At 62.3% G+C, this 111222-nt stretch carries 113 protein-coding genes, 1 tRNA gene and 1 riboswitch (2 of these 115 running past the window's edge); of the genes, 64 read left to right on the top strand and 50 right to left on the bottom strand.

From position 1 onward, the window contains the following. The 4 genes from J2X15_RS15030 to J2X15_RS15045 form a co-directional block, all read right to left on the bottom strand. A protein-coding gene (locus J2X15_RS15030; RefSeq protein ID WP_310344190.1) for a CmpA/NrtA family ABC transporter substrate-binding protein crosses the window boundary here: on the bottom strand, positions 1-680 show its 5' portion. Its footprint begins 565 nt before the window's first position; the window shows 680 of its 1245 coding nt (coding positions 1-680); its start codon is at positions 678-680; its stop codon lies beyond the left edge, outside the window. 375 nt (positions 681-1055) lie between these two features. Next, positions 1056-1505 carry a hypothetical protein gene (locus tag J2X15_RS15035; protein ID WP_310344192.1) on the bottom strand — a complete coding sequence of 150 codons (450 nt, stop codon included), beginning with the start codon at positions 1503-1505 and terminating at the stop codon, positions 1056-1058. A gap of 66 nt (positions 1506-1571) precedes the next feature. Next, positions 1572-2219, bottom strand: coding sequence for an ANTAR domain-containing response regulator (locus J2X15_RS15040; protein WP_310344194.1), 648 nt, complete (start codon positions 2217-2219; stop codon positions 1572-1574). A 7-nt stretch (positions 2220-2226) separates the two neighbouring features. Then, positions 2227-2988 (bottom strand): GNAT family N-acetyltransferase, encoded by a 762-nt coding sequence (locus tag J2X15_RS15045; protein ID WP_310344196.1) that lies wholly within the window; start codon positions 2986-2988, stop codon positions 2227-2229. Between the two features lie 70 nt (positions 2989-3058). On the opposite strand from J2X15_RS15045, the gene tsaD reads away from it, so the two are divergent. Next, entirely contained in the window at positions 3059-4114 is a 1056-nt protein-coding gene (gene tsaD, locus J2X15_RS15050) for a tRNA (adenosine(37)-N6)-threonylcarbamoyltransferase complex transferase subunit TsaD (protein ID WP_310344198.1), read from the top strand. 17 nt (positions 4115-4131) lie between these two features. Here tsaD and J2X15_RS15055 read toward each other — a convergent pair whose 3' ends face one another. Beyond that, positions 4132-4521 carry an Hsp20/alpha crystallin family protein gene (locus tag J2X15_RS15055; RefSeq protein ID WP_310344200.1) on the bottom strand — a complete coding sequence of 130 codons (390 nt, stop codon included), beginning with the start codon at positions 4519-4521 and terminating at the stop codon, positions 4132-4134. Between the two features lie 93 nt (positions 4522-4614). Between J2X15_RS15055 and J2X15_RS15060 the strand changes: the two genes are divergently transcribed. From J2X15_RS15060 to J2X15_RS15175, 24 genes are all read left to right on the top strand, one after another. Further along, the gene (locus J2X15_RS15060) at positions 4615-5928 is read left to right on the top strand and encodes a branched-chain amino acid ABC transporter substrate-binding protein (protein WP_310344201.1); all 1314 of its coding nucleotides are present in this window, start codon (positions 4615-4617) and stop codon (positions 5926-5928) included. Between the two features lie 133 nt (positions 5929-6061). Next, a complete protein-coding gene (rpsO, locus tag J2X15_RS15065) occupies positions 6062-6328 on the top strand; it encodes a 30S ribosomal protein S15 (protein WP_094478006.1) in 267 nt (88 codons plus the stop codon). A gap of 220 nt (positions 6329-6548) precedes the next feature. Further along, complete coding sequence (gene pnp, locus J2X15_RS15070) at positions 6549-8666, top strand: polyribonucleotide nucleotidyltransferase (protein WP_310344205.1); 2118 nt, start codon at positions 6549-6551, stop codon at positions 8664-8666. A 66-nt stretch (positions 8667-8732) separates the two neighbouring features. Further along, positions 8733-9728 (top strand): NAD(P)H-quinone oxidoreductase, encoded by a 996-nt coding sequence (locus J2X15_RS15075; protein WP_310344206.1) that lies wholly within the window; start codon positions 8733-8735, stop codon positions 9726-9728. Continuing rightward, positions 9725-10468, top strand: coding sequence for a triose-phosphate isomerase (gene tpiA / locus J2X15_RS15080; RefSeq protein WP_310344207.1), 744 nt, complete (start codon positions 9725-9727; stop codon positions 10466-10468). Before J2X15_RS15075 ends, tpiA begins: the two co-directional genes overlap by 4 nt. Positions 10469-10503: 35 nt before the next feature. After that, a complete protein-coding gene (gene secG / locus J2X15_RS15085) occupies positions 10504-10866 on the top strand; it encodes a preprotein translocase subunit SecG (protein ID WP_310344209.1) in 363 nt (120 codons plus the stop codon). A gap of 117 nt (positions 10867-10983) precedes the next feature. Further along, positions 10984-11068: transfer RNA gene (locus J2X15_RS15090), tRNA-Leu, on the top strand. 63 nt (positions 11069-11131) lie between these two features. Next, on the top strand, positions 11132-11491 hold the full coding sequence (locus J2X15_RS15095) for an NADH-quinone oxidoreductase subunit A (RefSeq protein ID WP_310344383.1): 360 nt from the start codon (positions 11132-11134) through the stop codon (positions 11489-11491). 3 nt (positions 11492-11494) lie between these two features. Next, positions 11495-11974 carry a NuoB/complex I 20 kDa subunit family protein gene (locus J2X15_RS15100; RefSeq protein WP_094478019.1) on the top strand — a complete coding sequence of 160 codons (480 nt, stop codon included), beginning with the start codon at positions 11495-11497 and terminating at the stop codon, positions 11972-11974. 8 nt (positions 11975-11982) lie between these two features. Next, complete coding sequence (locus J2X15_RS15105) at positions 11983-12591, top strand: NADH-quinone oxidoreductase subunit C (RefSeq protein WP_310344211.1); 609 nt, start codon at positions 11983-11985, stop codon at positions 12589-12591. A gap of 12 nt (positions 12592-12603) precedes the next feature. Continuing rightward, on the top strand, positions 12604-13857 hold the full coding sequence (locus J2X15_RS15110) for an NADH-quinone oxidoreductase subunit D (protein WP_310344212.1): 1254 nt from the start codon (positions 12604-12606) through the stop codon (positions 13855-13857). Then, a complete protein-coding gene (gene nuoE, locus J2X15_RS15115) occupies positions 13854-14342 on the top strand; it encodes an NADH-quinone oxidoreductase subunit NuoE (protein ID WP_310344214.1) in 489 nt (162 codons plus the stop codon). Before J2X15_RS15110 ends, nuoE begins: the two co-directional genes overlap by 4 nt. Next, positions 14342-15694 (top strand): NADH-quinone oxidoreductase subunit NuoF, encoded by a 1353-nt coding sequence (gene nuoF / locus J2X15_RS15120; RefSeq protein WP_310344216.1) that lies wholly within the window; start codon positions 14342-14344, stop codon positions 15692-15694. Before nuoE ends, nuoF begins: the two co-directional genes overlap by 1 nt. 12 nt (positions 15695-15706) lie before the next feature. Next, a complete protein-coding gene (gene nuoG / locus J2X15_RS15125) occupies positions 15707-17845 on the top strand; it encodes an NADH-quinone oxidoreductase subunit NuoG (RefSeq protein ID WP_310344218.1) in 2139 nt (712 codons plus the stop codon). After that, the gene (gene nuoH, locus J2X15_RS15130; RefSeq protein ID WP_310344219.1) at positions 17842-18918 is read left to right on the top strand and encodes an NADH-quinone oxidoreductase subunit NuoH; all 1077 of its coding nucleotides are present in this window, start codon (positions 17842-17844) and stop codon (positions 18916-18918) included. The genes nuoG and nuoH overlap by 4 nt, the downstream gene beginning before the upstream one ends. An 11-nt stretch (positions 18919-18929) precedes the next feature. Continuing rightward, positions 18930-19451: an NADH-quinone oxidoreductase subunit NuoI gene (gene nuoI / locus J2X15_RS15135; RefSeq protein ID WP_310344222.1), complete on the top strand. Its 522-nt coding sequence runs from the start codon at positions 18930-18932 to the stop codon at positions 19449-19451. Between the two features lie 25 nt (positions 19452-19476). Further along, positions 19477-20127 carry an NADH-quinone oxidoreductase subunit J gene (locus tag J2X15_RS15140; RefSeq protein ID WP_310344224.1) on the top strand — a complete coding sequence of 217 codons (651 nt, stop codon included), beginning with the start codon at positions 19477-19479 and terminating at the stop codon, positions 20125-20127. Then, positions 20124-20432: an NADH-quinone oxidoreductase subunit NuoK gene (nuoK, locus tag J2X15_RS15145; protein WP_138514852.1), complete on the top strand. Its 309-nt coding sequence runs from the start codon at positions 20124-20126 to the stop codon at positions 20430-20432. Before J2X15_RS15140 ends, nuoK begins: the two co-directional genes overlap by 4 nt. 5 nt (positions 20433-20437) lie before the next feature. After that, positions 20438-22495 carry an NADH-quinone oxidoreductase subunit L gene (nuoL, locus tag J2X15_RS15150; protein ID WP_310344227.1) on the top strand — a complete coding sequence of 686 codons (2058 nt, stop codon included), beginning with the start codon at positions 20438-20440 and terminating at the stop codon, positions 22493-22495. Between the two features lie 13 nt (positions 22496-22508). Next, a complete protein-coding gene (locus J2X15_RS15155) occupies positions 22509-23984 on the top strand; it encodes an NADH-quinone oxidoreductase subunit M (RefSeq protein ID WP_310344228.1) in 1476 nt (491 codons plus the stop codon). A 24-nt stretch (positions 23985-24008) separates the two neighbouring features. Next, complete coding sequence (nuoN, locus tag J2X15_RS15160; RefSeq protein WP_310344229.1) at positions 24009-25520, top strand: NADH-quinone oxidoreductase subunit NuoN; 1512 nt, start codon at positions 24009-24011, stop codon at positions 25518-25520. 15 nt (positions 25521-25535) lie between these two features. Next, positions 25536-25838, top strand: a complete 303-nt coding sequence (locus J2X15_RS15165; RefSeq protein ID WP_310344230.1) for a DUF2818 family protein — start codon at positions 25536-25538, stop codon at positions 25836-25838. Positions 25839-25853: 15 nt separating this feature from the next. Continuing rightward, a complete protein-coding gene (locus J2X15_RS15170) occupies positions 25854-26453 on the top strand; it encodes an NUDIX domain-containing protein (protein WP_310344232.1) in 600 nt (199 codons plus the stop codon). Positions 26454-26470: 17 nt separating this feature from the next. Further along, positions 26471-26953 carry a DUF1178 family protein gene (locus tag J2X15_RS15175; RefSeq protein ID WP_310344233.1) on the top strand — a complete coding sequence of 161 codons (483 nt, stop codon included), beginning with the start codon at positions 26471-26473 and terminating at the stop codon, positions 26951-26953. Positions 26954-27165: 212 nt separating this feature from the next. Here J2X15_RS15175 and J2X15_RS15180 read toward each other — a convergent pair whose 3' ends face one another. From J2X15_RS15180 to J2X15_RS15220, 9 genes are all read right to left on the bottom strand, one after another. Further along, the gene (locus J2X15_RS15180) at positions 27166-27534 is read right to left on the bottom strand and encodes a hypothetical protein (protein WP_310344234.1); all 369 of its coding nucleotides are present in this window, start codon (positions 27532-27534) and stop codon (positions 27166-27168) included. 349 nt (positions 27535-27883) lie between these two features. Then, positions 27884-29209: a Glu/Leu/Phe/Val family dehydrogenase gene (locus J2X15_RS15185; protein ID WP_310344235.1), complete on the bottom strand. Its 1326-nt coding sequence runs from the start codon at positions 29207-29209 to the stop codon at positions 27884-27886. A gap of 104 nt (positions 29210-29313) precedes the next feature. Further along, positions 29314-29733, bottom strand: coding sequence for a hypothetical protein (locus J2X15_RS15190; RefSeq protein ID WP_310344237.1), 420 nt, complete (start codon positions 29731-29733; stop codon positions 29314-29316). Positions 29734-29768: 35 nt separating this feature from the next. Then, complete coding sequence (locus J2X15_RS15195) at positions 29769-29963, bottom strand: hypothetical protein (RefSeq protein WP_310344239.1); 195 nt, start codon at positions 29961-29963, stop codon at positions 29769-29771. Positions 29964-30058: 95 nt separating this feature from the next. Then, positions 30059-31837, bottom strand: coding sequence for an ABC transporter transmembrane domain-containing protein (locus J2X15_RS15200; protein ID WP_310344241.1), 1779 nt, complete (start codon positions 31835-31837; stop codon positions 30059-30061). Between the two features lie 148 nt (positions 31838-31985). Further along, a complete protein-coding gene (locus J2X15_RS15205; RefSeq protein ID WP_409034290.1) occupies positions 31986-33074 on the bottom strand; it encodes a lipocalin-like domain-containing protein in 1089 nt (362 codons plus the stop codon). Between the two features lie 18 nt (positions 33075-33092). After that, positions 33093-34037, bottom strand: a complete 945-nt coding sequence (locus J2X15_RS15210; RefSeq protein ID WP_310344243.1) for a M48 family metalloprotease — start codon at positions 34035-34037, stop codon at positions 33093-33095. Then, a complete protein-coding gene (locus tag J2X15_RS15215) occupies positions 34034-34630 on the bottom strand; it encodes an SH3 domain-containing protein (RefSeq protein ID WP_310344244.1) in 597 nt (198 codons plus the stop codon). Before J2X15_RS15215 ends, J2X15_RS15210 begins: the two co-directional genes overlap by 4 nt. Before the next feature lie 40 nt (positions 34631-34670). Next, positions 34671-35672 carry a LysR substrate-binding domain-containing protein gene (locus tag J2X15_RS15220; RefSeq protein WP_310344246.1) on the bottom strand — a complete coding sequence of 334 codons (1002 nt, stop codon included), beginning with the start codon at positions 35670-35672 and terminating at the stop codon, positions 34671-34673. 115 nt (positions 35673-35787) lie between these two features. Between J2X15_RS15220 and J2X15_RS15225 the strand changes: the two genes are divergently transcribed. Next, on the top strand, positions 35788-36312 hold the full coding sequence (locus J2X15_RS15225) for a DUF2917 domain-containing protein (RefSeq protein WP_310344247.1): 525 nt from the start codon (positions 35788-35790) through the stop codon (positions 36310-36312). A 139-nt stretch (positions 36313-36451) separates the two neighbouring features. Further along, a complete protein-coding gene (locus J2X15_RS15230; RefSeq protein ID WP_310344249.1) occupies positions 36452-37645 on the top strand; it encodes a GGDEF domain-containing protein in 1194 nt (397 codons plus the stop codon). Here the strand turns inward: J2X15_RS15230 and J2X15_RS15235 are convergent. Then, on the bottom strand, positions 37629-40214 hold the full coding sequence (locus J2X15_RS15235) for an FtsX-like permease family protein (RefSeq protein WP_409034291.1): 2586 nt from the start codon (positions 40212-40214) through the stop codon (positions 37629-37631). The genes J2X15_RS15230 and J2X15_RS15235 overlap by 17 nt on opposite strands. A 107-nt stretch (positions 40215-40321) precedes the next feature. Here J2X15_RS15235 and J2X15_RS15240 point away from each other — a divergent pair, with 107 nt between their 5' ends. From J2X15_RS15240 to J2X15_RS15285, 10 genes are all read left to right on the top strand, one after another. Next, positions 40322-42145 carry a DUF1800 domain-containing protein gene (locus tag J2X15_RS15240; RefSeq protein WP_310344252.1) on the top strand — a complete coding sequence of 608 codons (1824 nt, stop codon included), beginning with the start codon at positions 40322-40324 and terminating at the stop codon, positions 42143-42145. Between the two features lie 8 nt (positions 42146-42153). Continuing rightward, complete coding sequence (locus tag J2X15_RS15245) at positions 42154-43632, top strand: DUF1501 domain-containing protein (RefSeq protein WP_310344253.1); 1479 nt, start codon at positions 42154-42156, stop codon at positions 43630-43632. 4 nt (positions 43633-43636) lie between these two features. Continuing rightward, positions 43637-44755, top strand: a complete 1119-nt coding sequence (locus J2X15_RS15250) for a saccharopine dehydrogenase family protein (protein ID WP_310344254.1) — start codon at positions 43637-43639, stop codon at positions 44753-44755. Positions 44756-44758: 3 nt separating this feature from the next. Beyond that, positions 44759-45265 carry an SRPBCC family protein gene (locus J2X15_RS15255; protein WP_310344256.1) on the top strand — a complete coding sequence of 169 codons (507 nt, stop codon included), beginning with the start codon at positions 44759-44761 and terminating at the stop codon, positions 45263-45265. Beyond that, positions 45252-45617 carry a DoxX-like family protein gene (locus J2X15_RS15260; protein WP_310344257.1) on the top strand — a complete coding sequence of 122 codons (366 nt, stop codon included), beginning with the start codon at positions 45252-45254 and terminating at the stop codon, positions 45615-45617. Before J2X15_RS15255 ends, J2X15_RS15260 begins: the two co-directional genes overlap by 14 nt. Further along, positions 45614-46090 (top strand): DUF2269 family protein, encoded by a 477-nt coding sequence (locus J2X15_RS15265; protein WP_310344258.1) that lies wholly within the window; start codon positions 45614-45616, stop codon positions 46088-46090. The genes J2X15_RS15260 and J2X15_RS15265 overlap by 4 nt, the downstream gene beginning before the upstream one ends. Before the next feature lie 41 nt (positions 46091-46131). Continuing rightward, positions 46132-46225: riboswitch (TPP riboswitch) on the top strand. 60 nt (positions 46226-46285) lie between these two features. After that, a complete protein-coding gene (locus J2X15_RS15270; RefSeq protein ID WP_310344259.1) occupies positions 46286-47317 on the top strand; it encodes a thiamine ABC transporter substrate-binding protein in 1032 nt (343 codons plus the stop codon). 16 nt (positions 47318-47333) lie between these two features. Further along, the gene (locus tag J2X15_RS15275) at positions 47334-48914 is read left to right on the top strand and encodes an ABC transporter permease (protein WP_310344260.1); all 1581 of its coding nucleotides are present in this window, start codon (positions 47334-47336) and stop codon (positions 48912-48914) included. Next, positions 48907-49575, top strand: a complete 669-nt coding sequence (locus J2X15_RS15280) for an ABC transporter ATP-binding protein (protein ID WP_310344262.1) — start codon at positions 48907-48909, stop codon at positions 49573-49575. The genes J2X15_RS15275 and J2X15_RS15280 overlap by 8 nt, the downstream gene beginning before the upstream one ends. A gap of 100 nt (positions 49576-49675) precedes the next feature. Beyond that, entirely contained in the window at positions 49676-50437 is a 762-nt protein-coding gene (locus J2X15_RS15285; protein WP_310344263.1) for a PEP-CTERM sorting domain-containing protein, read from the top strand. Between the two features lie 62 nt (positions 50438-50499). Here the strand turns inward: J2X15_RS15285 and J2X15_RS15290 are convergent, their stop codons facing one another. Genes J2X15_RS15290 through J2X15_RS15310 form a run of 5 tightly spaced genes read right to left on the bottom strand, consistent with a single transcriptional unit; the run spans position 50500 to position 55354 of the window. Beyond that, the gene (locus tag J2X15_RS15290; protein ID WP_310344265.1) at positions 50500-51321 is read right to left on the bottom strand and encodes a substrate-binding periplasmic protein; all 822 of its coding nucleotides are present in this window, start codon (positions 51319-51321) and stop codon (positions 50500-50502) included. A 46-nt stretch (positions 51322-51367) separates the two neighbouring features. Then, positions 51368-52042: an ABC transporter ATP-binding protein gene (locus J2X15_RS15295; protein ID WP_310344266.1), complete on the bottom strand. Its 675-nt coding sequence runs from the start codon at positions 52040-52042 to the stop codon at positions 51368-51370. Continuing rightward, positions 52039-53013 (bottom strand): tRNA (adenosine(37)-N6)-dimethylallyltransferase MiaA, encoded by a 975-nt coding sequence (gene miaA, locus J2X15_RS15300; protein WP_310344268.1) that lies wholly within the window; start codon positions 53011-53013, stop codon positions 52039-52041. The genes J2X15_RS15295 and miaA overlap by 4 nt, the downstream gene beginning before the upstream one ends. Then, entirely contained in the window at positions 53010-54425 is a 1416-nt protein-coding gene (locus J2X15_RS15305; protein ID WP_310344270.1) for an MATE family efflux transporter, read from the bottom strand. The genes miaA and J2X15_RS15305 overlap by 4 nt, the downstream gene beginning before the upstream one ends. A 35-nt stretch (positions 54426-54460) precedes the next feature. Further along, positions 54461-55354: a DMT family transporter gene (locus J2X15_RS15310; protein ID WP_310344272.1), complete on the bottom strand. Its 894-nt coding sequence runs from the start codon at positions 55352-55354 to the stop codon at positions 54461-54463. 61 nt (positions 55355-55415) lie between these two features. Here J2X15_RS15310 and J2X15_RS15315 point away from each other — a divergent pair, with 61 nt between their 5' ends. From J2X15_RS15315 to J2X15_RS15330, 4 genes are all read left to right on the top strand, one after another. Further along, positions 55416-55577 carry a hypothetical protein gene (locus J2X15_RS15315; protein ID WP_310344274.1) on the top strand — a complete coding sequence of 54 codons (162 nt, stop codon included), beginning with the start codon at positions 55416-55418 and terminating at the stop codon, positions 55575-55577. 66 nt (positions 55578-55643) lie between these two features. Continuing rightward, positions 55644-56078, top strand: coding sequence for a hypothetical protein (locus J2X15_RS15320; protein ID WP_310344276.1), 435 nt, complete (start codon positions 55644-55646; stop codon positions 56076-56078). Between the two features lie 414 nt (positions 56079-56492). Further along, complete coding sequence (locus J2X15_RS15325; protein ID WP_310344279.1) at positions 56493-57239, top strand: hypothetical protein; 747 nt, start codon at positions 56493-56495, stop codon at positions 57237-57239. A gap of 224 nt (positions 57240-57463) precedes the next feature. Next, positions 57464-58162: a hypothetical protein gene (locus J2X15_RS15330; protein WP_310344281.1), complete on the top strand. Its 699-nt coding sequence runs from the start codon at positions 57464-57466 to the stop codon at positions 58160-58162. Between the two features lie 250 nt (positions 58163-58412). Here J2X15_RS15330 and J2X15_RS15335 read toward each other — a convergent pair whose 3' ends face one another. Next, entirely contained in the window at positions 58413-59045 is a 633-nt protein-coding gene (locus tag J2X15_RS15335) for a LysE family translocator (protein ID WP_310344283.1), read from the bottom strand. A 229-nt stretch (positions 59046-59274) separates the two neighbouring features. Between J2X15_RS15335 and J2X15_RS15340 the strand changes: the two genes are divergently transcribed. From J2X15_RS15340 to J2X15_RS15350, 3 genes are read left to right on the top strand one after another with little or no spacing between them, the layout of a single operon-like run. Further along, positions 59275-59865 carry a GbsR/MarR family transcriptional regulator gene (locus J2X15_RS15340; RefSeq protein WP_310344285.1) on the top strand — a complete coding sequence of 197 codons (591 nt, stop codon included), beginning with the start codon at positions 59275-59277 and terminating at the stop codon, positions 59863-59865. Beyond that, positions 59852-61186, top strand: coding sequence for a cytochrome ubiquinol oxidase subunit I (locus J2X15_RS15345; RefSeq protein WP_310344287.1), 1335 nt, complete (start codon positions 59852-59854; stop codon positions 61184-61186). Before J2X15_RS15340 ends, J2X15_RS15345 begins: the two co-directional genes overlap by 14 nt. After that, positions 61179-62228: a cytochrome d ubiquinol oxidase subunit II gene (locus tag J2X15_RS15350; RefSeq protein ID WP_310344289.1), complete on the top strand. Its 1050-nt coding sequence runs from the start codon at positions 61179-61181 to the stop codon at positions 62226-62228. The genes J2X15_RS15345 and J2X15_RS15350 overlap by 8 nt, the downstream gene beginning before the upstream one ends. Positions 62229-62237: 9 nt before the next feature. Here J2X15_RS15350 and J2X15_RS15355 read toward each other — a convergent pair whose 3' ends face one another. The 7 genes from J2X15_RS15355 to mutL all read right to left on the bottom strand — a co-directional run bounded on the left by J2X15_RS15355 (position 62238) and on the right by mutL (position 69051). After that, positions 62238-62564, bottom strand: a complete 327-nt coding sequence (locus J2X15_RS15355; RefSeq protein ID WP_310344291.1) for a hypothetical protein — start codon at positions 62562-62564, stop codon at positions 62238-62240. A 14-nt stretch (positions 62565-62578) separates the two neighbouring features. Next, the gene (locus J2X15_RS15360; protein ID WP_310344387.1) at positions 62579-63892 is read right to left on the bottom strand and encodes an ammonium transporter; all 1314 of its coding nucleotides are present in this window, start codon (positions 63890-63892) and stop codon (positions 62579-62581) included. A gap of 115 nt (positions 63893-64007) precedes the next feature. Then, positions 64008-64748, bottom strand: coding sequence for a DNA alkylation repair protein (locus J2X15_RS15365; protein WP_310344293.1), 741 nt, complete (start codon positions 64746-64748; stop codon positions 64008-64010). Between the two features lie 5 nt (positions 64749-64753). Beyond that, positions 64754-65905: a YbdK family carboxylate-amine ligase gene (locus tag J2X15_RS15370; RefSeq protein ID WP_310344295.1), complete on the bottom strand. Its 1152-nt coding sequence runs from the start codon at positions 65903-65905 to the stop codon at positions 64754-64756. A gap of 24 nt (positions 65906-65929) precedes the next feature. After that, complete coding sequence (locus tag J2X15_RS15375) at positions 65930-66733, bottom strand: gamma-glutamyl-gamma-aminobutyrate hydrolase family protein (RefSeq protein WP_310344297.1); 804 nt, start codon at positions 66731-66733, stop codon at positions 65930-65932. 59 nt (positions 66734-66792) lie between these two features. After that, the gene (locus J2X15_RS15380; RefSeq protein WP_310344299.1) at positions 66793-67014 is read right to left on the bottom strand and encodes a hypothetical protein; all 222 of its coding nucleotides are present in this window, start codon (positions 67012-67014) and stop codon (positions 66793-66795) included. A gap of 45 nt (positions 67015-67059) precedes the next feature. Next, positions 67060-69051, bottom strand: a complete 1992-nt coding sequence (mutL, locus tag J2X15_RS15385) for a DNA mismatch repair endonuclease MutL (RefSeq protein WP_310344300.1) — start codon at positions 69049-69051, stop codon at positions 67060-67062. Positions 69052-69123: 72 nt separating this feature from the next. On the opposite strand from mutL, the gene J2X15_RS15390 reads away from it, so the two are divergent. From J2X15_RS15390 to J2X15_RS15405, 4 genes are all read left to right on the top strand, one after another. Further along, a complete protein-coding gene (locus J2X15_RS15390) occupies positions 69124-69924 on the top strand; it encodes a sterol desaturase family protein (protein WP_310344301.1) in 801 nt (266 codons plus the stop codon). Between the two features lie 90 nt (positions 69925-70014). Continuing rightward, a complete protein-coding gene (locus tag J2X15_RS15395) occupies positions 70015-70485 on the top strand; it encodes a hypothetical protein (RefSeq protein WP_310344303.1) in 471 nt (156 codons plus the stop codon). 70 nt (positions 70486-70555) lie between these two features. Beyond that, positions 70556-71200, top strand: coding sequence for a VTT domain-containing protein (locus J2X15_RS15400; RefSeq protein WP_310344305.1), 645 nt, complete (start codon positions 70556-70558; stop codon positions 71198-71200). A gap of 70 nt (positions 71201-71270) precedes the next feature. Further along, a complete protein-coding gene (locus J2X15_RS15405) occupies positions 71271-74210 on the top strand; it encodes a putative bifunctional diguanylate cyclase/phosphodiesterase (protein WP_310344307.1) in 2940 nt (979 codons plus the stop codon). A 15-nt stretch (positions 74211-74225) separates the two neighbouring features. Here J2X15_RS15405 and J2X15_RS15410 read toward each other — a convergent pair whose 3' ends face one another. The 3 genes from J2X15_RS15410 to tsaE all read right to left on the bottom strand — a co-directional run bounded on the left by J2X15_RS15410 (position 74226) and on the right by tsaE (position 77065). Next, entirely contained in the window at positions 74226-75005 is a 780-nt protein-coding gene (locus tag J2X15_RS15410) for an N-acyl amino acid synthase FeeM domain-containing protein (protein WP_310344308.1), read from the bottom strand. A gap of 132 nt (positions 75006-75137) precedes the next feature. Beyond that, positions 75138-76550: an N-acetylmuramoyl-L-alanine amidase gene (locus J2X15_RS15415; protein ID WP_310344310.1), complete on the bottom strand. Its 1413-nt coding sequence runs from the start codon at positions 76548-76550 to the stop codon at positions 75138-75140. Then, positions 76547-77065: a tRNA (adenosine(37)-N6)-threonylcarbamoyltransferase complex ATPase subunit type 1 TsaE gene (gene tsaE, locus J2X15_RS15420; protein WP_409034292.1), complete on the bottom strand. Its 519-nt coding sequence runs from the start codon at positions 77063-77065 to the stop codon at positions 76547-76549. Before tsaE ends, J2X15_RS15415 begins: the two co-directional genes overlap by 4 nt. A 51-nt stretch (positions 77066-77116) precedes the next feature. Between tsaE and queG the strand changes: the two genes are divergently transcribed. Both queG and J2X15_RS15430 read left to right on the top strand, forming a co-directional pair. Then, complete coding sequence (queG, locus tag J2X15_RS15425) at positions 77117-78172, top strand: tRNA epoxyqueuosine(34) reductase QueG (RefSeq protein ID WP_310344391.1); 1056 nt, start codon at positions 77117-77119, stop codon at positions 78170-78172. Positions 78173-78185: 13 nt separating this feature from the next. After that, the gene (locus J2X15_RS15430; protein ID WP_310344312.1) at positions 78186-78986 is read left to right on the top strand and encodes a cysteine hydrolase family protein; all 801 of its coding nucleotides are present in this window, start codon (positions 78186-78188) and stop codon (positions 78984-78986) included. On the opposite strand, the gene J2X15_RS15435 is transcribed toward J2X15_RS15430, so the two are convergent. Both J2X15_RS15435 and J2X15_RS15440 read right to left on the bottom strand, forming a co-directional pair. Beyond that, on the bottom strand, positions 78979-79995 hold the full coding sequence (locus J2X15_RS15435; protein ID WP_310344314.1) for an MBL fold metallo-hydrolase: 1017 nt from the start codon (positions 79993-79995) through the stop codon (positions 78979-78981). The two genes, J2X15_RS15430 and J2X15_RS15435, sit on opposite strands and share 8 nt — an antisense overlap. A gap of 15 nt (positions 79996-80010) precedes the next feature. Beyond that, positions 80011-80139, bottom strand: a complete 129-nt coding sequence (locus J2X15_RS15440; RefSeq protein WP_310344316.1) for a hypothetical protein — start codon at positions 80137-80139, stop codon at positions 80011-80013. Between the two features lie 240 nt (positions 80140-80379). Between J2X15_RS15440 and J2X15_RS15445 the strand changes: the two genes are divergently transcribed. After that, the gene (locus tag J2X15_RS15445; protein WP_310344318.1) at positions 80380-81390 is read left to right on the top strand and encodes a M14 family zinc carboxypeptidase; all 1011 of its coding nucleotides are present in this window, start codon (positions 80380-80382) and stop codon (positions 81388-81390) included. A gap of 7 nt (positions 81391-81397) precedes the next feature. On the opposite strand, the gene J2X15_RS15450 is transcribed toward J2X15_RS15445, so the two are convergent. Further along, positions 81398-82309, bottom strand: coding sequence for an AEC family transporter (locus tag J2X15_RS15450; RefSeq protein ID WP_310344320.1), 912 nt, complete (start codon positions 82307-82309; stop codon positions 81398-81400). Between the two features lie 115 nt (positions 82310-82424). Between J2X15_RS15450 and J2X15_RS15455 the strand changes: the two genes are divergently transcribed. Continuing rightward, a complete protein-coding gene (locus tag J2X15_RS15455; protein ID WP_310344322.1) occupies positions 82425-83384 on the top strand; it encodes a tripartite tricarboxylate transporter substrate binding protein BugE in 960 nt (319 codons plus the stop codon). Continuing rightward, positions 83381-84289 carry a site-specific tyrosine recombinase XerD gene (gene xerD, locus J2X15_RS15460; protein ID WP_310344324.1) on the top strand — a complete coding sequence of 303 codons (909 nt, stop codon included), beginning with the start codon at positions 83381-83383 and terminating at the stop codon, positions 84287-84289. The genes J2X15_RS15455 and xerD overlap by 4 nt, the downstream gene beginning before the upstream one ends. 11 nt (positions 84290-84300) lie before the next feature. Here xerD and J2X15_RS15465 read toward each other — a convergent pair whose 3' ends face one another. Both J2X15_RS15465 and J2X15_RS15470 read right to left on the bottom strand, forming a co-directional pair. Further along, entirely contained in the window at positions 84301-85542 is a 1242-nt protein-coding gene (locus tag J2X15_RS15465; protein ID WP_310344326.1) for an EAL and HDOD domain-containing protein, read from the bottom strand. 44 nt (positions 85543-85586) lie between these two features. Then, positions 85587-86384: a ferritin-like domain-containing protein gene (locus tag J2X15_RS15470; protein ID WP_310344327.1), complete on the bottom strand. Its 798-nt coding sequence runs from the start codon at positions 86382-86384 to the stop codon at positions 85587-85589. Positions 86385-86424: 40 nt separating this feature from the next. On the opposite strand from J2X15_RS15470, the gene J2X15_RS15475 reads away from it, so the two are divergent. Then, positions 86425-86949, top strand: coding sequence for a gamma carbonic anhydrase family protein (locus J2X15_RS15475; protein ID WP_310344329.1), 525 nt, complete (start codon positions 86425-86427; stop codon positions 86947-86949). Positions 86950-86989: 40 nt separating this feature from the next. Continuing rightward, positions 86990-87979, top strand: a complete 990-nt coding sequence (hslO, locus tag J2X15_RS15480; RefSeq protein ID WP_310344331.1) for an Hsp33 family molecular chaperone HslO — start codon at positions 86990-86992, stop codon at positions 87977-87979. Here the strand turns inward: hslO and J2X15_RS15485 are convergent. Genes J2X15_RS15485 through J2X15_RS15505 form a run of 5 tightly spaced genes read right to left on the bottom strand, consistent with a single transcriptional unit; the run spans position 87965 to position 92785 of the window. Continuing rightward, positions 87965-88600, bottom strand: coding sequence for an AAA family ATPase (locus J2X15_RS15485; RefSeq protein WP_310344332.1), 636 nt, complete (start codon positions 88598-88600; stop codon positions 87965-87967). The two genes, hslO and J2X15_RS15485, sit on opposite strands and share 15 nt — an antisense overlap. Before the next feature lie 17 nt (positions 88601-88617). Further along, the gene (locus J2X15_RS15490) at positions 88618-88893 is read right to left on the bottom strand and encodes a septum formation initiator family protein (RefSeq protein ID WP_310344333.1); all 276 of its coding nucleotides are present in this window, start codon (positions 88891-88893) and stop codon (positions 88618-88620) included. A 26-nt stretch (positions 88894-88919) separates the two neighbouring features. Beyond that, a complete protein-coding gene (gene eno, locus J2X15_RS15495; protein ID WP_310344335.1) occupies positions 88920-90203 on the bottom strand; it encodes a phosphopyruvate hydratase in 1284 nt (427 codons plus the stop codon). A 60-nt stretch (positions 90204-90263) separates the two neighbouring features. Next, a complete protein-coding gene (kdsA, locus tag J2X15_RS15500; protein ID WP_310344337.1) occupies positions 90264-91118 on the bottom strand; it encodes a 3-deoxy-8-phosphooctulonate synthase in 855 nt (284 codons plus the stop codon). Beyond that, positions 91118-92785, bottom strand: coding sequence for a CTP synthase (locus tag J2X15_RS15505; RefSeq protein WP_310344338.1), 1668 nt, complete (start codon positions 92783-92785; stop codon positions 91118-91120). The genes kdsA and J2X15_RS15505 overlap by 1 nt, the downstream gene beginning before the upstream one ends. Positions 92786-92874: 89 nt before the next feature. Here J2X15_RS15505 and coaBC point away from each other — a divergent pair, with 89 nt between their 5' ends. Continuing rightward, positions 92875-94092: a bifunctional phosphopantothenoylcysteine decarboxylase/phosphopantothenate--cysteine ligase CoaBC gene (coaBC, locus tag J2X15_RS15510; protein ID WP_310344340.1), complete on the top strand. Its 1218-nt coding sequence runs from the start codon at positions 92875-92877 to the stop codon at positions 94090-94092. Positions 94093-94101: 9 nt separating this feature from the next. Beyond that, positions 94102-94548 (top strand): dUTP diphosphatase, encoded by a 447-nt coding sequence (dut, locus tag J2X15_RS15515; RefSeq protein WP_310344342.1) that lies wholly within the window; start codon positions 94102-94104, stop codon positions 94546-94548. A gap of 19 nt (positions 94549-94567) precedes the next feature. Here dut and J2X15_RS15520 read toward each other — a convergent pair whose 3' ends face one another. Further along, entirely contained in the window at positions 94568-95101 is a 534-nt protein-coding gene (locus J2X15_RS15520; protein ID WP_310344344.1) for an FKBP-type peptidyl-prolyl cis-trans isomerase, read from the bottom strand. A 13-nt stretch (positions 95102-95114) separates the two neighbouring features. On the opposite strand from J2X15_RS15520, the gene J2X15_RS15525 reads away from it, so the two are divergent. Continuing rightward, a complete protein-coding gene (locus tag J2X15_RS15525) occupies positions 95115-96245 on the top strand; it encodes a JmjC domain-containing protein (RefSeq protein ID WP_310344346.1) in 1131 nt (376 codons plus the stop codon). Continuing rightward, the gene (locus tag J2X15_RS15530) at positions 96238-96735 is read left to right on the top strand and encodes a hypothetical protein (protein WP_310344348.1); all 498 of its coding nucleotides are present in this window, start codon (positions 96238-96240) and stop codon (positions 96733-96735) included. Before J2X15_RS15525 ends, J2X15_RS15530 begins: the two co-directional genes overlap by 8 nt. A 142-nt stretch (positions 96736-96877) precedes the next feature. Here the strand turns inward: J2X15_RS15530 and J2X15_RS15535 are convergent, their stop codons facing one another. From J2X15_RS15535 to J2X15_RS15565, 7 genes are read right to left on the bottom strand one after another with little or no spacing between them, the layout of a single operon-like run. After that, complete coding sequence (locus J2X15_RS15535; RefSeq protein ID WP_310344349.1) at positions 96878-97123, bottom strand: hypothetical protein; 246 nt, start codon at positions 97121-97123, stop codon at positions 96878-96880. Between the two features lie 31 nt (positions 97124-97154). Further along, entirely contained in the window at positions 97155-98252 is a 1098-nt protein-coding gene (bamC, locus tag J2X15_RS15540; RefSeq protein ID WP_310344350.1) for an outer membrane protein assembly factor BamC, read from the bottom strand. 26 nt (positions 98253-98278) lie between these two features. Further along, positions 98279-99175, bottom strand: coding sequence for a 4-hydroxy-tetrahydrodipicolinate synthase (dapA, locus tag J2X15_RS15545; RefSeq protein WP_310344352.1), 897 nt, complete (start codon positions 99173-99175; stop codon positions 98279-98281). Positions 99176-99209: 34 nt separating this feature from the next. Continuing rightward, positions 99210-99800, bottom strand: coding sequence for a class I SAM-dependent methyltransferase (locus J2X15_RS15550; protein WP_310344354.1), 591 nt, complete (start codon positions 99798-99800; stop codon positions 99210-99212). Next, the gene (locus J2X15_RS15555) at positions 99797-100609 is read right to left on the bottom strand and encodes an SDR family oxidoreductase (protein ID WP_310344392.1); all 813 of its coding nucleotides are present in this window, start codon (positions 100607-100609) and stop codon (positions 99797-99799) included. The genes J2X15_RS15550 and J2X15_RS15555 overlap by 4 nt, the downstream gene beginning before the upstream one ends. Positions 100610-100631: 22 nt before the next feature. After that, the gene (locus J2X15_RS15560; protein ID WP_310344356.1) at positions 100632-100757 is read right to left on the bottom strand and encodes a hypothetical protein; all 126 of its coding nucleotides are present in this window, start codon (positions 100755-100757) and stop codon (positions 100632-100634) included. An 11-nt stretch (positions 100758-100768) separates the two neighbouring features. Next, positions 100769-101986 carry an MFS transporter gene (locus J2X15_RS15565; RefSeq protein ID WP_310344358.1) on the bottom strand — a complete coding sequence of 406 codons (1218 nt, stop codon included), beginning with the start codon at positions 101984-101986 and terminating at the stop codon, positions 100769-100771. Between the two features lie 125 nt (positions 101987-102111). On the opposite strand from J2X15_RS15565, the gene J2X15_RS15570 reads away from it, so the two are divergent. From J2X15_RS15570 to parC, 3 genes are read left to right on the top strand one after another with little or no spacing between them, the layout of a single operon-like run. Next, entirely contained in the window at positions 102112-104082 is a 1971-nt protein-coding gene (locus tag J2X15_RS15570; protein ID WP_310344360.1) for a DNA topoisomerase IV subunit B, read from the top strand. Positions 104083-104126: 44 nt separating this feature from the next. Further along, entirely contained in the window at positions 104127-104957 is an 831-nt protein-coding gene (locus tag J2X15_RS15575; protein ID WP_310344362.1) for a lytic transglycosylase domain-containing protein, read from the top strand. A 6-nt stretch (positions 104958-104963) separates the two neighbouring features. Beyond that, positions 104964-107351 carry a DNA topoisomerase IV subunit A gene (parC, locus tag J2X15_RS15580; RefSeq protein WP_310344364.1) on the top strand — a complete coding sequence of 796 codons (2388 nt, stop codon included), beginning with the start codon at positions 104964-104966 and terminating at the stop codon, positions 107349-107351. Between the two features lie 378 nt (positions 107352-107729). On the opposite strand, the gene J2X15_RS15585 is transcribed toward parC, so the two are convergent. Then, positions 107730-108809 carry an AraC family transcriptional regulator gene (locus J2X15_RS15585; protein WP_310344367.1) on the bottom strand — a complete coding sequence of 360 codons (1080 nt, stop codon included), beginning with the start codon at positions 108807-108809 and terminating at the stop codon, positions 107730-107732. 117 nt (positions 108810-108926) lie between these two features. Between J2X15_RS15585 and J2X15_RS15590 the strand changes: the two genes are divergently transcribed. Both J2X15_RS15590 and J2X15_RS15595 read left to right on the top strand, forming a co-directional pair. Continuing rightward, a complete protein-coding gene (locus tag J2X15_RS15590) occupies positions 108927-109430 on the top strand; it encodes a (2Fe-2S)-binding protein (protein ID WP_310344369.1) in 504 nt (167 codons plus the stop codon). Positions 109431-109432: 2 nt separating this feature from the next. Further along, positions 109433-111222, top strand: the 5' portion of a protein-coding gene (locus J2X15_RS15595) for a xanthine dehydrogenase family protein molybdopterin-binding subunit (protein WP_310344371.1). 451 nt of this gene lie beyond the right edge of the window; the window shows 1790 of its 2241 coding nt (coding positions 1-1790); its start codon is at positions 109433-109435; its stop codon lies beyond the right edge, outside the window.

Genomic DNA, 111222 nt, shown 5'->3' on the forward strand with positions numbered 1-111222 from the left:
ATGCCGTCAATGATGGCGCGGTGGCCCCAAGGCTCGCCCACACAGTAGCCGTCCATATTGCCCACGCGCATGTTCGCGACCATCTGGGGCGGTGGCACGGTGATGACCTTGGCATCGGCCATGGGGTTGATGCCGTTGGCGGCCAGCCAGTAGTACAGCCACATGGCGTGCGTGCCGGTGGGGAAGGTTTGCGCAAAGGTGTAGTCGCGTTTGTCGGTCTGCATCAGCTTGGCCAGGCTGGGGCCGTCCACGGCGCCTTTGTCTGCCAGCTTTTTGGACAGGGTGATGGCCTGGCCGTTGTTGTTCAGCGTGGCCAGCACGGCCATGTCTTTCTTGGGGCCGCCTACGCCCAGGTGCACGCCATATACCAGGCCGTACAGCACGTGGGCAAAGTCGAGTTCACCGTTCACCAGTTTGTCGCGCACACCGGCCCAGCTGGCTTCCTTGCTGGGGATGATGGTGACGCCATACTTCTTGTCGATGCCCAGTACCGAGGCCATCACCACACTGGCGCAGTCGGTCAGCGGAATGAAGCCGATCTTGACTTCGGTTTTTTCCGGGGCGTCAGAGCCACCGGCGTACACCACAGCGCGCAGCGCAGGGTTGATGCCCACCACGCCCACGGCCGCGGTTTGCAGAACAGCACGGCGGCTGAGTTTGGCTTTCAGAAGATCAGTCATGGCACACGCTCCAGAAGTGAAAAACACAAAACGAAAAACAAAAAAGGCGTCCGCACTGGGTTGACTGCGCGGTGCGCGAGTCAACCCGTGGGGACGCCTTTGTCCTGTTTGCCTTGCGCCCTACCCGCCGTTAGGTGGGGTGCAGTGCATGACCGTTGCCGGTCTCGCAGGGATTAATGCAATGTCTATGCCAGGTTTTTTGGAGAATGGTGTGCTATGGATTCAGGAGCGGCCAGCGCAATGAATATGCGGGCTACAAGCCTATTTCATTTTAAAAATAGGTAACGCACTGGTTTTGTGCGCTGCACCAACGCCGGGAAAATTCGCCAGCGGCGAGCACTGGCGGGGTGTGGATGCCGTGGTTTGGGGCGCCGATTAGTCGCGGATCTTGGCGCGGCGCTCAACGCCGTGGCGCTGCATCAGGATGTGGATCAGCAGCGCAGCGGCGGCCGAAGTGGCCAGAACTGGCGAGGAGGTGACCACGCGGGCCAGGCCGTCCAGCACATGTAGGCTGACCTGTTGCGCATAGTGGGTCAGGGCCACCACGTCCTGGGGCTCCACATTTTTCACGTCGTCGGGCAACACCTGCACATCGGGCCAGCCACCGCGAAAGCGGATCTTGGCAAAGATGCCGTCGGCCACCGCCACCAAGGACAGTACACCCAGCGGCTTCATCAGCGTCAGGATGAGATTGCTGCGCACGGCGGCCGGCGCAGTCTCGTAAATCTTGCCCACCAGCTGCGACACCATGCGCTCTTTTTCTGCAGCGGGCGCAGCGTCATACACCTCGGCGGCCAGTTGTTCGATAGGGATTTCGGGTTGCATGGGGTACAGCTTAGTTCTGATTTGTGCCAATTGTGTGAACCACTCGTAACCAGTTGTTTGCCTGTGTCAGGACAGCAGGTCGGCCACGTCCAGCATGCGCTGGGCCACTTCCACAATCTTCAGGTTTTTGTCCATCGCCGTCTTGCGCAGCTTGGCGTAAGCGGCTTCTTCGCTAAGCTGTTGGCGCTGCATCAGCATGGCCTTGGCGCGGTCAATCACCTTGCGGTCCTGCAGCACGGCGGACAGCTCGTTGAGTTCGGTGCGCGTGGCGGCCAGCTCCTGGCGCAGGGCCTGTTCATGCTGGAAACGGGCCATGGCCACGTCCAGAATCGGGCGGATGCGCTCGGTCTGCAAGCCCGCAACGATGTAGGCCGACACCCCGGCGGCCACGGCCGCGCGCGCATTACCACTGTCGTTGTCGTTGGTGAACATGACGATGGGGCGGCGCTCATCGCGCGTGGCCATCACCACGTGCTCCAGCGCATCACGCGCGTCGCTCTCGGCGTCCACGATGATCATGTCGGGCTGCAGCTGCGCCAGACGCTCTGTCAGGTACACATCGGCTGGCAACGACGCCACCAGGTTGAAGCCACTTTCCAGAAGACCAATGCGCAGGCTGCGCGAGCGCTCGGCCTGGCTGAACACGTGCGCATCCTGCGGGTCATCGACCAGCAGGTCAGAGTTGATCACGACGATGCGAAGCGGCTCGGTCATATGCCCATCATGGCACGCAAAATTCACGCCAGTAGTGATAGCGCCAGGCGGTAACAAAGCCCGCGCGCTGGTACAGGGCCAGGGCGGCGGTGTTTTCTGCCTCCACCTGCAAAAACGTTTCCGTCAGGCCGCGCCGCAGGGCCTCTTGCGCCAGGCAGGCCATCAACTGCGCGGCCAGGCCCTGGCCGCGTGCGTTTACCGCGGTGCGCAGCCCATGCAGGCTGGCCCAGCCCTGGCTGTACACCGCGGTGCCTGCGCATAGCGGCTGGCCGTCTTGCACCAAGCTGGCGTACACCCCATGTTGGCCGCGGCTCAGCGCCTGCAGGCGGTGCTGGCCATCTACCGGGTCAAAGCCCGGCGCGGTGTACACCGCGGCCCAGTGTTGCGTCGGTGTGGGGGAGCAGGTGGCCGCGGTGCTGGTACTCTGGCCCGCCACCGTGGCCGTGGGCGCCACCTGCACCAGCGTGGCCTGCGTGGGCGCAAAGCCAAGGCGGCGCAGTTCGGCCTGCACATCGGCCAGGCCCGCCACATCGGCCAGGCGAAAGATCGGTTTCAGGCCACGCTGTGCGTAGCGCGTGCAGATGTCGGGCAGGGCGGCGGGGCTCAGGCTGTGGTGGCGCAGCGGCACGGCGCTTTTGGCGCGGCCCACGGTAGAGGCGTCATACGACAGCAACCAGCCGTCCAGGGTTTCATGGGCGGGTGGGGCCACGGCGTCACGGGTGGAGGTTTCCAGCCGGGCAATGGCGTCATCGGTCAAAGGCAGGTCCATGGCGCCATTGTGCCGGGGGCGCCCGCGCAGGCCCCATCCTCTAAACTCGGCGGCTCTGAAGGAAACAAGCATGCTGGTGTTGGGAATCGAGTCGTCGTGTGACGAAACAGGCGTGGCCATGGTGGAGTCGCAGGGCAGCGCCGTGCCCACGCTGCTGGCCCATGCGCTGCACAGCCAGATCGAGATGCACCAGGCCTATGGCGGTGTGGTGCCCGAGCTGGCCAGCCGCGACCATATTCGCCGCGTGCTGCCGCTCACCCAGCAGGTGCTGAATGAGAGTGGTCACAGCCTGCCGGACGTGGACGTGGTGGCGTACACACGCGGCCCCGGCCTAGCGGGTGCCTTGCTGGTAGGGGCGGGCGTGGCCTGCGCGTTGGGCGCGGCGCTGGACAAGCCGGTGCTGGGTGTACACCACCTGGAAGGCCACTTGCTCTCGCCATTCCTGAGCGCTGATCCTCCCGAATTTCCGTTTGTGGCCTTGCTGGTGTCGGGTGGTCACACGCAGCTCATGCGCGTGGACGGCGTGGGCCGTTACGAGCTGCTGGGCGAAACCATTGACGACGCTGCCGGCGAAGCCTTCGATAAGTCCGCCAAGCTCATGGGCCTGGCCTATCCGGGCGGGCCCCTGTTGTCCAAGCTGGCGGAGGAGGGCAGCCCGACGGCATATCAGCTGCCGCGACCGCTGCTGCACAGTGGCAACCTGGACTTTTCATTCGCGGGCCTGAAGACGGCGGTGCTGGTGCAAAGCCAGCGCATGGTGGCCGCAGGTGCGGTCACCGTGTTCGACGCTTTGCCGCGCCAGCAGCAGGCCGATCTGGCGGCGTCTACGCAGGCGGCGATTGTGGAAGTGTTGTTGAAGAAATCGATGGCGGCTATCAAGCAAACCGGCTTGAAGCGCCTGGTGGTGGCCGGTGGCGTGGGCGCCAACCGCAAGCTGCGCGAGCTGCTGAACGCCGAGTGCGCCAAACGCGGTGTGCGCGTGCACTACCCCGAGCTGCATCTGTGCACCGACAACGGCGCCATGATTGCCATGGCTGCGGCAATGCGCTTGCAAAGCGGCTTGCAGACCGCCAGCAAGGCTTACGCTTTCGACGTCAAGCCCCGCTGGCCGTTGCACACGCTTTAGGTCCTACTGCTGACCCATTACTGGATCGTCAGCTCGGTAGCGTTGTTCACCGGCACCTTTTTCGCCAGCTTCAAAGTCAGCACGCCGTTTTCCAGCTTGGCTTCGCTCAGCGCGCTGTCCACGTCCTGGGGCAGTTCATAGGCGGCGCGGTAGCGGCGGGGTGCGTCTTCCTTGCTTTGGATGCGAACGACCGCACCTTCGATGGAAATACTCAACTGCTCTTTGGCAATGCCGGGCATGTCCAGCGTCAGGGTGAACGAGGTTTCGTCCTGCTTGTAGGCGCCCGCGCTTTGGCGTGCCGAAAACAGTGCGTCATCAATGAAACGATCGACGGAGCGGCCTGTGTGTGCGTAAGCGGGACGGCGCACAGAGGACTGGAAAACAGAGGGTGCAGAGGCAAAAAACATGGTGTGACTCCTAGTACACTGCGCGGCTCTCACAGCGATCGCCGCATGTCTCCAAGCTGAGCGCTTTCCCTCTCATTTCAAGAGAAATTTCCCATGTTTATTCTTTCACGCCAGGTCTTGAAATTGGGCGCAACAGCGCTATTTGCCTCCGTTTTGTCGGTTGCCAGCGCAGTGGCCCAAACGCCTTCCGCCATCAAGATTGCCGTCATCGAAGGCTTTAGCGGTGCCAACGCCAACGGTGGTGAAGCTGCGTTTCGCAATTTCGTCTGGGCGGTAGAGCGTGTGAACGCACGCGGCGGCGTCAAGCTGCCCGCTAGCGCTGGCGGCAACCAGCCGCTGCAGCTGGAGCGCTTTGACAGCAAAGGCCAGACCGAAGAAGCCCTGTCGGCGCTGCGCTCGGCCATCGATGGCGGTGCGCGCGTCATCCTGCAGGGCAATTCCTCGGGCGTGGCGGCCTCGCTGATCGATGCCATCAACAAGCACAACGAACGCGACCCGGCACGCCGCGTGCTTTTCCTCAATTACGCGGCGGTGTTGCCCGAGCTGACCAATGAGAAATGCAGCTTCTGGCATTTCCGTTTCGACGCGCATTCCGACATGCGCATGGCCGCACTCATGGACGTGTTGAAGGACGACAAGGCCCTCAAAAGTGTCTACATCATTGGCCAGGACTACAGCTTCGGCCAGGCCGTCGCGCGCGAGGCCCGGCGTCAGCTGGGCGTACTGCGCCCCGACGTGCAGGTGGTGGGCGACGAGCTGCACCCCTTGGGCCGCGTGAAAGACTTTTTGCCCTACGCCACCAAGATCAAGGCCAGCGGCGCGGGAGCTGTGATCACGGGTAACTTTGGCAATGACCTGAGCCTGCTGATCAAAGCTGCGAAGGATGTGGGTTTTGACGGTAAGTTCTACACCTTCTACGGCAACGCACTGGGCGCCCCAGCCGCGATTGGCGACGCCGGCATTGGCAAGGTGGTGGCGGTGGCTGACTGGCTGCCGAATGTGCAGACCGCCGCCAGCGAGGCGTTTTACAAGTCCTTCCGCGTGCGCTACCCCAAGCCCGAAGACGACTATGTCCACATGCGCATGCAGTTGCTGGTCGAGGCGCTGGCCCAAAGCCTGGAGGCCTCCGGCAAGCAGGGCGGGGCGGGTGCCAATGGTGCTATCGATATGGTAGCTGTCGCCGCGCAACTGGAGCGGGCTAGCGTCACTTTTAGTGGCCAAACTGGCACCATGCGCGCGGCCGACCACCAATTCCAGCAAACCCTGGTGGTGGGCATGATGGAGCGCCAGGGCACGCCGGGCGTCAAATTTGACGTGGAAGGCTCGGGTTACGGATTCCGTGTGGTGAAAACTGTGCCAGCGGCGGCGGCCGAGCAGGCCACTAGTTGCAAGATGATGCGCCCTTGACGTGATGACCGGGTTATAATCGAGCGGCTTTGCATTCGGCAGGGCGCACGCCAAGCGCAGTTCCAGCACTTGGCGCAAGTTGTACAAACCGGGGCAGCACCCAGCGTGCAGTCCCAAAACACCAGGAAAACACATGATTGCATCTAGCATCAAAGCCGCTGTTGTCAAAGACAACGCCCGTCAAGCTGGCGATACCGGCAGCCCCGAAGTCCAAGTGGCTTTGCTGACCGCCCGTATCAACGAACTGACCCCCCACTTCAAGACCCACGCCAAAGACCACCACGGTCGCCGCGGTCTGCTGCGCATGGTGAGCCGTCGCCGCAAGCTGCTGGACTACCTGAAGAGCAAAGACGCTGACCGCTACGTCGCTCTGATCGCCAAGCTGGGTCTGCGCAAGTAATCGGTCCCACGAATGTGAAGCGCCTGAGTTAGGTCACTAGCTCAGGCGTTTTTTACTTCGGAGACGGCAAAAACAGAGCGAAGCTGTGTCATTCCAAAGCAATTCCGGCGTTGGCTGGAGTTTTTCTGGAATGGCATCGTGGACTGTGATGTTGGCTCCGGGCTCGGGTGAGGTGGCCCAAACCTCCCAAACATGACCCCTAACTCACAGGAGATAAGACATGAGTATTTTCAACAAAGTTACCAAGACCTTCCAATGGGGCCAACACACGGTCACCATGGAAACCGGCGAAATCGCTCGCCAGTCCACCGGCGCTGTGCTGCTGGACATGGACGGTACCGTGGTGCTGGCCACTGTGGTTGCCAAGACCGAAGGCAAGCCTGGCCAGGACTTCTTCCCCCTGACCGTGGACTACCTGGAAAAGTCCTATGCCGCCGGCAAGATCCCCGGTTCCTTCTTCAAGCGCGAAGGCCGCCCCAGCGAGTTTGAAACGCTGACCAGCCGCCTGATCGACCGTCCGATCCGCCCCCTGTTCCCCGAAGGTTTCTTCAACGAAGTGCACGTGGTGATCCACACCGTGTCGTTGAACCCTGAAGTCGATGCCGACATCGCCGCCATGATCGCTGTCAGCGCCGCCTTGTCCGTGTCTGGCGTGCCGTTCAACGGCCCCATCGGTGCAGCCCGCGTGGGTTACATCAACGGCGAATACGTGTTGAACCCCGGCCAAACCGCACGCAAAGACTCCATCATGGATCTGGTCGTTGCCGGTACCGAAGCCGCTGTGCTGATGGTGGAGTCCGAAGCGCAACAACTGTCCGAAGAAATCATGCTCGGCGCCGTGGTGTTCGGCCACGAACAAGGTGCGATCGCCATCAACGCGATCCACGAACTGGTGCGTGACGCTGGCAAGCCCGTGTGGGACTGGAAGGCCCCCGCCAAGGACGAAGCCCTGATCGCCAAGATCGACGGCCTGGCCAAGGACAAGCTGGTTGCTGCCTACCAAATCCGCAACAAGCAAGCCCGTACCCAAGCCTGTCGCTCCGCCTACTCCGAAGTCATGGCCGCCCTGAAGGCCGACGGCGCTGCATTCGACAGCGTGGCCGTGGAAGGTCTGCTGTTCGACATCGAAGCCAAGATCGTGCGTAGCCAGATTCTGGCCGGCGAACCCCGTATCGACGGCCGCGACACCCGCACCGTGCGCGCGATTGAAATCCGCAACGGCGTGCTGCCCCGCACCCACGGTTCCGCCTTGTTCACACGTGGGGAAACCCAGGCCCTGGTGATTGCCACCCTGGGTACCGAGCGCGATGCCCAGCGTATCGATGCCCTGAGCGGCGACTACGAAGACCGCTTCATGCTGCACTACAACATGCCTCCGTTCGCCACTGGCGAAACCGGTCGCGTGGGCACGCCCAAGCGCCGCGAAATCGGCCACGGCCGTCTGGCCAAGCGCGCACTGGTTGCCGTGTTGCCTACCAAAGAAGAATTCCCCTACACCATGCGTGTGGTGTCGGAAATCACCGAATCCAACGGCTCTTCGTCGATGGCTTCCGTCTGCGGCGGCTGCCTGTCGCTGATGGACGCTGGCGTGCCTTTGAAGGCGCACGTGGCCGGTATCGCCATGGGCCTGATCAAGGACGACAACCGCTTTGCCGTGCTGACCGACATCCTGGGTGACGAAGACCACCTGGGCGATATGGACTTCAAGGTCGCCGGTACCACCAACGGTATTACCGCGCTGCAGATGGACATCAAGATCCAGGGCATCACCAAGGAAATCATGCAAGTCGCGTTGGCTCAGGCCAAGGAGGCCCGCATGCACATCCTGGGTGAAATGCAAAGCGCCATGGCCGAAGCCAAGACCGAAGTGTCCAACTTCGCGCCTCGCCTGTTCACCATGAAGATCAACCCCGAGAAGATCCGTGACGTGATCGGCAAGGGCGGCTCCGTGATCCGCGCGCTGACCGAAGAAACCGGCACGCAAATCAACATCGACGAAGACGGCACCATCACCATCGCGTCGGCTGATCCCGCCAAGGCCGAAGAAGCCAAGCGCCGCATCGAGCAGATCACCGCTGAAGTGGAAATTGGCAAGGTCTACGAAGGCCCGATCACCAAGATTCTGGACTTCGGTGCCTTGGTGAACCTGCTCCCAGGCAAGGACGGCCTGCTGCACATCAGCCAGATCGCCCACGAGCGCGTCGAGAAGGTTACGGATTACCTGTCCGAAGGCCAGATCGTCAAGGTCAAGGTTATGGAAACGGATGAGAAGGGCCGCATCAAGCTGTCCATGAAGGCACTGCTGGACCGTCCGGCCCAAAACGGCGAGCAAGGTTAATTCGTCTTGCTATTGAATTGGTAGCTGCTCGCGCAATAAACACGGGGGCTACCGGTTGATTTGGCTATGAAAGCTGTCGAAATCTCGTCCTTCGGTCCACCCGACGTTCTGCGTTTGGTGGACCGTCCTGCGCCTGTTGTGGGCGTGGGGGAGGTGTGCATTCGTGTAACCGCCAGTGGCATCAACCGGCCTGACGTATTGCAGCGTGCCGGGCATTACCCTGCACCCGCAGGCGCTTCCGACCTTCCGGGGCTGGAAGTGGCGGGCACCATCGTGTCGGGCGATGCCGCAGCCATGCAGGCGGCGGGCTTCAAGTTGGGCGACCGTGTCTGTGCGCTGGTGGCCGGCGGTGGCTATGCCGAGCTTTGCGTAGCGCCTGTAGGTCAGTGCCTGCCGGTGCCCGCGGGGTGGAGTGACGTGGAGGCTGCGAGCCTGCCCGAGACGCTATTCACCGTGTGGAGCAATGTGTTCGACCGGGGGCGTCTGCAAGCCGGTGAAACGTTGCTGGTGCAAGGTGGCACCAGTGGCATTGGCGTCACCGCCATTCAGCTGGCCAAGGCCCTGGGCGCCACGGTTATTGCGACGGCGGGCAGCGATGAGAAATGTGCGGCTTGCCTGGCGCTGGGCGCCGACCATGCCATCAACTACAAAACCCATGACTTCCAGGCGGAGGCCTTGCGCCTCACGCAGGGGCGTGGCGTGGATGTGGTGCTGGACATGGTGGCTGGTGCCTATGTAGCCAAGGAAGTGCAGTGTCTGGCAGACGATGGCCGACTGGTCATCATTGCGGTGCAGGGCGGTGTGCAAAGCGAGATCAACGCCGGGCTGGTGCTGCGCAAGCGGCTGACCATCACGGGTTCCACCTTGCGTGCGCGGCCCGTGACGTTCAAGGCAGCGATCGCGACCTCGTGTTTGCGCGTGGTCTGGCCCTTGTTGGTTGCCGGGCGCATCAGGGCGGTGATTCACAGCGTGTTTGCTCCAGCCGATGCGGCGAAAGCCCATGCGCTGATGGAGAGCAATCAGCACGTTGGCAAAATTGTTTTGAATTGGGATGCAGCATGAAAAAGAAATTGATTGCGGGCAACTGGAAGATGAATGGCTCGACGGCCACCAACGCCGCACTGGTGCAGCAGTTGCTGGCCGGTGTGGGCCAGGCGGCATGTGATATCGCCGTGTGCGTGCCTGCGCCGTATCTGGCGGGGGTGGAGGCTTTGGTCAAGGGTTCGGCGATTGCCGTGGGTGCACAAGACGTGTCGGCCTACGATGCCGGTGCTTATACGGGCGAGGTGTCGGCCAGCATGCTGCGCGACCTGGGCGTCCGCTACGCCATCGTGGGCCACTCCGAGCGCCGCCAGTACCATGGTGAGACCGATGCTGTCGTGGCCAACAAAGCCCAAAAGGCCTTGGCCGCTGGCATCACGCCCATCGTGTGTGTGGGCGAGACGCTGCAGGAGCGCGAAGCTGGGTTGACTGAAGAGGTGGTCAAACGCCAGTTGGCTGCCGTCATCCACACCAACGGCCATTGCATCAGCGAAATCGTGGTGGCGTATGAACCTGTGTGGGCCATTGGCACAGGCAAAACAGCCAGTCCCGAGCAGGCGCAGCAGGTACACGCGGTACTGCGGGCCCAGTTGCACGCGGCCACGGAACATTCTGACCGCGTGCAGATTCTGTACGGCGGCAGCATGAATGCAGCCAACGCCGCCCAGTTGTTGGGCCAGGCAGACATTGACGGTGGGCTGGTAGGTGGTGCCTCGTTGAAGGCGCCTGACTTCCTGTCCATCATTGCCGCAGCGGTTTGACGCTGCGCAGATTTTCTTAAATTGAGGAGTTAGTTATGAACATCGTAGTCACGATTATTTTGACGGTTCAAATGTTGTCGGCCCTGGGCATGATCGGCCTGATTTTGGTGCAGCACGGCAAGGGCGCTGACATGGGTGCGGCATTTGGCAGTGGCGGTTCGGGCAGCCTGTTTGGCGCCAGCGGCAGTGCCAACTTCCTGTCGCGCACCACCGCAGTGCTTGCCACCGTGTTTTTCGTTTGCACCTTGGCGCTGGCCTATTTCGGCAATCTGCGTCCTGCCAGCTCGGGTTCCGTGCTCGAAGGTGCAGCCGTTGTTGCGCCTGCAGCAGCGCCCGCTGCCGCTGAATCTGCACCTGCTGCACCCGCCTCTGGCGCAGCGCAGATTCCTGCCAAGTAAATGGCTTTTTAAATGCCTTGTCCCTGCCAGTGGCAGGGTAAATTCAGGGTAAACTCTAGGGCTGGTGAATAAGCAAATGCCGCAAGGTTCCTCACGCAAATTCACCAACTGAGAGCCGCCTTCGTGGTGAAATTGGTAGACACGCTATCTTGAGGTGGTAGTGGCGAAAGCTGTGCGAGTTCGAGTCTCGCCGAAGGCACCAGCAAAAATCAGCGCGTTCAGAGGTATTTTTGGGCGCGCCAATCACGGTGATCAGAATCTCAAGATGAACCTCGATCAATATCTCCCCGTTCTCCTGTTCATCTTGGTCGGTATTGGCGTCGGTGTAGTCCCCCAGGTGCTGGGCTACATTCTTGGCCCCAACCGCCCCGACCCCGCGAAGAACTCCCCCTACGAATGTGGCTTCGAGGCATTTGAAGATGCCCGCATGAAGTTCGACGTGCGCTACTACCTGGTAGCCATCCTGTTCATTTTGTTTGACTTGGAAACCGCTTTCCTATTCCCGTGGGCTGTGTCTCTCAAAGAGATCGGCTTCTTCGGGTTTTTGATTGGCGCGGAGTTTGTGGCCGTTTTGACCATTGGCTTCGTGTACATGTGGAAAAAAGGCGCCTTGGACTGGGAGTAAGCAATGATTGAAGGTGTTTTGAAAGAGGGTTTTGTCACCACGAGCTACGACTCGGTGATGAACTGGGCCAAAACCGGCTCCATCTGGCCCATGACCTTCGGCCTGGCTTGCTGCGCCGTCGAAATGATGCACGCAGCTGCTGCGCGGTATGACCTGAGCCGCTTTGGCTCCGAAGTATTCCGTGCCAGCCCGCGCCAGTCCGACCTGATGATCGTGGCCGGCACCTTGTGCAACAAGATGGCCCCTGCCTTGCGCAAGGTGTACGACCAGATGTCCGAGCCGCGCTGGGTGATCAGCATGGGTTCGTGTGCCAATGGTGGTGGGTACTACCACTACAGTTATTCCGTCGTCCGTGGCTGCGACCGCATTGTGCCGGTCGATGTGTATGTGCCTGGCTGTCCCCCCACTGCCGAAGCACTGGTGTACGGCATTTTGCAATTGCAGCAAAAGATTCGCCGCACTGAAACCATTGCGCGCGCCTGAGGAGCTCCATGACTGTTTATTCCGTTCGTCCTGAAACGATTCAGGCCGCTGTTCAGGCAGCGTTGGGTGACAAGGCAAAACACATTTCCATCGCGCTGGACGAAGTTCAGGTGGTGGTGTCTGCAGCCGATTACCACGCTGCAGCGCTGGCATTGCGTGACGCCCCGGGCTGCAAGTTCGAGCAATTGATGGACCTGTGTGGCGTGGATTACTCCGAGTACAAGGACGGTGCCTACGATGGCCTCCGTTACGCCGTCGTGAGCCATCTGCTGTCCGTGAGCCTGAACCAACGTCTTCGTTTGAAGGTATTTGCGTCCGATGACGACATGCCAGCAGTGGCGTCGGTCACCGACATCTGGAACTCTGCCAATTGGTTTGAGCGTGAAGCTTTCGATTTGTTTGGCATCGTCTTTGAAGGCCACAACGACCTGCGCCGCATCCTGACCGACTACGGTTTCATCGGCCACCCCTTCCGCAAAGACTTCCCCACTACCGGGCATGTGGAAATGCGTTTCGACGCCGAGCAGGCCCGCGTGGTGTACCAGCCGGTCACGATTGAGACGCGGGAAATCACGCCCCGCATCATCCGGGAAGACAATTACGGAGGCCTGCAATAAGCAGTTGAATGCATGGCTGAAATCAAGAACTACACCCTGAACTTTGGACCGCAGCACCCTGCGGCGCACGGCGTTTTGCGCCTGGTGCTGGAGCTGGACGGCGAGGTGATCCAGCGCGCCGACCCGCACATCGGCCTGTTGCACCGCGCTACGGAAAAGTTGGCCGAGACCAAAACCTATATCCAGGCACTACCCTACATGGATCGCCTGGACTATGTGTCCATGATGTGCAACGAGCACGCCTACTGCTTGGCCATTGAAAAGCTGTTGGGTATTGAGGTGCCGGTGCGTGCGCAGTACATCCGCGTGATGTTTGCCGAGATCACCCGCCTGCTGAACCACCTGATGTGGTTGGGCTCGCACGGCAACGATTGCGGCAGTTCCACCATCCTGATCTACACCTTCCGCGAACGTGAAGACCTGTTCGACATGTACGAGGCTGCCAGTGGCGCCCGCATGCACGCCGCCTATTTCCGTCCCGGCGGTGTATACCGCGACCTGCCTGACACCATGCCCCAGTTCAAGGCCAGTCGGGTGCGCAACGCCAAGGGCGTGGATGAATTGAACCGCAATCGCAAAGGTTCGCTGCTTGATTTCATTGAAGACTTCACACAGCGCTTCCCCGCGTGCCTGGAGGAATACCACACGCTGCTGACCGAAAACCGTATCTGGAAGCAGCGCACCGTGAACATCGGTGTGGTGACACCCGAACGCGCGCTAAACCTGGGCTTTACAGGCCCCATGTTGCGCGGCTCCGGTATTGCCTGGGATCTGCGCAAAAAGCAGCCCTACGAGGTGTACGACCAGCTCGACTTTGACATCCCTGTGGGCAAGACGGGCGACGTGTACGACCGCTACCTGGTCCGCATGGAAGAGATGAAGCAGTCCAACCACATCATCAAGCAGTGTGTGGACTGGCTCAAGGCCAACCCCGGCCCCGTGATCACGGACAACCACAAGGTGGCGCCACCTTCGCGCGAATCCATGAAGAGCAGCATGGAGGAGTTGATCCACCATTTCAAGCTGTTCACCGAAGGTTTTCGCGTGCCCGAAGGCGAGGCCTACGCCGCCGTGGAACATCCCAAGGGTGAGTTCGGCATCTATATCGTGAGCGACGGTGCCAACAAGCCTTATCGCCTGAAGATCCGTCCACCGGGCTTTGCCCATCTGGCGGGTCTGAACGAAATGGCCAGCGGTCACATGATTGCGGATGCGGTGTCCATCATCGGCACCATGGACATTGTTTTTGGAGAGATTGACCGATGATCTCTGACGCTACCAAGGCGCGCTTCGACCGTGAAGTGGCCAAATATCCCACCGATCAAAAGCAGTCTGCCGTGATGGCCTGCCTGTCCATCGTTCAGCAGGAGCTGGGCTTTGTGAGTGCGGAAAGTGAAAAAGTGATTGCGGCCCATTTGGGCATGGCACCTATGGCGGTGCACGAAGTCACGACCTTCTACAACATGTACAACCAGCGTCCGGTGGGCAAGTTCAAGCTGAATGTGTGCACCAACCTGCCATGCCAGTTGCGTGATGGCCAAAAGGCCTTGCACCACCTGGAGCAGAAGCTGGGTATCCACATGGGCGAGACCACGGCCGACGGCATGTTCACTCTGCAGCAGAGTGAATGCCTGGGCGCTTGCGCTGATTCCCCTGTGATGCTGGTGAACGACCGCACCATGTGCAGCTTCATGAGCAACGACAAGCTGGACCAGTTGGTGGATGGCCTGCGCGCCACGGAGGGCAAGTGATGACCGTTGAGAACCTTCTCTCCCAGTTTCGCGCCACCGGCGTGCAGACCTGCTTCCACGATCGCCACATTAACCCCCAAATTTATGCAGGCCTGAACGGCAGCAACTGGCGCCTGAAGGACTACGAGGCCCGTGGCGGCTACCAGGCGTTACGCAAGATTTTGGGCAAGGACGGCGGCGAAGGCCTGACGCAAGACCAGGTGATTGCCACTGTCAAAGAGTCGGCCCTGCGCGGACGTGGCGGTGCTGGTTTTCCCACAGGTTTGAAGTGGAGCTTCATGCCCCGCCAGTTCCCGGGACAGAAGTACCTGGTTTGCAACTCGGATGAAGGCGAACCTGGGACTTGCAAGGACCGTGACATCCTCCAGTTCAACCCGCATATCGTGATCGAAGGCATGGCGATTGCCGCCTATGCCATGGGCATCACGGTTGGCTACAACTACATCCACGGTGAGATCTTCTCGGCCTATGAGCGTTTTGAAGAAGCCTTGGAAGAAGCCCGCGCCGCAGGCCTGCTGGGCAACAACATCCAGGGCAGCAATTTCAGCTTCCAGCTGCATGCGGCCCATGGTTTTGGCGCTTACATCTGCGGCGAAGAAACCGCCTTGCTAGAGTCGCTTGAAGGCAAAAAAGGTCAGCCACGCTTCAAGCCACCGTTCCCGGCCAGCTTTGGTCTGTACGGCAAACCCACCACGATCAACAACACTGAAACGTTTGCAGCGGTGCCCTGGATCATCCGCAACGGTGGACAGGCCTATCTGGAATGCGGCAAGCCCAATAACGGCGGCACCAAGATCTACTCCATCAGTGGAGATGTGGAGCGTCCCGGCAACTACGAAATCCCCATGGGCACGCCCTTTGCCAAGCTGCTGGAGCTGGCTGGTGGTGTGCGCGGCGGCAAGGCCTTGAAGGCCGTGATCCCCGGTGGATCGTCCTCGCCTGTGTTGCCCGCTTCCATCATGATGGAATGCACCATGGACTACGACTCGATTGCCAAGGCAGGCTCCATGCTGGGTTCGGGCGCGGTCATCGTGATGGACGAAACCCGTTGCATGGTCACTGCCTTGCAGCGCCTGAGCTACTTTTACATGCACGAGTCTTGCGGCCAGTGCACGCCTTGCCGTGAAGGCACGGGTTGGCTCTCGCGCATGGTGGATCGCATTGTGGATGGTCAAGGTCGTCCCAGCGATATGGCCCTGCTGGACAACGTGGCCGAGAACATCATGGGGCGCACGATTTGCGCCTTGGGCGATGCGGCTGCCATGCCCGTGCGCGCCATGATCAAACACTTCCGGCACGAATTTGAGTACCTCGTAGAGCACAAGACCAGCATGGTTGCGGCCCACGTTTAAGCAAAGCCCAAGATGATTGAAATCGAACTCGACGGCAAGAAGGTGGACATTGTTGAAGGCAGCATGATCATGCATGCCGCCGACAAAGCGGGCACCTACATTCCTCACTTCTGCTACCACAAGAAATTGAGCATTGCGGCGAACTGTCGCATGTGCTTGGTAGACGTGGAGAAGATGCCCAAACCCATGCCTGCCTGCGCCACGCCGGTGACCCAGGGCATGATTGTGCGCACCAAGAGCGACAAGGCCATCAAGGCCCAAAAGTCGGTCATGGAATTCTTGCTGATCAACCACCCCCTGGATTGCCCGATTTGCGACCAGGGTGGCGAATGCCAGTTGCAGGATTTGGCCGTGGGCTATGGCGGTTCTTCCTCGCGCTACGAAGAAGAAAAACGTGTGGTATTCCACAAGGACGTGGGGCCGCTGATCTCTATGGAAGAGATGAGCCGTTGCATCCATTGCACACGCTGCGTGCGTTTCGGTCAGGAAGTGGCGGGTGTGATGGAGCTGGGCATGTCGCACCGCGGTGAACATGCCGAAATCGAAACCTTCATCGGTGACTCGGTGGACTCCGAGTTGTCGGGCAACATGATTGACATTTGCCCCGTGGGTGCCTTGACCAGCAAACCCTTCCGCTACAGCGCCCGCACCTGGGAGTTGTCGCGCCGCAAGTCGGTGAGCCCGCACGACTCCACCGGCGCCAACCTGATTGTTCAGGTCAAGAACCACAAGGTTCTGCGCGTGGTGCCGCTGGAAAACGAAGCGGTGAACGAATGCTGGATTGCCGACCGCGACCGTTTTTCTTACGAAGCGCTCAATAGCGACGAACGGTTGACCACACCCATGCTCAAGCAGGGCGGTGAGTGGAAGAGTGTGGACTGGCAAACCGCCCTGGAATACGTGGCCAATGGGTTGAAGCAAATCAAGGCTAACCACGGCGCTACCTCGATTGGCGCCTTGGTCAGCCCCCATAGCACCCTGGAAGAACTGCATTTGGCCGGTGCCTTGGTGCGCGGCCTGGGCAGCGACAGCATCGACTACCGCTTGCGCAATGCCGAGTTTGTGGCCACCGAAGGTGTGCGCTACCTGGGTACCAGTATCGCTTCTTTGTCGCAGCTGCAGCGTGTTCTGGTTGTAGGTTCCAACCTCCGCAAAGACCATCCCCTGTTCGCCCAGCGCATTCGCCAAGCCACCAAAGTCGGTGGTGTGGTCAGTGCCATCACTTCCAGCACCCCTGACTGGGCGTTGCCCGTGACGCACAGCGTTCAAGTGCCTGCGTCTGCCTGGGTGCAATCCCTGGCCGACATTGCCACCGCCGTGGCTGCAGAGAAGGGCGTTTCGGCGCCAGCTTCCGGAACCGCCAGTGTGCAGGCCAAGGCAATTGCCTTGTCGCTGATCTCGGGCGAACGCAAGGCTATCTTGTTGGGCAATGCCGCAGCACACCACGCCAAGGCCAGCAGTCTGCTGAGTTTGGCCAACTGGATTGGCGAGCAAGTGGGCGCCACCGTGGGCTACCTGACGGAAGCCGCCAATACAGTGGGCGCCCAAATCGCTGGCGCAGTGCCGCAGGGCAATGGTGCGCACGCTGGCCAAATGCTGGCTGGTGGTCTGAAAGCCGTGTTGTTGCTCAACACCGAACCGGTCTACGATAGCGCCGCGGGTGCCGCAGCCGCGCAAGCTCTTAACAAGGCCGAAATGGTGGTCACGTTGAGCCCTTTCAAGGCCAATATGGCGTTCAGCGACGTGCTGTTGCCGATTGCACCGTTCACCGAGACCTCCGGTACGTTTGTGAATGCGGAAGGGCGTGTGCAGAGTTTCCACGCCGTGGTCAAACCGTTGGGTGAGACACGCCCCGCCTGGAAGGTGCTGCGTGTGCTCGCCAACCTGATGGGCTTGTCCGGGTTTGATTTTGAATCGTCACAAGACGTGCTGAATAGCCTGCATCCAGAGGCTGTAGCAGTGCCCGAGTTCGTGCCTGCCGCGCGCTTGAGCAATGCTTACCATGGTCCTGTCGATGTGTCTTCGCAAGGAGCAGCCCCTGTAGTGGCGTCGATTTACCAGCTGGATGGCACCGTGCGTCGGGCAACATCGCTGCAACTCACGGCTGATGCCCGGTCTGCGGCCCCATCTGTGGAAGAGGTGCTGTCATGATCGATACGATTTACAACGTTGGCCTGGGCCTGGTGGCTGCGGCTTGGTGGACCGGTGTGGTCTGGCCCGTGGTGTGGACACTGATTAAGATTGTGGTGGTCGTCCTGCCACTGATGGGTGCCGTTGCCTATCTGACACTGTGGGAGCGTAAGTTCCTGGGTTGGATGCAGGTGCGTGTGGGCCCGAACCGCGTAGGCCCATGGGGTTTGCTGCAGCCGATCGCCGATGCCTTGAAGCTGCTGACCAAGGAAATCCTGATTCCTACGGCGGCCAATAAGGGATTGTTCTTCGTCGGCCCCATTTTGACCATCATGCCAGCGATGGCAGCTTGGGCGGTGGTGCCCTTTGGTCCCGATGTGGCCTTGGCCAACGTGAATGCTGGCTTGTTGTTTGTGATGGCCATCGCCTCCATGGAGGTCTATGGCGTGGTGATTGCGGGTTGGGCGTCCAATTCCAAATACGCCTTTCTCGGAGCCCTGCGTGCTTCTGCCCAGATGGTGAGTTACGAAATCTCCATGGGCTTTTGTCTGGTGGTGGTTTTGATGGTCACTGGCAGCATGAACATGACGGACATCGTGGTGGGCCAAGGACAAGGGAATTTTGCGGGCATGGGTCTGGGTTTCCTGTCCTGGAACTGGTTGCCACTGTTGCCCATTTTTGTGGTTTACGTGATCTCGGGTCTGGCCGAAACCAACCGCCATCCCTTTGACGTGGTGGAAGGTGAAGCGGAAATCGTGGCCGGCCACATGGTGGAGTACTCCGGCATGTCCTATGCGATGTTCTACCTGGCCGAGTACGCCAATATGTGGTTGATCTCCATCCTGGCCTCCATCATGTTCCTGGGTGGCTGGTTGTCTCCCGTGGGCTTCCTGGACTGGATCCCCGGCTGGATTTGGCTGGGTGCCAAAACCTGCGCGGTGGTGAGCCTGTTCATTTGGGTGCGCGCCACCTTCCCACGCTTTCGCTATGACCAGATCATGCGCTTGGGCTGGAAGGTCTTCATCCCCGTGACGCTGGTCTGGCTCCTTGTGGTGGGCGCCTGGATGCAAACCCCTCTGAATATCTGGAAGTGAGGGATGTGACTATGACTACCAATTCTGTGGCCCGTATGCCATCCGCTTTTTCTCTCAAGGATTTTCTCTACAGCTTTTTGCTGGTTGAGTTGTTCAAGGGTCTGGCATTGACCGGGCGCTATGCGTTTCGACGCAAGATCACCGTGCAGTTCCCTGAGGAAAAGACGCCGCTGTCCCCCCGCTTCCGTGGCTTGCACGCTTTGCGCCGCTATGAAAATGGCGAAGAGCGCTGCATTGCCTGCAAGCTGTGTGAAGCCGTGTGCCCCGCCATGGCGATCACCATCGAGTCGGATGTGCGCAGCGATGGCTCGCGCCGCACGACCCGCTACGACATCGACCTCACCAAGTGCATTTTTTGCGGCTTCTGCGAAGAGAGCTGCCCGGTAGATTCAATTGTGGAAACCCACATTCTGGAATACCACGGTGAGAAGCGTGGCGATCTGTACTTCACCAAAGAGATGCTGTTGGCGGTGGGCGATCGTTATGAAAACGAAATCGCTGCTGCCAAGCAGGCAGATGCCAAGTACCGCTGATCCGTCGCAAGAAAGTGTTTGAATCATGAGTGTTACGACCGGTCTTTTTTACGTGTTCTCGGCCGTGCTGCTGTTCGCAGCCTTCCGGGTCATCACGGCACGCAACCCTGTCCACGCTGCCCTGTTCCTGGTGCTGACCTTCTTTCAGGCGGCCATGGTTTGGATGCTGTTGAAGGCAGAGTTTTTGTCCATCACCTTGGTGCTGGTGTACGTGGGCGCGGTGATGGTGCTGTTCCTGTTTGTGGTGATGATGATGGATATCAATGTGGAAAACCTCCGCATCGGTTTCTGGAAACATTTCCCGCTCGCTGCTTTGGTTGGCGTGATCATTGCCCTGGAAATGGCCGCCGTGCTGATGGGTGGTTTCCGCGTGGTGGATGACCCCCAGGCCGCGAATGCGGCTGCGGTGGTCGGCGTCTCCAACACCAAAGAGTTGGGCAAGTTGTTGTACACGCAGTACTTGTTGCCACTGGAAGTGGCAGCCGCCATCTTGCTGGTGGCTGTGATTGCCGCGATTGCCTTGACGCTGCGCACCCGCAAGGACAGCAAGTATGTAAGCCCTGGTGACCAGGTGCGCGTGATGTCGCGTGACCGGATGACCGTGGTGAAGATGGCCGCAACACAAGCTGCCCAAGCCCCTGAAGCGGGTGAGTCGCAAGCGGAGACCAAAGTATGACCTTGACCTTAGGACATTTCCTGTCGTTGGGCGCGATGCTGTTCGCGCTGTCGGTGGTAGGTATTTTCTTGAATCGTCGCAACCTTATCGTGTTGCTGATGGCGATTGAGTTGATGCTGCTGGCCGTGAATACGAATTTCGTAGCCTTCTCGCACTACCTGCACGACATGCACGGACAAATCTTCGTGTTCTTCATTCTGACCGTGGCGGCTGCCGAGTCGGCCATTGGCTTGGCCATTCTGGTTCTGTTGTTCCGCAACAAGTCCAGTATCAGCGTCGATGAACTCAATACGCTGAAGGGCTAACCGAAATGAGTCAAACCCTTTCTGCTTCTACGTTGTTGGCAGTTCCCCTGGCACCCCTGGTGGGCTCCTTGCTCGCAGGCGTGTTTGGTACCCGCTTTGGCGGTAACTGGATTGGCCGCAAGCTGAGCCACACACTGACCATCTTGGGTGTGCTGGTGGCCTTTGTGTTGTCGGCTGCCACCTTGAAGTCCGTAGTACTGGACGGCGCCCGTTTCAGCGAAACCCTCTACACCTGGATGGTGGTGGGTGGCTTGAAAATGGAGGTTGGCTTTCTGGTGGATGGTCTGACCGCCATGATGATGTGCGTGGTGACCTTTGTGTCGCTGATGGTGCACCTCTACACCGTGGGCTACATGGAAGAGGACGAAGGCTACAACCGCTTCTTCGCCTACATCTCCCTGTTCACCTTTGCCATGCTGATGCTGGTGATGAGCAACAACCTGCTGCAGTTGTTCTTTGGCTGGGAGGCTGTGGGCTTGGTGTCTTATTTGTTGATTGGTTTCTGGTTCAACAAGCCGACCGCCATCTTCGCCAACATGAAGGCCTTCCTGGTCAACCGCGTGGGTGACTTCGGGTTCATCCTCGGCATTGGCCTCATTGTGGCCTTTGGCGGGACGCTGAACTATGCGGAAGTCTTTGCCAAGGCAGATGCGCTGGCGCAACTGTCCTTCCCTGGAACCGACTGGATGCTGATCACCGTGATCTGTATTTGCCTGTTCATCGGTGCCATGGGCAAGTCGGCCCAGTTCCCATTGCATGTGTGGTTGCCAGACTCCATGGAGGGCCCCACACCCATCTCCGCGTTGATCCACGCCGCGACCATGGTGACCGCCGGTATCTTCATGGTGGCACGCATGTCGCCCTTGTTTGAGTTGAGCGACACGGCGCTGAACTTCATCTTGGTGATTGGTGCCATTACCGCCTTGTTTATGGGCTTTTTGGGCATCATCCAGAACGACATCAAGCGCGTGGTCGCGTACTCCACGCTGTCGCAGCTGGGTTACATGACCGTGGCGCTCGGTGCTTCTGCCTATTCCGTCGCCGTGTTCCATCTGATGACGCACGCGTTCTTCAAGGCTTTGCTGTTCCTTGCCGCAGGCTCCGTGATCATGGGGGTGCACCACAACCAGGACATTCGCTGGATGGGTGGCTTGCGCAAGTACATGCCTATCACTTGGATCACATCCTTGCTGGGTTCGCTGGCCCTGATCGGCACTCCGCTGTTCGCTGGTTTTTATTCCAAGGACAGCATCATTGAAGCCGTGCATGAAAGCCATCTGCCCGGCGCTGGTTTTGCCTCGTTTGCGGTGTTAGCGGGGGTGTTTGTCACGGCGTTCTATTCCTTCCGCATGTACTTCCTGGTGTTCCATGGCAAAGAACGCTTTGACCAGAATCCCGATGCCCATCACCATGGTGCAGAGGAAGAGCCCGATCCGCACCATCACCACGACGACCACCATGTGCCGCACGAATCCCCTTGGGTGGTGACGGTGCCGTTGGTGTTGCTGGCGATTCCCTCAGTGCTGATTGGTTACCTGACGATCCAGCCCATGCTGTTTGGTGACTTCTTCAAGGGCGTGATTGCGGTCAATCTCGAGAAGCATCCGGCCATGGAAGAGCTGGCCCATGCCTTCCAGGATCCGTTGCAAATGGCCATGCACGCATTCACGACCTTGCCTTTCTGGCTGGCACTGGCAGGCGTGGTGACGGCGTACCTGATGTACATGGTGTTCCCTGCGGTTCCCGCCGCCATTAAGCGCAACGTGATGCCGATTTTCAACCTGTTGGAAAACAAGTACTACCTCGACTGGATCAACGAGAACATCCTGGCCCGTGGCGCTCGCGGATTGGGCATGGGGCTGTGGAAGGTGGGCGACCAAGCCATCATCGATGGGGCCGTGGTCAACGGATCGTGGAAGCTGGTGGGTTGGGTGTCGGGTCTGGTGCGTCAGGCGCAGTCTGGCTACCTGTACCACTACGCGCTGGTCATGATTTTGGGCGTGTTCTTGATCATGTCCTACTTTGTGACATGGCCCATGGTTGTTCAATGGCTTGGCCGCTAAGGAGAAAAATAATATGGGTTTGTTGAGCCTTGCAATTTGGACTCCCATTGCCTTCGGCCTAGTGCTGTTGGCGTTCGGGCGCGATGAGCATGCCGGTGTGGTGCGCTGGATCGCGTTGATCGGGTCCGTGGTCAGTTTGCTGGTGACGTTGCCGTTGTATGGCCAGTTTGACAATGCCACGGCTGCCATGCAGTTCGTGGAAAACGCCCGCTGGATTGAACGCTTCAATGTCAATTACCACCTGGGTGTGGACGGCATTTCCTTCTGGTTTGTGCTGCTCACCGCCTTCATCAATGTGGTGGTGGTGATTGCGGGCTGGGAAGTCATTACCCAGCGCGTGAACCAGTACATGGGCGCGTTCCTGATCCTCAGCGGATTGATGATTGGTGTGTTCACTGCACTGGACGGCTTGCTGTTCTACGTGTTCTTCGAAGCCACACTGATTCCGATGTACTTGATCATCGGTATCTGGGGCGGCCCGAACAAGATCTACGCGGCCTTCAAGTTCTTCCTCTACACCTTGATGGGCTCCTTGCTCATGCTGGTGGCGCTGATCTACCTGTATACCAAGTCTGGTGGCAGCTTTGATCTGGCCACCTGGCATGCGTTGCCATTGGCTCGTACGCCCCAGACTTTGTTGTTCTTTGCGTTCTTTGCGGCATTTGCGGTGAAGGTACCCATGTGGCCTGTACACACCTGGTTGCCCGATGTGCACGTGGAAGCGCCCACGGGTGGTTCCGCCGTGCTGGCCGCCATCATGTTGAAGCTGGGTGCCTATGGGTTCTTGCGCTTCTCCATGCCGATCGCACCTGATGCGGCCCACGAATGGGGCGCGACCATGATTGCGCTGTCGCTGATTGCTGTGGTGTATGTTGGCCTGGTCGCCATGGTGCAGCAGGACATGAAGAAGCTAGTGGCCTACTCGTCGGTGGCCCACATGGGCTTCGTGACCCTGGGCTTCTTTATCTTCAACGACCTCGGTGTTTCCGGTGGCTTAGTGCAAATGATTGCCCACGGCTTTGTGTCCGGCGCGATGTTCTTGTCTATTGGCGTGCTGTATGACCGCGTGCACTCCCGTGAAATTTCCAGCTATGGTGGCGTGGTCAACACCATGCCCAAGTTCGCTGCGTTTGCGCTGTTGTTCTCCATGGCCAATTGCGGCTTGCCAGGAACAGCCGGTTTCGTGGGCGAGTGGATGGTGATTCTGGGTGCCGTGAAGTTCAACTTCTGGATCGGTTTTGCGGCCGCCAGCGCCTTGATCTTCGGTGCGGCCTATACGCTGTGGATGTTCAAGCGCGTGTACTTGGGCCCCGTGGCCAACGACGATGTGAAAGCCCTGGTGGACATCAATGCGCGTGAATTCCTGATGCTGGCGTTGCTGGCCGCTGCTGTGCTGTACATGGGTCTCTACCCCAAGCCCTTCACCGATGTCATGGACGCTTCGGTGGCCCAGCTGCTCAAGCATGTGGCAGTGTCCAAGTTGAACTGATCAGACTGAATTGAGAGACGAATGATGATTGACAAACTCAGTTGGATCACGGTGTACCCCGAGATCGTGCTCATGGTGATGGCCTGTGTCATCGCCATCGCCGATTTGGGTGTCAAGACACCGTTGCGCAGTGTCACCTATGTGCTCACTTTGCTGACGCTGGCGGTGGTGGCCTTGTTGCAAGCAAGCCTTGGTACAGGTGCGATGCAAGCTTGGTTGGGCGTAAGCCAAACCGTCTACGGCTTTGGCAACATGGTGGTCAGTGACTCCATGGGCAATTGGCTCAAGTGCTTTGCCACGCTGGCGGTGATGGTGACCTTGGTTTACGGTCGCCCCTACGCGAGCCAGCGCGACATGCTGCGCGGTGGCGAGATGTTCACGCTCAGTCTGTTTGCCTTGCTGGGCATGTTCGTCATGATCTCCGGCAATAACTTCCTGGTGACCTACCTGGGGCTGGAGCTGTTGACCCTGTCCAGCTACGCGCTGGTGGCGCTGCGCCGCGACAACGCGACTGCGACTGAAGCCGCCATGAAGTACTTTGTACTGGGTGCCATGGCGTCGGGCTTTCTGCTCTATGGCATGTCCATGTTCTACGGGGCTACCGGCTCTTTGGACGTGAATGAGGTGTTCCGGGCCATTTCGTCCGGCAAGTACCAACATGGTGTGTTGGTGTTTGGTCTGGTCTTTATCGTGGCGGGCTTGGCATTCAAACTGGGTGCCGTGCCGTTCCACATGTGGATTCCCGACGTGTACCAAGGCGCGCCCACGGCGGTGACGCTGATGATTGGTGCGGCGCCCAAGTTGGCTGCATTTGCCATCGTTATGCGCTTGCTGGTCGAAGGCATGCTGCCTCTGGCCGGTGACTGGCAACAGATGCTGATGGTGCTGGCAGTAGGCTCCCTGCTGATCGGCAACTTTGCCGCCATTGCACAAACCAACGTGAAGCGCATGCTGGCCTTTTCCACCATTGCCCAGATCGGCTTTGTGCTGCTGGGACTGATGTCGGGTGTGGTCAACGGAAATATTGCTTCTGCAGCCAATGCCTACAGCTCTGCCATGTTCTACGTGATCAGCTACGTGCTGACAACGTTGGCTAGCTTTGGCGTGATTTTGCTGCTCTCGCGCGAAGGCTTTGAGAGTGAAGAGATCGCTGACTTTGCCGGTCTGAACCAACGCAGCCCGTTGTACGCTGCCATCATGGCCATTGCCTTGTTCTCCTTGGCAGGTATTCCTCCTATGGTGGGCTTCTATGCCAAGTTGTCGGTGCTACAAGCCTTGATCGCTTCGGGTGATTCGTTCTACCTAGGATTGGCCGTGTTCGCCATGCTGACCTCGCTGGTTGGTGCGTTCTACTACCTGCGTCTCATCAAGGTCATGTACTTTGATGAACCTATTACCGCCACCACCGTGAGTGCACCGACCGATGTGCGTGTGGTGCTGTGCATCAACGGCGCCCTGGTGTTGCTGTTGGGCCTGTTCCCCAGCGGGCTGATGGCGCTGTGTGCAGCATCCATCAAGCAGATGCTGGGCACCTGAAGTCGTAGTCGGCTGATGGGCAATTCTTTCTCGGTGGGTGCGTTGGTGGTGTTGGCACTGTTGGGTGCCAACCTGCCGTTCTTTACCGAAAAACTCATGGGCGTTTTGCCCGTAGCGCAGCGTAAATCGCTGGGTTTGCGTCTGTTGGAGCTCCTGCTTTGGTATGGTGTGACAGGCGCGGTCGGCGCAGGGCTGGAGAAGCACGCAGGACAAATCACCCCGCAGGGCTGGGAGTTTTTTGCTATCACCTGGGCCTTGTTCATGACGTTCGCCTTCCCGGGCTTTGTTTATCGCTATCTGCTCAAGCGGCGCGACTGATCGCCAGCGCGTTCTATGGAAGACGATAACCACCTGCGTGAGCACACGCACTCCAGCGAAGAAATCCTGAACGGAAAATTCCTGCATGCCTTTCGTGACACCGTCACCTTGCCTGACGGTGGCTCCGCCACCCGCGAATACTTTGTCCATCCCGGTGCGGTGATGGTGATTCCCTTGTTGCAGGACGATGCGGGCCAGATCCGTGTGGTGCTGGAGCGGCAGTTTCGCTACCCCATTGGCCAGGTGATGGTGGAGTTTCCCGCTGGCAAGCTGGATGCAGGGGAGACTGTGCAGTTCTGTGCCCAGCGTGAGCTGCTGGAGGAAACCGGCTACACAGCCACCGAATGGGCGCGCGCGGGCCAGATGCGCCCGGCGATTGCGTATTCCACCGAATTCATTGACATCTGGTTTGCCCGCGACCTGACGCCCGGTGCTGCAAAGCTGGACGCGGGTGAATTTTTGGAAGTGTTCACCGCCACGCCGGAGGAACTGCTGCAGTGGTGCCAACAGGGCCGGGTCACCGATGCCAAAACTCTGACGGGGGCGCTGTGGCTGCAACAAGTCCTGCAAGGCAGCTGGCCTTTGCAATGGGGCGCGGCACTGCCCATGCCCTGAGGGCGGACAATACGGCCATGAAAGTTCTGGACCTTCATTGCGCCCAAGGTCACCCGTTTGAAGGGTGGTTTGCGTCGGAAGACGATTTTGTGTCCCAGTGCGCCCGTGCGTTGGTGCAATGCCCAGTGTGTGGCGATCCCTCGGTGGTCAAGAAACTCAGCGCCCCTCGCTTGAACCTTTCCGGTGCCCGCGCGCCCACGGCTGAGCAGGCTGCTGACCAAGCCCCATCCTCTATTCCTACCGGCAGTGCAGTGGCCACGACACCCCACAACGCGGCCCTGGCTGCGGCGTGGATGGCCATGGCGCGCCACGTGGTGGCCACCACCACCGACGTGGGGTCGCAGTTTGCCGAGGAGGCGCGCAAGATGCACTATGGCGAGGCCGAAGAACGTGGCATCCGTGGCCGCACCACGGAAAAAGAAGCACGTGAGCTGGCGGAGGAGGGCATTGATGTGATGCCCTTTGTCCTGCCCGAGGCGCTCAAAGAGCCCCTGCAGTAGTTTTTTAGCACAGCATTTTTTCTGGCGCCCGCAGCAGGCATGGGGCAAGCGCCTCCGCTCGTGTCCTCCGGCCTTTGGCCTCCCCCTTTACCTCGCTGCGACGCTCACCCCATGCCTGCTGCTCTGGGGCTGATGGGCAAGCGGCAGCGAAATCCCATAGTCTCAACGTCGCCAATATGCTCCAAGCAAAGGGCGCGAACATGATTGGCTTGTTAGAGCTCTGACAATGCTTTAATGGTGTTGTTCAACGCGGTTTCAATGTAATCAGCCCGGGGGTCAGTAGGCGCACCAAGCTCAAAACGCAGCTGCTGCAAGACAGGAATTGCCGCAAAGGCATACTGTTTGTAAGCTTGAAGCTGATAGATGGCGGCGACTTGCTGTGCCATTTTTATGACTCTTCCTGTCTCATCAACGCCAGATGCAATGCAAACCATTCTATGGAATGCCTCGTATTGCCTTTGCTCTTGTTCGGTTTTTCGTTGAGCTATCCACTTGAGCAAGCCGACGAGAAAGGTGGCGGACGCTCCAATGACCGTGACACAGACGGTGACTAGCGGAAGATACTTGAGAGCCTCATCCATGGTGGAGTCCTGTTGCACTAACGTTGTGTTTACCGCAAGGTGCTGTGGAATAACGTGGCAATACTAACCATGGAAAGTGCCCCTTGCAGCTATTGAGTAATTTTCTCTATTAAAGGTGCTTGAAAACTCTGCAAAGTGTCTGACGTCAACTGACGTTACCTGGGATTGGGACGGACTTCGTGATAACGAACGCCAACCCGCAGCAGCAGGCATGGCGTGAGTGTCGCAGTGAGGTAAAGGAGGAGTCCGCAAAGCGGGCGGGGGACACGAACGGAGGCACTCGCGCCGTGTCTGCTGCGGGAGCAACGCAGGGAAGTTCAAACCTTCCCCGCACCAGCAATGCAAAGACTCAGGGGTACAAACCGCGCAGTTCGCGCGCATGCAGGATGCGCTTGCAGGCCACGATAAAGGTGGCGGTGCGCAGGCTCACCTTGTGGTCTTGCGCCACATTCCAGACGCCGGCAAAGGCCTCCTTCATGATGCGCACCAGGCGGGCGTTGATCTCGTCCTCGCTCCAGAAGAAGCTGGAGAAATCCTGCACCCATTCAAAGTAGCTCACGGTCACCCCGCCCGCGTTGGCGATCACGTCGGGCAGCACCAGCACATTGCGCTCTTGCAGAATGTCATCGGCCTCCGGCGTGGTCGGGCCGTTGGCGCCTTCGATGACCAGCTTGGCTTTGATGCGCCCGGCATTGGCCTTGGTAATTTGCTGCTCCAGTGCTGCGGGAATCAGAATGTCGCAGTCCACGTCCCAGAAGGCGTCGTTGGCAATCACCTCGGCCGGTGTGAACCCTGCCACCGAGCCATGGGCTGCCACGTGGGCCAGCAGGGCTGGCACGTCCAGGCCAGACTCTTGGTAAATGGTGCCGCCATGGTCTTGCACGGCCACCACGCGGGCGCCAGCTTGGGCAAACAGCTTGCCGGCGATACCGCCCACGTTGCCAAAGCCCTGCACGGCTACGCGGGCTTTGGAAATATCCAAGCCAATGTGCTGCGCGGCCTCTACGCCCACGGTGTACACGCCGCGGCCCGTGGCTTCGCGGCGGCCGAGGGAGCCACCGAGGTCAATCGGCTTGCCAGTCACCACGCCGGTGGCGGTGGAGCCGGTGTTCATGGAGTAGGTGTCCATCATCCACGCCATGATCTGCTCGTTGGTATTCACATCAGGCGCAGGGATGTCCTTGTTGGGCCCGATGATGATGCCGATCTCGCTGGTGTAGCGGCGCGTCAGGCGCTCCAGCTCGCCGCGCGACAGGGTCTTGGGGTCGACGCGAATGCCGCCCTTGGCGCCACCGTAGGGCACGTTCACTGCGGCGTTCTTGATCGACATCCAGGCCGAGAGCGCCATGACTTCGGACAAGGTCACGTCCTGGTGAAAGCGCACACCGCCCTTGCCGGGGCCGCGCGAGGTGTTGTGCTGCACGCGGTAGCCCTCAAAGTGGGCCACGGTGCCGTTGTCCAGCTGGATAGGCACATCCACGATCAGTGCGCGCTTGGGGCGCTTCAGGGTTTCGGCCCAGCGTGCCAGGTGGCCCAGGTAGGGCGTAACGCGGTCCACCTGTTGCAGGTAAATGCCCCAGGGGCCGAGGTGGTCGGCCTGCAGGTAGGAAGGCAGCGCATGGGTAGTGGCTGCGGTTTGTGCGGGGGACGCTGGGTTAGCGAGGACTTGCGACATGAAAGCTCCTTATGGTTGTCGTCATGGCCCGCAATGTAGGCGTGCCGCGGCGACCTGTCCAAGGCCACTTCATTTGCAAACTATGCAAAATAATAATAATGTTGTCAGACGCTGAGGTTGACGATGCGTCCCGTGGCTTGGCCCAGCGTGTTGATGGCTGGGGCGGCCTTGCTGTCGTCCTTGAGAGGGTTGCCGCTGGCGGCAAACTGGGGGCTGGTGGCCTTGTACATGCGCACCAGAAAATCCTGGGTGGCCGTGGGTACGGCGACGAAATTGGACTTTGTGGGCGCGCTGTAGGTGCTGCTGGCCGGGGTGTCGGTGGGCTTGCTGGCGCTGCTGCTCAGCTCGCGCACATTGTCTTGGCGGTCTTGTGCGTCGCGTTCGGCATCGTTGGCCTCGGCACGCAGGTTTTCGGCCTTGGCCTCAGCGGTGTCCGCCTCCCGCTTGGCCTGCTCCAGGCGCACCATGCTCAGCGACGCCTGCAAAGATGGCGTCGTGCTGTTGGTGGCGGTGATGGCGACCATGGCCGTCTACCTAGGCAGCGAGCGAGTGTTGTGGCTCAGGCGCTGACGTTGAGCAGCCGTCCGGTGGTTTGCCCTTGGGCATTCACCACCGGGCGCTTGGGCTCTTCCGCCTTTTTAGGGGCTTGCGCCTTGACCTGAGCTTCTCGCTGCTGCGTTTGCCGGGACTCATCGGTGCGCTTGAGTGCTTGGGCCGCTTGCACTTGTGCGGGCTTGGCTTTGCTGACGTCCATAGAGTTCTCCTAGGGTGATCGCTTGATTTTAGGGGTCTAAGCCCTTCTTTTCAATGGATCGCTCGCCCGGAGGGGTGCTAGGCACTACTGGTGGTTCAGGCGTTGAACTGCAGCGCCGCCAGCCCGGCGTACACGCCGCCACGCGCTACCAGCTCGGCGTGCGTGCCCTGTTCCACCAGCTTACCGTGGTCCAGCACCACGATCAGATCGGCCTTTTGCACCGTGGCCAGGCGGTGGGCGATGACCAGCGTGGTGCGGTCGCGCATGGCGGATTCGAGTGCGGCCTGCACCATGCGTTCGCTCTCGGCGTCCAGCGCGCTGGTGGCTTCGTCCAGCAGCAGCAACGGCGGGTTTTTGAGCATGGCGCGTGCAATGGCAATGCGCTGACGCTGCCCACCCGAGAGGCGCACACCGCGCTCACCCAGGAAGGTGTCATAGCCCTGGGGCAGGGCGCTGATGAACTCGTGTGCGAATGCAGCTTGCGCGGCGGCCTTGACTTCGGCATCGGTCGCATCGGGCTTGCCGTAGCGGATGTTCTCCAGCGCACTGCTGGAGAAGATCACCGCGTCCTGCGGGACAATGCCCACGCGCTGGCGCAATGCGTCCAGCGCCATGTCGCGCGTGCCCACGCCGTCCAGCACGATGCCACCGCTTTGCGGGTCGTAGTAGCGCAGCAGCAGCTGGAACACCGTGCTCTTGCCCGCCCCGCTCGGCCCGACGATGGCCACGGTCTGGCCGGGCTGCACGTTCAGACTGAAGTTTTGCAACGCCGGTTGCAGCGGGCGCGAGGGGTAGTGGAAATCAATCGCTTCAAATTTGATAGCGCTTCCCGCAGGTGGCATAGGGGCTAGCAGAGGTTTTGATGGTGAAGTGATGGGCGACTGCGTGCCCAGCAATTCCATCAGGCGCTCGGTGGCACCGGCGGCGCGCAGCAGGTCACCGTACACCTCACCCAGCACCGCAAACGCACTGGCCAGGATGATCACGTAGACCACGGTCTGGCCCAGATGCCCGGCCGTGATGCGACCTTCGGCCACGGCTTGTGTGCCCTGGTACAGGCCCCACAGCAGTGCCGCACTGGTGGCAATGATGATGAAGGCGACCAGTACCGCGCGCATGCGGCTGCGCTTGGTGGCGGTCTCGAATGCGTTGTCGGTGGAGGTGACAAAGCGCGCGGTCTCTCGCCCCTCGGCCGTGTAGCTTTGCACCACAGGAATCGCGTTCAGGACCTCGGCCGCAATCGCGCTGGAGTCTGCAATGCGGTCTTGCGAAGCGCGCGAGAGCTTGCGCACACGCCGGCCAAACCACAGGCTGGGCACCACCACCAAAACCAGCACCACCAGCACCTGCAGCATCACCACCGGGTTGGTCCACACCAGCACACCCAGCGCGCCAATGCCCATCACCGCATTGCGCAGGCCCATGGAGAGCGATGAACCCACCACGGTCTGTACCAGCGTGGTATCAGCCGACAGGCGCGACAGCACCTCGCCCGTCTGCGTGGTCTCAAAAAACTCGGGGCTTTGCTTGAGCACATGGCTGTACACCGCGTTGCGCAGATCGGCCGTCACGCGTTCGCCCAGCCAGCTCACCATGTAAAAGCGCGCCGCCGAAAACAGCCCCAGAGCCACCGCCACCGCAAACAGCGCCGCAAAGTGTTCACGCAATGCCATCACCTGTGCGCCCTTGTCGGCCTGCACCAGTCCTCCGTCAATCAGGCTGCGCAGCGCCAGTGGAAACGCCAGTGTGGCACCCGCCGCCAGCACCAGAAACACCAGCGCCATGCCAATGCGCCCCCGGTAGGGCCGCAGAAACGGCAGCAGGCCAGAGAGGGATTTGGGATTGGTGGCTTTGGGGCGGTCGGAAGAAGTCATGGCTGCCTAGATGGGGGTGAGGGCGGTGGAGGCAAGGTGGTCGAGGAAATATAACGAAATATGCCTATAGCCCCCGTGATTATTGCGCGAGCAGCTATTGAATTTGTAGCGGCCGGTTTTCGGTTTGTTGCGGTTTGTTGCAGCACGGCTAGAGCTTCAGCGCCGCCGCATACCCCGTCATCTCCAGGTAGCCGCGTCCGACCAGCTTGCCGTTGCTGTCCCAGACTTCGCTCAGGCCTTCCCAGTAGATGGCGCCGGTGGAGCCGCGGCTGTCGAGTTCCTGGTTGTCGATGACGGCCTTCACCGTGTAGAAATCGGCCGGGGTGCGCACGATCCATTCCACAGGGTAGCTGGCCTTGCTGAGTGGACTGCGCCAGCTGCGCGTGGGTTTGAACAGCACCTCACCGCGTGAGAACGCGTAGCGCACACCCGCCGCACTGCGGAACGAGCCACCGTCCCACAGCGCGCCGCCTTGCCGGTCGCGCAGCTGAAAGGCGGTGAGCGCGCTGCCGTCGAACAGGTTGATGCCAATCCAGTCCCAGCCCTGGGCCTGCGGGTGCAGCACCTCTTGGCTCCACTCATGGTCCAACCAGGCGGTGCTGCCGGCCTCCAGGGTGCGCGTCTGGCCCTGCAGCGTGACGCTGCCGCTGACCTGCAACTGCGGCAGGCTGTAGTAGTAGCTGGCCTGCTTCTCCTCCGGCCCCTTGCGGGACAGGCCGCCTTTGCCCTGCAGCAGCACAGGCTGGATGGCCTTAAACATCAGGTTGAGTGTGAAGTCGCCCGCAGCCACCTTGGCCTGAAGGTCCCCGCCCTGGCGCCGCAAGGACCAGTCGCGCAGCAGCATGCCCGTGTCTTGCAGGCTGGCGGAGGCCGTATCCGCCGGGTTGCTACCCGCGGGCTCGCCAGACCAGCGGGCAATGCGCTGGTCATGCCACAGCTTGTTGCCCGCCACATCGGTGACAGCGGCATGGGCAAACAGCAGTTGCTTGGCCGCCAGGCGTGATTGCATGCCCTGGGTGGCCGCCACACGGCTGCGAAAGAAGGTGACCTGGAAGCCCAGTGCCGCAGACTGGCCTGCCACATTGGCGTAGCCCGTGAGGTACCACCACTCGGTGGCAAAGTCGTTGTGGCTGCCCGCGTCGCGGGGGAACTGCAGAGTCTTGGGCGGCAGGGCCCACGCCGCGGGCCAGGCGCCTGCCAGCAGTGGCGTAGCCAGCAGCGCGCGGCGGTTCAGCACCGGGGTAGCGGCGGCAACTCAGCGGCCCGCATTGCGCGCCAGGCGCTGTGGGATGCTAGGCGAGGGCTGGCCTGCCAATGCGTCCAGCCGCTGGCCCATGGCCGCCTCCAACTGGTCCAGCCGCACCTGGGTGGCGGGGTGGGTGCTCAGGGTCAGCGTGAAGACGGGGTTGTCGGGCTTGGCGGTGCGCAACTGCTGCAGCACGGCCACCAAGCCATAGGGGTCAAAGCCCGCGCGTGCGGCCAGGGCCACACCACTGCGGTCCGCGTCCAGCTCGTCTTCCTGGTCCAGGCCCTTGGAGTACAGATCCTTGCCCAGGGCCAGCAGCTGGGCCGACACCATGCCCTGCACGTTGTTGCTGAATTGCGAGGCAATAGCTTTGGTCAGCAGGCCGGCTTGCGCGGTCTTGCGCATGGCTTTGAGGTGGTGTTTGCCCACCACGTGGTGGATTTCGTGGGCCAGGATGCCTGCCAGCTCCGACTCATCGGCCACCGCATCCACCAGGCCCTTGGTGATGAAGATGTAGCCACCGGGGGCGGCAAAGGCGTTGAAGCCCGTGTCGTCCAGCACCGCAAAGGTCCAGGGCAAATCAGGCCGGGCGGACTGCAGGCTGATCCAACGGCCCAGCCGGTTCACATAGCGCTGCAGCGCCACGTCTTTGTGCAGAGGCTTGGCACCCAGCAGCACGGCCGACAATTGCCGACCAATCTCGATTTCTTTGGGCTCGTCAATCTGCTCCAGGGACTGTGAGAGCAGCCCCACGAGGTCCACCGCATTGCCAGCGTTGGCCGCATTGTTGTTGCCCCCCAGCGAGAGGCCCAGGCCACCACCACCGCCCTGGTTGGGCTTGAGCAGGTTCTGGAACAGGCCGCCCAAGGCCTTGCCGGCGTCCTGCGCCTGCAGCGACACGGGGACGGCAGCAAAGCAGGCAGCCAGGCACAGGCTCAGTACGGTGCGCTTCATGGCAAGGCCCCCTTGAAGTTGGGGTTGGGAACGGGCGCAGGCGGTGCAGGCACGGGCAGTGGGTCTACCGCGCGGGCGGCCAGGCTGGCGTCGGTCGCAAAACGGCGCGCTTGTGCGGCGTCCTGGCGCTGGCCCTCGGCTTGGGTCAGCGCAGCCATATTGGGTTGCGCGTTGGCAATGTCTTCGGCGCCCAGGCCCCGTATACCTACGGTGGCCGTGGGGCCCCCTGTGTTTTGGTTTTGTGCGCTGCCGCGGTTGAACAGGTTGGACAGGCCACGCAGCGCGCCGGTGGCGGCGCTGGCCACGGTTCCCTGCTCGGTGGGAGAGCCCACGTCAAACAGGTGGATCCAACCGCTGGCGCCGGCGGCGGTTTTCACCTGGATCCACGGGCCCTGGCGCGTGGGCAGTCGGGTCAGTGGGGTTTGGGCGGGCAGGGCAACCAGGGTGGCGGCGCTATCGGCCGGGCCGTCGCGCAGCGCCGAGGCGCGCTTGGTGACCAGGACCTCTTGCGCCAGGGCGGGGCCGCTGGCCAAAGCCGTCAGCATGACCAGGACCACCAGGGTGTAGGTAAAAGGGTGACGGGGAATACGCATGCGTGCCATTGTCAGGGAAGGTGTGGCGCCGGGCAATGGTTCAGTCGGGATGGGCGTTGGTTTCGGGGTCGGGCACCTCGCCAATGGCCTTGCGCGTGACCGCCGCCTGCGCCATCAGCCAGGCGCAAAAGGCCTGAATTTCGGGCCGTGTGCTGCTGCGTGGCCCCACGATCAAAAAGTACACCAGCGGCGTGTCGATGCGTCCGTTGGGCAGCACCTCCACCAGGTCGCCACTGGCCAGGCTGTCGGCCACCAGCGGCATGCGCGCCAGCGCCACGCCCTGGCCGGTCAGCGCGGCCTGCACGATCTGGTGGGCGTAGTTGAAATACATCCAGCGCTTGGGCTCCAGCTTGGGCAACTGGTTGTCGTCCAGCCAGCGCCGCCAGGTTAGCCACTCCAGGTTTTGGTGGCGGTGGCTGTCACTGGCCTCCAGCAGCGCAAAGCGGTTCAGGTCGGCGGGCTTGCGCAGTGGCGGGCCGCTTTTCAGCAGCCAGGGGCTGGCCACCGGCGTGAGCTGTTCGCCAAACAGGCGCACCGCGTCAGGGCCTGCATTGCTGGGGCGGGTGTAGCGAATGGCGAGGTCTACGTCGCTGGTGTCCAGGTCCACCGGGTTGTCGGTGGCGTCCAGGCGGATGTCGATATCGGGGTACTCGGCCTGGAAGGCTTCGAGCCGCGGAATCAGCCACATGGAGGCAAACGAGGCCCAGGTGGAAATGGCCACGCTCTTGCGGCCCGCGGTGCGGCGGATCAGGCGTACGGCGCTGTCTACCCGTTCCAGGGATGGCACCACGGCACGCAACAATTGGCTGCCAGCGCTGGTCAGCTCCACGGCGCGCGTATGGCGCAAAAACAGGGGCACGCCCACCTCTTCTTCCAGCGACTGCACCTGGCGGCTTACCGCGCTTTGGGTCAGCGACAGCTCTTCGGCTGCCGCCCGAAAGTTCAGGTGACGGGCCACCGCCTCCAGGGCGCGCAAGTGGCCCATGGCAATGGGCCGGGTGCGCAGGCGGATCTCGGTGCTGGAAGGGACGGCGGAGGACATGGTGGGAATGTCGATTCATGCGTGAATGGAATGAATAGCATAGCCCGATTTCATTGGACGGTGTGGCGGGGCAGCGCGATCATTCATTGCCCAACCACCTAAACAGGAGTCCACCATGCAAGTCCAAAGTCCCTCGCTACAACAGTCCCAACTCGCTCAACAACCCGCCGCTGATGTCCAGTACGGCGCGTTCTCCCTGTCCGCTGACGCCCCCTGGGTGCTGGCCAAGGGCCGGGCGGTGACTCTGCGTCCGCGCACGGCCGGTGTGCTGCGTGTGGTCTCGGGCCGTGCCTGGGCCACGCTGGACGTGTCCCGCCACACGCCTCTGCTGGAAACCGGCGACCATTTCGTGGCGTTGGGCCACGACTTGCAGTTGCGCGCCGGGCAGCGTGTGGTGGTGGAAGCGTGGCCGCACAAGGGGCAGGACGACATCAAGCTGCAGTGGGTGGCGCAGCCTGAGCCATGCATGGCCACTCGCTGGCAAGCCAAGGTGGTGGAGCCCCTGCGTGACGTGGGCCACGGCCTGGCGTTGGTGGCGCGCGCCTTGGGGCGCCTGGTGGCAGGCTTGGCGGGCTATGCGAATGTGTTCGCGGCGGGCCGGGGTCGGGTGCTGTGCGGCCTGGAGTCCAATTCACCTTGATGTGCCCTGATTCACTCTAAGTTCCTTTGATTTTCTGCGCCCATGCCTCCCGGCATGGGCGTTGTTTTTGGGTAAAAGCAGTGCTGGCAGGTCCTCTGCCACTATCATGGTCGCGTCGCCAACTGCTGTGAGCCTGCCAGTGTCCGCTCCCGATCTGCGCATCTTCATCCTGATCAACGGCCTCATGGCCTTGCTGATGGCGCTGCTGCTTTTCTTCCAGGCGCGCACCTACCCCCGTTCCATCCGCGGGCTCAACCACTGGGCCATCGGCCAACTGCTGGCCTTTTTCTCCACCCTGTTGTTTGGTTTGCAAGGCCTTGTGCAAACGCTGGTCTTTGCCGGTATGGGCAATGTGCTGCTGGTGCTGTCTGGCGCCTATCTGTTGGTGGGCACCTGCCGCCATATGGACGTGGCGCTGCCACGCTACTTTGTGCCGGCTGTGGCGGTGTACGCCGCGGTAGCCATGGTCTGGCTCATTGCTGGCGACGCGCCGTACCTCTACCGGCTGCTGTTCATTTGCGGCACCATGGCCGTGCTGTTTGCTGCGCATGCGGCGGTCGTGGGGGAATATGGCAATGCGTCCTTGGCCTGCCGTGTGCTGCTAACCGTGTCGGTGCTGCTCACCATCGTCATGCTGGTGCGCGGTGTGACGGCCTGGGTGGACCCACCGGCTTCCAGCATCTTTGCGGCATCGACCATCCAGGTCGTGTACTTCGCCAGCTTCAGCTTCGGGCTGTTGCTGCTGTCCATTGGCGGCGTGCTCATGGCGACGGAGCGTATGCGCGGCGAGCTGGAGTACTTGGTCAGCAACGACAGCCTCACCGGGGCCTACACCCGCCGTGCCTTGTTTGCGTTGGGCGAGAACGAGGCGGCGCGTTGCCAGCGTCTGGGCACGGAGATGGCCGCGCTCATGATGGACCTGGACCATTTCAAGAACATCAACGACAAGCATGGCCACCATGTGGGGGACATGGTGATCAGTGATTTTGTGCACCGCGCCCAGACGCTGTTGCGCCGACCTGCCATCCTTGGGCGTTATGGTGGGGAGGAGTTCGTGGCTCTGCTGCCCGACACCACACGCGAGGAGGCCCTGCGGGTGGCCGAGCGCATTCGCCAGAGCGTCACCACGGACCCGGCATTGCCGGTGTGCCAGGTCAGCATTGGTGTCGCCACTTTCAACCACGCCGCGCCGGACACCCTGACCGCGCTCATCGACCGGGCCGACACCGGCCTGTACCGCGCCAAGCAGCTGGGGCGCAACCGCGTGGAAGAGGCCCTTGCCAGTCCCTCTACTCACGCCAACAGCGCATCCACCTCTACCAGTCCTCTTTGACCGCCATCACCGCGTCACGGTCGGCCGCGGCCTGGCCGGACAGCCAGGCGGTCACCGTGCCCGCAGCAATGACCGCCGCGCCCAGCGCCGCCAGCCGACCCCAGGGCAGGGCCAGTTCCATGGTCCAGTGAAAGCTCTGCGGGTTCACCACGTGCACCAGCACCACGGCCACCGCCAGGCCCAGCGTCACGCCGGCCAGCGCCCCCAGCGTGGTCCAGGCTGCGCCCTCCAATGCCACCACGCGCAGGATCTGCCGACGCGTGAGGCCAAGGTGCACCAGCAGCCCAAACTCCTTGCGCCGCGCCAGTACCTGTGCACTGAAGCTGGCCGCCACGCCAAACAGGCCGATGCCGATAGCCACCGCCTGCAGCCAGTAGGTCACGGCAAAGCTGCGGTCAAAAATCTTCAGGCTGGTGGCCCGTATCTCGGCGGCAGAGCCAAACTCCAGCAAGTTGCCCGCCTCGCCACCGGGCGTGTGGGCCAGCTGGTTGGCCAGGTCACGCAGGCGGTCTTGCACCTGGGCCACGTTGGCATCGGGTGCCAGCCAAAAGGCGATGTCGTTCACCCGCGTGTCGCGGCTGATGCGGGCAAAGTCGGCCTGCTCCATGGCCACAGTGCCAAACTGGCGGGAGTAGTCGCGCCACACGCCTGCTACAAAAACAGGAGCTGCTGGCGCAGTGTTATCGAGGGCTAGAGCCCGAAATGAGGCTGAAAGTGCAGGCAGGTCCTGCCCCAGGCGCGCACCGTACAGGTCCAGCATGGCTTCGCTCACGTATACCCCCGTGTGGCCTGGCGGTACCGGCAGGGCGTTACCCACTAACGGCAGGGTGAGGACGCCGCTTTGCGCGTCACGCAGCGGGCGCACCAGCAGCACCACGGCGGGTTGCGCCGGGTCCAGCGTCAGCGGCAGGCTGCGCTGCGTGGTCAGGCGCTCCACACCGGTCACCTGGGCGGCGCCCTGCACAAAGGCGGGGTCAAAATAGGCGGTATCCAGCGCGCTGCCGCTGCTGGCACCGCGCACATACAGCGCAGCGGGCAGTACGGTGTCCAGCCATTGGGTCACCGAGTGGCGAAAACTGGCCACCATCACGGTCAGTGCTACGGCTAGGCTCAACGAGGCCACCACACCGCTCACCGCCACGGCCGCACTCTCGCGCACGCGCCGGGCTCGCTCCACTGCCAGCAGCGGCAGCGCGCGGCGCGCCACCAGCGGGGCCACTGCGTCCAGCACCCAGCCCACGGCCGCGGGCAGGGCAATGATGCCGCCCAACAGCAGCAGCGCCACACTGAAATACGCCGCGAGGGGAATGCCTGCCACGGGCGGCAATAACGCCATCAGGCCACCGGCCACCAACAAGAACACACCCACCCAAGCCTCGCTGCGTCGGCCGGTCAGGCTGCCCAGGCCTTTGAGCGTTTGTGCGGGGGGCAACTGCTGCGCCAGCCGTGCGGGTGTCCAGGCGCCCACCAGCGCCGCGGCCACGCCCAGCAGCCCGAACACCAGCGCCGCGCCTGGGCTCCATTGCAGCGCGGGTGCGCTGCCGGCAAAGAAGCCACCGCCCAGGTCGCCCCCCAGCAGGCGCAGTGCCAGCGCGGCGAGGCCTGCGCCCAGCGCCAGGCCCAGCACGCTGCCCACGGTGCCAAGGGCAGCGGCCTCCAACAGCACCAACTGCAGGCGCTGTCGGCCGGTCAGGCCCAGCACGCCCAACAACGCAAACTGCTGGGCACGCCGTGCCACGCTGAGGGCCAGCACCGAGAAGACCAGAAAGCCGCCCGTGAACAGCGCCACCAGCGCCAGCACCGTCAAGTTCACCCGGTAGGCGCGCGACAGATTTCCGATGCGGGCCACGGCGTCGCCCGGTTCGCGCAGCGTGGCACCGGCGGGCCAGTCGGGGGCTGACTGCGCAGCGCGCACAAAGGCCGCGCGGTCTACACCGGCGCGCAGCCGCAGGTCCACGCGCGTGATGCGGTCGCCCACCGCAAAGAGGTCTTGCAGGGCCGCAATGTCCATCACCGCCAGCGGCGCACCGCCAGCCTGCACGCCACCTGCCACCTGCACCGTGCGCAGTTGCAGTCCCTGCTGCAGTTGCAAACTGCGGCCTTGGAACGCCTGGCGGGCTAGCGGGTTCAAAAACACCATGTCAGGCGCAAATAAGGCGAGCCGGTCCGCCCCTGCCGCTGGCAGGGGCAGCAGGTCCGGCGCCACGCCGGCCACCTGCAGGGCATCTACGCCCACCACGCGCAGCAGCACTTTTTTGCCGCCCTGCACGGCGTAGGTACTCAGCTCCAGCACGGGGGACGCCACGGCCACATCCGGGTGGTTCAGCAGGCGGCCCCAGAGCGCCAGGCTCACGCCTGCGTTGCCCCCCGCGGTGCTGCGCAGCTCCAGGTCGGGTTGGCCGCCCACCGAGCGTACGGCTTGTGAGAACTCGTCCAGCGCCGAGGCGTTGATCAGGTGCACCGCAAACGCCAGCGCCACCCCCAACATCACCGACACCACGGCTGCCCCATTGCGCCACGGGTGGTGGCGCAGCTCTTGCCAGGAAAAAGTAGTGAACAGCGCCATCAATATGCGCCTGAGCCTAGCGCATCTGCCTTGCAAACTTCACACAGCGTTGACACAAGCTTGGTTACCATGGCGCGGTTGTGCGGCCACCGGCCGCCATGGAATGCCCCATGACCGAAGATTCGCTCAAAGATTCCGCAGCCGTTGACACGGCCACTGCCAACTCCCCCCAGTGGGCCAAGCACGCGGCACTGGCCGGGCTCAGCGCCTTGCTGGCAGCCTGCGCCGCACCGGGTGCACGCTTTGGCCGTGGCCTACCGCTGCAGCGGCCCAGCCAGCACTACACCGATGCCAGCACGCCCGAAGCGGCCGCCCGCTTTTTGCTGCAAGCACAGTTCTCGGCATCGGACGCCGAAATTGCCGCGGTGCAAAAACAGGGCTATGCCGACTGGCTGGCCCAGCAGTTTGCCGCGCCGCTGGGCCAAACCGGTTGGGACTGGCTGAACGCGCGCGGCTACGGCACCATTGCCAACGACACGCGCTACTTTGACCACTTCTACCCCGGCGACTACATGATCTGGAACCAGCTCATGACTGCGCCCGATGCCGTGCGCAAGCGGCTGGCGCTGGCGTTGTCCGAGTTCTTTGTGGTGTCCCTCACGGGGCTGGACTTTGCGTGGCGCAGCCACGCCATGGCGTACTACTGGGACACGCTGGTGCGCCATGCGCTAGGCAATTTCCGCGACCTGCTCGAAGAGGTGTCGCTGAGCCCCGCCATGGGCCACTACCTCAACACCAAGGGCAACCAGAAAGAAAACCCCGCCACGGGCCGCGTGCCTGACGAGAACTATGCGCGCGAAGTGATGCAGCTGTTCTCCATCGGCCTGTACCAGCTCAACCCCGATGGCAGCGAAAAGCTCAATGCCACTGGCGCGCGGATGGAAACCTATGTACAAAACGATGTGAGCCAGCTGGCCCGCGTGTTCACCGGCTACGACTTTGACCAGCGCCAAAACGTGGTGACGCCGTTTGACCCCGAAGGCAAGCGCAAGGTGGGTAACACCAACTTTGCCAAGCAGCGCATGTCGCTCACGGCCAATCGGCACTCCGATTTGCCGACACAGTTTCTGGGTACCAGCATTCCAGCCAACACGCCGGGACCGCAGGCGCTGAAGATTGCGCTGGATACGCTGTTCAACCACCCCAACGTTGGCCCCTTCTTTGGCCAGCAGATGATCCAGCGCCTGGTCACCAGCAACCCCAGCCCGGCCTATGTGGCGCGGGTGTCGGCCGCGTTTGCCGACAACGGCGCCGGTGTGCGCGGTGACCTGCGTGCGGTGTTCGCCGCCATCTTGCTGGACGACGAAGCGCGGAGCCCCGCGGGGCTGCAGCAGGCCCAGTTTGGCCGTCTGCGCGAGCCGATGCTGCGCTTGGTGCAGTGGGGGCGCACCTTTGGTATCACGTCTGCCCAGGGCAGCTGGAAGATTAACGACCTGAGCAACCCCGCCACCCAGCTGGGCCAAAGCCCGCTGCGCTCGCCTTCGGTATTCAACTTCTTCCGACCCGGCTATGTGCCGCCGTCCACCCAAATGGCCAGCACCGGTGCGATGGCACCGGAATTCCAGATCGTGACCGAGAGCAGTGTGGCGGGCTACCTGAACTTCATGCAGGGCGTGATCCGCAACGGCATTTACGTGAATGATCCGGACTTGCCCAACAACATCAACAACTCCAGAAATCCGAAGAACGGCTACGACATCAAGGCCAGCTACAGCACCGAGCTGGCGTTGGCCACGGACGCCAAAGCCCTGGTGGCGCGCCTGAACCTGCTGCTGTGCGCAGGGCAGTTGCCTGCGGCGTTGCAGGGGCAGATGGTGACCGCGCTGAACGCCACGCCGCTGACCGCCACCAGCCCGCCCGACAAGCGGCTGGACCGCGTGGCCGCGGCGGTGTTCCTGGCCATGGCCGCACCCCAGTACCTGGTTCAAAAATAGGAGCCCCCATGGACTTCATGCAACTCCCTCCCCACAGCCGCCGCGCGTTCCTCAAACGTGCGGGCCAGTTGGCTCTGTCGGGCACCGCCTTGCCCATGGCGATGAACCTGGCTGCCCTGGGCGAAGCCGCCGCGGCCGATGCCAACGACTACAAGGCCCTGGTGTGCGTGTTCCTCTATGGGGGCAACGATTACGCCAACACCGTGGTCACCTACGATGAACCCAGCTACGCCCAGTACGCCACGGTGCGTGGCGGTGCGGGCGAGGCTGGCGGTGGTATCGCCATTGCGCGCGCCGACCTGGAGCGCACGCTGCTTAAGCCCCGCACGCCGTTGGCCGGTGGTCGGCAGTACGCGCTGCACCCGGCCATGACCGGGCTGGCCGACCTGTTCAACACGGGCAAAGCGGCGGTGCAGTTCAACGTGGGCCCGCTGGTGGTGCCGCTCACACGCGAGCAATACAACAGCCCGGACCGCAAGACCTACCCGCTGCCGCCCAAGCTGTTCTCGCACAACGACCAGCAGTCCATCTGGCAATCGTCCTCCCCCGAGGGCTCCACCGTGGGCTGGGGTGGCCATCTGGGCGACATGGCCATGGCGAGCAACGAGAAGTCGCTGTTCACCTGCGTGTCGGTCACCGGCAATGCCGTCTTTCTGTCGGGCGATGCGGCCCTGCAGTACCAGGTCAGCACCGGCGGTGCCGTGCGCGTGCGCGGGGCCACAGATGGGGCGGTGTATGGCTCGTCCGCTGTGAAGAACTTGCTCTCCAACATGATTTCGCAGCCCAGCGACCACATGCTGGAAAACGAATACGTGCGCATCACCCAGCGGGCGCGTGAGGCCGAAGTGCATATTTCCTCCGCCCTGGCAGAAAGCCAGGTCGGCGCCACGGGCAACCCGCTGACTACCGAGTTCCCTGCGCAAAACCCCTTGGCCGACCAGCTCAAGATGGTGGCGCGCCTCATCAAGGGCCGCTCGGTGCTGGGCAGCAAGCGCCAGGTGTTTCTGGTGTCGCTGGGCGGGTTTGACCTGCATGACAACCTCATCGCCCAGCAGCCGGTGTTGCTGGGCCGAGTGAGCGACGCCATGGCGGCGTTCTACAGGGCGACCGAAGAACTGGGCCTGAGCGACAGCGTGACCACGTTCACCGCGTCCGACTTTGGCCGCACGCTCACCTCCAACGGCGATGGCTCGGACCACGGTTGGGGTGGCCACCACATCGTGGTCGGCGGTGCGGTCAAAGGGCAGGCGTTTTACGGCGCACCGCCTCCGGTCAGCGTGGGCAATACATCGGCCCCGCAAGACCAGTGGCATGTGGGCCAGGGCCGCCTGCTGCCCAGTACCTCGGTGGACCAGTACGCCGCCACGCTGGCGCGCTGGTTCGGCGTGGGGCCCAAAGAGATGCTCACCATCCTGCCCAACCTGCGGCATTTCGGTGACATGGCCAAGCGGCCGGACTACCCGGTGAACCTCGGTTTCCTGGGCTGACCGCATGCGAGTACTGGTGCTGGGGGGCTACGGAAATTTTGGTGCACGTATTTGTCGCGCGCTGGCCGCCGATGCGTCTATCGAGCTGCTGGTGGGCGGACGCGATGCGACGCGGGCGTCCGCTTTTGCCGCGGAGCTGAACCGGTCCCATGGTGGCCAAGCCAGCGGTGTGGCCGTGGATTGGCAGAGTTCGCATTTCTCGCAAGCGCTACGCATCCATGGGGTGGAATTGCTGATCCACACGGCGGGCCCGTTTCAGGGACAAAACTATGCCGTGGCGAAGGCGTGTGCGCAGGCCGGTGTGCACTACATTGACCTGGCCGATGGTCGGCGCTTTGTGTGCGACTTTGCACAGGCAATGCAGGTGCCATTCGCTGCTGCCAACCGCGTGGCCATCAGCGGCGCCAGCACCGTGCCCGCGCTGTCATCGGCGGTGGTGGACTTTCTGTGCCTTGGCTGGCAGCGCATCGACGCCATTGACATGTGTATCGCGCCGGCCCAGACAGCGCCGCGGGGTGTGGCCACGTTGGAGGCCGTGCTGAGCTATTGCGGCGTGCCGGTGCAGATTTGGCGCAAGGGGCAGTGGCAGTCAGAGATCGGTTGGGCGCATCCGCAGCGGGTGGAGTTTCAGCGCCTGAAGGCCCGGCTGGGCGCGGTGTGTGACATCCCGGATCTGGAGCTGTTTCCCACACACTACCAAGTGCAGGGCCGCATGGTGTTTCGCGCGGCGCTGGAGGTGGGCCTGTCCCAGCGGGCGTTTGCGGTCTTGGCCTGGTTGCGTCAACGCGGCTGGCTCAAGAATCCTTCCTCTTTGGCCGGGCTGTTGAACGCAGGTGCCAAGCTGTTCGACCCGCTGGGTTCTGCGCTGGGCGGCATGGTGGTGCGCGTAGCAGGTTTGAATGCGGACGGCGCACGGACCAAGCGCGCCTGGCACATCGCCGCCGACAACGACCATGGCCCCGAAATCCCCTGCATGGCCGCCATCCTGCTCGCCCGACGTCTGGCCGCGGGGGAGCCGATGGAAGTCGGTGCGCGCGCCTGCATGGGATTGCATGCCCTCAGCGAGTTCACGCCTGAGTTCGCCAAGTGGGGCATGGTGACGGATGTGGTGGAAGAGGGCTGACCCGTGATTCACCGCAAACTGGAATTCACCATGCCTGCGCCCGCCGCCGTGGTGTTTGATGCTTTTCATTACCACCAGTGGCGCCACCACTGGGATTCGCTGGTCAGTGGGACGGAGGTGGTGGGTGGAGCGCCTTGCCCCTACGTTGGGGCCATCACGCAGAATGCAGGCGGCGGTTGGTTGCGAGGGCTGTCCATGCAAACCCGATTTGTGAGCTTCGATCGCCCCCGCCTGGCAGCAGCCACCATGGTGGGCACTTCGTTTCCTTTCTCCCGTTGGGCAGCTTCCATGCGTCATAGAGAGGTGGGGCCAAAAGACTCCTTGTTGATTTACACCTATACCCTCGACGTGACGCCGCGCGGGCTGGCTTGGCTGCTGAGACCTGCGGTGCATCTGGTCTTTGCCCATCAAACGCGCAAGCGTTTTCGCCGCCTGCAAAACTTTCTGGCTGGGCACGCGCATGAGGTTCTCGCCTGGCAGCAGCTGCAGGAGCCCCATGGAATACGCTGAGTCGCGTTGGCTGCGCTACAGCCTGGTGTTTGTGTGGCTGGCTACGGCGCTGGTCAGCGTGCAGGAGTTGCGTGGCCAGAGCCGGATGTTGCTGGTGGCCGGTGGTGTGACGGATCCGCGCCTGGCCGATGCCCTGGTGTGGGCAGGGGCTGCAGTAGATGCCGTGCTGGGGTTGCTATTGCTGGTGTGGCCGGTGCGGCGTGTCTACGGCCTGGCTTTGCTGGTGATGCTGGGTATGACGGTGGTGGCGACCGTGCTGCAACCTGTCCTGTGGCTGCATCCGTTGGGGCCGCTGACCAAGAACGTGCCCATTGGGGTGGTGTTGTGGATACTGATGCGGAGGTCGCTGTGAGTCTGTATTTTTTCCTGAAGTGGGTGCACATCCTGTCCAGCGCGGTGCTGGTGGGCACCGGGTTTGGCACGGCGTTTTTCTTCTTTTATGCCAACCGCAGCGGCGTGGTGGCCGCACAGGCCGTGGTGTCGCGCCTGGTGGTGCGGGCCGATACCTGGTTCACGTCGCCCGCCGTGGTGATCCAACCCGTCACCGGGCTGTGGATGGCCTACCTGGCCGGCTACCCGTGGACCACACCCTGGCTGCTGCTGACGGTGGCGCTCTACCTGTTCACCGGTGCCTGCTGGACACCGGTGGTGGCACTGCAGCTGCGCATGGCCGAGATGGCAAAGATCGCGCATGAAAAGAACGAGCCCTTGCCGGATCTGTACTGGCGATACGCGCGCCGCTGGGAGGCGCTGGGCTATCCCGCGTTCATTGCCATGCTCGTGGTGTTCTACCTGATGGTGGCCAAGCCGGCCCTGTGGGCGTAGGCCTGCGCAGGCGCCTCGTCGACCCAAAAGCCTACAATCCTCGCTTCCACCGGGGGTGTCCATCACAGGACTGAGAAATACCCCATGTACCTGATCTGGGTTATGCCAGCGTAGGAAGTGTGAGAAGCCAGTCCCGTCTTGCGGGTGCCGGTTTTTGATGCGACCCGCGGCTGGCGCATTGAAAGAGAGCACACCATGCAACACGGGATTTTTTCGTTTCTGAAGACCACGCTGGGCGCCGCCTTGCTGACCGCCGGCCTGGCAGCGGCCCACGCTGCTGACCTGCGCGTGCTGACCCACAGCTCCTTCACCGTGCCCAAGCCCTTGCTGGCGCAGTTTGAAAAAGACAACGACGTGAAGCTGCGCATCACCAAGGCTGGTGACGCGGGCGAGATGCTCAACAAGCTCATCCTGACCAAGGCCAATCCGATTGCCGATGTGGTTTATGGCATTGACAATGCGCTGGCCCCCAAGGCGCTGGCCGCGGACGTGCTGGACAGCTACGCCGGAGCCGCTGCCAGTCGCAAGCCCGCGGCCGAGCTGCCCGCGCCGCTGGTGCCCGTGGACTACGGCTACGTAACGCTGAACTACGACAAGGCCTGGTTTGCCAAGAACGGCGTGGCCGTGCCCAAGGCGCTGGACGACCTAGCCCAGCCCGCGTATGCCAAATTGCTCGTCGTGCAAAACCCCGCCACCAGCAGCCCCGGCTATGCCTTCCTGCTGGCCACCATTGGCGCCATGGGTGAAGACAAGGCCTTTGACTTCTGGGCCAAGCTGCGCGCCAACGGCCTGAAAGTGGCTAAGGGCTGGAGCGAGGCCTACTACACCGAATTCAGCCAGAACGGTGGCAAACACCCCATCGTGGTGAGCTACGCCACCAGCCCGGCAGCCGAAGTCTTCTACGCCAAAACGAAGTTGACCGAGCCGCCCACCGCATCGCTGAGCTTGCCCGGCGCCGTGTTCCGCCAAGTCGAAGGCGTGGCGCTGGTGAAGGGGGGCAAGGAGCGTGCTGCGGCGGAGAAGTTTGTCGAGTTCATGCGTTCTGTGCCCGTGCAGCAGGGCATGCAGACCGAGATGTGGATGTACCCCACTGAAGCCGGTGTGGCAAAGTCCGACGCCTTCAAGTTTGCGCCGGAGCCCACCGCCTTCCATGCCCCCAGCGATGCCGACATCGCCGCCAAGGGCGCAGAGTGGGTGGCGCGCTGGACCAAGGTGGTGCTGAAGTAATCCGGCCGGTTTGACCATGCGCCACCGCAACCCGGCGCAGCCCTGGGCGGGCTGGTTGCTGCCTGTGCTGCCACTGGTGTTTTTGCTGGTGGTGCTGGTAGCACCTGCGCTGCGCCTGCTGGTGGAAGGCGGACGGGGCGGGGCCGGTGCTGCCACCTTGTTCGCGCCGTGGCTGGACCCGTATTTGCGCTGGCGCATGGCCTGGTCGTTCTGGCAGGCCACCATTACGTGCATCGCCTCCCTCGTCCTGGGCCTGCCCATGGCCTGGGTGCTGGCGCGCTTTGATTTCCCGGGCCGTACGCTGATCCTGCGGGGGCTCATGTTGCCCTTTGTGGTGCCCACGCTGGTGGCGGCCATGGGGGTGTTGGCTCTGCTGGGGCCGCAGGGCCTGTTGGTGCGCCTGGGCGGGCCGGACCTGCAAGACACGCCCTGGCTGCTGCTCTACGGCAATTTGTTTTTTAACCTCTGTGTGGTGGTGCGCGCGGGCACCGATGCGCTGGGGCAGGTGAGTGCCTCACGCGTGGCCGCGGCGCGCACGCTGGGCGCCACGCCCTGGCGTGCCTTTTGGCGTGTGGAGTGGCCGGCCATTGCGCCTTGGCTGGCCTCGGCGCTGTGCCTGGTGTTCCTGTACTGTTTTGCGGGCTTTGGCCTGGCGCTGGTGCTGGGCGGGCAGGACTACGCCACGGCCGAGGTGGAGATTTATACCTTGGTGGCGCACGAGCTGCAGTTGCAGCAGGCCGGTGTGCTGGCGGTGTGGATGCTGTTGCTGACCGCGCTGGTGGCGCTGGCGTACGCCGCCATCGAACGTCGCCTGGCTGCGCCCGGCCGTGCGGACCGCGTGCCACGCATGCAACCCAGTAGCGCGGCGCAGTGGGCCGCCGTGCTGGCCATGGTCGCAGTGTATATGCTGATTTGTGCGCTACCCCTTGTCGCCATTGCGCAAGGTGCTATGAATTCAGGAGCGGATGCCTGGGCCGTGCTGCTGGAAGACGACACGTTGGTGGCGCTTTGGAACACCGCGCGCTTCACTGCACTGTCCTTGTTACTGGCCACCGCGCTGGGCCTGGCGCATGCGCTGGCGGCGCGGCGCGTGTTGTGGCTGCGGGCGCTGGTGTTTTTGCCCTTCATGGTGTCGCCGGTGATGGTGGCCTTTGGGCTTTTGCTGTTGTACCCGGCCTGGACCGGCAGCTTCAGCCTGCTGGTGGCGGCCTATGCCTTGTTGGCCTACCCGTTTGTCGCCAAGTCCATCGCGTCCGCACTGGACAGCCTGCCCGAGCACTACCTGGACGCCGCACGCAGCCTGGGCGCCAGCCCCTGGCGCGCGTTTGTGCGTGTGACGCTGCCGTTGCTGGCGCCCGCGCTGCGCCGGGGCATGGCGTTTGCGGCGGCCACCGCCGTGGGTGAATTTGCGGTCACGCTGTTTTTGTCGCGCCCCGAATGGGCCACACTCACCACCCTGATTTACCAGCACCTGGGCCGCCCCGGTGCGGCCAACCGCAGCGCCGCGCTGGTGCTGGCCTGTGTACTCATGGGGCTGGCGCTGCTGGCCTTTGTGCTGATTGAAACCAAGCCCTCCGAGGACCGCGACCATGCTTGAGCTGCAGGCCATCTGCAAACACTGGCAGCCCTACGCCCCCCGGCATGCGGCGCCACGCCCGCTGCTGCAAGACCTGCAACTGCAGGTGCGTCCTGGCGAGACGGCGGCGCTGCTGGGCCCTTCTGGCAGCGGCAAAAGCACGCTGCTCAAGATCGTGGCCGGGCTGGAGCCGCCCGAGAGCGGGCGCGTGCTGTTTGCGGGCCAGGACATCACCCACACCCCGCCCGAACGACGCGGTTTTGCGCTGATGTTTCAGGACTTCGCGCTGTTCCCGCACCTGAGCGTGCAGGACAACGTGGCCTTTGGCCTGGTCGAGCAGGGCCAGCGCAAGGCTGCGGCACGCGAGCAGGCGCGCACCATGCTGGAGCGCTTTGGCCTGCAGGCCTATGCCAAGTCCAAGGTGTGGCAACTGTCCGGTGGCGAGCAGCAGCGTGTGGCGCTGGCGCGTGCGCTGATCACCCAGCCGCGCGTGCTGCTGCTGGACGAACCCTTCTCGGCGCTGGACGCCGAGCTGCGCCTGCAACTGCGCCAGGAGTTTGTGCAGCGCATTGCTGAGTTCCAGATGGCCACCATTTTGGTAACGCACGATGAAACCGAGGCACGCGCCATGGGCACTAGGGGTTACCGGCTGATGAACGGGGCGCTGGCACCCCAGTGGTGAGGAAGTCTCTGGTGGCCTAGTCCGATTGGCCTATCGCCAAGCGCGGCGAATATGTGTAACCTCCTGTAACAAGTAAAGTACCTTTTCTTCTGCAGGGCCTATGAACACTTCTTTCCTCAAATCGACCGCCCTGGCCTTGTTGGCCGCTGGCCTGAGTTTTAGCGCTGCGGCGTCCAATCCCGCCAACACCAACAACACGCTGTACGGCGTGAACTTCGGCACGGGCAGCAGCTACAGCACCACCTTTCTGGGTGGCGTGACCGCTAATTTCAATGCGCTGGTGGCGGTGGGACCCAACAATGTGGCAGCCAAGTTCAGCACCAAGGCTGGCCAAGGCGGCTACCAGGGTATCGGCGTGTCGCCCTTCACAGGCAGCGAACGCACCCCGGGCGAGATCGATATTGGCGAGTCCATCGTGGGCAGCTTCTCCAGCGGCATCAGGGTCACCAGCTTTTCGCTAGGCCTGTTGTTTGACGGCCCCGAATACAGCGACGTGAACGAAGTGGCCAAGATCAGCGTGAAGTTTGCCAACAACTCGGTGGCGTTGTTCACCCTGGAGGCCACTGGCGTCAACACCGCCATTTGGTCGGGTAGCAATGGCACGGTGCTGAACCTCAGCCCGGCGTCCAACGCTCTGGGTGGCGCCTGGAAGGTGAGCAATCCCTTTGGCAATGCGTTGGTGAAGTCGATTTCGTTTGGTGCTGCAACGGGGGCGAAAGGCTCTGCCGGTGGTGCAGGCACCAACCAGTCCGACTACACGCTGATCAGCGTGAGCGCAGTGCCCGAACCCGAGACCTATGCCTTGATGCTCGCCGGTCTGGCCGCTATCGGTGTGGTGGCACGCCGCAAAAAACGGGCTTGATACATACGCTGGGGCCAGTTCTTCTGGCGCAGATAAGAGAACGGCCCTTGCAAGGGCCGTTTTTATTTGGCGTCGCGCGGCTTGATGCTCTCTTTGAGCACGTTGGCCGGATAGTAGGTTTGAAAGCTCTTCCACACGGCGCCCGACTGTGATGCGCGGTTCAGGATGGTCAGCAGTGTGGCCGTATCTTCTTTGTTGAGCGTGGCCCTGGACAGGTAAACACCGCTCTCACCCCAGGGCAGTTCGTTGATGGGCTCCAGCCGCAGCTTGTCGGCCAAGTCGCTCACGCGCGGGTCGTCCTGGATGGCGCCAGTGAAGATGTTCGGCGCCATGATGGTCACATCGCCGGGGTTGGCCTTGAGCACGCGGGCCACCGCAATCGGGTCGGACTCGAGCAGCAGGCGGTTTTGCTTGGCCAGCGCCTCCATCAGTTCCTGGTAGGGCACGCCGTAGTCAAAGCCGCGCACCAGCACCACGCGGGTGTCTTTGCGTTCCAGCAGTTCGTAGGCGGTTTTGAGCGGGGGACGCTTGTTGTCAATCGAGATGACGGTGGCACGGCTGCGGATCAGCGGTACAAAGATGCCAAGCTCATCGCGCCGTGGCGTTTTGCTGGCCGGGATCAGCAGGTCGGCTTTGCCGGTTTCAAACATCAGCTCCTGGCGGGCACGGGGAACGGCGGTGAGGATGAATTCGCAGCCTTCTTTGGCCAGGGACTGCAGCAGCTCGGGGTAGATGCCGGTGATCTCGTTGTCGGCAATCATCACGCTCTGCCCCGTGGCCGACATGGGGACGTTCATCGGGCGGCTGCAACCGGCATGCGCGATGCTGGCTGCCAGGGCGCAGAGAGCGGGGATCAGGAATGCAGGGGCAAGACGTTTCACCATGCAAGCCAGTCTAGCGCAAGCATTGCGGTCTGTGTTGCCAACCCGTTCAAGGGCTGGGGACTTGGGCGGGCAGGTGCGGGGCGATGCCGTCGGCCCGCAGGTGCAACACGCGGTCTGCCTGCGCGGTGGCGGCCAATGAGTGCGTGACCAGCACCAGCGCCGTGCCGTGCTGGCGCGTTTGCGCCACCAGCGCGTCCATCACCTTGGCTGCCGTGGTCGGGTCCAGGTTGCCGGTGGGTTCATCGGCCAGCAACAGGGCGGGCTGGTGCACCAGCGCCCGCGCGATGGCCACGCGCTGCAGTTGCCCGCCGCTGAGCTGCTGCGGCAGGCGCGTGCCCAGGCCGCCCAGGCCCACGGCTTCCAGCAAGGCTTCGACCTGTGCCGGGTCCGGCCGGTTCAGCAGCAGCAGGGGCAGCGCCACGTTTTGCGCCACGTCCAGGTGCGGCAGCACATGGAAAGCCTGGAACACAAAGCCTACGGCCTCGCGGCGCAGCAGGGCGCGGGCATCATCGTTCAAGGTGGCCAAGTCGTGCCCAGCCAGTTGCACGCTGCCGCTGTCCCAGTGGTCCAGCCCGGCCATGCAGTTGAGCAGCGTGGACTTGCCCACGCCGGATTCGCCCACGATGGCAACAAATTCACCGGGAGCCACGTCCAGCGATACGTTGGCAAACACGGGCGTACTGCCGTAGCGCTTGCTGAGGTTTTGGACACGCAGGGTCATGGGGCGGAGCGCTTGGCCAACACGGAATCGACCAGCATCAGCACTTGCGCCAACGCATCGGGTGCATCGGCAGCCACCACCTGGCGCTGCGGCATGGAGCGCAGCCAGGTGATCTGCCGCTTGGCGAGCTGGCGTGTGGCGAAGACGCCCTTGTCGCGCAGCTCAGCCATGGGCCACAGGCCGTCGAGTGCCTCCCAGGCTTGGCGGTAGCCCACGCAGCGCACGCTGGGCAGGTCCAGATGCAGGTCGCCGCGCGCGCGCAGGGCCTGCACTTCGTTCATAAAACCCTGGGCCAGCATGGCGTCAAACCGCTGGGCGATACGGGCGTGCAGCCAGGCGCGGTCGGTAGGTTCCAAGGAAATAAGGGCTCTAGCCCCCGTGGAATATGCGCCAGCAGCTTCTGTTTTGATAGCAGCGCCAGCCGCGTGGAAGTGCGACAGAGGCAAACCCGAGATGCGGTACACCTCCAGCGCACGCTGGATGCGCTGGCTGTCGGCAGGGGCCAGACGGGCGGCGGTGATGGGGTCTACCTGTGCCAGCTCGGCGTGCATGGCGGGCCAGCCTTTCTCCGCAGCCTCCGCGTCCAGCGCGGCGCGCACTTCGGGGTTGGCGGCGGGCATGTCGTCTATCCCGTCGAACAGGGCCTTGAAGTACAGCATGGTGCCGCCCACCAGTAGGGGCAGCTTGCCGCGTGCAGCAATGTCAGCGATGAGCGTTTGCGCGTCACGCACAAATTCGGCGGCGCTGTAGGCGTTCAGCGGGTCACGGATGTCAATGAGGTGGTGCGGCACGGCCGCCAGCTCTTCGGCGCTGGGTTTGGCCGTGCCAATGTCCATGCCGCGGAACACCAGTGCGGAGTCCACGCTGATGATTTCACAGGGGCGCTGTTGCGCAATGGCCAGCGCGGCGGCCGTCTTGCCGCTGGCGGTGGGGCCGGCCAGGCAGAGGTGAAAGGGCAGGGCCGTGTTCATACGTTGCGGGCCTGCCCAGGCAGGTGGTCCAGCGCCACCTTGCGCAACAGCAGCACCAGGCCGACGGCGGCCACCGTCAGGCCCACCACGAGCGCGATCCAGAAGCCCTGCGCGCCCATGGCCTGGGCCGGGCGCCAGGGCAGCCAGTGCGGCGCCAGGCCCAGCACGCAGCCCAGTGGCAGCGAGAAGCCCCAGAACGCGGTGAGGTGGATCACCATGGGGCTGCGCGTGACCTTGTAGCCACGGATGGCGCTGCTGGTCACCACCTGGGCGGAGTCCGACAACTGGAACACCGCGGCCAAAAACAACAGATTGGCGGCCAGTGCCGCCACGGCGGGGTCATTGGTGTAGGCGCCGGCAATCTGGTGCGCGAAGAGTGCCATGCCGGTGGCCGACACCACGCCAAAGCCCAGACCGGCATTCACGCCCACCCAGGCCCGAAAGCGCGCTGCCACCGGGTCGCCCGCGCCCAGCGACTGGCCCACGCGCGTGAGCAGGGCAATGCCCAGGCTCAGCGGCACCATGAACACCAGCGAGGTGAAGTTCAGCGCAATCTGGTGCGAGGCCACCTCGCGGCTGCCAAACTCGGCGATCAGCAGGGCAATGAGGCCGAACGCGCTGGTCTCGGCAAAGTAGGTCACACCGATGGGAAAGCCCAGCTTCCACAAAGCGCCCAGCTTCTCGGGGTGCGGCCATTCCCATTGGCCGAATGGCCAGGTGCTGCGGTAGGCTGTTGCGCAGCGCATCCACACCAGCAGGCCCAGAAAGTTGAGCCACACACACAGCAGCGTGGCCCAGGCACAGCCCAGCCCGCCCAGGCGCGGGAAGGGGCCCACGCCAAACACCAGCAGCCAGTTCACCAGCACGTTGAGCGCCAGCGCGGCGAGTGACATCACCATGATGGGCTTGGTCTGGTTCAGGCTGGCGCTGTAGCCATAGAGCACGCGGTAGCAGGTGAAAGCCGGCAGGCCAAAGCTGATGATGAAGACAAAGCCGCTGGCTACCTCGCGCACATGGGGCTCAATGTCCATGTGGTCAAACACCTGCGCGGCCGCGTTCACCAGCACCATGGCACACAGGCCCACACCCAGCGCCTTCCACAGGCCCTGGCGCACCAGGTGCGGCACCTTGCCAAACTCTTTGGCGCCCACGTGGTGGGCTACCAGGGGGGCGACGGACATCATCAGCCCCATGAGCGTGATGATGGTGATGTTCCAGATGGAGACGCCCAGCGAGATGCCGGCCAGGTCGTGCGCCGATGCATGGCCGGCCATGGCCACGTCCACCACCGACATGCCCACGTTGGCCAGTTGCCCGATCAGGATGGGCCAGGCCAGCTGCCACAGGGCAAGCAGTTCGGTGCGGGCGCGGGTCGTGCGGCTGGGGAATGCGTGGGGGGAGGCAAGGGTCATCGGCCTGCCATTCTACGAGTGCACCTGGGCTGCGCTCAGGGCTTGGCGTCGATCAAATCCAGCCAACGCTGCAGCGGGTTGAAACCCGTGATGAGGGCGCTGGCCACCAGCACCAGCGCGCCGCCGATCAGCAGGCCACCGCCCAGTTCTTCCCCCAGAAAGAGGTGGCCCCACAGCACGCCAAACACCGGAATCATGAAGATGGGGCTCATGGCGGCCACGGGGGTGACGTGGCGCATGATGCGCAAGTGGCCCCAATAGGCCAAGCCCGATGTCACGATGCCCATGACCGCGACTGCCATCAGGGCACCCAGTGTGAAATGTGCTTGCGGCAGGCTGTAGGCCGCACCGGGCAGCAGCATGAGCAGTGACAACAGATGGATGCCGGCCGCAATTTGCAGCGGCTGCATGTGGCCCACGGCCCGTTTGGTGATGGGGGTGGAAAAGCCGTAGCAGGCCGATGCCAGCACACAGGCCAGCACCGCCAGTACCACGTTCAGCGAGAGGTGCACCGGCCCCAGGCTCACGATAAAAGCCACCCCCGCAAACCCGCACACGCAGCCCAGTACCTTGCGCGTGGTGATGGTGTCCTCCCCCATGCGGGCAGAGGCAAACATGCCAAAGATCACTGCGGTGGAATTCAGCAGCGCGCTGTAGCCGGCGGGCAGCTGCAGCCCGGCCCAGGCAAAAAGCAGGAATGGTAGGGCTACCGACAGTGCGCCGATCACCGCCAGCGTGCGCCATTGCTTCCAGGCCCAGGGTTGGCGCATGGCCCGCATCAGCAAGGCCAGCGTGGCAGTGGCCATACCCACGCGCAACAGCGCCAGCACATTGGGGCCGAATACGGGACTGGCGATGCGGATAAAGAGGAAGGAGGCGCCCCACAGGGCCGACAGCGCAACCAGCTGCGCAAAGTATTTGGTTTTCATGGGTGGGCCCATTGTCATTCAGTTGACCTGGCGCAATGTTGTTGCCGCGCGTGGGGCCGGTTTGACAGCAAAAAACCGGGTCGGTGCACCGTCGTGTGACAGCCTGCAAAAGCAGGCCATGGACCAGCAGTCGTCGATCGCCAGGCTGGTGGCCATTGAACTCAATGACCAGTTCGAAGAACGCAAGCATTCGCTGCAGCTGGTGTGCATTCATCGCCACTGAATGCTTGAGCGTGGCCAGGGCCGTGTGGTACCGTGAGATCGGTCCGCAACGTCACAAGGAGCCGCCATGCTAGATCTTGATGCACTCATCAACACCGGAGTCAGCGCCAGTGAAAAGATGGACAAGCTGTCACGAGAGTTCGAAGAATTTGCGGTACGCGCGCACGAGGTGTTGACAGGCAAAGCCTTTCAGATTCGCGACATTGAAGTCAAGCTGGATTTGGAGCCAGGCCGATTCAGCGCACGGCTTCGCGATGGTCCAGTCGTTCAATTTGTGTTGACAGTTGGTATCGACGCGCAGGGAGCGACCAGGGGCTATGTCAACGCCTATATGAGGAACGAATTTTCAGTGGACCCCTTCAAACATCTGGGGATGTTTTCCTTCAATGCCGATGGTGAGATGGAAGAGCGCGATAAGGAAGGTAACCTTCTGGAAATTGGCGGCGGTAGCCACGCAGCGGGGCTGGTACTGCGCTACTTGATCGCAAGCCTCCAGCCTTGATACCTGACGGTGCGTTGCCTCGCTGCTTGGGGTTACGCTCTCACGACTATTGCGCCCCATACTCTTTTTTGAATTGATCTTGGATGCGCCACCTCGCATGCAATTCAGTGCGACGGTTGTTGACACCGAAGGCTGTCACGCACTTAGGCTGCGAGCAGGTGTTGATCGGTCGTATTTGCTTCAGGTTGGGGCCAACAGCCGACATCCACGACTAGCAGGTTTAGAGCGACGAACCTTGCCTAGAGAGCAAACCTGCTCCCCGTACATTCAGCTAGTACATTAGCCTCTCATGAAACTGTTCGCGCTCCTATCTGTTGCCCTTATGTTTTCCGGATGCTTGTTTACCCTCGCACGACGTAGCCGCGCGACCTCGGCCTTCAATGATTGATCAAGACAACTCAGATACCCCACAAAATGAACGCAGCACAGCGCCTCTTGCGTGTTTACGAAGCACTCCAATCTCTGCCCCATTCCCCTGACCTGCAAATGTCGCAAGTGTGGTCTCGCGTATTGTTGGTTCCCCTTGGTCAATCAGCTTCTGAAGATGAGATTACCGAAGGTTTGCTGGATTTGCGCGCGGAGATTGAACTGGTGAAATGGAAGTTGGCGCAGTCTGAATGCCCGCCTACACTCATGCAGCCCGGACTAGATCGACTGAGAGACACCGCTTCAGCAACGTATCTCAATCAGGGGTTCTCGGGTCTGCGTAGCAATCTACTTGCCCCAGAATGTAGCTATGCGTTCAACTTCGCCGTCTGGATGCTTCGCGATGAAACTGAGCCAGACATTGACGAAAGTCAGCTCAGCGAAGTTCAGGCCGCGATGGCGCAACTGGAGATAAGAACCGCAGAGGCGACCATGTCGCCCGCACTCCGAATATTTCTTCAGAAGCACATCAAAGCCCTTCGCAGAGCAATACGTCGATCCAAAGTTCTAGGCCCCAAGGCTACGGAGGAAACATACAAGATAGTGCGGCTCGAAATGGCAATGGAGAGCAAGAACCTTGCCTCTGATATTGGCCAAGCCGAGAAATCTGCACCTGGAATCGTGACTGATTTTTGCAGTGCGGTGGAAAAAGTTGGTGTCATCAGCGATGCAGTGACGAAGGTTTCTACAGCTATTCCTCATTTTCAAGCGTTTGTCCAGCAATTGCTCTCTTGATGACGTACCTGGAAGTTGTGATGAACTTACTGGAGAAATGCTCGACCTAAAGAGAAAGAGACTGTTTCAGGGACTGAGAATTTTTGATTGGGTCGCTGCAGTTCGACAACTGGATCGAGATTTGCTCGCCATCGAATCGGTGAGGAATAGCTTGTATAGGCGGAAGAATTTGAAAAGTACCCGTGCCTCCGCAACTATGATCAGAGGCAGATTGGGGAGGGTGAATGCGTTACAGAACGAACGAAACAATTGCGACACTTTCGGTTGTGGCCTTGGTTGGCATGTTCGTCGCCGGGAATGAGCCAGTCATCGCTCCACTGCGAGGTACTGCTGTGGAACCAATGCTTCACTCCTTGCACTATGAGAATGCAATCATCTTCAACCTGTGCGTTGGGTTTCTCGGCGGGGTGATCGTTTGGCTTCTGAATGTTCTTGTACCTGAAAGGCAAACCCGGGCCATCCTCCGCGACAATTTGCGGAAACAGTACCAATACTTTCGGGAGGATGTTATCAGCCTACTGCTCGGCGCTGGAGGCTCTTACTCTGCCGGACTGCCGGCCCAACTCAGTCGTCCGAATGCGTTCCGTGATTACTATCGTGGTGAGAATCAGCAGCGCTGGTACGACGTTCTCAACTATCTGCAAGCGAACCCAGAACGGTTGTCAGATATCGTTGCACATATGCAGACCCTCTCAAATGAGGTCGAGTACCTTCTTCACAAGATAAGCATCGATGATGAAGAGGTCCATGCCTTCCTGAAGCGGCTCAGTCTCCACACGCATCGTCTGCAGCACCTCTCTGTGTACAGCTATGACGAAGTGAAGTATCTTGGCGGATTCATCTTCGAGATGCTTGCAGCCTGGAGCGTTATATCTGGGTATCTGGAGGCCGATCCTGTTGCTTGCATGATTGAGAAAATTTGAACCCAACCCGCAAATGGACAACCTTCAGCAGCGGAGCCTCGCGAGTAGGACTTGGACCTCAACAATTGCTGCGTAGCCGACAACTTACAGAATGTACTAGTTGTAATAGAGCCAGTGTCCGCTCTCAGGCATTGCGATATCAAAAATCAATTTCCGCATTGGGTCGACTACCGCCTTTGATGTCAATGCATTAGAAGACCACCGGCCACTCTGCCGTGGATTCACTCTGGTGGTTGCACACAACCTGCATTCAGTTCGCCCTTGACTTCAGCGCCAACACCGACACCCCGGACACAATGAACGTCACACCGGCCCCAATGTTCAACCCTGCTGTCACCTTGGGCCGTGCCTTGAGCCAGGTGGCCAGGCGGTGGGCGAAGCCGCCCAGGAGGGAGAAGACGACGGTGGTCATGGTGGCAAAGAGGGCGCCATAGACCAGCATTTGCGTGGTCACCGAGCCGCGGCCGGCGTCCACAAACTGGGGTAAAAAGGCCAGCACAAACAGGCCGGGCTTGGGGTTCAGGATGTTGGAGAGCGCGCCGCTGATGAAGATGCGGTGCAGCGGCAGGTGGGCCGCGGGGGCAAAGGCAATCAGGTTTTTGGTGGTCAGCGCCTTGTAGCCCAGCCAGACCAAGTAGACCGCGCCGATGGCCTTGACGACCCAGAAGACGGTTTCCGATGCTTGAATCAGCACCGACAGCCCCAGCGCCGCCGCCAGCGTGTGGAACAAGATGCCGATGCCTGCACCCGTCGCCGACAGGATGGCGGCACCGCGCCCCTGGCTCAGGCCGCGGCCGATAGCCAGAATGTTGTCGGGTCCGGGCGCGATGACGACAAGCAGACAGGCGGCCAAATAGGGCATCAACACTTCAATTGGGAACATGGGAGATCCTGGGGTGGGGGAGTCCCATTATTGCTGCAACAGTGCCCCAGTCGCGTGGAGCGCTATAAATTGAATAGCTGCTGGCACACGTTGCGCGGGGGCTAGAGGCCAATTTCATGCTGTAACGGTCAAACGAATACCCCTTGATCCAAGTCAAGGTTAGGAGTGGCTGGGTTCGTTAATTCCTGAGATTTCAGAAAATACTGAAAATTCAGGAAAGACCAGAACCATGAACCTTCCTCCGCTCACGCAGCGCTTTGTGCTGCACTTTGGCGAAATGGGCAGCCGCTGGGGCATCAACCGCACGGTGGGTCAGATTTACGCGCTGCTGTATGTGTCGGCCAAGCCGCTCAACGCCGACGAGATTGGGGAGGCGCTGGCGTTTTCCCGGTCCAACGTGAGTATGGGGCTCAAAGAGCTGCAGTCGTGGAACCTGGTGCGGCTGATCCACCAGCCCAACGACCGGCGCGAGTACTTCCAGGCGCCTGAGGACGTGTGGGCCATCTTCCGCACCCTGGCGGCGGAGCGGCGTAAGCGCGAAATCGACCCGACGCTCTCCATGCTGCGCGACGCACTGATGGAGCAGCCTAGCGTGGCGGAGGATATCCATGCGCAGGAGCGCATGAAGCAGATGCATGCCTTCATCGAGTTGATGACCGACTGGCTGGACGATGTGCAGAAGATGGATTCCGAAACACTGGCCAGCCTGATGCAGATGGGCGCCAAGGTGCAAAAGCTGCTGGAGATGAAAGACCGGGTGAAGAGTGTGTTCACCCCCGCCAAGCCCAGCACGGAAGGAGCCGACCATGGACAGCTTTGACCCCGTTGTGCTGGCCCGCATCCAGTTTGCGGCCAACATGACGTTCCACATTCTGTTTCCCACTATCAGCATTGCTATGGGCTGGGTGCTGCTGTTCTTCAAGACGCGTTTCACCGCCACGGGCCAGCAGCACTGGATGGACGCCTACCAATTCTGGGTCAAGGTGTTTGCACTGACCTTTGCGTTGGGCGTGGTCAGCGGTATCACCATGAGTTTCCAGTTCGGCACCAACTGGCCGGGCTTCATGAACACCGTGGGCAATGTGGCCGGCCCGCTGTTGGCGTATGAAGTGCTGACGGCCTTCTTTCTGGAAGCCACGATGCTCGGCATCATGCTGTTTGGCCGCGGGCGCGTCAGCGAACGGGTGCACACCACGGCCACCTTTTTGGTGGCGTTTGGCACCACCATGTCGGCCTTCTGGATTCTGGCGCTGAACTCGTGGATGCACACGCCCACTGGCTTTGTGATGATCGACGGCAAGGCGCATGTGACGAGCTGGCTGGAGGTCATCTTCAACCCGTCGTTCCCGTACCGCTTGACGCACATGCTGATTGCATCGGGCCTGACGGTGGCCTTTTTGTTGGCGGGCTTGTCGGCCTACCGCTGGCTCAAGGGGGACAAAGGCAAAGCGGTGCAGGCCTCGCTGCGGACGGGCCTGTTTGTGGCAGCCGCGCTGATCCCGCTGCAGATCGTGGTGGGCGACCAGCATGGTCTGAACACCTTGCACCACCAGCCCGCCAAGATCGCGGCGATGGAAGGCATTTGGGAAACCCAAAAGGGCGCGCCCGCGGTGCTCTTTGCCATGCCCGACAAGGCCACGCAAACCAATAAGTTTGAGGTGGCGATCCCCAAGCTCGCGTCGCTGTACCTCACGCACGATTGGAATGGTGAGATCAAAGGCATCAAGGATTTTGGTGACCAGCATCCCCCGGTGGCGCCGGTGTTCTGGGCCTTCCGCATCATGGTGGGTGTGGGCTTGCTGATGCTGGCCGTGAGCTGGCTGGGCAGTTGGCAGGTGCGCAAGGACGCGCTGCAGCCTTGGTTGGCACGCGTGTTGGTGGCCATGACCTTTGCCGGTTGGGTGGCCTTGATTGCCGGTTGGTATGTGACCGAGATTGGCCGCCAGCCTTGGCTGGTGCAGGGGGTGCTGACGGCCGCACAGGCGGCATCCAAAGTGCCTGCCAGCAACATCGCTTTCACGCTGGTGATGTACCTGAGCCTGTACGCCGTGTTGCTCACGTCCTATGTGAGTGTGCTGTTTTACTTGGCGCGCAAGGCCAGCGTTCCAGCGCCCGTTTTGCCGGAGGTTGCCCATGCTTGATACAACAACCGCTTTAGCCATGCCCGACCTGACCCAGCCCGCCGGCTGGTTGCCGCTGGTGTTTGCACTGGTGATGGCGCTGGCTATGCTGGCCTACGTGATTCTGGATGGCTACGACCTGGGTGTGGGCGTGCTGCTGCGCCGTGCCGACGACGTTGCGCAGAAGGACACCATGATCGCCAGCATTGGCCCGTTCTGGGATGCGAACGAGACCTGGCTGGTGCTGGGTGTGGGCGTGCTGCTGGTGGCATTCCCGATGGCGCATGGCGTCATCCTTGGGTCGCTGTACCTGCCCGTGGCACTGATGCTGGTGGCGCTCACGCTGCGGGGCGTGGCGTTTGACTTCCGCGTGAAGGCGCGCGACAAGCACAAGCCGCTGTGGGACCGTGCGTTCTATGTGGGTTCGCTGCTGGCCGGTTGGTCGCAAGGCTTCATGCTCGGTGGCTTGGTCACCGGCTTTGCGACGGACTGGGGTAGCCAGCTGTTCAATGCGTTGATTGGCCTGTGCCTGGTGGCCGCCTACTGCTTGCTGGGCGCGGGCTGGCTGATCATGAAAACAGAAGGTGCGCTGCAGCTCAAAGCCGTTCGCTGGGCGCAAGGCAGCCTATGGCTCACTGCTGCAGGGGTGGCTGCCATCTCGTTGGCCACGCCCTGGGTGAGCCAGCGCATTTTTGACAAGTGGTTCAGCTTCCCCAATGTGGTGATGTTGCTGCCGATTCCTGCCATGACGGTTGCGCTGTTTGTGGTGATCGCCCGCAGCCTGAAGCGTCTGCCCACGCGCCTGGCGCAGAACAACCAGTACGGCGCGGCTGTGCCGTTTGCCAGCACCGTAGGCATCTTCCTGCTGGCCTTCTATGGTCTGGCCTACAGCCTGTTCCCCTGGTTGGTGGTGGACAAGCTCACCATCTGGAATGCAGCCAGCGCGCCCGAGGCCTTGATGGTGATCTTCTACGGCACCGTGGTGGTGTTGCCAGTCATCATTGGCTACACGGTGTTTGCCTACCGCGTGTTCTGGGGCAAGAGTACGGCGCTGAAATACTGAGCCCGGGGCTCAGCGCAGGCGCGATTTGTATTTTTCCAGCGCGGCGGTTTTTGCGTTGTCGTCTACCACGGGCGATGGCGCTGGCGTGTCGGCCACGACCGGCGCACCAGGCTTGGGCACGGTGGTGCCGCGCGGCCCAAACAGTTTGGTTTGCACATACGCGGCGTAGCCCTGCAGCCGGTCATCTTTGCTGCGCAGCGCCTCCTCGATCACCTCGGTGGCGTAGGGCACATCGTGCAAAAACTGGTGCACATCCAGCGTGCGGCCAAACTCCCGTTTGATGGGGATGACCATACGCACCAGGTAGGTCATCAGTTCAGAGTCGGGCGGGTTCATGGCGATCTGCATTCTCAGGAGCCCGCAACCATTTCACCGTGTTGCGCCAGGTCCAGGCCCAGGGATTCTTCCTTGTCGGTCACCCGCAGTCCCGCCAGCGGCCGCACTATCAGCAGCACCACATAGGTCATGGCGCCAGCAAACAGCGTGACAGCGAGCGCACCGGTCAGGTTGGTGAACACGGTGGACGTGATGGGGGCAATTTCTTTCAGTGCAAACACCGGGGTGAGCACCGTGCCCACAAAGCCGCCCACCCAATGCAGGGCGAACACGTCCAGCGTGTCGTCAATGCCGGTGAGTGCCTTGAAGCGGGTGACGGCGAGGTAACAGGCAATGGCTGCCACAAAGCCGATGGATGTGGCGCCCACCACGCCTACATAGCCCGAGGCAGGGGTCACGGCAATCAATCCGGCAATGGCACCTGTGGCCATGCCCAGCACGCCGAACTTGCCATGTTGCATGTATTCACACAGGCCCCAGACAAAGGCTCCTACACAGGCCGCCACCTGGGTGGCCAGCAGCGCACCGACGGCGCGCGAACTGGCTTCAAACGCAGAACCGGCGTTGAACCCGAACCAGCCCGCCCACAGCAGGCCGGCACCAATGACGGTGATCAGCAGGTTGTGCGGCACCATGGGTTCCTTGCCAAAACCCTTGCGCGGCCCCACTACCTTGGCAGCCACCAGGCCGCTGATGCCGGCTGCAATGTGCACCACCGTGCCACCTGCAAAGTCCATATGCCCCATGGCGGCCAGCCAGCCGGTGGGTTGCCATACCCAGTGCGCCACGGGCGCGTACACCAGCAGTGTCCACAGGCCGGCAAAGAAGATGGTGGCGCTCAGGCGCAAGCGCTCTACCGTGGCCCCAATGACCAGCGCAAATGAAATGATGGCAAACGCCAGCTGGAACAGAAAGAACGCCGACTCGGGCACGGTGGGCGCAGAGGTATGCGCTTTGACAGAGGCTCCAATGAGGCCGTTGCTCCAGACGCGGCTGAAATCCCCCACCAGACCATTGCCCGGCGTGAAGGCCAATGAATACCCCAGTGCCGCCCACACCAGCGTGACCACGGCCGTGGCCGCGAACACGTGGGCCACGACAGACAGCGCATTTTTGGCGCGCATCATGCCGCTGTAAAAAAGCATGATGCCGGGCACCGTCATCAGCAGCACCAGCACCGTGCACACCAGCATCCAGGCCGTGTCGCCACTGTTGAACACGCTGGGTACCGCAGCAACCGCCTGGGCCGCCACGGGGCCGCTGGCCACCAGCATCGCAAGCACGGCCACAGCAAAAGTGCCGCGGGCCGAAAGGGTGGGAAGGTGCATGGTCACAGTGTCTCTCTCGGTGTTTGTTGTTATGGTGAAAGCTCGTTTCATCTGGTGAAAGTGGCCTCCAGCAAAGATTACAACACGGAGCGCGAGCGAGGTGCTTACTCGTAACTTACGCGCCCAGCCACTCCGAAAAGTCGCCTTTCAGCATCGCCGCGCGCTGCGCTGGCGTGAACTTCTCCATGGCATAGCGCAGCGTGGTGCGGGGCAGGGCGGTGTAGTGGGTTTGTAGGAAGTCCAACAGTTTCGTCTCGTCCCGCTTGCCCAGTTCGCGCAGCATCCATCCGCAGGCCTTGTGCATGAGGTCGTGCGGGTCGGTGAGCAGCTGGGCGTAGAGCTTCAGCGCATCGTCAAAGTCGCCCGCGCGAATAAAGGCAAAGGTGCTGAGCACGGCCAGGCGGCGCTCCCACAGTACGGGGGATTGGGCCCATTGCCAAAGGATGCTGCGGTCGCGCTTGAGCAGATACGGTCCGGTGATGTACGGCCCCACGCCGTCCACCAGGTTCCAGTTGTTGATGCGGTGGCGCTGTTGCAGCACACACTCAAATACTGCGGTCTGCACGTCAGCCTTGCCCTTGGCAAAGCGGCGCGTGAGGATGTCCAGCGCCATCAACCTCGCTTCGTTGTAGGGTGAGTGCATCAGGGCCGCGCAGTCGTCCAGTGACAAGGTGTTGAACTGGCGCGCCACTTCGCGCACCTGCGGCACTCGGATGCCGTAGAACCGGTCGCCCTCACCATACTCGCCGGGGCCGGTCTTGAAGTAGGTGGCAGCCGTGCGGGCTTTACCGGGGTCGGCCAGCGCACGCAAACTGTCTTCTGCCAGCACGGCATTGGGGGACACCCCGGAGCCCATGGCCTTTAGCCTCGCATGGGGGCCAGCAAATGCTGACTCAGTGCTTTGGAGTTGTTCACCAGGCCATCGTCTTTGGACTGGATCTGGTGGTCCACATTCAAAGTTTCTTCCCAGGTATTGCGCATGAGGGTGGCGTCCTGTTCGTTGCCGATGTGGGTGTGCAGGCGGCGGATGTGTTCTACATCGGCCTCGCACACGGGCGACTGTTCAATGCTCTGGATCAGGCTGGCACACCAGTCTCGTGCGGGTTTCCATTGCTGGGTGAAGGGATCGAACAACTCCGCGTCCAGACCGTCGCGGCAGGCAAAAAAACGGCTCACGCGTTCGGCTGTCGGTGGCGATGGCGTGGTCGGCAGTACCAGTTTGCCGTGGAGTATCAAGGCTGCGCAGGCGCGGGTGAATGCCGCCAGGCCCACCGCCTTGGCGACAGACAGCGGCGTGTCAAACACGCGCACTTCGATGGTGCCGAACTCTGGTTTGGGGCGCACATCCCAGTACACGTCCTTGAGGGAAGTGGCCAGTTGCGTGGAGAAAATATCTTGGGCATAGCGCTCAAACTCTGTCCAGTTCTTAAATCTGGGCATGGGGCCACCATGGGGGTAGATCAGGGGTTCCAAAGGCCGGGAGGCGCAGAAACCCGTGTCCTCCAGCTGCAGATAGGGCGACGCGGCAGACATGGCGATGAACAGGGGGACAAGGGCCTGCAAGCCATTGCCCATGTGGATGGCGTCATCGGCACTGGCGGCGCCGATATGGACGTGCATGCCGTAGGTGGAAAAGCGCTTGGGCAAATAGCCAAAGCGGCGACTCAGTTCGGCCGCACGGTCGGTGGGCGCGAGCACGCGCTCATTCCAAAACTGCGTCAGTTGCGTTCCGCCGCCCCGGATCATCAGATTCATGGGCGCGGCCACATCGCACAGCACTTGCGTCAGGGCCATGGCTTCTGCCGCCATCTCGTCCGCATCTGTATGCACCGAGGTATTGAGTTCCATGGTGGACAGCGTGGCCTCCAGAGAGAAGCGCTCCGCATCCGTGCGCCGCTTGACGATCTCCCAGAACTCCAGGCTGGAGGGGGACAGCGTGCCTGTGGAGCCGTTGACGATTTGCAGCTCCAGTTCCATCCCGAAGGTCAGTGCGTGTGATTTTTTGAATTCCATCGGTGCTCCTCTTTTATAAACTGACTAATTGCTTTGTTGAGCCCGAGCGGATGCGAGAAAGTCGCGCAGCAGCGGGGTGTCATCAAAGATAACCTGGCAGTTCTTCTGGCGAAACTCCGGGTGCCATTGCACCCCGGCAACAAAGCCTGGCCCGCGACGGCGAATGGCTTCGATCACGCCGTCATCCGGGCAGTGCGCCTCGACCACAAAATCCGGCGCCAAGTCCTTGATGGACTGGTGGTGGATGCTGTTGATCATCCCGTGCTGCAGACCGGGGTACAACGCAGCCATGTGCGTACCTGGCACAATTTCGAGTGCGTGGACGTTGCGTTCATACATCTCGGAGCGGACATGCGGCAAGGCCTGCGGCATCTGCGTTCCAATGTCTTGCCACATGGTTCCGCCAAAGGCCACATTGAGCATTTGCAGACCGCGGCAAATGCCAAACACGGGCTTGCCCGCTTTGACAAAGGCCTCGATCAGGCTCTTCTCGTATGCATCACGCACCGGGTCGCCGGCCCATTCAGGGGCTATTGGCACTTCGCCGTAAGAGGCCGGAGCGACGTCGTTTCCGCCTTGCAGAACCAGCCCGTCCAATGCTTGCGCGTAGTGGCCCAGGTTCAGTTCTTCGGTCTGCACCACGCTTTGCGCATCCACCGCAGGAACCATCACGGGCAGCGCGCCGCCGCGCATGAGCCACTGGGCCACGGACTGCTCCAGGAAGTGCAGTGTTTTGGTCCACACACCGCCCAGGTCCAGCACTGGGCCGGACGGGTAATAGATGCGCGCCGAAACGCCTATGAGTAATGCCGGTGATTGAAAAGGCATGGCACCACTATACGCAAGCCAATGAAAACCTGGCCCGGCGTAGGCCTGTATGCCAATCGTCAGTTTCGGGGGGATGGGGCAATGGCTTTGTCCAGCTTGTCGTCCATCTCACCCAGATGCGCGCTGAGCGAGTGGGTCGCTTCCGACAAGGCACGCTGGTTGGCTTCAGCGGCTTGGGTGATCTTCTGCTCCAGGGTGCCGGTGGCGGAAAACTCCGCCCAGTTCAGCCCGATAAAGGCAAATAGGCAGGCAAAGACGGCCAGTAAAACAGCAGCGCGCAAAGTCGTGGAAGGGCCTCCGGTTGTTTCGGCCCATTGTGGACTCGTTTATCGGCCGCGCAAAAACAGCGTGTCCAGCTCCTTGAGCGTGAGCTGGCGCCAGGTGGGGCGGCCGTGGTTGCACTGGTCGCTGCGCTCGGTGGCTTCCATGTCGCGCAGCAGCGCGTTCATTTCTTCGAGGGTGAGTTTGCGGTTGGCGCGCACGGCACCGTGGCAGGCCATGGTGCCCAGGATTTCGTTTTGCGCGCGCTGGATGACGGTGCTGGCGTCGTGTTGCGCCAGTTCGGCCAGCACGCTGCGCGCCAGCTCGACTGCATCGCCCTGGGCCAGCGTGGTGGGCACGGCGCGCACGGCCAGCGTTTTGGGCGAGAAGGGGCTAATCTCCAGGCCCAGCGTGTTGAGCGTGGCGACATGGGCTTCGGCTGTGGCCACTTCGTCGGGGGTGGCGGCAAAGGTGGCGGGGATGAGCAGGGGCTGGCTGGCCAGAGGGTGCACGCTGCCGTCGGGGGCAGTGAGGCTGATTTGTATTTTGAGCCGTTCGTAGACGATGCGTTCGTGGGCGGCATGCATGTCCACGATGACCAGGCCCTGGTTGTTTTCGGCCAGGATGTAGACGCCTTGCAACTGGGCGATGGCGCGACCTAGGGGCCAGACTTCTTCTGCGCTCGCAGGACGGCCGGGCGACTGCGGGCTCTGCTCCGTGTCCCCCGCCCGCGTTGCGGGCTCCTCCTTTACCTGCGCAGAGCCCACAGCCGCCCAGCCGTCTGGGGTGCTGGTACTACGCTGCCACAACGCACCTACGTCACTGACACGATGGCCGATGAGGCTGCTATCTGCTTCAAATTTGATAGCTGGCTGCGCACTGTACATGGGGGCTACAGGCACTTTAGGCACATAAGTGCCGGGTTGGGCCAGCAGCGAGGGTGCTTGGGCCTGGCCGTCCACGGCACCTGCCGCAGCGGCAGCGCGCGGCGCGGCCAGGGTGTCTTCCACCGCGTGGCGCACGGCCTGGTGCACTTCGCGGCTGTCGCGGAAGCGCACCTCGATCTTGGTGGGGTGCACGTTCACGTCCACGCGCGTGGGGTCCATGGCCACATAGAGGGCGTAGACCGGCTGGCGGTTGCCGTGCAGCACGTCCTCATAGGCGCTGCGTGCAGCGTGGGTCAGCACCTTGTCGCGCACAAAGCGGCCGTTCACGTAGCAGAATTGTTGGTCGGCGCGGGAGCGGGCAGCGTCGGGCACGCCGGCGCGGCCCCAGACGCGCAGCGCGGGCTGGCCGTATTCGTTGGCCTGTTTGCTATGCCAGTCCACGCGCACGCTTTGCGCCAGAAACTCGGGGCCTAGCACGTCGCTGAGGCGCTGGTCCAGTGCGGCCAGCGGATCGGTGGGTTCGCCCTCCACAACACATTTGCGCCACTGCTCCACCAGCTTGCCTTCGTGCCAGATGGCAAAGCCCACGTCGGGGCGGGCCAGCGCGTGGCGGCGCACGGCTTCGATGCAGTGGGCTAGCTCGGTGGCGTCGGTCTTGAGGAATTTACGGCGGGCCGGCGTGCTGTAGAACAGCTCTTTCACTTCGACCGTGGTGCCCTGGCTGCGCGCCACGGGCTTGAGTTCACCGGTGCGGCCGTCCAGCAAATAGGCATCGTTAATGCCGCTAGCCCGCGACAAGATTGCGCAATCAGCTATGGAATTGATAGCGGCCAGCGCCTCTCCGCGAAAGCCCATGGTGGCCACGCTCTCCAGGTCGTGCAGGCTGCCGATCTTGCTGGTGGCGTGGCGCTTGAAGGCGATGGGCAGCTCGTCGCGCAGGATGCCCTGGCCGTCGTCCTCCACGCTGATCAGGCGCACGCCGCCAGCCAGCAACCGCAGCGTGACCTGGGTGGCGCCCGCGTCCAGCGCGTTGTCCACCAACTCGCGCACCACGCTGGCCGGGCGCTCCACCACCTCACCAGCCGCAATCTGGCTGATGAGTTCGTCTGGGAGTTCGCGGATGGGGCGGCGGGCCGCGGCGGCGAGGGAAGAAGGTAACGAAGCGTTCACCGGTCCATTTTAGGGGGCGAACTCGGGTAGCATGCGCCGGCCACAGCGTTGTGGTGACTTCAAAGGCGCGGCATGCTTCCTGATTTCAGCAACTGGCAGAACCCCGAGGCACTGGCCTGGCTGGCCCATGTGTATAGCCAGGCCCTGATCCACGAAGGCACGTTTTACCTGACCGCCGCGCTGGGCGTATGGTTATTGCTGCATGTGCTGCTGCGCAAGCGCCTGGCGCATCGCCTGATTGCCCAGTGGCCCGCGCAAAAGGACATCCGGCGCGAGATGCGCTATTCCATCTCCACGCTGCTGATTTTTTCCGCGCTGGCCATGGTCATCACCGCGGCCGTGGTGAGCAACCGGGTGACGGTGTATTTCCGGCTCACCGAATATGGCATCTGGTGGCTGGTGCTGAGTTTCCCCGCCATGCTGCTCTGGCATGACTTTTACTTCTATGTGACCCACCGGCTGCTGCACACGCGCTGGCTGTTCCGCCACGTGCATGGCCTGCACCATCGGTCACGCCACCCCTCGCCCTGGGCGGCCTATGCCTTTCACCCGCTGGAGGCGCTGATGAATGCGCTGGTCACGCCGCTGGCCCTGCTGGTGGTGCCGTTGCACGTGGGCGTGCTGCTGGCCTTTGCAGTGCACCAGATCACGCGCAACGCCCACGGCCACGCCGCGGTGGAGACCATGCCGCGCGGCTTTGCCACCCATTGGCTGGGTGGGCGCTTCACCACCACCACCCACCACCACCTGCACCACGAGACAGCCCAGGGCAACTACGGCCTGTGGTTCACCTGGTGGGACCGGATCTGCAAAACCGAAAACCCGCACTACCAGCAGCGCTTTGCGCAGGTGACGTCCCAGCCCAAGGGATAGAAAAACAGCGCTTTTCGGGCTTTATTTTGCGGCTGGGCGGCCGCAGCCCTGGCGACACTGTGGGGGAGCACATCCCTTGTGGGGCCCGCCATGCAAATCAACCGCCTGAACCTGATCTTTCCTCCCACCACGCCCGGTGCCCCTGGCGCATCGGCGCAGCCTGACGCGCTGAAGCCCGAGGCTGGCAGCACGCGCTCCACAGGCCTGGCCGCACCGCCCGCCCGCAAGGCGGTGGCCGCGGTGGAGCCCAGCGCCGCCCCTGAAGCCGCAGCACCTGCCAGCGTCACGCTGGAACTGGGTAGTGCCCAGAAAGCAGCGGCCAACGGCATTTACACGCGCAGCGGCGTGGTCGCCGGCCGCGCCAGTGCCGCGGTGGACCAGACCCCGGCAGAACAGTTTGTGGCCTCGGCGGTGAACACCCTGCGTGACTTTGATGCGAACAAGCTGGGCATGGGCGTCGCATCGACCTCGGGCGGCAGCGCCGAAGCGCTGCCCACCAGCCGTTTTGGTGGTTTCGGCAGCTTCAAGCAGGCTGTGGCCAAGCTCAACGTCTTCGCCTGAATCCGCGATAAGCCTCACGGTGGCTGGGGTGTCATGGCCATGCCGTGACGGGCAGGGATAATCCAGGTCCATGGAACTCATCGCTTCGCTTCTTGACTTCGTCCTACATGTAGACAAATACCTGGAGGTGTTTGTGCAGAGCTATGGCCTGTGGGTCTATGCGCTGCTGTTTGCCATCATTTTTGTGGAAACCGGTGTGGTGATCATGCCGTTCCTGCCGGGCGACTCACTCTTGTTTGTCGTGGGGGCCATGTGTGGCGTGGGCCTGATGGACTACACCGTGTCGGTGGGGCTGCTGCTGGCGGCGGCGGTGCTGGGCAACCAGAGCAACTACGCCATTGGCCGCTTTATCGGCCCCAAGGTGTTCCAGTGGGAAGACTCGCGCTTCTTCAACAAGCAGGCCTTCGACCAGGCCCATGCGTTTTACGAAAAATATGGTGGCGTCACCATCATTGCCGCGCGCTTCATGCCGTTTCTGCGCACGTTTGCGCCCTTCGTGGCGGGTGTGGCGCAGATGACACGTTCCAAGTTCACTTTATTTGATGTGGTGGGCGGTACGCTGTGGGTGGGCGGCATTGTCACCATCGGTTACTTCTTTGGTAATTTCCCTTGGGTCAAGGCCCATCTGGACAAAATCATCTGGGCCATGATCCTGATTCCCGGTCTGGTGATCTGCGGTGGCGCGCTCAAGTCGCGCTTCAAGACCGCAAGTTGAGCCCCGTTCTCATGGCATAGTAGAAGTCGCGTGACGTTGCACGCGACTTCTACAAACATAGAACAAAGGCATGGCGGGAAAAGTCGTTGAAACCCTGCTGGACCGATTAACCACCCTGGTGTTTCCTGCCGTGCTGGTCGCGCTGGCTGGTCTGGCGCTGTTGTGGCAATTGGGGCACTCAGACATTGCAAGAGGCATTCCTCTGCCCATCCAGGTGTGGGAGGAATCCGAGCCCGTGGATGTAGCGGCGCTGGACCGCGTTCGCCAGCATCTGGAAGCCGTGCCAGCCACGGCTTCCGCAGAAACCCATCTCTCTACCAATAACTTCTGGTTTGCTGTGCAGGTGCCCCAAAGCCCGGTGGACCATCCATGGGAGATTGATTTTCCGTCGCGCCACGGCACCGCACTGAGCTGCTGGAACCTGCAGACTGGCCTGCCGCTGGGGGATGCCAACCGCTTTACCGTTTCTGGTGGCATGCAGCGCAGCCGCGCTGGTTTCTCACTGCAGCCCGCTGAGTCTGCCGCGCCCTGGAGCCTGCTGTGCCGGGCCGCTTATCGGGGGCCTGCCAAGATTTCTGCGGATGCTTGGGAGCCGCATGCCTTGGACATGGCGCAGGTGTCGCACCAGAAAACCGGTGTGATGCTGGAGGCCGGCATTGGCGTGCTGGCCATCTTCATGCTGCTCACCGCCGTGGTGAACCGCAGCGCCCTGTACTGGACCTTTGTGGGCTGGCTGCTGCTGAATATGCGCATGGCGGGTCTGTCGGCAGGCACCGACGTGGAGCTCTTTGGCGGGGCCCTCGACCCGGCCTGGTTCACGCCCATGCGCCAATGGACCTTGTGCATGTACTACGCCATGACCATTGGCCTGTTCAGCGCGCTGTTCAAAGCCGAGTTGCAGGACGTCAAGGCTGGCTGGCTGCTGAGGTTGCACCAGCTCAGCGCGGTGGCCGTGATCGTGGCCTGCCCGTTCCTGTCGTACGAACGTGTCTTGCCGACGCTGTGGGTTGCCACTGCTTCGGTGGTGATTTTGATGGTGGTTTACCTGGCCAAAATCCTGCGTCACACGCATTCCCGTGTAGCGGCGTGGTACGCCGCCTCCATCATCGTCACGCTGGTGGCCAGCCTGAACGAAGTGGTAGCGGCCGCCACCGGCCAGCGCCTGTTGCTGGCCGGGCTCAACAGCGTGACGGCCGCCATCGCCTCGGCGCTGCTGGCGTCTGCCGCGGTGGCCGAACACATGCGTTCGCACCGCCTGCAGAACCTGCGTGCCCAAAAGCTGCTGGAAGCGGCGTACCAGGATTCGCCCATCGGTCTGTTCACCATCGGGGCGGGTGCGCAAATCATGAAGGCCAACCCGGCCTTCCATGCCATGGTTCGGCGTATCCCCGTGGATGGCCCCTTGTCGCTGCAGCAGCTGTTCGATGCGGACGTGGTGCAACAAATCGTGGCCTTGCACAGCGCGCGGGCCAGCACCTCTATCGAGCTGCAAACCCAGACCCTCTTGCCCCGTGCCACGGGTAACAGCTGGTTTGCGATCAAGGCCTCGACGGTGGATGGCAAAACTATCGAATGCTCGCTGCAGGACATCACCGAACGCGTACAGGTGACGGAGCGCCTGGAGTACCTGGCCAGCCACGACCCATTGACCGGCTGCCTGAACCTGCGCGGCCTGGCCCTGGAGACGGCCAAGGTGGGCTACCAGTCCACCGCGCTGGCCTACTTTGACCTGGACCGCTTCAAGCTCATCAACGACCTGTATGGCCACACCGCGGGCGACAACGTGCTGATGCAGGTGGCCGAGCGCATGGGCAGCGTGCTGCAGCGCCACGACATGCTGGCCCGCGTGGGGGGGGACGAGTTTGTGGTGGTGTTCTCGCGTGCCAGCATGGCCGACAGCGAGGCCAGCTGCAACAGCATTGCCATGCTGATTGGTTCGGCCCCGTTCCAGATCGACAACCAGAGTTTTTCGCTGGACGTGTCGGGCGGGTTGGTGGAGACCGCGCAGTTCAGCCAGTCGCCGTTGAAAGACATCGTGTCGGCAGCCGACACGCTGTGCCGCATGGCCAAGAAGCGCAGCAACCAGCGTTTGGTGGTGATGGAGTCGGGCGACCGCTTCTTTCAGCAGCACCAGGACGAGCTGGACCTGATCAACTGCCTGGAGCGTGGCGAAACGCCCCAGGGCCTGTTCCTGATGATGCAGCCCGAGTTGTCATTGAGCAGGCCTTTTGATTCGCTGAATTTTGAAATGCTGGTGCGCCTGCGCAAGCCCGATGGCAGTGTGGTGGGCGCCGGCACCATCATCGAAGCCGCCGAGGCGCATGGCAAAACCGCCATCATCGACCGCTGGGTGGTCACCACGGCCATTGACTGGCTGGAGCTGCATGCCCAGAACCTGCAGCAGACCCATTTTGTGGGCGTGAACCTGTCCGGTGGTTCGCTCAACGACGAGTCGTTCACGGCCGAGCTGTTTGCGCTGTTCGAGCAGCACCCGCTGGCCTTGTCCAAGATCTGCATCGAGATCACAGAGACCGTGGCCATCACCGACATGCGCAACATGCAGCGCTTCATTGACCGCCTGCGCGCCATGGGCGCCAAGGTGGGGCTGGATGACTTCGGTGCCGGGTATTCCTCGTTCGGCTACCTCAAGGGCTTGTCGGTGGACGCCCTCAAGCTCGATGGCTCACTGGTGCGCGATGCGGCACGCAGCCAGTCCGGCATGGCCATCATCATGGCCATTGGTGGCCTGGTAAGCAGCCTGGGCATGAAGTCGGTGGGCGAGTTTGCCGAAGACCTGGCCACCATCCGTGCGCTGGTGGATGCTGGCATCGATTACGCGCAGGGCTATGGCATCAGCAAACCGGTGATGCCCGAAAAAATCCTGGCCGCCCAAAGCGGTGCCGATTTCATCGAGGACCCCGAGATCCTCGCCTTCGTCAAGCTGCTGCAAGCCAATGCGGATGCCACCATGTCCCTGTTCCCGGAATCAACCCTGGGCACCCTGCACTGATCCCGCGCTTTTCGCTTACAGGGCCATGGCGGCAGAAGCCTTCCATTCGGTCTCGCTGTCCGTCAGCACCATGCTGTCCTCGGTGGTGGTTTGCGGTGCATCGATCTCTGGGCAGTGCCAGGGCTGTACCAGAGGCTTGGCCCGGGACAGGTCAATGTCCGGGTGATGGGCCTCAAAAAAGAAGCGGTGCAGGCTGTGCTGCGACGCGTGCCACAGTGGCTGCACGGCGCGGGGTGCCAGTTGCATCACCCGGTGCGGTACACCACCCGTGAAGGTCATGGGGTAGAAGACACCCGCCTCTCCCACGTCAGAAAAATACAGGCTGTCGTAAATGCGGTCTACGGGACGGCGGCCCGTGGCCATCATCCAGTCCACGTCTTGCGCCAGGCAGTAGCTGTGCAGCGCCTTGAACAGGGCCGTGCGCACCAGCGAGGACTGGGGGTTGCCCTTCACGCACAGGCGGGTGGTCTCTACCATGCGGCTTCCGTGAAAGCGCGCGGGCAGTTTCAGCGAATGCTGCAAGGGCAGGGCTTTGATCTGGTTGGCATGCGTGCGCAGGGTGCCGAGCATGGAGCCGTCCAGCTTGGAGGTGGCGACGAATACTTCGCAGCCGGGCTCAAAGTCCGCGGCTTCGGCTTCACGCAGCTTGGCGCCCAGTTCGGGGAGGTGTTTGCCGTAGGAGGCAGCGCGCAGCTGGATCACACCTTCCATCTGGGCCCGGGACGCGATCTCCACCTTGAACGGCAAAATCTCCGATGAAAACCCCAGCGGTGAAACGCAGCTTGCCTGAACCATGACAACCTCCCTTCGGTAACGTTATTGAGGGAATCAGTCTAGGGTTAGCACCTAGTTGTAATCGCCGAATTAAGCGGTGTTTTGGCCGCCTTTTCGGGTCTGGTGCTGGCACCGGAGGTGCAGGCTGGAGGGTTAGCTGGTCGTGCGGTTGCGCGCCAGCGGCGGGTTCTTGGCGAAGTAGCTCTCAATGCCGCGCATCAGCGCATCGGCGAGCTGGTTTTGGTAATCCTCGCTGTTGAGCTTGATCTCTTCACTGGGGTTGCTGATGAAGGCGGCCTCTACCAGCACGCTGGGAATGTCGGGCGCTTTGAGCACGGCAAACGCGGCCTGCTCGACCTTGGGTTTGTGCAGCTTGCCCACGCGTTTGATCTCGCCCAGCAGGTTGCTGCCCAGCTTCAGGCTGTCGTTGATCTGAGCGGTGGTGCTCATGTCCAGCAGCGCGCGCTGCACCGTGGCGTCCTTGGCTTTCACGTTCAGGCCGCCAATCAGGTCGGCCTTGTTTTCCTTGGCTGCCATCCAGCGCGCCGCGCTGCTCGACGCGCCGCCCTGGCTCAGCGCGAACACGCTGGCGCCCTGCGGGTCGGGGGTGAAGAACGCATCGGCATGCAGGCTGACAAACAGGTCGGCTTGCACGCGGCGCGCCTTTTGCACGCGGGTACCCAGCGGCACAAAGAAGTCGGCGTCGCGCGTCAGGTAGGCGCGCATGGCGTTGCCGTTGACGCTGGCGTTGTTGATGCGTTCGCGCAGCAGGTGGGCCAGTTTCAGCACTACGTCCTTTTCTTTGGTGCCACCGGGGCCGATGGCGCCCGGGTCTTCACCGCCGTGGCCAGGGTCCAGCGCAATGATGATCAGGCGCTCGGTGGTGGGCGTTGTGGGGCTGGTTGGAAGCGGTACTTTAGTGCCATTTGAGCCGCTAGCCCCCGTGGAATCTGTGCGAGTAGCTCCTGTTTTAGGAGCGTTCTGGGCGATGGCGGTGCCCGGCACTACAGGGCTGGAGGCTGGGCGCTGCGTGTGCTGAGCAATCAATGCGTCCAGCGGGTCGCTGCTGGCGGCGGGCTTGGGTGGAGTGGCTGCCGCGGCTTTGGCGTTGTCCGTCAGGCGCTCGGCAATCAGGGCCTCCAGCGGGTCCACCTCGTTCACCGGGTACAGGTCCAGCACCAGCCGATGCTGGTAGGCCGCCACCGGGCTCAGCGAAAACACCTGGGGGCGAATGGCGTGTTTCAGGTCCACCACCAGCCGCACCACGGTGGGCGTGAACTGGCCCACACGAATGCCGGCGATGTTGGGGTCATCGGCTTGCACCTTGGCCACCAGCTCCTTGAGGGCGGGGTTCAGCGTGATGCCCTCAATGTCTACCGCCAGCCGCGGCGGGCTGGGCACAAAGAGTTGCTTGGTGACCAGTGATGCATCGGACTCGATGGTGACGCGCGAGTACTCGGGCGCAGGCCACACCCGCACGGTCATGATGGTGGCGCCGCGCGCCAGTTCGGCAGCGCCCAGGGTCAGCACGATGCTGCCCGCCTGCAACAGTGTGCGGCGCTTCATGTCGCCGCCTCGGGCAGGTGCCGCAGGGGCTGCAGCAACGCGACACCGGTGGCGGTGTGCGGCGTGAGGGTGACAAGGCGGCTCGCATCGTCCAGCGTGCGGATGTGCAGGTCGACATCGGCCACGGGCAGCATGCCAACCGCCTTCTCGGGCCACTCGGCCAGCTTCAGGCCGGGGCTGGCAAAGATGTCACGGAATCCGGCTTCCTCCCACTCGCGCGGGTCGCTGAAGCGGTAGAAGTCAAAGTGCCAGATGTTGAGCGCGTCCAGCTCGTAGGGTTCCACCACGGCATAGGTGGGGCTTTTGATGCGGCCGGTCACGCCCAGCGCCTGCAGCAGGTGGCGCACCAAGGTGGTCTTGCCTGCGCCCAGGTCGCCATGCAGCGCAATGAAGGCATTGGCCAGCGCGGGCTGCGCGGCCCAGTGGGCGGCAAACGCGTGGGTGGCCGATTCGTCCGCCCACGCCAGGGTCAGGCTGCTTTCTACAATGGGGTGGTGACGATCAACAGCACTCAAATCAACGCTCAATCAGACAGTGGGCAAGAGGGCAACCCGTGGGTTGTGCAGATACAGGCCTGGGCCCGCGAACTTGGATTCTCCCAAATTGGCGTGGCTGGTGTGGATTTGTCGTCTGCAGAAGCCGGTTTATTGGCCTGGTTGTCGCAAGGATTCCACGGTGACATGGCTTATATGGCCCACCACGGCCTCAAACGGGCCCGCCCGGCCGAGCTGGTGCCGGGCACCGTGAGCGTGATTACCGCCCGCATGGACTACCTGCCACGCGACACGGCGGAAGATTGGCAGGACACCGAACTGGCACGCCTGCAGCGCCCCGGCGAGGGCATTGTGTCGGTCTACGCCCGTGGGCGGGACTACCACAAGGTGCTGCGCAACCGCCTGCAAAAACTGGCCGACACCATGGCCGAGCACATGGGGCCGCTGGGCTACCGCGTGTTCACCGACAGTGCGCCCGTGCTGGAGGCCGAACTGGCCGCGCGCAGCGGCCAGGGCTGGCGCGGCAAGCACACGCTGCTGCTGAACCGCGAAGCGGGCTCCATGTTTTTTCTGGGCGAGATCTACGTGGACATGGCGCTGCCCGATAGCGCCCCGGTGCAAGCGCACTGCGGCAGCTGCAGCGCCTGCATCACCGTGTGCCCCACGCAGGCCATCATCGCGCCGCACCGGCTGGATGCGCGGCGCTGCATCTCCTACCTGACCATCGAGCACGCGGGGCCGATTCCGCTGGAGCTGCGCCCGCTGATGGGCAACCGCATCTACGGCTGCGACGATTGCCAACTGGTCTGCCCCTGGAATAAGTTTGCCCAGCGCAGCGCCTTGCCCGACTTTGATGCGCGCGAAGGCTTGACCGGCATGCAACTGGCCACGCTGCTGGACTGGACCGAAGGCACGTTCCTGCGGCACACCGAGGGCAGCCCGATCCGCCGCATCGGCCACGTGCGCTGGTTGCGCAATGTGGCCGTGGCCATGGGCAATGCGCTGCATGGCGCGGGCCTGAGCGTGGAGCAACGCGCCGCCATGGTGCAGTCCTTGCAACGCCGCACCAACCACCCCGACCCGCTGGTGCAAGAGCACGTGCAGTGGGCCCTGCAACACACCACCTGAAAGTGAACGCCCAATGCCGCTGTACGACCTGCTGGTGATTGACCCGCAAAACGATTTTCTGGACATCGCTGGTGCTGCCTTGCCCGTGCCGGGTGCCAACGCCGACATGGACCGCCTGGCCGCGTGGCTGCACAGGCACACAGCGCAGGTGCGCAGCCTCACCGTGACGCTGGACTCGCACGCCAGCGTGGGCGTGGAGCGCACCACCTTTTGGCAGCAGGCTGACGGCAGCGCGGTGCCCCCCTTCACCCTGGTCACCGCCGCTGACGTGCAGCAAGGCAGCTTCCGGCCGCGCCATGCCGGGCGCACCGACGAGGTGGTGGCCTACCTGCAAGCGCTGGAAGCCACAAGCCAGCGCCAGCTCATTGTGTGGCCGGTGCACTGTGTGCTGGGCACCTGGGGCCACAACATCCACACGGGCTTGGGCGAGGCGATTGCCTACTGGGAGCAGGAGACCGGTCGCACCTGCAACAAGGTGCTCAAGGGGCAGAACCCCATGACCGAGCAGTACAGCGCCTTCAAGGCCGAGGTGCCGCGTGCCGATGATGACCGCACACTACTCAATCAGCCGCTAGTCCGCATTCTGTCTGCGCCAGGCGCTACGCTTTTGGTAGCGGGCGAGGCGTTAAGCCACTGTGTGGCCGCATCTGTGACGGACATGATGGCGAACTTGCCCACGCCCCGCCTGCAGCAGACCGTGCTGCTGACCGACTGCATGAGCCCGGTGAGTGGCTTTGAAGCGGCGGGCCAGGCGTTTCTGCAGCAGGCGCGCGCAGCCGGTTTGGCTGCGGCGCCATTGGCCACGCTTACTTGACGCGCGGCGGCAGCCCCGCAAACACATCCATCGCCTTCCACACCAGCGGCAGGCGAATCTCCACCCCGTCCTGCGCGCCCTTGCGTTGCAGAAAGGCGATGGAAGCCTCAAAGTCGTCCAACGGAGCCGGCATGGGCTGCATGGGCAGGGTGGACGGGATCCAGAAGTCATCCCAGTGGATGGGAATCACACGGCGCGCACCTACAGCCGCCACGGTCTCGCGCCAATAGGCCTCCTTGTGTTCCTCGCTGCGCGGGCCCATGGCGCCTATGCCTAGCATCACCACATCGGCCTGCACGCCCTTGAGCGCATCGGGCACAAAGCCTGCGGTGCTGGTGATCAGCAGAGTGCGGCCATCGTGTTCGATGCGGGCCACATAGCTCTGGCCCTCCTTGTAGTCGGTGGCGCGGGCGGGTGGCACCAGCGGCGTGGTGATCTCGCCCCCGGTAAAACCGGTGGGCGTGTGCAGTGCGGGGTAGAGCGTGACGGTGAAACGGCCAAAGGTGTAAGGCGTGCGCAGCTGTGCGGTGCGAATCTGTGCCTCGGGCAGGCCCCAGCCACGGCCCACCATGGCGGTGGAGGACGAGCCCAGCAGCAAGGCCCCGGTGCGCTTGGCCACCTCGGGCGCGTCCATGGCGTGGTCGTAGTGCGAATGCAGGGGAATCACCGCCGCCAGCTTGCCCGTGCGCTGGGGAATGCCGGCGCGTTGCAGGCCGGCGGCAATGCCAGCCACATCGGGCTCCACCTTGCGCAAAAAGGTGGTGAGCTTGTCAGGGCGGGAAAAGAATCCGTCGGTGAGCAGGGCGGTCTCACCGTCGTCCAGTAGTACGGTGGCCACGCCCAGGAAGCTGACCCGTAATGGTGCCTGGGGCGGAGGAGGGGGGGCGGACCAGCGCAAGCGGTCCAAGCCGCTTAGGCTGGGCGGGTGGCCCAGCATCCAGGCCAGCGCCGCAACTGCGACAACCACCAATACCAACAAACTCAGAACCAGCCGCCTGAAAATTTTCATGCGGGCAGTGTAGGGTCAGTGGCGTTTGCGGGGAAGGTGGGTGCGTTGCAATGCCAGCAGTTCGCCCACGCCCTGTACCAGCGCCAGCGTGACCGCGAGCCAGGGCAGCAGGAAGGGGCGTGAGGGCGTTGTGCGCTTGCGCATGTTAGACCTCGATCAACGCCACTGGCTCCAGCCAGTTGTCTTCGAACAGCTCGTCCAGCAAACGTTGCAGTCCTAGTAGCTTAAGGATCATGGTGGGCTCCCGGTGGGTTGCAGATGCAGCCACTCTAGGAGTCCTGTGTGACGGTTTCATGGCAGTGTGGTGCATTGTCATCAAGTGCGTTCAGGATGCTGAAAATTCGTGCTGTGCCGCTATGCTGGCGCCCAACAAGGAGCCAGGTTTTGCAACACCGCGCACTCGCCGCATTGACCGAACTGGAGCGGATTCTCCAGCTCGCGGGGGACCGTGTGGAGACCCGCGTGGTGCGCCAGGTGGACTGCCGTGGGGTGAATCTGCCGGTCTACACGGTTGCGCTGGGCAATCCGGACCCGCAGGTGCCAGCCATCGGTTTCTTTGGCGGCGTGCATGGCTTGGAGCGTATTGGGGCTGAGGTGGTCATGGCCTACCTGCTCAGTATCGTCATGCGCCTGAACTGGGACCACACCCTGCACCGGCAGCTGGAGTCGTTGCGCCTGGTCTTCATGCCGCTGGTGAACCCCGGTGGCATGGCGCTGGGTACACGCGCTAACCCGCGTGGTGTGGACCTGATGCGCAATGCGCCGGTGGACGCGCTGGAGCCGGTGCCCACCTGGGTGGGCGGCCAGCGCCTGAGTTCCCGCCTGCCCTGGTACCGTGGTGTCGCGGGCGCACCCATGGAAGAGGAGAGCCAGGCCGTGTGCGAGGTGGTGGCGCAGGAGTTGTTGCCGCGGCCCTTCAGCATGTCGGTGGATTGCCATTCGGGCTTTGGGCTGAGTGACCGGCTGTGGTTCCCGTTTGCCCACACGCGCAAGCCGCTGGACCACCTGGCCGAAATGTATGCGTTGCAGGTGATTTTTCGCCAGACCTACAACCACCATCCCTATGTGTTCGAACCACAGAGCCTGCAGTACCTGACCCATGGGGACCTGTGGGATCACCTGTACCTGCAGTCGCGTGAGGTGCCGGAGCGGGTGTTCCTGCCATTGACGCTGGAAATGGGCTCATGGTTGTGGATCAAGAAGAACCCGCGCCAGTTGTTCAGCCGCCACGGCATCTTCAACCCGCTGATAGGCCACCGCCAGCAGCGTGTGCTGCGTCGGCATTTGTGGATGCTGGATTTTCTGACCCGTGCGGCCTGCAGTGCAGAGTCCTGGGCACCGCAGGATGGCCAGCGCCATGTACTGCACGCCGAGGCGCTCCAGCATTGGTATTAGCGCTGCCTCAGAGGCGCTGCAACACGCCCAGAGCAAAAGACAGGCTGACCATGCCCATCAGCGTGGACACGGTGACCAGGGCGGCCACGTAGGCGCCGTCGTAGCCCATGCGCGCCGCCAGCACATAGCAGCTGGAGGCGGTGGGCAAGGCAGAGAACGCCAGCAGCATGGTGGTTTGGGTGGGGCTTAACCCCAAAGCGCGTGCAATGGCCCAGGCCGCAATGGGGGTCAGCAGGTGGCGAATGGCAATCACCGCTACGGCCAGCACCTTGCCACGCGCCAGCGCACCCAGCTGCATGCCGGCCCCAGCAGCCATCAACCCCAATGCCAGCGATGCTGCGCCCAGGCGGGTCACCGTGGGCTCAAGCCATACCGGAATGGCAAAGCCCAGCAGGTTGGCCACCAGGCCCGTAGCGGTGGCGATGATCAGCGGGTTGCGCAGCAGCTCGCGCACAAAGCCGCGCTGGGCATGGCGTGCCATGGGCCACACCGCGGCCACATTGAACAGCGGTACGCATACGCCAATCAGCACCGCGATGAGCTGCACGCCCTGTGGGCCGGCCAGGCGATCGGCAATGGCCAGGCCGATGAAAGAATTGAAACGAAATGCAATCTGCGCGCTGGAGGCATGGTCGCGCGCATCGACATGGGTGCGCAGCCAGGGCAGGTGCGGAATGGCATAAGCCAGGCCAATGCCCACCAGTCCGCTGGCCCAACCCGCACCAATGAGGCTGGACGCAGTCCCCAGGTCCAGCGGGCTTTTGACAATGGACTGGAACAGCAGCACCGGGAACAGGAAGTAGTACACCAGCGATTCCACCTGCTCCCACACGGGCCGGTTCAGTGCGGTGTAGCGGCACACCAGGTAGCCACACAGAATCAGGGAGAAATCGGGAAAGAGGAGTTGGGCGTAATTCACAGGCCAAGGATAGCAGCCAGGGGGGCAGGCACCCGGGTTTCCACGTACGCGCAAATCAGCATGGCGAAAGCAAGCGCGCGGGGTACCATTCGGCAAATTCCACAGGAGAAATCACATGCGTCGTCTGCTGTTCACCCTGGGCCTGGTGGCCGCCTCCAGCACTGCGCTGGCACAGGGTTACCCCAACAAAATCATCAAGCTACAGGTGCCTTTTGCCCCGGGTGGCACCACGGACATCATTGCCCGCGTGATTGCCGACCCGCTGGGAAAGGTATTGGGGCAGAGTGTGATCGTGGAGAACAAGGCGGGCGGCGGCGGCGTGGTCGGAGCGAATGAAACCGCCAAAGCCGTGCCTGACGGATATTCGCTGGGCATTGCCACCGTGTCCACCGTGGCCGCCAACCCGGCTATCAACCCCAAGAACCCCTACAACCCGCTCACCGACTTCACGCCCATCGTCAACATTGCGGCCACGCCCAATGTGATTGCGGTGCACCCGACCTTCCCGGCCAAGGACTACAAGGGCTTTTTGGCGGAAATCAAGAGCCATCCAGGCCAGTACTCGTACGCTTCCTCGGGCACGGGCGGCATTGGCCATATGCAAACCGAGTTGTTCAAGAGCCTGGCCGGTGTGTTCATCACGCACATTCCCTACCGCGGCGCTGGCCCGGCCCTGAACGACACGGTGGGTGGCCAGGTGCCGCTGATTTTTGACAACCTGCCCTCGGCCTTGCCTTTTATCCAAAGCAACAAGCTGGTGCCTATTGTGGTGGCGGCCCCGCAGCGCCTGCCCCAGATGCCCAACGTGCCGACTTTCAAAGAAGTGGGGCTGGAGCCAGTGAACCGCATGGCGTTTTACGGCATTTACGGCCCCAAGGGCTTGCCCAAGGAAGTGGTGGACAAGGTGAATGCCGCGGTGCGTAAGGTGCTGGAAGATCCGGCCGTGAAAAAGCGCATCGAAGAGACGGGCTCCTTGGTCGTTGGCAATACGCCCGAGCAATTCACGGCCCAGATCAAAGCCGAGTATGAGGTGTACAAGAAAGTGGTGGAGACCGCCAAACTGAAATTGGAATGACCGAGCGTGTCGCCGCCGACACCGCGTCGGTGGACGCCTTCATCGATGCTCTGTGGCTGGAGGAGGGCCTGTCCAAAAATACCCTGCAGGCCTACCGACGCGACTTGACGCTGTTTGCCCAGTGGCTGCAGGGGCGTGACCTGCCGACGGTGCAGGAGCACGACATCCAGGCTTACTTTGGCGCACAACACGCGCACACCAAGGCCACCACGGCCAACCGGCGTTTGACCGTGTTCAGGCGCTACTTCCGCTGGGCCCTGCGCGAGGGGCTGGTGGCGGCCGACCCCACGCTCAAGCTGCAAGCCGCCAAGCAGGCCTTGCGCGTGCCCAAGACCCTGACCGAAGCCCAGGTCGAGGCCTTGCTGGCTGCGCCGGATACCAGCACGGCATTGGGCGTGCGCGACCGCACCATGCTGGAATTGATGTACGCCAGTGGGCTGCGGGTGAGCGAACTGGTGACGCTGCGCACGCTGAACCTGGGCTTGAACGAGGGCGTGCTGCGGGTGCTGGGCAAGGGGTCGAAAGAGCGACTGGTGCCGTTTGGCGAGGTAGCGGCACAGTGGTTGCAGCGCTACCTGGGCCAGGCACGCGCGGAGTTGCTGGGCCCCAAACAAACGCAGGACTTGTTCATCACCTCGCGCGGTGTGCAGGCGGGTACCGCCATGTCCCGCGTGATGTTCTGGGGCATCGTGAAAAAGTATGCGCTGGCGGCGGGCATTCGCGCCCCTATGTCACCGCACACGCTGCGCCACGCATTTGCCACGCATTTGCTGAACCACGGGGCCGATTTACGCTCGGTGCAGATGCTGCTGGGCCATGCGGATATTTCCACCACCACCATCTACACCCATGTGGCGCGCGAGCGTTTGGCAGCGTTGCACGCGCAGCACCATCCACGCGGCTAGCGGCGTAGCGCTTATTCGAGCAAGGTTTCGGCCCAGGCCAGTGCCTGCAGGTGGGCCCAGTTCACCTGGTTGCTACTCAGGCCCAAGGCCGTTGTGGTTTGGGCAAAGGCGTCATCGTCCCCCGATTCGCAGGCCTCCGTGAGCAGCAGGTAGGGCGCCAGCGGACCGGTGCGATAGAGCAGAGCGTTGGTGACCGATTCCGGCAGTGTGAGTGTGGCCAGGGCGGCAGGCATGGGAATGCCCAGCAAGGTATCCAACAGCGAAAACACGCCCACCACGAACGCGTTGTCGCATTCGTCGGCGGGCAGAGTTTCGCCCGCCAGCAGTTCCATAAGCCGGCCCCGCACCACGGCTGTGGTGCCTACGGCAGGCGGTGTGTCACCTGCCTGCGAGGTGGTCAGCAGCAAGGCGGCCCACTTGAACAGCTTCTTGAGCCCCAGCAGCATGACCGCATGCTTGAACGAGGTGACTTCGGTGCGCAGGCCGAAGCCCGCCGAGTTGATGAAGCGAAGCAGGTTGAACGACAGGGTGGGGTCGCGCTTGAGCACTTCCTCGATCTCATTGGTGCTGGCCTGCTTGCGCACCAGGTTGATGAGCTGCAGGATGGTGGCTTGGGCCGGCCGTATGGTCTGGCCTTCGACCAGCACCGGTTTGGCAAACCAGTAGCCCTGGAACAGGGTAATGCCCAGCTCCTGCAGCATCTCGTGCTGCTGCGCGGTCTCTACCTTTTCGGCAATCAGCACGGCGCTGGACTTGGCGCGGGCCAGTTTGATGAATGAGGCCACCGCCTGCGGCTTGAGCACCGACAGATCAAACTTGATGAAGGACGCCAGGGGCAGCCAGTCTTCGTAGGAGCGGGTGAGCACCGAGTAGTCAAACGCCAGCCGAAAACCGCGGTCATGGATGGTTTGCAAGGTGGGAAAACGGGTCTTGATCTGGTCCACTTCCGAGACAGAGAGCGGTGGAATCTCCAGCACGATGTGGTCGGGGGCGACGAGTTCCAGATGGCCACCGGCCAGGCTGTCGTGGGTGCAGTTGATGAACAGGGTTTTGCGGTCCATCAGCAGTTCGTTGTCTGCCATGGACAGCAGGTTGAACAGTAGCTGCGCGTCGCTGGAGGCGGTGTGCTGGTCGGCTTGCACCGAGCGGTCAAACAACTCGTAGCCAAACACCATGCGTTGGGCATCCAGGATGGCCTGGCGGGCAATCGCAATGGAGGCGGGGCTGGATACGGTTGGGGCGGAGTCAGACATGGTGCAGTGCAATGTTCAGTGCATTCTAGACGTGGCTATGTGGCTCATGCGGCAGCAGTCATGGCCTGCATCTCTGCGTCCGAGAAGCCCGCCCGTTTGCGGGCCTCCAGGTTGAAGGGTGGCTTGGGGCGGGGTGCTGCATGTTTGATAGCAGCCTGCGCATAGAACGCGCCGGGTTCCAGTGCATTTTTTTTGCAAAGCCAGTGGTACCACTGGTTGCCAATGGCCACATGCCCCACTTCCTCTTCCAGAATGACATCCAGGATGGCCATCGCTTGCAAGGCGTCAGGCGTTCCCACTTTGCGCAGTTTGGCTTGTATCAGGGGTATGGCATCCAGCCCGCGGGCTTCCATGGTGCGGGGGACCAGGGCCATACGGGCCACCACGTCGTGGCGGGTGTTGTCGCAGACGGTCCACAGGCCGTCGTGGGCGGGAAAACTTCCGTAGTCATACCCGCAGGCGCGCAGATGGGCCTGCAGCAGCTTGAAGTGCTGGGCCTCCTCCTGGGCAACGCGCAGCCAGTCCAGGTAGTACGCGGCTGGCATGTCTGGAAAGCGCCAGATGGCATCCAGGGCCAGGTTGACCGCATTGAATTCAATATGGGCAATGGAGTGCATGAGCGCGGCATGGCCCTCTGCCGTGAAAGGGGTGCGGCGCGGCACATCTTTGGGGTGCACCTGAATAGGCTGCGGCGGCCGCCCCGGCTGTTCTGGCCAGGGCAATACCACTGCGGTGTCCAGCGGGAGTGTGGGAGCGTCTACCCGCAGCGCCTGTGTTGCGTCGGCCTTTTCAAGCGCATCGGTCAGGCAAAAGACGTGTAGCGCACGGTGTCGGAGTTCCATCTCTACAATTCTAGGTTTTGCGCGCTGCTGAAAGTACAACATGGCCATTTATGAACTCGATGGAGTGGCACCCCGTGTGGCCCCGTCAGCCTGGGTGGCCGATAGCGCCCAGGTGATGGGCAATGTGGAGCTGGCTGACGATACCAGCGTCTGGTTCGGTGCGGTGGTGCGCGGCGATACCGAGACCATCCACATCGGCAAAGGCTCCAATATTCAGGATGCGAGCGTGCTGCACGCCGACATTGGCAAGCCGCTGACCATTGGAGAGCACGTGACCGTGGGCCACAAGGTTATGTTGCACGGTTGCATCGTGGGCGATGGCTCGCTGATTGGCATCGGTGCCATCGTGCTCAATGGCGCCAAGATCGGCAAGGGCTGCATTGTGGGTGCCGGGGCCTTGGTGACCGAGGGCAAGGAGTTTCCCGATGGCTCCATGATCCTGGGCAGCCCCGCCAAAGCGGTGCGTGAGCTTTCACCCGAACAGCAGGCCGGCCTGCGTATGAGCGCACTGCACTACATTGAAAATGCCCAGCGTTTCAAAAACGGGCTGAAGAAAATTGCTTAACCCGCTGGGCCATTCGGGCCTGGCATGACTGGAGACGTGCATGTCTGAATTGCACAAGTTTTTGTTTGATGGCTTACCCGTGCGGGGCGCCATCGTGCGCTTGACCGATGCCTGGGTGGAAATACTGCGGCGCAGGGCGTCTAACTCGGTCACGGGCGCTTACCCCGTGCCGGTGCAGGACATGCTGGGTGAGATGACGGCTGCGGCGACCTTGATGCAGTCCAACATCAAGTTTGACGGGGCACTGGTTTTGCAGATTTTTGGCGACGGGCCTGTCAAGGTGGCCGTGGTGGAGGTGCAGTCGGACTTGACCTTGCGTGCCACAGCCACAGTGGCTGGCGACATGGCGTCGGATGCGACGCTGAGCCAGATGGTGAACGCCAGCAATCAGGGCCGCTGCGCTATTACCCTCGATCCCAAGACCAAGTTCCCGGGGCAGCAGCCTTACCAAGGCGTGGTGCCACTGTTTGATGACCATGGTCGCCCGATCGAAAAGCTTAGCGAGGTGCTGGAGCACTACATGCTGCAGAGTGAGCAGTTGGACACCACGCTGGTGCTAGCCGCCAACGACAAGGTGGCGGCGGGGTTGCTCATCCAGCGGCTGCCCATGGCGGGTCAGGGCAATCTCTCGGGCAGCATGGTGTCCAAAGAAAACGAAGACGCGATTGGAGTGAACGAACACTACAACCGCATCGCCACGCTGGCCAGCAGCCTCAAGCGTGAGGAGCTGCTGAACCTGGATGTGGACACGATCCTGCGTCGGCTGTTCTGGGAAGAGCAGTTGGTCCGCTTTGAACCGCTGGAAGGGGAAACGGCGCCGCGATTTGTATGCAGCTGCAGCCGCGAGCGGGTCGCCCGAATGATCGTGGGCTTGGGTCGGGATGAGGTGGAAACCATCCTGACCGAGCGCGAAGACATTGAAGTGGCCTGCGAGTTTTGCGGCGTGCAGTATCGCTTTGACCCGGTGGACGCCGCGGAGCTGTTTGCCGAGCCGGTGCAGCGCGTGGCGGGTGGCTCAACGCCCCATTGAACTTTGCGTCAGCCGGCTAAACAGTCGGTGTTCGCAAGCGGCATCGGAACACGTGTCGCACACCCAGACCCATGGCTGGCCACTGTCTTGTGGTGCATGGTGTTTGGTGCTGGCGTGGGTGATCGCGGTGAGCGCTGCCTCGGTGCGCTGGGAGCTTTGGCCGTACACGCTGGCAAATGGCACCTTGTGTGCAAGCAGTACCTCGCGCAAACGCGCATCGATGCGTTGCCGGATGGCGAGACCATCGCGCTGTATCCCATCCGCCACCCATGCCACATCCAGTCCCATGACCAAGGTCACGTCCAATGTGCGCTGAAAGGCAATGGCCTCGGGGTAGAGCGTGGGGTCGTTGAACAGCACATCGCTGTAGACCGCGGTGATCAGGGGGGTCGTGTCGGCGACCACGCACGCTGCCGTGGCTTGCTGGATACGCTGTGCCTGGGTATGGGCCACATGGGCCTGCTCATCCACCTGGGGTGGGCGGCCGTGCGCGTTGCACCAGGTGCGCAGGTACTCGTCAATGACGGTGACTTCAGGGTAAAAGGTGGCCAGCGGTGCGAGAAGCGCCTGGCTCAGCGTGGACTTGCCACTGCATTCCGCGCCCAGGATGGCAATTTTCATGCGGCCAACAGAGCCGTTCAACGGGCCACTTGCACGTAAATCTCGTTGGCCTTCACCATGCCCAATTCGGAGCGGGCTTTTTCTTCCACGATCTCCAGGCCTTCCCGCAGGTCATGGATTTCGGCGGACAAGCGCTCATTCGCTAAGGCGGCCTGGGCGTTGTGCTGCTTCTGGGTGTCTAGCTGGCTGGCCAGCCGGGACACATTGGGAACGCTGCCGCGCCCAAACCACAGCTGGGCGTGCAAGATGACCAACAACGCGATCAACGCAGCTGGAACAAGTCGGTTGCTCATACGGTGGCAGGGCGGCGGGTTGCGCTTTAGCGCAGGTTGTAGAAGGCAGCACGGCCCGGGTACACGGCCACATCACCCAAGTCTTCTTCGATGCGCAGCAACTGGTTGTACTTGGCCATGCGGTCCGAGCGGCTCAGCGAACCGGTCTTGATTTGCCCGGCGTTGGTGCCCACCGCAATGTCAGAGATGGTGGAGTCTTCGGTTTCGCCCGAACGGTGGCTGATCACGGCGGTGTAGCCAGCGCACTTGGCCATTTCAATGGCGGCGAAAGTTTCAGTCAGCGTGCCGATCTGGTTGATCTTGATCAGGATCGAGTTGGCGATGCCTTTGTCGATGCCTTCTTTCAGGATCTTGGTGTTGGTCACGAACAAGTCGTCACCCACGATCTGGACTTTTTTGCCCAAGCGGTCGGTCAGGATCTTCCAGCCGTCCCAGTCGCCTTCGGCCATGCCGTCTTCGATGCTGATGATGGGGTACTTGTCGACCCAGGTGGCCAGCATGTCGGTCCACTCCTGGTTCGACAGGACCAGGCCTTCGCCTGCCAAGTGGTACTTGCCGTCCTTGTAGAACTCGGAAGCCGCACAGTCCAGGCCCAGGGCGATTTGCTCGCCTGCCACATAGCCAGCCTTGTCAATCGCTTCCAGAATCATCTGGATGGCCGCTTCGTGGTTTTCTACGTTGGGGGCAAAGCCGCCTTCGTCGCCCACGGCGGTGCTGATGTCTTTGTCGTGCAGGATCTTCTTCAGCGCATGGAACACTTCGGCACCCCAGCGCAGTGCTTCGCGGAAGCTGGGTGCGCCCACGGGGATGATCATCAGCTCTTGCAGATCCAAGTTGTTGTTGGCGTGTTCGCCACCGTTGATCACGTTCATCATGGGCACGGGCATTTGCACGCTGCGCATGCCGCCAAAGTATCGGTACAGCGGCAAACCGGCTTCTTCGGCCGCAGCGCGCGCCACAGCCATGGAAACAGCCAGCATGGCGTTCGCACCCAGACGGCTCTTGTTCTCTGTGCCGTCCAAATCGATCAGGGTCTTGTCCAGGAACGCTTGCTCGGAAGCGTCCAGGCCCAGCACGGCCTCGGAGATTTCGGTGTTGATGTGTTCGACGGCCTTGAGCACGCCCTTGCCGAGGTAGCGCTTCTTGTCGCCGTCGCGCAGCTCGATGGCTTCGCGCGAACCGGTGGAGGCACCGGAGGGAACGGCTGCACGGCCCATCGTGCCGGATTCCAGCAGCACGTCGCATTCGACAGTGGGGTTGCCGCGGGAGTCCAGAATTTCGCGACCGACGATATCAACAATAGCGCTCATTGGTTTCTTTCAAGTTCAAAAACACACAAACAAAAACAGCAGACCGAATCATGCTCGCGACTACTCGAAACTGTTCTCCAGGAACGGGGTTTTTTTGGTTACGGAATCTAACGTAACCAGGGTTTCCAGCAAGGCCTTCATGTGGCGCAGCGGAACCGCATTGGGGCCGTCAGACCAGGCCTCGGCTGGGCGGGGATGGGTCTCCATGAAGAGCCCGGCCACGCCAGCTGCTACTCCAGCTCGGGCCAGCACGGGCACCATGTCGCGCGCACCACCGCTGGTGCCACCCAGGCCACCGGGCTTTTGCACCGAGTGGGTCACGTCGAACACCACCGGCGCACCCGACTTGCGCATTTCCGCCAGGCTGGTCATGTCAGCTACGAGGTTGTTGTAGCCAAAGCTCACACCGCGTTCACAGGCGAGGAAGCGGTCGGGCGACAGCCCGGCTTCTTCGGCGGCGGCACGTGCCTTGTCAATCACGTTCTTCATATCCCAGGGCGCGAGGAACTGGCCCTTCTTGATATTCACCGGCTTGCCGCTTTGTGCCACAGCGCGGATGAAGTCGGTCTGGCGGCACAGGAAGGCCGGCGTCTGCAGCACGTCCACCACGCTGGCGACTTCGGCCACATGGGATTCGTCATGCACATCCGTCAGGATGGGCAACTGAAGCTGGCGGCGGACCTCGTCCAGAATTTTCAGGCCAGCGTCCAGGCCAACGCCGCGCTTGCTGGTGCCGGAGGAGCGATTGGCCTTGTCGAAGGAGCCTTTGTAGATCAGGGGGATGCCCAAAGAGGTGCATGCTTCCTTGAGCTGGCCAGCCACCTCGATGGACATTTCCAGCCCTTCGATGGAGCAGGTGCCTGCGATCAGGAAGAAGCGATGCTGCAGTCCAGCGTCAAATCCACAGAGCTTCATCAGGCAACCGCTTTCAGATTCTTGCCTTCGGACTGGTGGTCTACCGCGGCCTTGATAAAGGCATTGAACAGCGGGTGGCCGTTCCAGGGCGTGGACTTGAATTCGGGGTGGAACTGCACGCCTACAAACCAGGGGTGCACGGCTTGCGGCAATTCCACGATTTCGGTGAGTTGTTCGCGCTGGGTCAGTGCAGAAATCACCAAACCTGCCTGGCGCAGCTGGTCCAGGTAGTTCACGTTGGCCTCATAGCGGTGGCGGTGGCGTTCGGTCACCACGTTGCCGTAGATCTTGTGGGCCAGCGTGCCCTTGGTCACGTCGGAACTTTGCGCGCCCAGGCGCATGGTGCCACCCAGATCGGAGTTGGCGTTGCGTGTCTTGATGGTGCCGTCCGCGTCCTTCCACTCGGTGATCAGTGCAATCACGGGGTTGGGGCTGTCGGGTTCGAACTCCGTGCTGTTGGCTTCCTTGAGGCCTGCCACATGGCGCGCGAACTCGATGGTCGCGACCTGCATGCCCAGGCAGATGCCCAAGTAAGGGACTTTGTTTTCGCGGGCGAAACGTGCCGTGCTGATCTTGCCTTCAATGCCGCGTTTGCCAAAGCCGCCGGGCACCAGGATGGCGTCGTACTTGGCCAGCTGGTTCACGCTGGCGGTATCGATGGTTTCGGAGTCCACATGCTCGATCTTCACGCGCACATGGTTCTTCATGCCAGCGTGGCGCAGCGCTTCGTTGACGGATTTGTAACTGTCTGTGAGGTCCACGTACTTGCCGACCATGGCAATGGTGACTTCGCCTTGGGGGTGTTCGGTTTCGTAGACCAAGTCGTCCCAGCGCTTGAGGTTGGCGGGCGGTGTGTTCAGGCGCAGCTTGTCGCAGATCAGGCCGTCCAGGCCTTGCTCGTGCAGCATGCGTGGCACCTTGTAGATGGTGTCCACGTCCCACATGGAAATCACGCCCCACTCCGGCACGTTGGAGAACAGCGAAATCTTCTGGCGTTCTTCGTCGGGGATTTGGCGGTCTGCACGGCACAGCAGCGCGTCGGCCTGGATACCGATTTCGCGCAGTTGCTTGGCGGTGTGCTGGGTGGGCTTGGTTTTGAGTTCGCCAGCGGCGGCGATCCAGGGCACATAACTCAGGTGCACAAACGCGCTGTTGTTGGGGCCGAGCTTCAAGCTCATCTGGCGCACGGCTTCGAGGAACGGCAGGGACTCGATATCACCCACGGTGCCCCCAATTTCCACAATCGCTACATCCACCGCGTCGGGTTCGCCAAAGCGCGCACCACGTTTCACAAACTCCTGGATTTCGTTGGTGACATGGGGGATGACCTGTACGGTCTTGCCCAGGTAGTCGCCACGGCGCTCTTTGTCGAGCACGCTCTTGTAGATTTGGCCGGTGGTGAAGTTGTTGGTTTTGCGCATGCGCGTTTCGATGAAACGCTCGTAGTGTCCAAGGTCCAGATCGGTTTCTGCGCCGTCGTCGGTGACAAACACCTCGCCGTGCTGCAGGGGCGACATGGTGCCGGGGTCTACATTGAGGTAGGGGTCAAGCTTGATGAGGGTGACTGTCAGGCCCCGCGATTCCAGAATCGCAGCTAAGGAGGCTGAGGCGATTCCCTTGCCAAGGGAAGACACCACACCGCCGGTGACGAAGACAAATTTGGTCATGTCAGGGGCGAACCTATGGGTTCGATGAGGTGGTAAAGCGAGATTATAGGCGTCTGCTACATTGCGGTCCTCGGCTCTAGAGGCACTCCATGGATTTATCAGGTAAACACATTGTTCTGGGGCTTACCGGCGGCATCGCCTGCTACAAGGCGGCTGAGCTGTGTCGTGCGCTGATCAAACAGGGCGCCACGGTACAAGTGGTGATGACCGATGCGGCCTCGCAATTCATCACGCCTGTGACCATGCAGGCGTTGAGCAACCGCCCGGTGTACGACTCGCAGTGGGATGCGCGCGAGCGCAACAACATGCCCCACATCAACCTGAGCCGCGAAGCCGATGCCATCCTGATTGCGCCTTGCAGCGCCGACTTTATGGCCAAGCTGCTGCACGGCCGTGCCGACGATCTGCTCAGCCTGATGTGCCTGGCCCGTCCCATCGAATCTGTGCCGCTGTTGATTGCCCCCGCCATGAACCGCGAGATGTGGGCGCACCCCGCTACCCAGAGAAATCTCGCGCAATTGCAGGCGGATGGCGCTACCTTGCTGGGCGTGGGTTCCGGGTTTCAGGCCTGTGGCGAAACCGGTGACGGACGCATGCTGGAGCCGCAGGAACTGTTGGAAGACGTGATTGCCTTCTTCCAACCCAAGGTACTGGCCGGCCAGCAGGTGCTGGTGACCGCGGGCCCCACCTTTGAGGCGATTGACCCGGTGCGCGGTATTACCAACCTGTCCAGTGGCAAGATGGGTTTTGCTATTGCCCGTGCCGCGCGCGAAGCGGGTGCGGATGTGACCCTGATTGCAGGCCCCGTGGCCTTGCCCACGCCACGTGGCGTACAGCGTGTGGACGTGAAATCTGCACAAAATATGCATCTGGCCTGCGTGGAATATGCGCGAGCAGCTACTATTTTTGTAGCAACTGCGGCCGTGGCCGACTGGCGCCCTGCGCAGGCATCGGATCAGAAAATCAAGAAAGATGGCTCCGGCAATGCCCCCGTGCTGGGCTTTGTCGAGAACGTGGACATCCTGTCCGAAATCGCCCATTCGCCACGTGCCACCAGCGGTGCGCTGTTCTGCGTAGGCTTTGCGGCCGAGAGCCATGACCTGCTGGCACATGCCACGGCCAAGCGTGCGCGCAAGGGTGTGCCGCTGCTGGTAGGTAACATCGGCCCCGCCACCTTTGGGCAAGACGACAACGCGCTGCTGCTGGTTGATGCCCAGGGCGCCCAAGAACTCCCCCGCAACTCCAAACTCGCGTTGGCACGGCAACTGGTTGCCGAAATTGCCAAACGCCAACGTGCCACCCACTGAACCCAGCCCATGAAAATTGACGTCAAAATCCTCGATAGCCGCCTGCACGACAACCTGCCTACCTATGCCACACCCGGCAGCGCAGGTCTGGACCTGCGCGCATGTCTGGACGCACCGCTGACCCTGGCGCCCAATGCCTGGCAGCTGGTGCCCACCGGCATGGCCATCTACCTGGAAGATCCGGCGTATGCGGCGCTGATCCTGCCGCGCTCGGGCCTGGGCCACAAGCACGGCATCGTGCTGGGCAATCTGGTGGGCTTGATTGACAGTGACTACCAGGGCCAGCTGATGGTGAGCGCCTGGAATCGCAGCACCGTGGAATTCACGATCCAACCCATGGAGCGTATCGCTCAGCTGATGATCGTGCCGGTGGTGCAGGCGCAGTTCAATGTCGTGAGTGAATTCCCCGCGTCCGAGCGCGGGGAGGGCGGCTACGGCTCGACCGGAAAGGCCTGAGCCGCTGCGGCATGCGGCTCTAGTGCAGTGTGTCGCTGCCGGGGGCAGAGGCGTGCACCGGCTGGATGCGGAAAAAGCCGGTGCCAGCGGTGCCACGGCCAATTTCTTCTTCGGTCGCTTCGCGCACCGATTCCACCTTCAGGCTGATGCGAATGGCAATGCCCGCCAACGGGTGGTTGCCGTCCAGCACCACGTGCTCTGGGTAAATGTCAGTGATCGTATAGAGCGCGTCTTTGGGGGCGTCCGGGTTGCAGCCTTCAGGCAGGGCATGGCCTTCCATGGTCAGGCCTTCTTGCAGCTCTGCGGGGAACAGGGCGCGCGGCTCCAGAAACAGCAGTTGGTCATTGAAGTCGCCAAACGCCTGCTCGGGTTCAATCTGAAGGTCCAGGGCGTCGCCCGCGATGTGGCCCTGCAGTGCCGCCTCGATCGGGGGAAGCAGGTCATTGCCGCCCAGCAAAAACTCCACTGGCTCGTCCAAAACGTCCAGTTCTTCGCCCAAAGTGTCTTTCAGCGTCCAGGTCAGGGCAACGACGCATTGTTGAGTAATTTCCATGCAGAATTGTCCCATGAACATCCAAGAACCCCTGCAACTCCTGGGCGGTTTGTCGCCGCAGACCTTTATGCAACGCCACTGGCAAAAGAAGCCGCTGGTCATCCGCCAGGCCATTCCGGGCTTTCAGCCTTTGCTGGACCGTCCCGAATTGCTCGATCTGGCAGCCCAAGAGGATGTGGAGTCTCGGCTGGTTGTGCAGGCATCTGCCAAAGGCTCCCCGAACTGGCGCTTCAAACACGGTCCCTTTGCCCGCAAAGCTTTGCCACCTTTCAAGCAGCCTGGGTGGACTTTGCTGGTTCAGGGCGTGGATTTGCACGACGAACGCGTGCATGCACTGATCAGCCAATTCCGCTTTGTGCCCGATGCGCGACTGGACGATGTGATGATCAGCTACGCCAGCGATGGCGGCGGCGTGGGGCCGCACTTTGACAGCTACGACGTGTTTTTGCTGCAGGCCCATGGCCGCCGTCGCTGGCGCATTGGCCGCCAGAAAGACCTGAGCCTGCAGCCCGATATGCCACTCAAGATCTTGGCGAATTTCGAACCAGAAGAGGAATTTGTGCTTGAACCTGGGGACATGCTGTACCTGCCCCCCAAGTACGCGCACGACGGCGTGGCCGAAGGCGAATGCATGACCTATTCCATTGGCTTTCGGTCGCCAGACCGGGCCGAACTGGCGCATGAGATTTTGCAGCGGCTGGCTGAGCAGGCTGTGGACGAGGTGAGCCCCAGTTTGTACCGCGACCCCAAGCAAGACGCAGTGGTCTACAGCGGTGCCATGCCCGCACCGCTATTGGACTTTGCCCAGGAAGCCTTGCATGCAGCCTTGCAAGACCCCAAGGCTGTGGCCCGCGCCCTGGGAGAGTACCTGAGCGAGCCAAAGGCGCAGGTCTGGTTTGATGGCGGTGATGGCGATGTGCAGGGCTCGGTGCGCTTGGACCGCAAAACCCGCATGCTCTACGACGCGGACCATGTGTTCATCAACGGTGAGAGTTTCAATGCGGCAGGCAAAGATGCTGCGCTGATGCAGCAGTTGGCCAATACCCGAGGATTGACTACAGTGGAGGTCAAGCGCCTGAGTGCTGGCGCACGTGTCTTGCTGGAAGACTGGTGCGCTTCAGGCTGGTTGCATCCCGATGACTGATACGACTCCCACACTATGGAGCGGCCCCTTTGCAGGGCCTTCGGAATTCTCGCAATTGCTGCGCGACGCGCTGGCGCGTGCTGCCGAGGAAGGTTGGCTCAACATGGTGTGGAGCGATGCAGACTTCAATGACTGGCCGCTGCGGGAAAAGGAGGTAGTTGAGTCTTTGCATGCCTGGTCGCGCAAAGGAGGGCGCTTGACGATGCTGGCACGCAGCTATGACGGAGTGCTACGGAATCAGCCCCGGTTTGTGCAGTGGCGCGGGCTTTGGGATCACCTCATTGAATGCAGGGTTTGCAAGCATCTGGATGTGAGCGAATTTCCCAGTGCGCTGTGGACGCCCGCTTGGGCTATGCGCCGCTTGGATGTGACGCGCAGTGCGGGCGTGGCAGGTGCGGAACCACAGCGCAGAGTGCTGCTACGCGAAGAGTTGGAAGAGTGCCGGCGGCAGAGTTCTCCCGGATTTCCGGCAACTATTTTGGGCCTATAAATGGGGCAAGAGGGTTTACCCGTGGGCACCAATTTGGGTCTTGTATAATTTACAACTCTGGTGAAAAGAAATCGAACGCTTTTTGTCAGGGCTGGCCGGCTTGCTGGTTAGACAATTTCCGGAAATTGTTTCGTTAACTCACTTAGTTTTTAAAAATGAACAAATCTCTCGTTTTGGCAGCCGTGATCGCTGCCGCTGCCCTGGCTGCTTGCGGTAAAAAAGAAGAAGCTCCTGCTGCTGCTCCCGCAGCTGCTGCTCCTGCACCCGCTGCAGCTCCTGCTGCTGAAGCTCCTGCTGCTGCTCCTGCAGCCGCTGCTGCTTCCGAGCCAGCAAAGCAATAATCTGCTTGCAGATGAAAAAAAACCACCGCAAGGTGGTTTTTTTTCATCCCTATGCTGCCCAAAGCAGCCTAGGTAGGATCACTTGATATCGTCAGCAATCACTTTGACGATGCGTTGGGCGACGGCAGAGGTTTCTGGTGCCCCAGCGGCATCCAGCACATTCACGGTGGAACTCTCACCCTGGCTGCGCACGGCGATCTGGTACTTGGCGGGTGGGGCGGTTTTGCCAGAGCCGCTGAACAGTTTGCTAAAGAATCCGGGTTCTGAATTTTCCGAGGTGGCCGCCACATAGCGCACAAAGTAAATGCCCTGTTTACGGTCCCGGTCTTCCACAGTGAAGCCCGTGCGGTCCAGCGCCAGGCCGACGCGACGCCAGGCGCGATCAAATCCTTCTTCCAGCAAGACAGCGGGTTGGCCGTTCACGGTGCTCACGGTGGCTGTGGGCTTGGCGGTACTGGCAGCAACTTGGGCCTTTGCTTGTTCCGGAGTCATGCCAAGCTTGACCATCAGGCGGCGCAGAAACTCTGCCTCGAGTTCCGGGTCGGCAGGGCGTGGTTGCCACATAGTCTGCTTGTCGCCTGTAGCGGTTGCGCCCGTGTTGGTGTAAACCTCTTGCATGCCGCGGTGGCTGATAAAAATCTCGCTATTGCCGTTGGCATCTCGTTCAATACGGGTGCGAAATTTGTCGCGTTCGCCGGTCGAGTACAGCGAGTCCAGCAGCTTGCCCAGTGTGGCGCGGATCAGATCTTGCGGAATCTTGGCGCGGTTCTCGGCCCAGTCGGTTTCCATGATGCCGAGATTGCTTTGGTCCATGGCCAGCAGAAAGCCGTTTTCCTGCCAAAAGTCTTTCACCGGTTCCCATAGTTTTTCGGCAGGGCGATTGACCACCAGCCAGCGCTGATTGCCTGCACGCTCAATCCGCACATCACCCACCGCGAGTGCCGCAATAGGCGCCTTGTTGGTGGCGGCCTGGTTGGCCTGGTAGCCGGAGGCGGATACGGCACCGCCGATCACGGTGTAGCGGGTGTCTTTGGACAACTGGGTCAAGTCCGGTGGAATGTCCAGCGAAGGCGCTTTGGCCGTGCTGCGGTAGTCAACCTTGTCGGATTCCAGGGCCGAGCAGCCCCCCAGCGCGACGGCCGCAGCCAGCAGAAAAACTTTGGAAGTGGAATTCACGAATGTCCTAGAACGGTAAGGGAGACTTAAATCAGTCCGGCGGCTTGGAGTACCTTCTCCACGACAGGCTGATTGGCCGCCGTGAGCTGGGTCAAAGGCAGGCGCAGGGCCTGTTCGGAAAGGCCCATGCGGGCCACGGCCCACTTCACGGGGATGGGGTTGGATTCGACAAACAGCGCCTTGTGCAGGGGCAGAAGTTGCAGCTGAATTTCCATGGCGCGGGCCACATTGCCAGCAATCGCGGCCACGCACAGCTCATGCATCAGGCGGGGCGCCACGTTGGCGGTCACGCTCACGTTGCCATGGCCACCACACAGCATCAAAGCCACGGCGGTGGGGTCATCGCCCGAATAGATGGAGAAATGCTTGGGAGCTTCCTTGATCAGCCACTGCGCACGTTCGATGTTGCCGGTCGCTTCCTTGATACCGATGATGCCGGGCACTTCTGCCAGACGCAGCACGGTGTCATGGGCCATATCGGCGACTGAGCGGCCGGGCACGTTGTACAGAACGATGGGCAGGTCGCCAGTGGCTTCGGCAATCGCCTTGAAGTGCTGGAACTGGCCTTCTTGTGTAGGTTTGTTGTAGTAAGGGACGACTTGCAGCTGGCAATCCGCGCCCACGCCCTTGGCAAATTTGGCCAAGGCAATGGCTTCGCGCGTGGAGTTGCCACCGCAACCTGCCATGATGGGCACGCGACCAGCCGCCTGCTCGACGGACACGCGGATGATTTCGCAATGCTCTTCCACGCTCACGGTGGGGGACTCGCCGGTGGTGCCGACCACGCCAATGCAGTCGGTGCCTTCGGCAATGTGCCAGTCGATCAACTTGCGCAGCGCGGGGTAGTCCACGGAGCCATCGTCGAGCATCGGGGTAATGAGGGCTACGATGCTGCCCCGGATCGGACCTGTAGAAGCGTTCATGTCGTGTGGATGGTTCAGTAAACGGGCATTTTAACTAGAGTGTGTAGCGGCCCGGCAGAGCCCCGGATGTCTCGGGGGTAAAGCTGGGTAATGGGCTGTGTACGGCCGCGATACGTTGAACGAACCGCGGCGGCTGGTCGAGGTAGCCGTTTTCATAGGCCACCACTTGCAAACCCGCGCAGGCGCGGAGCAATTCGCCAGGCTGAAGCAGGAAGTCGGGCCGGCTCGGCCGCCCAACGGTCTCGTTACCAGCGGCAAATGTCTCGTACAGCAGCACACCGCCGGGTGCCACGCTGGCCACCAGTGTGGGCAGGAGGGCCCGCCACAGGTAATTGGTGACCACGACGGCGCCAAATTGCTGGGGTTGTTGGCCTCGTACCAGAGGCCAAGGCGCATTTTCGATGTCAGCCTGAATCAAGGTGGTGTGGGGAACGCGCTGCGCTGCCACGCTGATGTCGCGGTCTATGCCGGTGACGGCGTGGCCCCGTCGGAGAAACCACTCCAGGTGTCGGCCCGCGCCGCAGGCCACGTCCAGCACTGTTGCGTTCGCGGCCAGCAGATGGCTCCAGCGTTGGACCCAAGGTGAAGCGCTGAGGCTGCCGTGTTCGGCTATCTCCGGCGTCATTGCGGTTTGACGTGGTCTTTGAGGGCCGCCAGCGCCATCTTCTCCACGAGGCCGGGCAGCAGCAGCTTCACAAAGCGGCCCAGCTTGCCCTTGGTGGTCATCACCACTTCACGCTGGCGACTGGCCATTCCGTCCAGAATCAGCCGCGCGCATTCTTCCACCGTCATCGCGTCATCTTCTTTCAAGCCGCTGGAGCCTGCGGCCTGGCCGGTCGCGTTCAGGCCCCGGCTGCGGATATTGGTGAGCACCACGCCGGGGTAGGCGGTGGTCACACTCACGCCAGCGCCGCGCAACTCGGTGCGCAGCGCCTCAAAGAAACCTGCCATGGCGAATTTGGACGCGCTATAGGCGGTGCGCCCCGGTACACCCACCAATCCGGCCAGCGACGACACGGCCACGATATGGCCCTGGCTGGCTTTGAGATGTGGCAGGGCGGCATGGGTGCACCACACGCTACCCCACAGGTTGATGCGCATGAGTTGCTCATACCAGCCCAGGTCTTCCGCCTTCACGTCGCTGAACAGGGCCTGGGCCGAGATGCCCGCGTTGTTGACCAGTGCGTCCACTCGGCCAAAACGCTCCACGGTCTGCTCCACCAGGTGGCGGCATTGGGCTTCTACCGACACATCGGTGGGGACCACCAGCACTTGGGCACCCAGCGCGGTGCATTGCAGGGCCACGGTGTTGAGCAATTCGGCGTTGCGTGCAGCCAGCACCAGCGCCGCTTTGGCGCCGTGCTGGCGGGCCAGCTGACGCGCCATTTCGGCGCCAATGCCGTCGGAGGCGCCGGTGATGATGGTGGTGTTCAGGCTATCGGCCATGTTGTGTTGATTAAAAACAGGCCCAGACCTGGTTGGCCAACTGGACCAGAAAGTCGGGCTGGGTATACAAATAGAAGACCCCCGTCAGCGCCAGCAGGGCGATGGTTCCGACGGCAAGGCGGGCGGATGGGCGCATCGCAGTGAGACTTAGGCGGCGGCTGGTGCCACGCGCTGGATGGGGGCTTCGCGCACCGGCAGGTTCACCAGCGCCGCAAACACGCCCAATGCGATGGCGATGTACCAGACGATGTCGTAGCTGCCGGTCTTGTCGTACAAAAATCCACCCAACCACACGCCCATGAAGGAACCGATCTGGTGGCTGAAGAACACAAAACCGCCCAGCATGGACAGGTGCGCCACACCAAAAATCTGCGCCACCGTGGCATTGGTGGGCGGAATGGTGGACAGCCACAGCAGGCCCATGACAGAAGAAAACACGTAAACGCTGGCGGGTGTTAAGGGCACGAGCAGAAACACGCTGATGGCGACGGCACGTGCGAGGTAAATGAAAGCGAGGATGTTTTTCTTGGGCATTTTCTGGCCCAGCACGCCTGCGGCGTAGGTGCCAAACACATTGAACAGGCCAATCAGCGCCAGCGCGTAGCTGGCCACCTGGGGCGAGAGGCCCTTGTCTTTCAGGTAGCTGGGCATGTGCACGCCAATGAACACCACCTGGAAGCCGCAAACAAAGTAGCCCGCCATCAGCAGCTGGAAGCTGGGGTACTTGAAGGCCTCGCGCAGGGCTTGGACGATGGATTGCTCACGTTTGGGGGCGGTATTGCCTACAAAGCCGGGTTCTTTCAAACCCCAGGCCAGTGGAATCATGAGCAAGGGCGCCGCGCCCAGGATCACCAGTGCCTCTTGCCAGCCCATGTGGCCGATCAAGAAGCCCTCGGTCGGTACCATCAAAAACTGGCCGAAAGAGCCCGCGGCGGCAGCCACCCCCATGGCCCAAGAGCGCTTGTCGGCCGACACATTGCGGCCAATCACGCCATAAATCACAGCATAGGTGGTGCCGGCCTGGGCCGTGCCAATCAGCACGCCGCTGGCCAGGGTGAACAGCAGCGGGGTGCTGGCGTAGGCCATGCCCACCAGCCCGAGCGCGTACAGCACAGCACCCACCAGGATCACGCGGAAGGCGCCAAACCGGTCGGCTGCCATGCCAGCAAAGATGCCGGTCAATCCCCAGGTCAGGTTCTGGATGGCAATGGCGAAGGCGAAGGTCTCTCGCGTCCAGCCCTGGGCTTGGGTGATGGGCTGCAGCCACAGGCCAAAGCCATGGCGTATGCCCATGGACAGGGTGACGATGGTGGCGCCGCAGGCCAGAACCTGGGCGATGGAAAGCGGTTTGCTGGGTTGTGTCATCCGTGCACTGTAGCCAGTTTGCCGGGCCGTTGCTGAAGCCGCAGTGACAGAAGGGGTGGGTAAAGGATCGGTATTTCTGTATGCATATACAGGTAATTCAATCCCCCGCACTACAATGGAAGGCTATGGCAGTGAAACCAACCCCCGAATATTCCGAAGCGTCGATCCGCGTGCTCAAGGGCCTGGAGCCTGTGAAACAGCGCCCGGGCATGTACACCCGCACCGACAACCCCTTGCACGTCATCCAGGAAGTCCTGGACAACGCCGCCGACGAGGCGCTGGCCGGGCACGGCAAAAAAATCAAGGTCACCCTGCATGCCGATGGCTCGGTGGGCATTGAGGACGATGGCCGCGGCATCCCGTTTGGCATGCACCCGGAAGAGAAGGCCCCAGTGATCGAACTGGTCTACACCCGTCTGCACGCGGGCGGTAAGTTCGACAAGGGCTCGGGCGGCGCCTACAGCTTCTCGGGTGGCCTGCACGGCGTGGGCGTGTCCGTCACCAACGCCTTGGGCAAACGGCTGGAAGTCACCACCTACCGCGAGGGCTCGGTGGCCCACATCGTGTTCGAGGGCGGCGACGTGACCGAGGCCCTGCAAGTGCGCAAGGCCGGCGAGGGTGACCGCAAGCAGGGCACCACGGTGCGCGTCTGGCCGGATCCCAAGTATTTCGAGTCCGCCGTGCTGCCCATGGGCGAGCTGACCCACCTGCTGCGCAGCAAGGCCGTGCTGATGCCTGGCGTCAGCGTCACGCTGGTGAACGAAAAAACCAAGGACAGCCAGAACTGGCTCTATAAGGGCGGCCTCAAAGACTATTTGATGCAAACCCTGAATGGCGACCCCGTCATCCCACTGTTCGATGGCGAAGGCTTTGCCGACAGCCAGAGCGACAACTTCGCCGAAGGCGAGGGCGCCAGCTGGTGCGTGGCCTTTACCGAAGACGGTGCGCCGGTGCGCGAGAGCTATGTGAACCTGATCCCGACCAGCGCCGGTGGCACGCACGAGAGCGGGCTGCGTGACGGCCTGTTTACCGCGGTCAAAAGTTTTATCGAGCTGCACAGCCTGCTGCCCAAAGGCGTAAAGCTGATGCCGGAAGACGTGTTCGCCCGCGCCAGCTACGTGCTGAGCGCCAAGGTGCTGGACCCGCAGTTCCAGGGCCAGATCAAGGAGCGTCTGAACTCGCGCGATGCGGTGCGCCTGGTGTCCAGCTTTGTGCGCCCCACGCTGGAGCTGTGGCTGAACCAGCACGTGGACTACGGCAAAAAGCTGGCCGAACTGGCCATCAAGGCCGCACAGACCCGCCAAAAGGCCGGCCAGAAGGTGGAGAAGCGCAAGAGCAGCGGCGTGGCCGTGCTGCCCGGCAAGCTGACCGACTGCGAAAGCAAGGACATTGCCTACAACGAAGTGTTTCTGGTGGAGGGCGACTCTGCTGGCGGCAGCGCCAAGATGGGCCGCGACAAGGAAAACCAGGCCATCCTGCCGCTGCGCGGCAAGGTGCTCAACACCTGGGAGGTGGACCGCGACCGCCTGTTTGCCAACACCGAAATCCACGACATTTCGGTCGCCATCGGCGTGGATCCGCATGGCCCCAACGACACGCCAGACCTGAGCGGCCTGCGTTACGGCAAGGTTTGCATCCTGAGTGATGCGGACGTGGACGGCTCGCATATCCAGGTGCTGCTGCTGACCCTGTTCTTCCGCCATTTCCCCAAACTCATCGAGACCGGCCACGTGTTTGTGGCGCGCCCGCCGTTGTTCCGCGTGGATGCGCCGGCCCGTGGCAAAAAGCCCGCCAGCAAGGCCTATGCGCTGGACGAAGGCGAACTCACCGCCATTCTGGACAAGCTGCGCAAGGAAGGTGTGCGCGAAGGCGCCTGGTCCATCAGCCGCTTCAAGGGCCTGGGTGAAATGAATGCTGAACAGCTATGGGACACCACGCTGAACCCCGACACCCGCCGTCTGCTGCCCGTGGCACTGGGCGCCATCGACTTTGGCGCGACGGAATCACTGATCACCAAGCTCATGGGCAAGGGTGAGGCCGCTGCGCGGCGCGAGCTCATGGAACTGCATGGCGACTCGGTGGAGATCGACGTCTGATTGCTATGAAAAGAATAGCTGCTTGCGCACTGTTGATGGGGGCTATGGCCTCATTTCATGCCCAGGCGGACGTTTGGGTGTGGGTGGACGAACAGGGTCGCAGCTACTTCTCTGACCAGCAGGTGGACGAGCGCTACACCTTGTTTTACCGTGCACCGGTGCAGTCTGCCGCCCCGGGCGCTACCGCGCCTGTGGCACCCGCAGCGCCCGGCGTGAACCCCAAGCTGGCCGAGTTTTTTGAGTCCTCGCCGCGCTATCGCAAGATACAGCCCCTGCTCAAGGACGCCGCCGCACGCTACCGGGTGGACTACGAGCTGCTGCAGGCCCTGGTGGCTGCCGAGTCGGGGTTTGATGCCGACGCGGTTTCGTCCAAGGGCGCCATTGGCCTCATGCAGGTGATGCCAGACACGGCGCGCCGCTTTGGCGTGGATGGCGACCGCCGGCGCTCGGTGGAGTCCAAGCTGACTGACCCCAAGACCAATATCAACCTGGGTACGCGCTACCTGCGGCTGCTGATGGACATGTTCCCCGGCAAGCTGGACTTGGCCCTGGCCTCGTACAACGCAGGCGAGGGCGCGGTACAGCGCGCGGGCAACAAGGTGCCCAACTTCAAGGAAACCCAGAACTACGTGGCCACCGTGGGCGAGCTGTATACCGCGCTCAAACCCGTGCCCGTGGCCCAGGTGAACAAGACGGCATCTGGCCGCGTGAAAGCCACCTATGGCGAGGGCTACGTGATGGCCGGCGCCCGTGATCCCTATATTTTGAAAGCGCCCGGCGCTCAGGGCGTGGCCCTGGGCGGTGCCGTTGGCCGCGGCAACATGGTGGCGCCCCTGTTGCGCCCGCCTGCGCCGGACACCCCGATAGCTGACTGAAGAAACATGACTGACCAAACCACGCTTGATCTGATCCCCGAACCCGCCGCCCCTGGCGATGACAGCGAACTGAACCTGGCCACCTACGCCCAGCGCGCCTACCTTGAATACGCACTCTCTGTCGTCAAGGGCCGTGCACTGCCCGACGTATGCGATGGCTTGAAGCCCGTGCAGCGCCGCATTCTGTACAGCATGTCGCGCATGGGGCTGGGTTTTGGCGGCGCCAATGGCAACGCCGGTGCCAAGCCGGTGAAAAGCGCCCGCGTGGTCGGCGATGTGCTGGGCCGCTTCCACCCGCACGGCGACCAGTCGGCGTATGACGCGCTGGTGCGCATGGCGCAAGACTTTTCGCAGCGCTATCCACTGGTCGATGGCCAGGGCAACTTTGGATCGCGTGACGGTGACGGCGCCGCGGCCATGCGCTACACCGAGGCGCGCCTGGCCAAGATCACCACACTGTTGCTCGAAGAAATCGACCAGGGCACGGTGGACTTTCAGCCCAACTACGATGGCTCTACCGAAGAGCCCTGCCAACTGCCCGCACGCCTGCCGTTCAGCCTGCTCAATGGCGCCAGCGGCATTGCCGTGGGCCTGGCCACCGAAATTCCCAGCCACAACCTGCGCGAGATTGCCGATGCCTGCGTGGCACTCATCAAGACGCCCGCGTTGTCGGATGCCGATCTGTACACGCTGATCCCCGGCCCAGACTTCCCCGGTGGCGGCCAGATCATCAGCCCCGCGCAAGACATTGCCGATGCCTACCGCACGGGTCGCGGCAGCCTCAAGGTGCGTGCGCGCTGGAAGATTGAAGACCTGGCGCGCGGCCAGTGGCAACTGGTGGTGACCGAGCTGCCGCCCGGCGTGAGCAGCCAGCGCGTGCTGGAAGAAATCGAAGAGCTGACCAACCCCAAGGTCAAGGCCGGCAAGAAGGCGTTGTCGCAAGAGCAAACCCAGCTCAAGGCCAGCATCCTGAGCGTGCTGGACGTGGTGCGCGACGAATCGAACAAGGACGCCATGGTGCGCCTGGTGTTCGAGCCCAAGACCAGCCGCATTGAACAGCAGGAGCTGATCACCGCGCTGTTGGCCCACACCAGCCTGGAGACCTCCTCGCCGATTAACCTGACCATGGTGGGGCTGGATGGACGGCCCACGCAGAAGTCGCTGCGCCAGATGCTGACTGAATGGATCAGCTTCCGCCAGACGACGATTGAGAAGCGCAGCCGCCACCGCCTGGGTAAGGTGCTGGACCGCATCCATATTCTGGAAGGTCGGCAGACCGTTCTGCTGAACATCGACGAAGTGATTGCCATCATTCGCCAGTCGGACGAACCCAAGGCCGCGCTGATTGAGCGCTTCAAATTGAGCGACCGTCAGGCCGAAGACATTCTTGAAATCCGCCTGCGCCAACTCGCGCGGTTGGAAGCCATCAAGATCGAGCAAGAGCTGGCTGAGTTGCGTACCGAGCAGGGCAAGCTGGAAGAGATTCTGGGCAGCCCCGCTGCACTGCGCCGCCTCATGGTGAAAGAGATTGAGGCTGACGCCAAGGTGTTCGCCGACCCACGCCGCACACTCATTCAGACCGAGAAAAAGGCCGTGGCCGAAGTCAAGGTGGTGGACGAGCCGGTGACCGTGGTGATCAGTGAAAAAGGCTGGGTGCGTGCCCGCACGGGCCACGGCCACGAGGCGTCCACCTTCGCCTTCAAGGCCGGTGATGGCCTGTACGGCACGTTTGAATGCCGCAGTGTGGACACGCTCTTGGTGTTTGGCTCCAACGGACGCATCTACTCGGTGGCCGTATCGCTGCTGCCCGGTGGCCGTGGCGATGGCCAGCCGGTCACCACGCTGATCGAACTGGAAAGCGGCACGCAAATCCTGCATTACTTTGCCGGACCCGCTGCGGCCACGCTGCTGCTGTCCAGCTCGGGCGGCTACGGCTTCATCGCCAGCGTGGACAACATGATTTCGCGCCAGAAGGCCGGCAAGGCCTTTGTTGGGGTGGGCGAGGGCGAAACCCTGTGCGCTCCATCGCTGGTGGCCGGTGCACAAGGCAAGGTCACCGTGGCGGGTACCGCCGCCGCGGTAGTGGCGCCCGCCACCCACGTGGCCTGCGCGTCCACGCTGGGCCGCATCCTCACGTTCGAGATCACGGAACTCAAGACCATGGAGAAGGGCGGCCGCGGCCTGATGCTCATCGACCTGGAAGCCAAGGACACCCTGGCAGGCGCTGCCGCCTATACCCGCAGCATCCGCATCGACGGCATTGGCCGCGGTGGCAAAGAGCGCGACGAGACGCTGGAAATCCGCAGCCTGAACAACGCCCGTGCTGCACGTGGGCGTAAGGGCAAGGCGGCGGACTTGGGCTTCAAGCCTTCGGGGATTACACGGGTGGAATGAAAGGATGCTGCGCGGTCGCTACTGATTTAGGAGCTGCTCGCGCAGGTTCTACGGGGACTAGAGGCCTATTTCTTGAATTCTCGGCTGAACTGTGAGGCGCTTTCATGGCCCACACGTAGTGCTGTCGTTTGCGCACTCAGGCCTTCATTGACCGGCGCCGGCCGAAACGATCGCGACGGGGTCCGCCGCAAAAAATCCGCCGGTAGGATTTTCTTCCTGTCCACCGCATGCCCCTGCCTGAACATGCAGACATATTGCTGGGCGAACAAGCGCCGCTGGACGAAGTCGGCCTTGAGTTGGGGGCGCCGTCTGCGGCCCAACTCACGCATTAGGCCAACAACCGACCTACTCGGCAGTCCAGATGCAGGCCGCGAATTCTCAAGCGTGAAGACTCGACCCGCCACCGGCCTTTGAATGCGCCAATCGAACGGCCCGTGGCGTCGATCCGGTCCAAGTTTGGAACGCCCGCACGAAGGAGCTGCGGTCCTCGAAGCCGAGCAGGAACGATATCTCCGTGCTGGACAGTGCCGAGTTGTGCAGGTAGTGGTGCGCAAGCGAATTGCGCAGGGCGTCGAGCGTCTGCTGGAAGCTGCTCCCCTCCTCTTGCAACCTGCGCTGCAGGGTGCGCTTGCTGACGCCGAGCTTTTTGCACACGCTCGGCATGGATAACTCGCCGGCGGGCAGGGCCTCGAGCAGGGCACTGCGCAGACGTTCAACGGTGCTAGCGTGTTTCTCTAGGTTGGCCAGGCGCTGTCGAAGCGCCGGTTCGAAGAACTTCCACATGCCATGGTTCGCCGTGAGGAACGGGCGCTGCGTGTCTTCTGCCGCGAACACCACGGTGGGCGCGGGCAGGTCTTCCACTGGAACGCCGAACCAGGTGGCGTAGGCGCGCGCATCACTGGCCGACAGGTCGGGTGTGGGCCATCCCACGCGCAGCGGGTGCAACGGGCTGCGCGTGCCCACGCGCGCGAGTTGCACGAGGAAGACAAGCTTGAACGCCACGAGCACGCGTGGTGGCGTCAGCTCGCGGTCGAGGAACTCCAGCACGGCTGTGGTGCGGCGTGGGTCGCGCTCGAGCTTCAGCGCCACCGGCCCGCTCTTGTATTTGGCGAGGCGGTCGAGCGCACCGTTCATGTCTTCACTGCACAGGGCGACGAAGAGTTCTGGATTGAACCAGTCGGTTGACATCTTCTGCGCAAAGCGCAACGGCGCCGGGCCGCCGGCGTTCCCGGCTTCCTCATCGATGGCGTCCCAGAGCCGGAAGTAGGTTGCGGCGTCGAGTCGGACACTTTCGCGTGCGAACAGGTCACCCGGCAATTTCGCACGGCGCAGCACGTTGGCGCCGTTCACCCCGGCGTCTTGCATCATGACTCGCCAACTGGACCAGACCGAGAAGGTGCGGGCGTGGGCGAGGCGGTCGTTGGGTGCTGTCAGGTCGTCGGTACGTGCGTATGGCATGTGTCGAGTCTAGGTTGCGCATCGCGCCAGCGCAACGGCCGATCGCGCCAAGCAGGCGGCGGGTTCGTTGGCGCGTTTGGCTGCAACTATGGCGCCATTGGCGATTGTGCGTGGACCATGCCCTGCGTACGATCGCTTCATTTCACCCATAGAGAAGGCGACATGAAGCTGACCGTCAACGGAAAGTCCCACTCGATTGACGTCGAGCCCGAGATGCCCCTGCTGTGGGTACTGCGCGATGAGCTGAACCTTCCTGGCACCAAGTTCGGTTGCGGCATGGCGCAGTGCGGCGCGTGCACCGTGCACGTGGACGGCACCGCGGTGCGCTCGTGCGTGACGCCAGTCGGCTCGGTCAGCGGTGCCGTTACCACCGTCGAAGGGCTGGGCACGCCGACCACCTTGCATGCGGTGCAGGCGGCCTGGATCGAGCACCAAGTGGCGCAGTGCGGCTACTGCCAGTCGGGCCAGATCATGAGTGCCGCCGCCCTGCTGCAGAAGAACCCGGCGCCCACCGATGCCGACATCGACGCCGCCATGTCCGGCAACCTGTGTCGCTGCGGGGCCTATCCGCGCATTCGCGCGGCCATTCACGGCGCTGCCAAGCACGTCCAGGGAGTCTGACCATGGGAAAACTTGCAACCATCGCTCGCCGCACCTTCCTGATCGGCTCGGCCGCCGTCGTCGGAGGCGTCGCTTTCGGCGTCTACAAGGTCAAGCAGGCAGCGCCCAATCCACTGCTGGACGACCTGCCACAAGGCGCTACAGCACTCACTCCCTATGTGCGCATCGATGGCCATGGTGTGACGCTCATTACCCCACGTGCCGAGATGGGCCAAGGCATCCACACCACGCTCGCGGCACTGGTGGCCGAGGAACTGGACGTAGCGTGGGGCAGCATCCGCGTCGAGCACGGCGCACCAGGCGCGGCCTACTACAACCGCGCCCTGGTGGAAGCCAACATCCCCTTCGCCGACCAGGATCACGGCCACGCGGCCGAAGCCATGCGCGGCACCATGGGCGTGATGGCCAAGTTGTTGCCGATGCAGATCACCGGCGGCTCCTCCAGCGTGGCCGACCTGTTCGACCGGATGCGGGTCGCCGGCGCGGCGGCGCGATTCGCGCTGGTGGCGGCCGCGGCCCAGAAGTTCAACCTGCCGGCGGCGCAACTGAAGACCGACAGCGGCAACGTCGTCGCCCCGGACGGCCGACGCTTGACCTACTTGGAACTGGCGCCGGCCGCAGCCGTAATCGACCTGCCGGCCAGCCCACCGCTGAAACCGCGTGAGCAGTGGCGCTACCTCGGCAAGTCATTGCCGCGGGTCGACATGGTGGCCAAATGCACCGGCACGGCAACCTTCGGCATCGACGTGCGACTGCCCGACATGGTGTTTGCCACCGTGCGCATGAACCCGGCGATGGGCGCCGCGCTCGTCAGCTTCGACGCCACCGCCGCCAAGGCGATGCGCGGCGTGGTGAAGGTGGTTGATCTGCCCGGCGGCATCGCCGTCATCGCCAACAACACCTGGCGCGCCTTCCAGGCTGCGCAGGCCGTGCAGTGCGACTGGGCCGGGCCGGGCTACCCGGCCAGCACGGCGGCGATGATCGACGGCATCGTTGCATCGATGACCGACAAGAACCGAGACAGCCGGCTGCGCGACGACGGCAACGTCGACCAGGCACTGGCCGCTGGCACGCGGCTTGAGGCCGAGTACCGTGTTCCCTTCCTGGCGCACGCGACGATGGAGCCAATGAACGCCGTGGCATGGCTGCACGACAGCCAGCTCGACATCTGGGCCGGTGTGCAGAACCCCACGGCGGCGCGTGACCAGGCGGCCAAGGTCGCAGGCCTCGACGCCAGCAAGGTGCACCTGCACACCACGCTGATGGGCGGTGGCTTCGGCCGGCGCCTCGAATCGGACTTCGTCGTGCAGGCCGTGCGGCTGGCTCTGGCGATGACGGGCAAGCCGGTCAAGATGACCTGGCGCCGCGAAGAAGACATGACGCTCGACTTCTACCGCCCCGCAGCCGTGGCACGTTTCCGTGGCACGACGGCCGGGAAGCAGGTGCACGCGCTCGACGTGCAAGTGGCCTCGCTGTCGGTGGTCGAGTCGAGTCTCGGCCGCCTTGGCCTGCCGGCCATGGGCCCGGACGCGAAGATCATCGAAGGCGCTTTCGACCAGCCCTACGGCATCGCCAACTACCGCGCCACGGCCTACCGCACGCCGGCCGCACGGCCGGTGACCTATGCGCGCTCGGTGGGCAACTCGTTCAACGGCTTCTTCATCGAGAGCTTCATCGACGAACTGGCCGCGCAGGCCGGCGCCGACCCCCTGAACTTACGGCTGGCGCTGCTCAACCACGAGCCGTCGCGCCAGGTGCTGTCGGCGGTGGCGGCCATGTCGGGCTGGGGCCA

Origin of the sequence: Rhodoferax saidenbachensis (assembly GCF_031457975.1) — a bacterium.
GTDB lineage: Bacteria > Pseudomonadota > Gammaproteobacteria > Burkholderiales > Burkholderiaceae_C > Allorhodoferax > Allorhodoferax saidenbachensis_A.

Bases quoted from the DNA above. Each gene is read 5' to 3' on its own strand.
- J2X15_RS15505 (WP_310344338.1), bottom strand. From the start codon at position 92,785: ATGACCAAATTTGTCTTCGTCACCGGCGGTGTGGTGTCTTCCCTTGGC.
- xerD (WP_310344324.1), top strand. From the start codon at position 83,381: ATGACCGAGCGTGTCGCCGCCGACACCGCGTCGGTGGACGCCTTCATC.
- J2X15_RS15535 (WP_310344349.1), bottom strand. From the start codon at position 97,123: ATGAAAAAAAACCACCTTGCGGTGGTTTTTTTTCATCTGCAAGCAGAT.
- J2X15_RS15465 (WP_310344326.1), bottom strand. From the start codon at position 85,542: ATGTCTGACTCCGCCCCAACCGTATCCAGCCCCGCCTCCATTGCGATT.
- nuoI (WP_310344222.1), top strand. From the start codon at position 18,930: ATGACTACCAATTCTGTGGCCCGTATGCCATCCGCTTTTTCTCTCAAG.
- J2X15_RS15485 (WP_310344332.1), bottom strand. From the start codon at position 88,600: ATGAAAATTGCCATCCTGGGCGCGGAATGCAGTGGCAAGTCCACGCTG.
- dut (WP_310344342.1), top strand. From the start codon at position 94,102: ATGAAAATTGACGTCAAAATCCTCGATAGCCGCCTGCACGACAACCTG.
- J2X15_RS15370 (WP_310344295.1), bottom strand. From the start codon at position 65,905: ATGGAATTCAAAAAATCACACGCACTGACCTTCGGGATGGAACTGGAG.
- J2X15_RS15290 (WP_310344265.1), bottom strand. From the start codon at position 51,321: ATGGTGAAACGTCTTGCCCCTGCATTCCTGATCCCCGCTCTCTGCGCC.
- J2X15_RS15345 (WP_310344287.1), top strand. From the start codon at position 59,852: ATGGACAGCTTTGACCCCGTTGTGCTGGCCCGCATCCAGTTTGCGGCC.
- J2X15_RS15520 (WP_310344344.1), bottom strand. From the start codon at position 95,101: ATGGAAATTACTCAACAATGCGTCGTTGCCCTGACCTGGACGCTGAAA.
- eno (WP_310344335.1), bottom strand. From the start codon at position 90,203: ATGAGCGCTATTGTTGATATCGTCGGTCGCGAAATTCTGGACTCCCGC.
- J2X15_RS15440 (WP_310344316.1), bottom strand. From the start codon at position 80,139: ATGCGCAAGCGCACAACGCCCTCACGCCCCTTCCTGCTGCCCTGGCTC.
- J2X15_RS15270 (WP_310344259.1), top strand. From the start codon at position 46,286: ATGCAACACGGGATTTTTTCGTTTCTGAAGACCACGCTGGGCGCCGCC.
- J2X15_RS15275 (WP_310344260.1), top strand. From the start codon at position 47,334: ATGCGCCACCGCAACCCGGCGCAGCCCTGGGCGGGCTGGTTGCTGCCT.
- J2X15_RS15285 (WP_310344263.1), top strand. From the start codon at position 49,676: ATGAACACTTCTTTCCTCAAATCGACCGCCCTGGCCTTGTTGGCCGCT.
- J2X15_RS15375 (WP_310344297.1), bottom strand. From the start codon at position 66,733: ATGCCTTTTCAATCACCGGCATTACTCATAGGCGTTTCGGCGCGCATC.
- J2X15_RS15220 (WP_310344246.1), bottom strand. From the start codon at position 35,672: ATGTCCTCCGCCGTCCCTTCCAGCACCGAGATCCGCCTGCGCACCCGG.
- J2X15_RS15055 (WP_310344200.1), bottom strand. From the start codon at position 4,521: ATGTTTTTTGCCTCTGCACCCTCTGTTTTCCAGTCCTCTGTGCGCCGT.
- tpiA (WP_310344207.1), top strand. From the start codon at position 9,725: ATGAAAAAGAAATTGATTGCGGGCAACTGGAAGATGAATGGCTCGACG.
- J2X15_RS15585 (WP_310344367.1), bottom strand. From the start codon at position 108,809: ATGCCATACGCACGTACCGACGACCTGACAGCACCCAACGACCGCCTC.
- J2X15_RS15470 (WP_310344327.1), bottom strand. From the start codon at position 86,384: ATGGAACTCCGACACCGTGCGCTACACGTCTTTTGCCTGACCGATGCG.
- J2X15_RS15200 (WP_310344241.1), bottom strand. From the start codon at position 31,837: ATGACTTCTTCCGACCGCCCCAAAGCCACCAATCCCAAATCCCTCTCT.
- J2X15_RS15045 (WP_310344196.1), bottom strand. From the start codon at position 2,988: ATGGACCTGCCTTTGACCGATGACGCCATTGCCCGGCTGGAAACCTCC.
- J2X15_RS15330 (WP_310344281.1), top strand. From the start codon at position 57,464: ATGCGTTACAGAACGAACGAAACAATTGCGACACTTTCGGTTGTGGCC.
- coaBC (WP_310344340.1), top strand. From the start codon at position 92,875: ATGGATTTATCAGGTAAACACATTGTTCTGGGGCTTACCGGCGGCATC.
- J2X15_RS15490 (WP_310344333.1), bottom strand. From the start codon at position 88,893: ATGAGCAACCGACTTGTTCCAGCTGCGTTGATCGCGTTGTTGGTCATC.
- kdsA (WP_310344337.1), bottom strand. From the start codon at position 91,118: ATGAAGCTCTGTGGATTTGACGCTGGACTGCAGCATCGCTTCTTCCTG.
- J2X15_RS15530 (WP_310344348.1), top strand. From the start codon at position 96,238: ATGACTGATACGACTCCCACACTATGGAGCGGCCCCTTTGCAGGGCCT.
- J2X15_RS15105 (WP_310344211.1), top strand. From the start codon at position 11,983: ATGACTGTTTATTCCGTTCGTCCTGAAACGATTCAGGCCGCTGTTCAG.
- J2X15_RS15575 (WP_310344362.1), top strand. From the start codon at position 104,127: ATGGCCTCATTTCATGCCCAGGCGGACGTTTGGGTGTGGGTGGACGAA.
- J2X15_RS15280 (WP_310344262.1), top strand. From the start codon at position 48,907: ATGCTTGAGCTGCAGGCCATCTGCAAACACTGGCAGCCCTACGCCCCC.
- J2X15_RS15155 (WP_310344228.1), top strand. From the start codon at position 22,509: ATGGGTTTGTTGAGCCTTGCAATTTGGACTCCCATTGCCTTCGGCCTA.
- J2X15_RS15170 (WP_310344232.1), top strand. From the start codon at position 25,854: ATGGAAGACGATAACCACCTGCGTGAGCACACGCACTCCAGCGAAGAA.
- J2X15_RS15165 (WP_310344230.1), top strand. From the start codon at position 25,536: ATGGGCAATTCTTTCTCGGTGGGTGCGTTGGTGGTGTTGGCACTGTTG.
- J2X15_RS15410 (WP_310344308.1), bottom strand. From the start codon at position 75,005: ATGGTTCAGGCAAGCTGCGTTTCACCGCTGGGGTTTTCATCGGAGATT.
- J2X15_RS15365 (WP_310344293.1), bottom strand. From the start codon at position 64,748: ATGGGCTCCGGGGTGTCCCCCAATGCCGTGCTGGCAGAAGACAGTTTG.
- J2X15_RS15395 (WP_310344303.1), top strand. From the start codon at position 70,015: ATGCAAATCAACCGCCTGAACCTGATCTTTCCTCCCACCACGCCCGGT.
- J2X15_RS15565 (WP_310344358.1), bottom strand. From the start codon at position 101,986: ATGACACAACCCAGCAAACCGCTTTCCATCGCCCAGGTTCTGGCCTGC.
- nuoG (WP_310344218.1), top strand. From the start codon at position 15,707: ATGATTGAAATCGAACTCGACGGCAAGAAGGTGGACATTGTTGAAGGC.
- J2X15_RS15335 (WP_310344283.1), bottom strand. From the start codon at position 59,045: ATGTTCCCAATTGAAGTGTTGATGCCCTATTTGGCCGCCTGTCTGCTT.
- J2X15_RS15245 (WP_310344253.1), top strand. From the start codon at position 42,154: ATGGACTTCATGCAACTCCCTCCCCACAGCCGCCGCGCGTTCCTCAAA.
- J2X15_RS15550 (WP_310344354.1), bottom strand. From the start codon at position 99,800: ATGACGCCGGAGATAGCCGAACACGGCAGCCTCAGCGCTTCACCTTGG.
- J2X15_RS15310 (WP_310344272.1), bottom strand. From the start codon at position 55,354: ATGAAAACCAAATACTTTGCGCAGCTGGTTGCGCTGTCGGCCCTGTGG.
- J2X15_RS15390 (WP_310344301.1), top strand. From the start codon at position 69,124: ATGCTTCCTGATTTCAGCAACTGGCAGAACCCCGAGGCACTGGCCTGG.
- hslO (WP_310344331.1), top strand. From the start codon at position 86,990: ATGTCTGAATTGCACAAGTTTTTGTTTGATGGCTTACCCGTGCGGGGC.
- J2X15_RS15590 (WP_310344369.1), top strand. From the start codon at position 108,927: ATGCCCTGCGTACGATCGCTTCATTTCACCCATAGAGAAGGCGACATG.
- nuoK (WP_138514852.1), top strand. From the start codon at position 20,124: ATGACCTTGACCTTAGGACATTTCCTGTCGTTGGGCGCGATGCTGTTC.
- J2X15_RS15325 (WP_310344279.1), top strand. From the start codon at position 56,493: ATGAACGCAGCACAGCGCCTCTTGCGTGTTTACGAAGCACTCCAATCT.
- J2X15_RS15190 (WP_310344237.1), bottom strand. From the start codon at position 29,733: ATGGTCGCCATCACCGCCACCAACAGCACGACGCCATCTTTGCAGGCG.
- J2X15_RS15405 (WP_310344307.1), top strand. From the start codon at position 71,271: ATGGCGGGAAAAGTCGTTGAAACCCTGCTGGACCGATTAACCACCCTG.
- pnp (WP_310344205.1), top strand. From the start codon at position 6,549: ATGAGTATTTTCAACAAAGTTACCAAGACCTTCCAATGGGGCCAACAC.
- J2X15_RS15455 (WP_310344322.1), top strand. From the start codon at position 82,425: ATGCGTCGTCTGCTGTTCACCCTGGGCCTGGTGGCCGCCTCCAGCACT.
- J2X15_RS15305 (WP_310344270.1), bottom strand. From the start codon at position 54,425: ATGACCCTTGCCTCCCCCCACGCATTCCCCAGCCGCACGACCCGCGCC.
- J2X15_RS15250 (WP_310344254.1), top strand. From the start codon at position 43,637: ATGCGAGTACTGGTGCTGGGGGGCTACGGAAATTTTGGTGCACGTATT.
- nuoH (WP_310344219.1), top strand. From the start codon at position 17,842: ATGATCGATACGATTTACAACGTTGGCCTGGGCCTGGTGGCTGCGGCT.
- rpsO (WP_094478006.1), top strand. From the start codon at position 6,062: ATGATTGCATCTAGCATCAAAGCCGCTGTTGTCAAAGACAACGCCCGT.
- J2X15_RS15100 (WP_094478019.1), top strand. From the start codon at position 11,495: ATGATTGAAGGTGTTTTGAAAGAGGGTTTTGTCACCACGAGCTACGAC.
- J2X15_RS15210 (WP_310344243.1), bottom strand. From the start codon at position 34,037: ATGAAGCGCACCGTACTGAGCCTGTGCCTGGCTGCCTGCTTTGCTGCC.
- miaA (WP_310344268.1), bottom strand. From the start codon at position 53,013: ATGAACACGGCCCTGCCCTTTCACCTCTGCCTGGCCGGCCCCACCGCC.
- J2X15_RS15435 (WP_310344314.1), bottom strand. From the start codon at position 79,995: ATGAAAATTTTCAGGCGGCTGGTTCTGAGTTTGTTGGTATTGGTGGTT.
- J2X15_RS15040 (WP_310344194.1), bottom strand. From the start codon at position 2,219: ATGACCGAGCCGCTTCGCATCGTCGTGATCAACTCTGACCTGCTGGTC.
- J2X15_RS15350 (WP_310344289.1), top strand. From the start codon at position 61,179: ATGCTTGATACAACAACCGCTTTAGCCATGCCCGACCTGACCCAGCCC.
- parC (WP_310344364.1), top strand. From the start codon at position 104,964: ATGACTGACCAAACCACGCTTGATCTGATCCCCGAACCCGCCGCCCCT.
- J2X15_RS15075 (WP_310344206.1), top strand. From the start codon at position 8,733: ATGAAAGCTGTCGAAATCTCGTCCTTCGGTCCACCCGACGTTCTGCGT.
- J2X15_RS15195 (WP_310344239.1), bottom strand. From the start codon at position 29,963: ATGGACGTCAGCAAAGCCAAGCCCGCACAAGTGCAAGCGGCCCAAGCA.
- J2X15_RS15175 (WP_310344233.1), top strand. From the start codon at position 26,471: ATGAAAGTTCTGGACCTTCATTGCGCCCAAGGTCACCCGTTTGAAGGG.
- J2X15_RS15400 (WP_310344305.1), top strand. From the start codon at position 70,556: ATGGAACTCATCGCTTCGCTTCTTGACTTCGTCCTACATGTAGACAAA.
- J2X15_RS15320 (WP_310344276.1), top strand. From the start codon at position 55,644: ATGCTAGATCTTGATGCACTCATCAACACCGGAGTCAGCGCCAGTGAA.
- J2X15_RS15415 (WP_310344310.1), bottom strand. From the start codon at position 76,550: ATGAAGCGCCGCACACTGTTGCAGGCGGGCAGCATCGTGCTGACCCTG.
- nuoN (WP_310344229.1), top strand. From the start codon at position 24,009: ATGATTGACAAACTCAGTTGGATCACGGTGTACCCCGAGATCGTGCTC.
- J2X15_RS15560 (WP_310344356.1), bottom strand. From the start codon at position 100,757: ATGCGCCCATCCGCCCGCCTTGCCGTCGGAACCATCGCCCTGCTGGCG.
- dapA (WP_310344352.1), bottom strand. From the start codon at position 99,175: ATGAACGCTTCTACAGGTCCGATCCGGGGCAGCATCGTAGCCCTCATT.
- J2X15_RS15340 (WP_310344285.1), top strand. From the start codon at position 59,275: ATGAACCTTCCTCCGCTCACGCAGCGCTTTGTGCTGCACTTTGGCGAA.
- J2X15_RS15570 (WP_310344360.1), top strand. From the start codon at position 102,112: ATGGCAGTGAAACCAACCCCCGAATATTCCGAAGCGTCGATCCGCGTG.
- J2X15_RS15525 (WP_310344346.1), top strand. From the start codon at position 95,115: ATGAACATCCAAGAACCCCTGCAACTCCTGGGCGGTTTGTCGCCGCAG.
- J2X15_RS15035 (WP_310344192.1), bottom strand. From the start codon at position 1,505: ATGCAACCCGAAATCCCTATCGAACAACTGGCCGCCGAGGTGTATGAC.
- J2X15_RS15295 (WP_310344266.1), bottom strand. From the start codon at position 52,042: ATGACCCTGCGTGTCCAAAACCTCAGCAAGCGCTACGGCAGTACGCCC.
- nuoL (WP_310344227.1), top strand. From the start codon at position 20,438: ATGAGTCAAACCCTTTCTGCTTCTACGTTGTTGGCAGTTCCCCTGGCA.
- J2X15_RS15225 (WP_310344247.1), top strand. From the start codon at position 35,788: ATGCAAGTCCAAAGTCCCTCGCTACAACAGTCCCAACTCGCTCAACAA.
- nuoF (WP_310344216.1), top strand. From the start codon at position 14,342: ATGACCGTTGAGAACCTTCTCTCCCAGTTTCGCGCCACCGGCGTGCAG.
- J2X15_RS15110 (WP_310344212.1), top strand. From the start codon at position 12,604: ATGGCTGAAATCAAGAACTACACCCTGAACTTTGGACCGCAGCACCCT.
- J2X15_RS15430 (WP_310344312.1), top strand. From the start codon at position 78,186: ATGCCGCTGTACGACCTGCTGGTGATTGACCCGCAAAACGATTTTCTG.
- J2X15_RS15180 (WP_310344234.1), bottom strand. From the start codon at position 27,534: ATGGATGAGGCTCTCAAGTATCTTCCGCTAGTCACCGTCTGTGTCACG.
- J2X15_RS15185 (WP_310344235.1), bottom strand. From the start codon at position 29,209: ATGTCGCAAGTCCTCGCTAACCCAGCGTCCCCCGCACAAACCGCAGCC.
- secG (WP_310344209.1), top strand. From the start codon at position 10,504: ATGAACATCGTAGTCACGATTATTTTGACGGTTCAAATGTTGTCGGCC.
- J2X15_RS15355 (WP_310344291.1), bottom strand. From the start codon at position 62,564: ATGAACCCGCCCGACTCTGAACTGATGACCTACCTGGTGCGTATGGTC.
- J2X15_RS15240 (WP_310344252.1), top strand. From the start codon at position 40,322: ATGACCGAAGATTCGCTCAAAGATTCCGCAGCCGTTGACACGGCCACT.
- tsaD (WP_310344198.1), top strand. From the start codon at position 3,059: ATGCTGGTGTTGGGAATCGAGTCGTCGTGTGACGAAACAGGCGTGGCC.
- J2X15_RS15360 (WP_310344387.1), bottom strand. From the start codon at position 63,892: ATGCACCTTCCCACCCTTTCGGCCCGCGGCACTTTTGCTGTGGCCGTG.
- J2X15_RS15140 (WP_310344224.1), top strand. From the start codon at position 19,477: ATGAGTGTTACGACCGGTCTTTTTTACGTGTTCTCGGCCGTGCTGCTG.
- nuoE (WP_310344214.1), top strand. From the start codon at position 13,854: ATGATCTCTGACGCTACCAAGGCGCGCTTCGACCGTGAAGTGGCCAAA.
- J2X15_RS15060 (WP_310344201.1), top strand. From the start codon at position 4,615: ATGTTTATTCTTTCACGCCAGGTCTTGAAATTGGGCGCAACAGCGCTA.
- J2X15_RS15475 (WP_310344329.1), top strand. From the start codon at position 86,425: ATGGCCATTTATGAACTCGATGGAGTGGCACCCCGTGTGGCCCCGTCA.
- J2X15_RS15095 (WP_310344383.1), top strand. From the start codon at position 11,132: ATGAACCTCGATCAATATCTCCCCGTTCTCCTGTTCATCTTGGTCGGT.
- J2X15_RS15260 (WP_310344257.1), top strand. From the start codon at position 45,252: ATGGAATACGCTGAGTCGCGTTGGCTGCGCTACAGCCTGGTGTTTGTG.
- J2X15_RS15215 (WP_310344244.1), bottom strand. From the start codon at position 34,630: ATGCGTATTCCCCGTCACCCTTTTACCTACACCCTGGTGGTCCTGGTC.